The organism is Acidilobus sp. 7A (assembly GCF_003431325.1).
In the GTDB taxonomy this organism is placed as follows: domain Archaea; phylum Thermoproteota; class Thermoprotei_A; order Sulfolobales; family Acidilobaceae; genus Acidilobus.
In genome coordinates, this window is sequence record NZ_CP010515.1 from 113,734 (window position 1) to 229,076 (window position 115,343).

The 115,343-nt window shown below is 61.0% G+C and carries 107 protein-coding genes and 3 pseudogenes (1 of these 110 running past the window's edge); 49 read left to right on the plus strand and 61 right to left on the minus strand.

Annotation, left to right across the window (positions count from 1 at the left end; genetic code table 11):
• A protein-coding gene (locus SE86_RS00570) for a zinc-binding dehydrogenase (RefSeq protein WP_211096599.1) crosses the window boundary here: on the plus strand, positions 1–341 show its end. 688 nt of this gene lie to the left of the window's left edge; only the last 341 of its 1,029 coding nucleotides appear in the window; its start codon lies off the left edge, out of view; its stop codon occupies positions 339–341.
• 154 nt (positions 342–495) lie between these two features.
• Here SE86_RS00570 and SE86_RS00575 read toward each other — a convergent pair whose 3' ends face one another.
• The 5 genes from SE86_RS00575 to SE86_RS00595 form a co-directional block, all read right to left on the minus strand.
• Entirely contained in the window at positions 496–942 is a 447-nt protein-coding gene (locus tag SE86_RS00575) for a GNAT family N-acetyltransferase (RefSeq protein WP_158543058.1), read from the minus strand.
• 33 nt (positions 943–975) lie between these two features.
• Positions 976–4,899: a protease pro-enzyme activation domain-containing protein gene (locus SE86_RS00580; RefSeq protein WP_117353825.1), complete on the minus strand. Its 3,924-nt coding sequence runs from the start codon at positions 4,897–4,899 to the stop codon at positions 976–978.
• Between the two features lie 89 nt (positions 4,900–4,988).
• Positions 4,989–5,402 (minus strand): hypothetical protein, encoded by a 414-nt coding sequence (locus SE86_RS00585; RefSeq protein WP_117353827.1) that lies wholly within the window; start codon positions 5,400–5,402, stop codon positions 4,989–4,991.
• A gap of 47 nt (positions 5,403–5,449) precedes the next feature.
• Complete coding sequence (locus tag SE86_RS00590) at positions 5,450–6,136, minus strand: hypothetical protein (RefSeq protein ID WP_117353829.1); 687 nt, start codon at positions 6,134–6,136, stop codon at positions 5,450–5,452.
• Between the two features lie 69 nt (positions 6,137–6,205).
• Positions 6,206–7,267 carry a family 1 encapsulin nanocompartment shell protein gene (locus tag SE86_RS00595; RefSeq protein ID WP_158543059.1) on the minus strand — a complete coding sequence of 354 codons (1,062 nt, stop codon included), beginning with the start codon at positions 7,265–7,267 and terminating at the stop codon, positions 6,206–6,208.
• A gap of 190 nt (positions 7,268–7,457) precedes the next feature.
• Between SE86_RS00595 and SE86_RS00600 the strand changes: the two genes are divergently transcribed.
• Together SE86_RS00600 and SE86_RS00610 are read left to right on the plus strand one after the other, a co-directional pair.
• Positions 7,458–8,732: an amidohydrolase family protein gene (locus SE86_RS00600; RefSeq protein ID WP_211096600.1), complete on the plus strand. Its 1,275-nt coding sequence runs from the start codon at positions 7,458–7,460 to the stop codon at positions 8,730–8,732.
• Between the two features lie 531 nt (positions 8,733–9,263).
• Entirely contained in the window at positions 9,264–13,190 is a 3,927-nt protein-coding gene (locus tag SE86_RS00610) for a protease pro-enzyme activation domain-containing protein (protein WP_117353835.1), read from the plus strand.
• 75 nt (positions 13,191–13,265) lie between these two features.
• Here the strand turns inward: SE86_RS00610 and SE86_RS00615 are convergent, their stop codons facing one another.
• The gene (locus SE86_RS00615) at positions 13,266–14,561 is read right to left on the minus strand and encodes a hydroxyacid-oxoacid transhydrogenase (protein ID WP_117353837.1); all 1,296 of its coding nucleotides are present in this window, start codon (positions 14,559–14,561) and stop codon (positions 13,266–13,268) included.
• Between the two features lie 136 nt (positions 14,562–14,697).
• Between SE86_RS00615 and SE86_RS00620 the strand changes: the two genes are divergently transcribed.
• From SE86_RS00620 to SE86_RS00630, 3 genes are read left to right on the plus strand one after another with little or no spacing between them, the layout of a single operon-like run.
• Positions 14,698–15,507 (plus strand): N-acyl homoserine lactonase family protein, encoded by an 810-nt coding sequence (locus tag SE86_RS00620; protein ID WP_117353839.1) that lies wholly within the window; start codon positions 14,698–14,700, stop codon positions 15,505–15,507.
• Positions 15,508–15,565: 58 nt separating this feature from the next.
• Entirely contained in the window at positions 15,566–17,368 is a 1,803-nt protein-coding gene (locus SE86_RS00625; RefSeq protein ID WP_117353841.1) for an aldehyde ferredoxin oxidoreductase family protein, read from the plus strand.
• Between the two features lie 43 nt (positions 17,369–17,411).
• Positions 17,412–17,930: a 4Fe-4S dicluster domain-containing protein gene (locus SE86_RS00630; RefSeq protein WP_117353843.1), complete on the plus strand. Its 519-nt coding sequence runs from the start codon at positions 17,412–17,414 to the stop codon at positions 17,928–17,930.
• Positions 17,931–17,957: 27 nt separating this feature from the next.
• Here the strand turns inward: SE86_RS00630 and SE86_RS00635 are convergent, their stop codons facing one another.
• Positions 17,958–19,109 carry a THUMP domain-containing protein gene (locus SE86_RS00635; protein WP_117353845.1) on the minus strand — a complete coding sequence of 384 codons (1,152 nt, stop codon included), beginning with the start codon at positions 19,107–19,109 and terminating at the stop codon, positions 17,958–17,960.
• Between the two features lie 252 nt (positions 19,110–19,361).
• Between SE86_RS00635 and SE86_RS00640 the strand changes: the two genes are divergently transcribed.
• Positions 19,362–19,808, plus strand: a complete 447-nt coding sequence (locus SE86_RS00640) for an Sjogren's syndrome/scleroderma autoantigen 1 family protein (protein ID WP_117353847.1) — start codon at positions 19,362–19,364, stop codon at positions 19,806–19,808.
• On the opposite strand, the gene SE86_RS00645 is transcribed toward SE86_RS00640, so the two are convergent.
• Positions 19,805–20,431, minus strand: coding sequence for a hypothetical protein (locus tag SE86_RS00645; protein ID WP_117353849.1), 627 nt, complete (start codon positions 20,429–20,431; stop codon positions 19,805–19,807). The genes SE86_RS00640 and SE86_RS00645 overlap by 4 nt on opposite strands.
• A 299-nt stretch (positions 20,432–20,730) precedes the next feature.
• Between SE86_RS00645 and SE86_RS00650 the strand changes: the two genes are divergently transcribed.
• Together SE86_RS00650 and SE86_RS00655 are read left to right on the plus strand one after the other, a co-directional pair.
• Positions 20,731–21,345, plus strand: coding sequence for a DMT family transporter (locus tag SE86_RS00650; RefSeq protein ID WP_117353851.1), 615 nt, complete (start codon positions 20,731–20,733; stop codon positions 21,343–21,345).
• A gap of 42 nt (positions 21,346–21,387) precedes the next feature.
• Entirely contained in the window at positions 21,388–22,737 is a 1,350-nt protein-coding gene (locus SE86_RS00655; protein WP_117353853.1) for a RuvB-like domain-containing protein, read from the plus strand.
• A gap of 24 nt (positions 22,738–22,761) precedes the next feature.
• Here the strand turns inward: SE86_RS00655 and SE86_RS00660 are convergent, their stop codons facing one another.
• Positions 22,762–23,682 carry a hypothetical protein gene (locus SE86_RS00660; RefSeq protein WP_117353855.1) on the minus strand — a complete coding sequence of 307 codons (921 nt, stop codon included), beginning with the start codon at positions 23,680–23,682 and terminating at the stop codon, positions 22,762–22,764.
• Positions 23,683–24,057: 375 nt separating this feature from the next.
• Positions 24,058–24,537: a hypothetical protein gene (locus tag SE86_RS00665; protein ID WP_117355007.1), complete on the minus strand. Its 480-nt coding sequence runs from the start codon at positions 24,535–24,537 to the stop codon at positions 24,058–24,060.
• 41 nt (positions 24,538–24,578) lie between these two features.
• Here SE86_RS00665 and SE86_RS00670 point away from each other — a divergent pair, with 41 nt between their 5' ends.
• Positions 24,579–25,373 carry a creatininase family protein gene (locus SE86_RS00670; protein WP_117353858.1) on the plus strand — a complete coding sequence of 265 codons (795 nt, stop codon included), beginning with the start codon at positions 24,579–24,581 and terminating at the stop codon, positions 25,371–25,373.
• Here SE86_RS00670 and SE86_RS00675 read toward each other — a convergent pair.
• From SE86_RS00675 to SE86_RS00690, 4 genes are all read right to left on the minus strand, one after another.
• Positions 25,327–25,788: a phosphate-starvation-inducible PsiE family protein gene (locus tag SE86_RS00675; protein ID WP_117353860.1), complete on the minus strand. Its 462-nt coding sequence runs from the start codon at positions 25,786–25,788 to the stop codon at positions 25,327–25,329. The genes SE86_RS00670 and SE86_RS00675 overlap by 47 nt on opposite strands.
• Positions 25,789–25,830: 42 nt before the next feature.
• Entirely contained in the window at positions 25,831–25,989 is a 159-nt protein-coding gene (locus SE86_RS00680; RefSeq protein WP_179948720.1) for a hypothetical protein, read from the minus strand.
• A gap of 62 nt (positions 25,990–26,051) precedes the next feature.
• Positions 26,052–26,252: a hypothetical protein gene (locus SE86_RS00685; RefSeq protein ID WP_117353862.1), complete on the minus strand. Its 201-nt coding sequence runs from the start codon at positions 26,250–26,252 to the stop codon at positions 26,052–26,054.
• Positions 26,253–26,278: 26 nt separating this feature from the next.
• Entirely contained in the window at positions 26,279–28,135 is a 1,857-nt protein-coding gene (locus SE86_RS00690) for a urocanate hydratase (RefSeq protein ID WP_117353864.1), read from the minus strand.
• A 101-nt stretch (positions 28,136–28,236) separates the two neighbouring features.
• On the opposite strand from SE86_RS00690, the gene SE86_RS00695 reads away from it, so the two are divergent.
• From SE86_RS00695 to hutI, 3 genes are read left to right on the plus strand one after another with little or no spacing between them, the layout of a single operon-like run.
• Positions 28,237–29,157 (plus strand): arginase family protein, encoded by a 921-nt coding sequence (locus SE86_RS00695; protein WP_117353866.1) that lies wholly within the window; start codon positions 28,237–28,239, stop codon positions 29,155–29,157.
• Positions 29,147–30,550 carry an aromatic amino acid ammonia-lyase gene (locus SE86_RS00700; RefSeq protein ID WP_148666726.1) on the plus strand — a complete coding sequence of 468 codons (1,404 nt, stop codon included), beginning with the start codon at positions 29,147–29,149 and terminating at the stop codon, positions 30,548–30,550. Before SE86_RS00695 ends, SE86_RS00700 begins: the two co-directional genes overlap by 11 nt.
• Positions 30,551–30,559: 9 nt before the next feature.
• Positions 30,560–31,786 carry an imidazolonepropionase gene (gene hutI / locus SE86_RS00705; protein WP_117353868.1) on the plus strand — a complete coding sequence of 409 codons (1,227 nt, stop codon included), beginning with the start codon at positions 30,560–30,562 and terminating at the stop codon, positions 31,784–31,786.
• Here hutI and SE86_RS00710 read toward each other — a convergent pair.
• Genes SE86_RS00710 through SE86_RS00725 form a run of 4 tightly spaced genes read right to left on the minus strand, consistent with a single transcriptional unit; the run spans position 31,783 to position 36,312 of the window.
• Entirely contained in the window at positions 31,783–33,273 is a 1,491-nt protein-coding gene (locus SE86_RS00710) for an amidohydrolase (protein ID WP_117353869.1), read from the minus strand. The genes hutI and SE86_RS00710 overlap by 4 nt on opposite strands.
• Before the next feature lie 13 nt (positions 33,274–33,286).
• Entirely contained in the window at positions 33,287–34,417 is a 1,131-nt protein-coding gene (gcvT, locus tag SE86_RS00715; RefSeq protein WP_117353870.1) for a glycine cleavage system aminomethyltransferase GcvT, read from the minus strand.
• Between the two features lie 59 nt (positions 34,418–34,476).
• Positions 34,477–35,430, minus strand: a complete 954-nt coding sequence (locus SE86_RS00720) for an aldo/keto reductase (protein WP_117355008.1) — start codon at positions 35,428–35,430, stop codon at positions 34,477–34,479.
• Between the two features lie 45 nt (positions 35,431–35,475).
• On the minus strand, positions 35,476–36,312 hold the full coding sequence (locus SE86_RS00725; protein ID WP_117353871.1) for a fumarylacetoacetate hydrolase family protein: 837 nt from the start codon (positions 36,310–36,312) through the stop codon (positions 35,476–35,478).
• Between the two features lie 121 nt (positions 36,313–36,433).
• On the opposite strand from SE86_RS00725, the gene SE86_RS00730 reads away from it, so the two are divergent.
• The 8 genes from SE86_RS00730 to SE86_RS00765 all read left to right on the plus strand — a co-directional run bounded on the left by SE86_RS00730 (position 36,434) and on the right by SE86_RS00765 (position 43,152).
• Complete coding sequence (locus tag SE86_RS00730; RefSeq protein WP_117353872.1) at positions 36,434–36,712, plus strand: U6 snRNA-associated Sm-like protein LSm6; 279 nt, start codon at positions 36,434–36,436, stop codon at positions 36,710–36,712.
• 47 nt (positions 36,713–36,759) lie between these two features.
• Positions 36,760–37,932 carry a hypothetical protein gene (locus tag SE86_RS00735; RefSeq protein WP_211096602.1) on the plus strand — a complete coding sequence of 391 codons (1,173 nt, stop codon included), beginning with the start codon at positions 36,760–36,762 and terminating at the stop codon, positions 37,930–37,932.
• A gap of 96 nt (positions 37,933–38,028) precedes the next feature.
• Positions 38,029–38,856 carry a sulfite exporter TauE/SafE family protein gene (locus SE86_RS00740; RefSeq protein ID WP_117355009.1) on the plus strand — a complete coding sequence of 276 codons (828 nt, stop codon included), beginning with the start codon at positions 38,029–38,031 and terminating at the stop codon, positions 38,854–38,856.
• Between the two features lie 48 nt (positions 38,857–38,904).
• Positions 38,905–39,663, plus strand: coding sequence for an SDR family oxidoreductase (locus SE86_RS00745; RefSeq protein WP_117353874.1), 759 nt, complete (start codon positions 38,905–38,907; stop codon positions 39,661–39,663).
• 67 nt (positions 39,664–39,730) lie between these two features.
• Positions 39,731–40,570 carry a lysylphosphatidylglycerol synthase domain-containing protein gene (locus SE86_RS00750; RefSeq protein WP_117353875.1) on the plus strand — a complete coding sequence of 280 codons (840 nt, stop codon included), beginning with the start codon at positions 39,731–39,733 and terminating at the stop codon, positions 40,568–40,570.
• Positions 40,558–41,850: a glycosyltransferase family 4 protein gene (locus tag SE86_RS00755; RefSeq protein WP_117353876.1), complete on the plus strand. Its 1,293-nt coding sequence runs from the start codon at positions 40,558–40,560 to the stop codon at positions 41,848–41,850. Before SE86_RS00750 ends, SE86_RS00755 begins: the two co-directional genes overlap by 13 nt.
• On the plus strand, positions 41,780–42,520 hold the full coding sequence (locus tag SE86_RS00760; RefSeq protein WP_117353877.1) for a polysaccharide deacetylase family protein: 741 nt from the start codon (positions 41,780–41,782) through the stop codon (positions 42,518–42,520). Before SE86_RS00755 ends, SE86_RS00760 begins: the two co-directional genes overlap by 71 nt.
• A gap of 50 nt (positions 42,521–42,570) precedes the next feature.
• Complete coding sequence (locus tag SE86_RS00765) at positions 42,571–43,152, plus strand: CDP-alcohol phosphatidyltransferase family protein (RefSeq protein ID WP_117355010.1); 582 nt, start codon at positions 42,571–42,573, stop codon at positions 43,150–43,152.
• Here SE86_RS00765 and SE86_RS00770 read toward each other — a convergent pair.
• Positions 43,120–43,851 carry a DUF72 domain-containing protein gene (locus SE86_RS00770; RefSeq protein ID WP_211096605.1) on the minus strand — a complete coding sequence of 244 codons (732 nt, stop codon included), beginning with the start codon at positions 43,849–43,851 and terminating at the stop codon, positions 43,120–43,122. The two genes, SE86_RS00765 and SE86_RS00770, sit on opposite strands and share 33 nt — an antisense overlap.
• A 199-nt stretch (positions 43,852–44,050) precedes the next feature.
• Between SE86_RS00770 and SE86_RS00775 the strand changes: the two genes are divergently transcribed.
• Positions 44,051–45,730, plus strand: a complete 1,680-nt coding sequence (locus tag SE86_RS00775) for an MFS transporter (protein WP_117353879.1) — start codon at positions 44,051–44,053, stop codon at positions 45,728–45,730.
• Here the strand turns inward: SE86_RS00775 and SE86_RS00780 are convergent.
• Complete coding sequence (locus tag SE86_RS00780) at positions 45,709–46,389, minus strand: dolichol kinase (protein ID WP_117353880.1); 681 nt, start codon at positions 46,387–46,389, stop codon at positions 45,709–45,711. The genes SE86_RS00775 and SE86_RS00780 overlap by 22 nt on opposite strands.
• A gap of 40 nt (positions 46,390–46,429) precedes the next feature.
• The gene (locus SE86_RS00785; protein ID WP_117353881.1) at positions 46,430–47,599 is read right to left on the minus strand and encodes a hypothetical protein; all 1,170 of its coding nucleotides are present in this window, start codon (positions 47,597–47,599) and stop codon (positions 46,430–46,432) included.
• A gap of 126 nt (positions 47,600–47,725) precedes the next feature.
• Between SE86_RS00785 and SE86_RS00790 the strand changes: the two genes are divergently transcribed.
• From SE86_RS00790 to SE86_RS00810, 5 genes are all read left to right on the plus strand, one after another.
• Complete coding sequence (locus tag SE86_RS00790; RefSeq protein ID WP_158543061.1) at positions 47,726–48,397, plus strand: MBL fold metallo-hydrolase; 672 nt, start codon at positions 47,726–47,728, stop codon at positions 48,395–48,397.
• A gap of 178 nt (positions 48,398–48,575) precedes the next feature.
• Positions 48,576–48,860, plus strand: a complete 285-nt coding sequence (locus tag SE86_RS00795; protein WP_117353883.1) for a hypothetical protein — start codon at positions 48,576–48,578, stop codon at positions 48,858–48,860.
• A gap of 5 nt (positions 48,861–48,865) precedes the next feature.
• Positions 48,866–49,789 carry a transcription initiation factor IIB family protein gene (locus SE86_RS00800; protein WP_158543062.1) on the plus strand — a complete coding sequence of 308 codons (924 nt, stop codon included), beginning with the start codon at positions 48,866–48,868 and terminating at the stop codon, positions 49,787–49,789.
• A gap of 66 nt (positions 49,790–49,855) precedes the next feature.
• Entirely contained in the window at positions 49,856–53,890 is a 4,035-nt protein-coding gene (locus SE86_RS00805; protein ID WP_117353885.1) for a DEAD/DEAH box helicase, read from the plus strand.
• 30 nt (positions 53,891–53,920) lie between these two features.
• Positions 53,921–54,517: a DUF998 domain-containing protein gene (locus SE86_RS00810; RefSeq protein ID WP_211096607.1), complete on the plus strand. Its 597-nt coding sequence runs from the start codon at positions 53,921–53,923 to the stop codon at positions 54,515–54,517.
• Here the strand turns inward: SE86_RS00810 and SE86_RS00815 are convergent.
• The 4 genes from SE86_RS00815 to SE86_RS00830 form a co-directional block, all read right to left on the minus strand.
• On the minus strand, positions 54,474–54,899 hold the full coding sequence (locus SE86_RS00815) for a CBS domain-containing protein (protein WP_117353886.1): 426 nt from the start codon (positions 54,897–54,899) through the stop codon (positions 54,474–54,476). The genes SE86_RS00810 and SE86_RS00815 overlap by 44 nt on opposite strands.
• Before the next feature lie 100 nt (positions 54,900–54,999).
• Positions 55,000–55,812: a biotin/lipoate A/B protein ligase family protein gene (locus SE86_RS00820; RefSeq protein WP_236747380.1), complete on the minus strand. Its 813-nt coding sequence runs from the start codon at positions 55,810–55,812 to the stop codon at positions 55,000–55,002.
• Positions 55,812–56,084: a lipoate protein ligase C-terminal domain-containing protein gene (locus SE86_RS00825; protein ID WP_117353888.1), complete on the minus strand. Its 273-nt coding sequence runs from the start codon at positions 56,082–56,084 to the stop codon at positions 55,812–55,814. The genes SE86_RS00820 and SE86_RS00825 overlap by 1 nt, the downstream gene beginning before the upstream one ends.
• Positions 56,085–56,124: 40 nt before the next feature.
• Positions 56,125–57,795: a CoA-transferase gene (locus SE86_RS00830; RefSeq protein ID WP_117353889.1), complete on the minus strand. Its 1,671-nt coding sequence runs from the start codon at positions 57,793–57,795 to the stop codon at positions 56,125–56,127.
• A 90-nt stretch (positions 57,796–57,885) separates the two neighbouring features.
• On the opposite strand from SE86_RS00830, the gene SE86_RS00835 reads away from it, so the two are divergent.
• The gene (locus SE86_RS00835; RefSeq protein WP_117353890.1) at positions 57,886–58,593 is read left to right on the plus strand and encodes a phosphoglycolate phosphatase; all 708 of its coding nucleotides are present in this window, start codon (positions 57,886–57,888) and stop codon (positions 58,591–58,593) included.
• Here the strand turns inward: SE86_RS00835 and SE86_RS00840 are convergent.
• The 3 genes from SE86_RS00840 to iorA are packed head-to-tail and all read right to left on the minus strand — an operon-like array spanning position 58,583 to position 61,799.
• On the minus strand, positions 58,583–59,314 hold the full coding sequence (locus SE86_RS00840; RefSeq protein WP_117353891.1) for a carotenoid biosynthesis protein: 732 nt from the start codon (positions 59,312–59,314) through the stop codon (positions 58,583–58,585). The genes SE86_RS00835 and SE86_RS00840 overlap by 11 nt on opposite strands.
• Positions 59,315–59,352: 38 nt before the next feature.
• Positions 59,353–59,955 carry an indolepyruvate oxidoreductase subunit beta gene (locus SE86_RS00845; protein ID WP_117353892.1) on the minus strand — a complete coding sequence of 201 codons (603 nt, stop codon included), beginning with the start codon at positions 59,953–59,955 and terminating at the stop codon, positions 59,353–59,355.
• The gene (iorA, locus tag SE86_RS00850) at positions 59,946–61,799 is read right to left on the minus strand and encodes an indolepyruvate ferredoxin oxidoreductase subunit alpha (RefSeq protein ID WP_117355012.1); all 1,854 of its coding nucleotides are present in this window, start codon (positions 61,797–61,799) and stop codon (positions 59,946–59,948) included. The genes SE86_RS00845 and iorA overlap by 10 nt, the downstream gene beginning before the upstream one ends.
• Before the next feature lie 197 nt (positions 61,800–61,996).
• Here iorA and SE86_RS00855 point away from each other — a divergent pair, with 197 nt between their 5' ends.
• Both SE86_RS00855 and SE86_RS00860 read left to right on the plus strand, forming a co-directional pair.
• Positions 61,997–62,410: a hypothetical protein gene (locus SE86_RS00855; protein ID WP_117353893.1), complete on the plus strand. Its 414-nt coding sequence runs from the start codon at positions 61,997–61,999 to the stop codon at positions 62,408–62,410.
• Positions 62,411–62,461: 51 nt separating this feature from the next.
• Positions 62,462–62,545 (plus strand): annotated as a pseudogene (locus SE86_RS00860) (DUF1028 domain-containing protein); the annotation flags it as partial.
• 198 nt (positions 62,546–62,743) lie between these two features.
• Here the strand turns inward: SE86_RS00860 and SE86_RS00865 are convergent.
• Complete coding sequence (locus tag SE86_RS00865) at positions 62,744–63,097, minus strand: DUF488 domain-containing protein (protein ID WP_117353894.1); 354 nt, start codon at positions 63,095–63,097, stop codon at positions 62,744–62,746.
• Between the two features lie 306 nt (positions 63,098–63,403).
• Between SE86_RS00865 and SE86_RS08070 the strand changes: the two genes are divergently transcribed.
• On the plus strand, positions 63,404–63,577 hold the full coding sequence (locus tag SE86_RS08070) for a hypothetical protein (protein WP_211096611.1): 174 nt from the start codon (positions 63,404–63,406) through the stop codon (positions 63,575–63,577).
• Between the two features lie 5 nt (positions 63,578–63,582).
• Here the strand turns inward: SE86_RS08070 and SE86_RS00870 are convergent, their stop codons facing one another.
• Entirely contained in the window at positions 63,583–64,314 is a 732-nt protein-coding gene (locus SE86_RS00870; protein WP_117353895.1) for an ABC transporter ATP-binding protein, read from the minus strand.
• An 82-nt stretch (positions 64,315–64,396) separates the two neighbouring features.
• Between SE86_RS00870 and SE86_RS00875 the strand changes: the two genes are divergently transcribed.
• A complete protein-coding gene (locus SE86_RS00875; RefSeq protein WP_117353896.1) occupies positions 64,397–65,887 on the plus strand; it encodes a hypothetical protein in 1,491 nt (496 codons plus the stop codon).
• Positions 65,888–65,907: 20 nt separating this feature from the next.
• On the opposite strand, the gene SE86_RS00880 is transcribed toward SE86_RS00875, so the two are convergent.
• Together SE86_RS00880 and SE86_RS00885 are read right to left on the minus strand one after the other, a co-directional pair.
• On the minus strand, positions 65,908–68,607 hold the full coding sequence (locus SE86_RS00880; protein WP_211096612.1) for an ATP-dependent helicase: 2,700 nt from the start codon (positions 68,605–68,607) through the stop codon (positions 65,908–65,910).
• 393 nt (positions 68,608–69,000) lie between these two features.
• On the minus strand, positions 69,001–69,786 hold the full coding sequence (locus SE86_RS00885) for a DUF2208 domain-containing protein (protein ID WP_117353897.1): 786 nt from the start codon (positions 69,784–69,786) through the stop codon (positions 69,001–69,003).
• Between the two features lie 331 nt (positions 69,787–70,117).
• Between SE86_RS00885 and SE86_RS00890 the strand changes: the two genes are divergently transcribed.
• A complete protein-coding gene (locus SE86_RS00890; protein ID WP_117353898.1) occupies positions 70,118–71,227 on the plus strand; it encodes an amidohydrolase family protein in 1,110 nt (369 codons plus the stop codon).
• On the opposite strand, the gene SE86_RS00895 is transcribed toward SE86_RS00890, so the two are convergent.
• Entirely contained in the window at positions 71,204–71,557 is a 354-nt protein-coding gene (locus SE86_RS00895) for an SCP2 sterol-binding domain-containing protein (protein WP_117355014.1), read from the minus strand. The genes SE86_RS00890 and SE86_RS00895 overlap by 24 nt on opposite strands.
• Before the next feature lie 200 nt (positions 71,558–71,757).
• Here SE86_RS00895 and SE86_RS00900 point away from each other — a divergent pair, with 200 nt between their 5' ends.
• The gene (locus tag SE86_RS00900) at positions 71,758–72,948 is read left to right on the plus strand and encodes a thiolase domain-containing protein (RefSeq protein WP_117353899.1); all 1,191 of its coding nucleotides are present in this window, start codon (positions 71,758–71,760) and stop codon (positions 72,946–72,948) included.
• 5 nt (positions 72,949–72,953) lie between these two features.
• Positions 72,954–73,496 carry a Zn-ribbon domain-containing OB-fold protein gene (locus SE86_RS00905; protein ID WP_117355015.1) on the plus strand — a complete coding sequence of 181 codons (543 nt, stop codon included), beginning with the start codon at positions 72,954–72,956 and terminating at the stop codon, positions 73,494–73,496.
• A 58-nt stretch (positions 73,497–73,554) separates the two neighbouring features.
• Here the strand turns inward: SE86_RS00905 and SE86_RS00910 are convergent, their stop codons facing one another.
• The 4 genes from SE86_RS00910 to SE86_RS00925 are packed head-to-tail and all read right to left on the minus strand — an operon-like array spanning position 73,555 to position 76,840.
• Complete coding sequence (locus tag SE86_RS00910) at positions 73,555–74,298, minus strand: 5'-methylthioadenosine/S-adenosylhomocysteine nucleosidase (protein ID WP_148666729.1); 744 nt, start codon at positions 74,296–74,298, stop codon at positions 73,555–73,557.
• A 32-nt stretch (positions 74,299–74,330) separates the two neighbouring features.
• Positions 74,331–75,656, minus strand: a complete 1,326-nt coding sequence (locus SE86_RS00915; RefSeq protein WP_117353901.1) for an IS200/IS605 family accessory protein TnpB-related protein — start codon at positions 75,654–75,656, stop codon at positions 74,331–74,333.
• Positions 75,628–76,242, minus strand: coding sequence for an IS607 family transposase (locus SE86_RS00920; RefSeq protein ID WP_117353902.1), 615 nt, complete (start codon positions 76,240–76,242; stop codon positions 75,628–75,630). Before SE86_RS00920 ends, SE86_RS00915 begins: the two co-directional genes overlap by 29 nt.
• Positions 76,243–76,288: 46 nt before the next feature.
• A complete protein-coding gene (locus SE86_RS00925) occupies positions 76,289–76,840 on the minus strand; it encodes a hypothetical protein (RefSeq protein ID WP_211096614.1) in 552 nt (183 codons plus the stop codon).
• 186 nt (positions 76,841–77,026) lie between these two features.
• On the opposite strand from SE86_RS00925, the gene fba reads away from it, so the two are divergent.
• From fba to SE86_RS00940, 3 genes are read left to right on the plus strand one after another with little or no spacing between them, the layout of a single operon-like run.
• On the plus strand, positions 77,027–77,905 hold the full coding sequence (gene fba / locus SE86_RS00930; protein ID WP_117353903.1) for a class I fructose-bisphosphate aldolase: 879 nt from the start codon (positions 77,027–77,029) through the stop codon (positions 77,903–77,905).
• A 23-nt stretch (positions 77,906–77,928) separates the two neighbouring features.
• Entirely contained in the window at positions 77,929–78,897 is a 969-nt protein-coding gene (locus tag SE86_RS00935) for a carbohydrate kinase family protein (protein WP_117353904.1), read from the plus strand.
• Positions 78,894–79,490 (plus strand): UbiX family flavin prenyltransferase, encoded by a 597-nt coding sequence (locus SE86_RS00940; RefSeq protein ID WP_117353905.1) that lies wholly within the window; start codon positions 78,894–78,896, stop codon positions 79,488–79,490. Before SE86_RS00935 ends, SE86_RS00940 begins: the two co-directional genes overlap by 4 nt.
• A gap of 7 nt (positions 79,491–79,497) precedes the next feature.
• On the opposite strand, the gene SE86_RS00945 is transcribed toward SE86_RS00940, so the two are convergent.
• Positions 79,498–80,073: a hypothetical protein gene (locus SE86_RS00945; protein WP_158543063.1), complete on the minus strand. Its 576-nt coding sequence runs from the start codon at positions 80,071–80,073 to the stop codon at positions 79,498–79,500.
• Positions 80,074–80,149: 76 nt separating this feature from the next.
• Between SE86_RS00945 and SE86_RS00950 the strand changes: the two genes are divergently transcribed.
• Genes SE86_RS00950 through SE86_RS00960 form a run of 3 tightly spaced genes read left to right on the plus strand, consistent with a single transcriptional unit; the run spans position 80,150 to position 81,781 of the window.
• A complete protein-coding gene (locus SE86_RS00950; RefSeq protein WP_148666730.1) occupies positions 80,150–80,827 on the plus strand; it encodes a hypothetical protein in 678 nt (225 codons plus the stop codon).
• Complete coding sequence (gene endA, locus SE86_RS00955; protein WP_117353908.1) at positions 80,811–81,374, plus strand: tRNA-intron lyase; 564 nt, start codon at positions 80,811–80,813, stop codon at positions 81,372–81,374. The genes SE86_RS00950 and endA overlap by 17 nt, the downstream gene beginning before the upstream one ends.
• A 29-nt stretch (positions 81,375–81,403) precedes the next feature.
• Positions 81,404–81,781, plus strand: a complete 378-nt coding sequence (locus SE86_RS00960; protein WP_117353909.1) for a hypothetical protein — start codon at positions 81,404–81,406, stop codon at positions 81,779–81,781.
• Here the strand turns inward: SE86_RS00960 and SE86_RS00965 are convergent.
• Positions 81,717–82,622 (minus strand): cation transporter, encoded by a 906-nt coding sequence (locus SE86_RS00965; protein WP_117353910.1) that lies wholly within the window; start codon positions 82,620–82,622, stop codon positions 81,717–81,719. The genes SE86_RS00960 and SE86_RS00965 overlap by 65 nt on opposite strands.
• A 116-nt stretch (positions 82,623–82,738) precedes the next feature.
• Entirely contained in the window at positions 82,739–83,545 is an 807-nt protein-coding gene (gene proC, locus SE86_RS00970) for a pyrroline-5-carboxylate reductase (RefSeq protein WP_117353911.1), read from the minus strand.
• Between the two features lie 65 nt (positions 83,546–83,610).
• Between proC and SE86_RS00975 the strand changes: the two genes are divergently transcribed.
• Complete coding sequence (locus SE86_RS00975; RefSeq protein WP_117353912.1) at positions 83,611–84,393, plus strand: GNAT family N-acetyltransferase; 783 nt, start codon at positions 83,611–83,613, stop codon at positions 84,391–84,393.
• On the opposite strand, the gene SE86_RS00980 is transcribed toward SE86_RS00975, so the two are convergent.
• Entirely contained in the window at positions 84,390–85,184 is a 795-nt protein-coding gene (locus tag SE86_RS00980) for an ATP/GTP-binding protein (RefSeq protein WP_211096616.1), read from the minus strand. The two genes, SE86_RS00975 and SE86_RS00980, sit on opposite strands and share 4 nt — an antisense overlap.
• 179 nt (positions 85,185–85,363) lie before the next feature.
• Here SE86_RS00980 and SE86_RS00985 point away from each other — a divergent pair, with 179 nt between their 5' ends.
• Complete coding sequence (locus SE86_RS00985) at positions 85,364–86,398, plus strand: aldo/keto reductase (protein ID WP_117353913.1); 1,035 nt, start codon at positions 85,364–85,366, stop codon at positions 86,396–86,398.
• On the opposite strand, the gene SE86_RS00990 is transcribed toward SE86_RS00985, so the two are convergent.
• On the minus strand, positions 86,395–87,603 hold the full coding sequence (locus SE86_RS00990) for an MFS transporter (protein WP_211096617.1): 1,209 nt from the start codon (positions 87,601–87,603) through the stop codon (positions 86,395–86,397). The genes SE86_RS00985 and SE86_RS00990 overlap by 4 nt on opposite strands.
• A gap of 55 nt (positions 87,604–87,658) precedes the next feature.
• Positions 87,659–87,859 carry a 4Fe-4S dicluster domain-containing protein gene (locus SE86_RS00995; RefSeq protein WP_179948721.1) on the minus strand — a complete coding sequence of 67 codons (201 nt, stop codon included), beginning with the start codon at positions 87,857–87,859 and terminating at the stop codon, positions 87,659–87,661.
• 9 nt (positions 87,860–87,868) lie between these two features.
• On the opposite strand from SE86_RS00995, the pseudogene SE86_RS08325 reads away from it, so the two are divergent.
• A pseudogene (locus tag SE86_RS08325) lies at positions 87,869–88,306 on the plus strand (aldo/keto reductase); the annotation flags it as partial.
• 378 nt (positions 88,307–88,684) lie between these two features.
• Here the strand turns inward: SE86_RS08325 and SE86_RS01005 are convergent.
• The 9 genes from SE86_RS01005 to SE86_RS01045 all read right to left on the minus strand — a co-directional run bounded on the left by SE86_RS01005 (position 88,685) and on the right by SE86_RS01045 (position 100,673).
• Positions 88,685–90,058 (minus strand): YeeE/YedE thiosulfate transporter family protein, encoded by a 1,374-nt coding sequence (locus SE86_RS01005; RefSeq protein WP_211096619.1) that lies wholly within the window; start codon positions 90,056–90,058, stop codon positions 88,685–88,687.
• Between the two features lie 117 nt (positions 90,059–90,175).
• Positions 90,176–91,378: a lactate utilization protein B gene (locus SE86_RS01010; RefSeq protein ID WP_117353915.1), complete on the minus strand. Its 1,203-nt coding sequence runs from the start codon at positions 91,376–91,378 to the stop codon at positions 90,176–90,178.
• Positions 91,371–92,315: a (Fe-S)-binding protein gene (locus tag SE86_RS01015; RefSeq protein WP_117353916.1), complete on the minus strand. Its 945-nt coding sequence runs from the start codon at positions 92,313–92,315 to the stop codon at positions 91,371–91,373. Before SE86_RS01015 ends, SE86_RS01010 begins: the two co-directional genes overlap by 8 nt.
• 71 nt (positions 92,316–92,386) lie before the next feature.
• Entirely contained in the window at positions 92,387–93,148 is a 762-nt protein-coding gene (locus tag SE86_RS01020; RefSeq protein WP_117353917.1) for a hypothetical protein, read from the minus strand.
• 63 nt (positions 93,149–93,211) lie between these two features.
• Positions 93,212–94,135: a VIT1/CCC1 family protein gene (locus SE86_RS01025; RefSeq protein WP_148666731.1), complete on the minus strand. Its 924-nt coding sequence runs from the start codon at positions 94,133–94,135 to the stop codon at positions 93,212–93,214.
• Positions 94,136–94,185: 50 nt separating this feature from the next.
• Positions 94,186–94,704 (minus strand): NUDIX hydrolase, encoded by a 519-nt coding sequence (locus SE86_RS01030; RefSeq protein WP_117353919.1) that lies wholly within the window; start codon positions 94,702–94,704, stop codon positions 94,186–94,188.
• A complete protein-coding gene (locus tag SE86_RS01035) occupies positions 94,701–96,644 on the minus strand; it encodes a S9 family peptidase (protein ID WP_117353920.1) in 1,944 nt (647 codons plus the stop codon). The genes SE86_RS01030 and SE86_RS01035 overlap by 4 nt, the downstream gene beginning before the upstream one ends.
• Before the next feature lie 68 nt (positions 96,645–96,712).
• Positions 96,713–99,034: a M1 family metallopeptidase gene (locus SE86_RS01040; protein ID WP_236747382.1), complete on the minus strand. Its 2,322-nt coding sequence runs from the start codon at positions 99,032–99,034 to the stop codon at positions 96,713–96,715.
• A 193-nt stretch (positions 99,035–99,227) separates the two neighbouring features.
• Positions 99,228–100,673 (minus strand): hypothetical protein, encoded by a 1,446-nt coding sequence (locus SE86_RS01045; RefSeq protein WP_117353922.1) that lies wholly within the window; start codon positions 100,671–100,673, stop codon positions 99,228–99,230.
• Between the two features lie 158 nt (positions 100,674–100,831).
• Here SE86_RS01045 and SE86_RS01050 point away from each other — a divergent pair, with 158 nt between their 5' ends.
• On the plus strand, positions 100,832–102,094 hold the full coding sequence (locus SE86_RS01050; RefSeq protein WP_117353923.1) for a hypothetical protein: 1,263 nt from the start codon (positions 100,832–100,834) through the stop codon (positions 102,092–102,094).
• Between the two features lie 8 nt (positions 102,095–102,102).
• Here the strand turns inward: SE86_RS01050 and sat are convergent.
• Both sat and SE86_RS01060 read right to left on the minus strand, forming a co-directional pair.
• Positions 102,103–103,262, minus strand: a pseudogene (gene sat / locus SE86_RS01055) (sulfate adenylyltransferase).
• A gap of 10 nt (positions 103,263–103,272) precedes the next feature.
• A complete protein-coding gene (locus SE86_RS01060; protein ID WP_117353924.1) occupies positions 103,273–103,512 on the minus strand; it encodes a hypothetical protein in 240 nt (79 codons plus the stop codon).
• 99 nt (positions 103,513–103,611) lie between these two features.
• Here SE86_RS01060 and cysC point away from each other — a divergent pair, with 99 nt between their 5' ends.
• Positions 103,612–104,163 carry an adenylyl-sulfate kinase gene (gene cysC / locus SE86_RS01065; RefSeq protein WP_117353925.1) on the plus strand — a complete coding sequence of 184 codons (552 nt, stop codon included), beginning with the start codon at positions 103,612–103,614 and terminating at the stop codon, positions 104,161–104,163.
• Here cysC and SE86_RS01070 read toward each other — a convergent pair.
• Both SE86_RS01070 and SE86_RS01075 read right to left on the minus strand, forming a co-directional pair.
• Positions 104,141–104,350: a CopG family transcriptional regulator gene (locus SE86_RS01070; protein WP_117353926.1), complete on the minus strand. Its 210-nt coding sequence runs from the start codon at positions 104,348–104,350 to the stop codon at positions 104,141–104,143. The genes cysC and SE86_RS01070 overlap by 23 nt on opposite strands.
• 50 nt (positions 104,351–104,400) lie before the next feature.
• Positions 104,401–104,775, minus strand: a complete 375-nt coding sequence (locus tag SE86_RS01075; protein WP_117353927.1) for a hypothetical protein — start codon at positions 104,773–104,775, stop codon at positions 104,401–104,403.
• A gap of 56 nt (positions 104,776–104,831) precedes the next feature.
• Here SE86_RS01075 and SE86_RS01080 point away from each other — a divergent pair, with 56 nt between their 5' ends.
• A complete protein-coding gene (locus SE86_RS01080) occupies positions 104,832–105,284 on the plus strand; it encodes a hypothetical protein (RefSeq protein ID WP_117353928.1) in 453 nt (150 codons plus the stop codon).
• A 43-nt stretch (positions 105,285–105,327) separates the two neighbouring features.
• Here the strand turns inward: SE86_RS01080 and SE86_RS01085 are convergent, their stop codons facing one another.
• Genes SE86_RS01085 through SE86_RS01100 form a run of 4 tightly spaced genes read right to left on the minus strand, consistent with a single transcriptional unit; the run spans position 105,328 to position 111,572 of the window.
• Positions 105,328–106,317, minus strand: coding sequence for a Gfo/Idh/MocA family oxidoreductase (locus SE86_RS01085; protein ID WP_117353929.1), 990 nt, complete (start codon positions 106,315–106,317; stop codon positions 105,328–105,330).
• Between the two features lie 49 nt (positions 106,318–106,366).
• Complete coding sequence (locus tag SE86_RS01090) at positions 106,367–107,737, minus strand: ABC transporter permease (RefSeq protein ID WP_117353930.1); 1,371 nt, start codon at positions 107,735–107,737, stop codon at positions 106,367–106,369.
• A 10-nt stretch (positions 107,738–107,747) separates the two neighbouring features.
• Entirely contained in the window at positions 107,748–108,803 is a 1,056-nt protein-coding gene (locus SE86_RS01095) for an ABC transporter permease (RefSeq protein ID WP_211096622.1), read from the minus strand.
• 42 nt (positions 108,804–108,845) lie between these two features.
• The gene (locus SE86_RS01100) at positions 108,846–111,572 is read right to left on the minus strand and encodes an ABC transporter substrate-binding protein (protein WP_158543064.1); all 2,727 of its coding nucleotides are present in this window, start codon (positions 111,570–111,572) and stop codon (positions 108,846–108,848) included.
• Positions 111,573–112,150: 578 nt separating this feature from the next.
• Between SE86_RS01100 and SE86_RS01105 the strand changes: the two genes are divergently transcribed.
• A complete protein-coding gene (locus SE86_RS01105; RefSeq protein WP_236747383.1) occupies positions 112,151–113,134 on the plus strand; it encodes a glycosyltransferase in 984 nt (327 codons plus the stop codon).
• 2 nt (positions 113,135–113,136) lie between these two features.
• Positions 113,137–114,063: a GDP-mannose 4,6-dehydratase gene (locus tag SE86_RS01110; RefSeq protein ID WP_236747384.1), complete on the plus strand. Its 927-nt coding sequence runs from the start codon at positions 113,137–113,139 to the stop codon at positions 114,061–114,063.
• Here the strand turns inward: SE86_RS01110 and SE86_RS01115 are convergent.
• Entirely contained in the window at positions 114,052–115,335 is a 1,284-nt protein-coding gene (locus SE86_RS01115) for a glycosyltransferase family 2 protein (protein ID WP_117353935.1), read from the minus strand. The two genes, SE86_RS01110 and SE86_RS01115, sit on opposite strands and share 12 nt — an antisense overlap.
• Positions 115,336–115,343 lie beyond the last annotated feature (8 nt).

The following is a 115,343-nucleotide window of genomic DNA, read 5'->3' on the forward strand; positions in this document are numbered from 1 at the left end:
ACGGCAAGGGTGCCGACCTTGTTATCGACTACGTGGTGGGCACGACCCTCGACAGAAGCCTTGAGGCCCTAGCCGGTGGGGGCACCATAGTGGTCTTCGGCTACCTGGGCGGCCCTGTCAAGGAGCTCAACTGGAACAGGTTCTACCTCAAGCACGCAAGGGTGGTGGGCACCCACACGGGCAGCCCGTGGGAGATGGAGAGGGCCCTCGAGCTCCACAGGCAGGGCCTGGTGAGGCCGATCATAACGAGGAGGATGGGGCTCTCGCAGGCGGCCGAGGCCCACAGGGTAATGGAGGAGGGCTCCCTCGTGGGCAAGCTGTCGATGAAGGTCGACCTGTAAAAGCGAAAGGCGGTAAGCCGCGAACCAGTGAGCCGCCCTGAGGGGCCCTCGCTCTTTAGGGTGGGGAGGAGGTCAGAGGGCGGCCCAGGCACCCATAGAGTAAGGGAACGGCGCCTAAGCGGGACGAGTCGAGGGCCTCCATGGCACCCCTTGCCTACGCCAGCGCCTTTATCATGAGTACGCCGTCCTCCCTGCCCGCGTAGTACCCAGGCAGCCTCGCCGCGGGCCTGTAACCCAGCTTAAGGTAGAGGGCCTGCGCCGCCCCGTTTGAGGCGCTGACCTCGAGCCTTATGACGACCGCCCCCTCCTCCCTGAGAAGCCTCTCGGCCTCAAGCATAAGGGCCGTCCCCACGCCCCTCCTCCTGTAGGCTTTCCTCACGGCGAGGGAGGCCACGTGCCCGACCCCCCTGCCCTCCATGTAGCCGATCACGTAGCCTACTATGATATCGCCCTCCTCTGCGACTATCGTGAAGGAGCCCCTGAGCGACATGAGGTACCTGAAGGTCTCAGCCGAGTACCTCTGCCCCGCAGGGAACGACTCCTCCTCCACCTCGAGGAGCTGCCTTAAGTCCCCGTCACTGTAGGGCCTCAGGCGCGCCACGGCCCTCTGCCCCAGCTGCGGCGCACTAAAGCGCTACTGCGCCTCCCTCCCCGAGGGCCTCCTCAGCAGCCCTGGGACGACGGCGTAGGCAGCGAGCGCAAGGCCAGCGAGGGAGAGCCCAAGGGCAGCGTAGGCGTACCTCTGCAGGGCCGCCTGCCTGCCCGAGAGCTCCTCCACCTGGCTGCCCGTGAACGTGGAGAGCCCCGTCACCCTCGCTGACAGCTCGCTGACGTTGCCCTCCAGCCAGGCGCCCAGCTGCATAACCCTGCCCTGCGTCCCGTTGACCTCAGCCCCCTGCAGCCTGAGCTCGCCGCTCAGCGAGCTGATGTTCTCCCTGATCACGCTGAGCTCTGCGCTCACACCCTCAAGGCCCTGAGACAGCGAGCTCACGCTTTCCTCCAGCCCCGACACGTTCCTGTAGACCCCCTCAAGGCTCTCGTTGACCTCCGCCGGGATCGCCTTGACGTAGCTCACGGCGCTCACGGCCTCGGAGTAGAGCTCCCTGGCGTACGCCACCGACGCGTTGACGGCGTAGCTGAGGCCCGTCAGGTTGGACCTGAGGGAGCTGGACAGCTGCCAGAGCGAGGTTAGGTTGTAGGCGATGTCCTCGACCTGCAGCTGCAGCGCGCCCACCTGCCCGCTTAGGCTGCTGAAGTCCCTGCCCAGCTCCGCCGAGAGGCCGCTTACGTTCCCCTCTAGCTCCTGCACGTAGTCAGCCAGCTGGGCCTCAAGCCTCGCCGCGACGACCTGCACGTAGTAGGGCTCCTCAACCACCACCCTTGAGCCCGGGCCCACAGACACGCTCGTCACGTTTGACTGCAGCAGGTAGACCGTGGAGTTGACCAGCACTAGGTTCAGCGCCGTGACCCCTACGAGGGTGACGTTTGACCTGACCAGCACCAGGGTGCCGTTGACCAGGGAGTCCACGACCTCGGCGGCGCTGTTCACCATGTAGTCCGTGCCGGCGAACACGTCGTCGTACAGCCCCCCGCTGAAGGTAACGTTGACGTCGTAGAAGTACGAGCTGACGGGCGAGAACTGGCCCTGGGCCAGGTCCCTGTCGCTGTAATATGTGACGGGGAGCTGGGTGACAGCTGCAGTAACCGGGGCGAGCACCTCCTCCTGCGACATGCCAGAGAGCACCACCTCCCATGAGGTCGGCGGGGCCCAGCCCCCGGCCAGGCTGCCGCTCCCGTTGGTCCACGGCAGCACTATGGTCGCCTCCCAGGCGCCGCTCGAAGAGTTGAAGGAAAGAGGCACCTGCACCTCCGAGAGGGGGCCGTAGAGCCCGGGGTACGCCGCAGGGAACGCGGTGACCGAGAAGGCCCCTGACCTCACGGGCGTGCCGTTGGGGTACGTTATAAGCGCCCTGACCTCAACCCCCTGCCCCTCCATAGAGTAGGCGGGCACGAGGAGCTCAGCGGCAAGGGGCTGGTCAACGTATATGAAGCCGTAGTACTGGCCGCTCACGTTGCCGAGCTCAACGGAGTCGTAGGAGGCAGTAACCTCAACGGCGTAGAGGCCCCTGCCCAGGAAGCCTGGCAGCCTGACGCAGCCCAGGTAGGCCCCAGCGCTGCTGTTGTAGAAGAGCTGCGCTGAGTAGATGTATGATAGCAGGCCGCTGTGGTTCGCAATTATGTAGACTGTCAGGTTGTCCCCGCGCTCCAGCCTGCCGGCAAGCCCTGGGTAGCCGTGGGCCTGCGCGGGCGCCCTTACCGTGGCCTCGACGTACATGCAGCCCCCGGGGGCGAAGGAGTAGCCCCCAATGACCTGCGGGTGGTAGCTCACGTTGAGCCCGAGGCCGACCTCTAGAGGGACGACGCCGTATGCTGGAGGCTTCGCCACGAGAGCCTCAAAGCCGGGAGAGCTGAGGCTGAGCGTTACAGTGCCGTTTGGCCCTACAAGGTAGCCCGCGACGGGCGCGTAGCTGTTGTTAAAGAACTCGTAGCGGTACAGCCCAAGGCTGAACCTCCCCGTGGCCGGGGTCCCGTTGAGCTCGGTGATGTTGTACTCGAGGGCCGTGGCGCCGAGGTAGGGCTCCCCAGGCGTCACGTTGAGGTCGCTCATGAAGTAGCCTATGAAGGCCTCGTACTCGTACGCCCCCCAGGTGTAGTTCGCGCACGCCCTCACCTCAATCATTGCGAGGCCTGAGGCGTTTGAGGGCACCCTGAGGGAGGCGCTCCACGCCCCGTCGCTGTACTCCATCGGTACGCCCTCGACCACCCCCTGCAGCGCAGTCTCAAGGTAGAGCATCGCGCAGCCGCTCGACACGGCGCGCCCCTGGTATGTGATCACAGCCTCAACGTGGACCTCCTGGCCGGGCAGCAGGTCAGGGCCCTGGGAGCTCAGGGAGGTCACGTTAACGAGTATCATGGGGGCCCTCGGCCCTATCACGGAGAGGAGCCTCTCGCCCCTCAGCCAGTAGGCCGCCTCGCCAGCGTTTATGGCGCCGAGGCCTGTGACGGCGTTGTAGCCGCTGCCCACCACCCACGGGAAGCTGTAGCCCAGGGAGGCCTGCATTAGGGCTGACCTGGTCGAGCTGCTGCAGCACCCTCCCCTGTACATCATGTAGAGCGCGGGGGCCGCGAGGCCGAGCCTGTGGCCCACGGCCTGCTCTATCACAGCCAGCTCCCCTGCAACTATGGAGGCGGCGACGCTGGTGCCGCCTGCGATCACCTCATGGCCGGAGGCGTTTATCACGGGGACCCCAGTCGCCGGGCTCGCGTCGGCCGAGACGTCGGGCACCTCCCTGCCGCCTACCTTCCCGGCGGCCAGGGCCTGCCACCACGGCATCGGCTCAACGCCGCTCGCGCCGCCAGCCGTGCCAGTGCTGCCTGTGGCCGACCAGGCCGCCAGGGAGGTGTAGTTCCCAAGGAAGGTCGTCAGCCCTCCCACGGAGAGCACCCAGGGCGACGACGCTGGGTACCCGAGGGCCCCCAGCGGCCCAAAGCTTGAGAGCCCCCCATTGTCCCCAGCCGCCGCGACGAAGGTGATGCCCTCGGCCGCCCCGAGAGCGTAGTATATGTCAGAGAGGTAGACGTTGTAGAAGAACCAGGAGTAGCCAGCGTAGCCGATCAGCCCCTCCGGGAAGTTGAAGGTCTGGAGGACCACGGCAGTCTCGTTAAGCTGGTCTACCTCAGCCACAGCGGCTGAGAGGGGGAGGCCGGGGTAAAGGGAGATGAGGACCAGGCCGGAGCCGGGGGCCACGGCGTGGACCACCTCAGCGTCCGCCTCCACCTCGTTGGACCAGCCCGTGTAGACGCCGAGGCTTGGGTTGTAGGGGCCCACGCTGGCAAAGGAGACCCTCGCAGGGGGGAGGTCGAAGGCCTCGTCGTAGTAGCCCAGGGCCTGCCCGAGGTACGGGTCGCCGTAGTATGCGATGATTCCCACCTGGACCCCTGAGCCCGTGACGCCTTCCTCGAGGAGGGGGGTGACGTTGTATGCCTCCTGCAGCTCCCTGGGGGTGAGGGGGGACGAGGGCCTCCCTATCAGCCCGTCAGGGCTCGGGCTCAGGTTTGACGAGAAGACGAGGCCGAGGCCCGGCACGTAAGCGGAGTAGACGTAGAAGGGCTGCCCATCATAGCTGCCGTAGACCGGGTACCCCCCGAAGGCCTGGGGAAGCTGGGAGGAGAGGCCCTCAAACACTATCAGGGAGCCCTCTATGACGCCCATCACCCTGAGGCCCCTTGACTCGAGGTAGCCCTCTGCCTGGGCCACCTGAGAGGGGGGAGGCAGCGCCTGGGAGAGGACGGACGAGTTCATGAAGTGGCCGTACAGAGGGGAGCCAGGGGTGCTGGCCTCCTCGGCGTAGAGGAAGACGAGGGGCAGGTCCCTGAGCGGCACGTAGAGGACCCCTATCACGGGCGTCCCCTGCGCTGACGTGGCCGGCAGCTCAGGCAGGGTCACAAGGACGAGGGCTATTGCTATGGCAGCGCCCAGGACGCGGCGAGCCTCCAAGCCCTGCACCGCTGCCCTGATGGGCTTGGAGCGTAATAAGGAGTTGAGTTAAGGGCCCGCTGATCTCCTAGCCTTGCCCGCGGCCCAGGTTAATACCGGGAGGGGCTGCCCTCGCGCCTCCCCTGCTCGTCAATCATCGGGAGCGCCACTGTCCTCCCTGACCTCAGGGCGGAGTAGGCCATGGCAGTTATCGCTATGTTGACCACGGCAACTATTATGGTCAGGGCCTCAGACGCCAGGCCCGGCGGCCAGATAACCATGAGGGCAGCTATGACGACGTTGAAGATTACGCTTACCGTCAACATCGACTTGCCGTAGCTGCCCAGCGCAAGGCCGAGGGAGGCCCCCATGCCTATTAGGATAAATATTAGGGCGCCCAGGAAGGCGTAGAAGCCAGTTATGAGGGAGGGGGTCCTGACGGCGAGGGCGACTATGAAGAACAGAACCGCCACTACCAGGTCAAACACAAGGGCCCCCACCATGAGGTAGGTGGAGTACCTCAAGGCCGACACCGGGCCTATACCTGTTTAAGGAAATTTACGCCTTGCGCCTAGAGCAGTTCAAGGAGGTCCCTGTACCTGCTCAGCGCCTCGTCCCCCTCCGACAGCCTGAGCCACGAGAGCCAGGTGACGGCCACGGGGCTCACCCCGTGGGAGTCCCTCAGCGCCTCCAGCAGGCCTATGAACTCGGCGTCGCCATCGGGCACGTCAACCCCCGCCCCCCTCGCGAGGGAGGCGACGTACCTCTTGACGACCCTGTCCGGCATGGCAGTGTCGACGCCCCCCATCATCCTGAGGTACTGATACGTTATCAGGCCCACGCCCTTAACCGAGCCGACTGGGTCAGACCTCCAGCCCTCGAGCCTTGAGGAGGAGGCCCACGACCTCAGCCTCTCCCTGTCGTCCCTCCCATAGCGCAGCAGGGCCCCCGCGACCCCCCTGGCCACGGACCACGACCTCCTGTTGGCCCAGTACCTCAGCAGTAGGCCGTCATCAGCTGATGCCAGGGATTCAAGGCTGCTCACCCTCCCGGTGTCGACGAGCTCCTCCTTGAACCTCAGCACCCTGGGCACCACGGCTGTGAAGTAGCCGAGGCCCGCTGAGGTGATCGCAGCGTCAACCACCATCAGCACGACGCTGCCGCCCCACCTCATTGATGAGAGGCAGCGCCTGGCGAACTCCTCCGCCCTGGGCTCCGCCTCAAGCTCCCTCCTCAGCAGCCTTGCAAGGGCCTCCAATGGGCTCCCCAGGGGGCGCTGGCGCGCGGAGAGAAAAGGCTGGAGAGGGGGTATGAGGGGCTCCTTGCTTTAGGCGGCCTGAGCTATCGCCGCTACGGCTGAGGGCTCCTTGACCCTCACAGCTACTGTCTCCCAGAGGGCGAACCTGTGGGAGCCCTCGATGAGGCCGACGTAGTCGACCCTTGAGTCTGAGCCTACGGCTATGTCAACGACGTCGGCTTCAGGGGGCACCAGCAGCGCCACGTCGTCCTTGGCGCCCGGGGAGACGACAACGCTCACGAGGCGCGACGCCCTGCTGAGCTCGTCGAGGCCCGAGGGGTCTATGACTGAGGCCAGCGCGGCCCTTGCAGACGGCGATATTATGAGCAGGTACGAGGGGGCCCTGACCTTTAGCTGGCTTAACGCCTTAGCCACGAGGGAGGTGAAGGAGCCTGGGGAGGCCCAGCTGCCTGAAACCCTGACCCCCGCGGACGCCTCAAGGGACCTCACCACGAGGGCCTCCTCCGCAAGCGCCAGGTCCCTCGCGGCCCTGAGCGCGGACGAGGGCCTGAGCGGCAGGGAGGCCCTGCGCGAGTAGTCTATGAGGTCCTGCGTTACCTCGAAGTAGGCCGAAAGCCTTGAGAGGGGCAGGGGCTGGGCTGATGCCTTAACAGCGTCCCCCTCTGTGAGGGAGTCTGAGGGGACAGCGAGCACCCCCTGGCCCACCTGGCTCACGGGGAGAGCCTGCCTGAGGGGCCTGGCCCTGCCCAGCTCCTCTCTTACCGCCGAGAGGAGGGAGGAGGCCTCGTCCCCCGAGAGGGGGCCTAAGGCCTGGCCCTGCTGGGCCGGGTCGCTGTTGTCCCCTCCCTGGGCCTTCAGCTCCCCGGCTACCTCGGCGGAGCCGGCCTCAAGCTCCCTCACCTGCTCTGGGTCGAGCCTCCTGAGGAGCTCAAGGAACTCGCCGAAGTGCGTCTTCTCCTCCCTTGCAACGTCAAGGAGGACCTTCTTGACGGAGTCGTCGCCTATAGCGTCGGCAAGCTGCTGGTAGAGGTTTATGGCGTCAAGCTCCGCTATCACTGCAAGCCTCACGGCCTGGGCGACCCCGCTGCCCTCCACCTTCTGGGAGGGCTCCGTTGGGTTCCTCGAGAGCAAGAAGCTCACCTCGTTTTAGGGCGCCTCCAAGTTAATAACCCTGCGTGCCGCCTGTCCATGACAAGCTTAACGCCGCGCCCAGGTAGGGCGGCCGATGAGGCTGAAGGCCATCTGCTGACCCACGATGAGCCGCGCAGGCGCCGAGGCCAGGCTTAAATCTTTCCCACGCCCTTCACGCGAGGTGCTCAGCTTGTCGAGCGGCCAGAGGGCCCTAGCCCTTTATGACGGCCTCATATTTGACTCAACCGGAAGGCAGCCCTTCAGGGGCACGGTCATAGTCAGGGGCGGCGAGATAGCTGACGTGGGCACGAGGGGGGAGGTGGGAGTCCCAGACGACGCGGATGTCATAGACCTCAGGGGAGCGTTCCTCATGCCTGGCCTCATCGACGCCCACACGCACATAATGGGCTCGAGGAGCGGCAGGGTAGAGGAGGACCTGCTGACCCCGATAGGCGTCTTCTTCGCCAGGGCAGTGAGGGACCTGGAGGCGCTGGCTGAAGCCGGCTTCACAACAGCTGTTGACGCAGGCAGCATAGTTGCCCTTCACCTGAGGGACGCCGTTGCCGAGGGCACGGTCAGGGGCCCAAGGGTTGTTGCTGCTGGCCCCGTGCTCTCCCAGACCTTTGGGCACGCGGACGTCCACTACCTCCCGGCTGAGTGGGTCGACTACAGGACCACGAGGAAGCTGACCCCCTTCGCCTCCCTCCTATGCGACGGCGAGGCGGAGTGCAGGAAGGCCGCGAGGTACGCCATGAGGGAGGGGGCCGACTTCATAAAGGTCATGGCGTCGGGAGGGGTACTGAGCCAGAGGGACAGGCCCGAGTACAGGGGCTTCACCCTGGAGGAGCTCAAGGCCATAGTTGACGAGGCCAGGGCCGCCAACAGGTGGGTGCACGCGCACGCGGAGGGCAAGGTAGGCATAGTCAACGCGGCGAGGGCTGGAGTAAAGGTAGTCGCGCACTGCGACCTCATGGACGAGGAGGCGGCCGAGGAGGTGCTGAAGGCAGGGGCGACGTGCGTGCCGACCTTCGCAGTTGACTACGCGCTGCTGAGGGAGGGGCAGAGGCTTGGCGTGCCTGAGTGGGGCATGAAAAAGATCGCTGAGCTCGCGGACATACACGTCGAGAACATAAGGAGGGCCCACAGGATGGGAGTCAGGCTCGCCACGGGCACGGACTTCTCCGGAGGGGTGGGGAGGCACGGGGAGAACGCCGAGGAAATTGCACTCTTCGTTGAGAAGGTTGGCATGACACCTCAGGACGCCCTGATTGCCGCGACCAGGAACGCTGCCTACGCGGCCGGGCTTGAGGGGAGGGCGGGGGTCATAGCTAAGGGCGCGCTGGCCGACATAATTGCCGTTGATGGCGACCCGCTTGAGAACGTCAGGGCGCTGACTGACAGGTCAAAGGTTAAGCTCGTGATAAGGGGAGGCGAGGTGCTGAAGGACCTGCTGAGGCAGGGCTGAACCCTTTTCACGTCAATAGAGATCCTTTATGGTATTGCGTCCGAACAGGCTAAGTGGATGACCCCTCGCCTGATGGGGGCGATGCCCCAGGGGCGATGAGAGGCCGTAGATGGGGGCCCCGCGCCGCTGGGCTTGACGGCTGCCCATGACGCGTGGGTGACGCGCGTGAGCCCACGTCGAGGTGGAAGTCGCTGCGCTCAATCATGAATAAGCAGGTGATTGAGGTGAGGGCGTAGGGGCAAACGGTAGCGGCCCGGCGCTCCCCAATAGTCCATGTTACTCTAGTGCCACGATTATTCTGACCTCCTCCCCGCCCTAAAGGGCGAGGCTTTCAGTTGTAATGTCACGCGGCCTCAGCGAGGGCGCTTAATGTGAAAGCCTTAAGTATGTGAACGTCATTAAAAGCGCGGCGATCCGTTTGAAGCATGCCTTTGTTAGGTGGTCGCCCCTGCTTCTCGTTCTTCTCTTCGCGTTGGCCATGGTGCCAGCCCCGCCGTTGCCAAGGCCCAGGCAGGCCCAACGCCCTCAGCCGTGGCGCCGCAGCCCCTGCCAGGCTACAGGTACGTCGGCGGCATGAGCAGGGACGCCGTTGTCCTCGGAGTGCTCTACGTGCCCCTCAGGAACGCCCAGCTCATATACTACTACGCCCAGGCGGTTAGCACGCCCGGCTCGCCGCTCTACCACAGGTTCCTGACGCCGCAGCAGGTCCAGGAGCTGTTCTACCCGACCCAGCGGTTCGAGGAGGCTGAGTCCTACCTGGCGTCCCACGGCCTCAGGGTGCTCTACACGGCGGCCGACTCCATCATAGTCTTCGAGGGCACGGTGAAGGACGTTGAGAGCGCCCTGGGGGTGAAGGTAGGCATGTTCAGCAACGGCTCGCTGTCATATTATGCCGTAACCTCCTACAGCGGCAACGCCCTCGGCCTCGTGCCCTACGTCTCAAACGTGACCGCCGTGATATTCAGGTCGCCGCCCCTCATACACATAGTTAAGCCTGACCTCAGGGGCCAGCAGGTCGTCACGTCCCTCACGGCCTACTCGCTGCCGGACGTCGTAAGGGCTTACAACGTCACGCCGCTCTACTCCATGGGGTACTACGGACAGAACGTCAGCGTTGGCATCCTGGACTTCTACGGCGACCCTATCGTCGCCCAGGCCCTGGCCTACTTCGACCAGGTCTACGGCCTGCCCCCTGCCAACCTGACAGTGGTGCCGATAGGGCCCTATGACCCCAACCTGGGCCTTGTGACAGGCTGGAATGTTGAGATAGAGCTCGACGTTGAGTCTGTGCAGAGCGCTGCGCCTAGAGCGCATATAGTGCTCTATGCTGCTAACGGCGCACTGCCCCTCGTGGTGCCAATAGCAACCATAGACCAGCTCGATCAGGTCTCTGTAGTGAGCCAGAGCTTCGGAATTTACGAGTCCGAGTTCTCCTACTATGGCTTCAGCTTCTACCTCTACAACATATACCTGACAGACATGTACTACGCGCTTGGGACTGCAGAGGGCATAACGTTCCTTGCGGGCAGTGGCGACGGCGGAGGCATGGGGTACAGCGCCGGCCCACTGGGGGGCGTGAACTACCCTGCCTCCTCGCCCTGGGTGCTCGCAGTGGGCGGCACTACCACCTACCTCACTTTCTACCCCAACGGGACGCCGAGCTCCTCATACTCCACTGCGTGGTCAGCAGCCGGCTTCGTGCCTTTCTTCTTCAACTTCGGCGGCAGCACGGGAGGCTACTCATACTTTGAGCCCATGCCGTGGTGGCAGGAGGGCGTGGCGCCAACGCCTCCCCAGGGCTTCCCCTACGGCAGGGCGATCCCGGACGTCTCAGCCAACGCCAACATATTCCCAGGCATATATCAGATAACATATGGTAACGAGACCATAATAGATGGCGGCACCAGCGAGGCGTCGCCGCTGACGGCTGGCCTCCTGGCCCTCATAGAGTCCTACCTAAACCAAAGGCTCGGCCTGCTGTCCCCAACCCTCTACGCGCTGTATAAGAACCCGTCGGCGAGGGGCGCGTTCATACCGGTAACCTTCGGCTACAACATACCCTGGTTCTCAAACAGCGGCTATAACCTGGTCACAGGCCTCGGCTCCATAAACGTTGGCGTGCTCGCCCACGAGCTGAGCAATCAGGCCCTTGTAAGCAACCATATGCCGTCCCTCAGCGTCAGCGTCGTCGTGAACGGCGTTAGCATGGTGAACCAGGCCGAGGCCTACCAGCCGCTTGAGTTACTGCCGGGGGAGAGCGCGACTATAGAGGCCAACATAACCTACAGCAACGGCAGCGAGGTCACGAACGGTGACTTCAAGGCGGAGCTTGTGACGCCCGAGGGCGTTATGCTGACGAAGCAGATGACCTACGTGCAGTCCCTCGGGCTCTGGCAGGCCAACATAACGGTGCCTGAAAACTGCAGCGGCACAACGTACGTGCAGGTCAACGGGACCTCAGCAGGACGCTGGGGCATAGGCTTCACGGAGGCCTTCAGCGGCTACTTCGTCACGGTGGCCTGGCCGGTGAGCGACTCGCCATGGGACCCGTCCCTAGGCCTTCCTCTCTACTTCAATGTGACTGAGCTAAACGGGTCTCCAGCGCCAAGCTCAACAGAGTACGAGATGGTTATAAGCTACTATAACTTCCTCGATAACACCTACAGCGCCTATAACGAATACGTGTTCACAGGGCCACTTATTAACACCATGTTATACTTCAACGCGCCTGCAGGCTACGTAGCTATAGAGTTCACGCCGCCCGCCTTTGGCTTGGTGCCCGTGTTCTTCGGTGACTGTCTGCAGAACTTCGAACTGTTCCCTGAGGTCCTGTCTATGCCAGGAGTCGTCGCGCCCGGTCAGTACATATTTGTGGAAGGCCTCGTCTATCCGCCCATTGAGACCGAGTCTTACCAGTCGCTAAGCCTCGGCACGTCGCTCTTTAATGCCATAGAGGTAGGCTCAAACGTGACCGCTGAGCTCGTCTCGCTGTCGGGGAAGGCCGTGTCTAGCGCCCAGATAACCTTCAACCCCAACGTGGGCCTCTACACAGGCCTCCTGCAGGTGCCCGAAAACATAAGCCCAGGCTACTACTGGGTCGTGCTTGAGGCCAACTACAGCTCCTACACCCTTGCAAGCAGCAACATAAGTCCCAGCTACGTGGAGGGCATCGGCGTTGGCATGGTCTACGTGGGCGCCCCGCTCAACGTCAAGGTCTGGGTCTCGCCAGGAAGCCCGGCCCAGGGCCAGTCTATCACAATATATGCCAACATAACCTACGGCAACGGGACCCCAGTCAAGTACGGCCAGTTCTCAGCCGTGCTGGTGCCCGAGGCAGACCTTGGAGCCTTCGAGGGCCTAGCGCTCTCAGGCGTCAACGTGCCGCTCTACTACAACTCAAGCCTGGGCCTGTGGGTCGGCAGCGCCACGACGCCCTCGCCATTCTCGCCAGGCTCAACGGCCTTCTCGGGGCTGTACGCAGGTGAGCCCTGGGCTGTGGTCGTGACCGGCAACGCCTTCAATGGCGTGCCCGCGGCTAAGGCGGCGATAGCGCATGTGGCTGAGACCAAGTACGTCTACTACACAGGCGTCCTAACCCCTGGCAGCTTCTACCCGTACAACGGCCTCTTCTACGACGCCAACATAACGGGCTTCAACGGCACCATAGAGGGCTCCGTCTTTGAGGGCAACGTTTACATAGTTGACAGCAACGTCACGATAGCTGACTCCCAGTCCTACGGCACCATATACGTCGTGAACTCCAACGTCAGCCTGGTTAACGTAAGGGCCTCCAGGGTTGTGGTCGCCAGCGGCGTTGCAAACCTCTACATGAGCGACGTCATAAGCAGCGTGTCCGGGCACGTCAACTATGTGACGCCCCCGCAGATCACTGCGTTAGTTAGCGGCGTGGAGTCTTCAATTATGCACAACCTGTCAGCCCTCTGGTCAGAGGAGGGCGAGCTGCGGCAGGAGTACTCAAGCCTCAGCTCAACTGTTTCAGGCCTAAGCTCAACGGTATCCCAGCTAACGTCGGAGGCCAGCCAGCTGAGCACAAGGATCAGCGACCTGTCAGGTTGGCTCATGTCAAACGTGAGCGCTGTCAACAGGACCGTGACAGGCCTAGGGAACAGCCTAAGCGCCCTCAGCTCAAAGCTAACGTCGGAGGCCAGCCAGCTGAGCACAAGGATCAGCGACCTGTCAGGCTGGCTCATGTCAAACGTGAGCGCTGTCAACAGGACCGTGACAGGCCTAGGGAACAGCCTAAGCGCCCTCAGCTCAACTGTCTCAGGCCTAAGCTCAACGGTATCCAACATAAGCTCAAGAGTCTCGAGCATCAGCACGACCGCCACCAAGGCCTACAGCAGCGCCTCAAGGAGCTTCAGCCTGGGCGTGGGGGTGGCCGTGATCTCCGTCATATCCCTAGTCATAGCTGCGGTCGCGCTGTCCAGGAGGCACTGAAGGCCGGCGCCCGGGCTCCGACAGACTCAAAACAAAGGTTTTTGCCGTTATCTTTTTTAAAGCTCGTCTGCCGGGTCACTCGAGCATCTCGCTGAAGATCCTCCTCAGGTCGTCCTTAGATATTGTCTTGGGGGACAGCACTAGCAGCCTCTGCTGCGCCCACGCCCCCTCCACGAGCGCGTCCAGGTCAGACCTGTTGAACCCTACCTCCTTCAGGTTGGTCGGTATGTGGAGGTCCTCGAGCAGCCTTATGTAGTAGTCAAATATCCTCTCGCCAAGCTCCCTGCCCGTGCCGCTCGTGTCAAGGCCGAGGGCGCCAGCCACAAGCCTGAACTTGTCCTCGTTGTAGGGGGCGAGGTACCTGAAGGCGTAGGCGGCTGGTATTGCAGTGCTTATGCCGTGGGGCACTATGGGGTAGCCGAAGTCGTAGTCCGGCGGGCGCCAGTCCCTCACCATGCCAGCTATCGGGTAGGCCATGGCGTGGGGCACGTGCACGCCCGCGTGGCCGAAGCCGAGGCCAGCCAGGTTTGCCCCGAGCTGCATGTAGTACCTTGCCTCTATGTCATATGGGTCCGCGTAGGCCCTCCTCAGGTACTTGGCGGCCCACGTTATGACGGGCAGGAACAGGTCGCCTATGGGCGTTGAGCCGGCGTAGACGGGCCTCTCGGCCGGGCTCACGGCAGGCCTTGCTGTGTACGGGTGGGCAGTTATGGACTCTATGGCGTGGTTGAGGACGTCAAGGCCTGTTGACGCGGTGACCATGGGCGGCATGGTTATTGTCGTCAGGGGGTCAACTATGGCAACCGAGGGCCTCAGGTACTGGTTGCTCACGCCCGTCTTGACGTGGAGCTTCTTTACGTCAAGCACCGCCACATTAGTGTTCTCCGCCCCGGTGCCAGCCGTCGTGGGTATGGCAATCATGGGCCTCAGGGGGCCGGGCGGGGAGGCGCCGCCGCCGACGGGCTTGTTGACGTAGTCCATGAGGTCCCTCGGGTAGGAGTAGAGGAGGTTGAGCAGCTTGGCGGTGTCTATCGTCGAGCCTCCGCCCAGGGCCACGAAGCCGTCGACCCTCAGGTCCTTCACCTTGGAGAAGCCGCTCACTATGGCCTCGTCGTCAGGCTCTACGTGCACGTCAGTGAAGGCCTCGACCTTTATGCCCTGGGCCTCGAGGCTCCCCCTGACCTGCTCAGCCAGCCTCGTCTCAGCCAGCCTCTTCCCCACGACGAGGAGGACGCTGGTCATGCCGAGCCTCCTGGCCTCGTAGCCGACGTCCTTGGAGGCCCCGAGGCCGAACTTTATGTAGGGCAGGTTTATCACGAAGACGGAGTCCGTGTACTCCGAGTACGCCAGGTAGGACTGGGAGTAAGACATGGCTTCCGCCCATCTCAGCCTGGGGCCTGGTAGCTTTATCCTGGGCCCCTTCTCGTGTATATATTATCCCACATATTTATAATACCACTTATCTGAAAATATAGGCACTGGCTCCCCTCAGGCCACGGCGAGGCCCATGGCTGAGACCAGGGTCAAGCACGCGTACCTCCTGGACTATGGCCTCATGCAGGCCGAGTGGGGCTGGTTCCTGCCCGACGCGGCCACGCACAGCCAGAAGGACAAGCCGAGGAGGTGGGTGGAGTTCCCTATGAGTGGCGCCCTGATAGAGCACGAGGACGGCTGGATAATGATTGACTCAGGCCCGAGCCCCGAGGCATCAAAGGCGTGGCCCAAGGAGTCCTTCGAGGCCTTCCCTGTGGTCAAGTTCAGCGAGGAGAACGTGTCTGTCAACCAGCTCAAGACGCTCGGCCTGAAGCCGGAGGACGTAAAGGCAATAATATTCACCCACCTGCACCTGGACCACGTTGGGCAGGCCTACCTTTTCAGGGACTCAGCCTACCTTATAGCGCACAAGCTTGAGCTCGCCCACGCCCTGACGCAGATATGGGAGGGCAAGTACGGCGCCTATGTGCCTGGCGACTTCGAGCCCCTGAAGGGCGCCAGGTGGGTCCTCATCGACGAGGAGAGGCTTGAGGTGCTGCCAGGCATAGAGGTCATCCACACGGGTGGCCACACGCCAGGTCACATGGTGGTCAAGGTGGACGCCCCGAACGGGGACACGTGGTACTTCATGGGGGACTTCTTCCACATGCCTGAGGAGTTCCAGGCCGAGAGCAAGGGGTGGCTACTCTTCAACGGGGAGCAGTTCGAGTCCTTCACTAGGAAGTTGAAGTTCTGGGCTTCGTCAAGGAGGGTCCACATGTACATGACCCACGACCCGACCAACTGGCAGAAGTACCCCAGGATACCCAGGCCCCTGTTCTGACGAGCATAGTTTTGCATTTTTCCTTTCCCAGTCACCTGCACCGGGGGAAGGTCGAGCCTTGGAGGGGACATTCAGCAGGCTCATAAGGGTCGACCTGAGCTCGGGGGCTGTGCGCTACGACGAGGCAAGGCAGGAGGACGTCAAGGCCTACCTGGGCGGCAGGGGCCTGGGCCTCCTGCTAGCCTCCAGGAGCGGCTTCAGGAGGGGCGTGGATCCCCTGTCGCCGGACTCGCCACTGATATTCGCCTCAGGCCCCCTGGCCGGCTCAGGGATGCCCCTCTCCTCAAGGGCCGTGGCAGTGTTCATGTCGCCCCTCGCCAACAGGTGGAGCTACTCAACGGTCGGCGGCTCCCTGGCCGTCATAATGAGGTACGCCGGGGCCGACGTCCTTATGGTCACCGGCAGGGCCAGCAGGCCCTCCTACATAGTGGTTGAGGGCGGCAGGGCCGAGGTCAGGGACGCCTCAGGCCTCTGGGGCATGGGCACCCTCGACGCTGAGAGGGCCCTGAAGGAGGTTCACGGCGACGATTCCGCCGTAGCAGTGATAGGCCCGGCAGGGGAGAACATGGTGAGGTTCGCGTCGATAAACCACGAGACGTGGAGGCAGTTCGGCAGGGGAGGGGGAGGAGCCGTGATGGGCTCAAAGAACCTCAAGGCGGTCGTCTTCGTGCCCAGCGGCAGGGCCGTCGAGGCTGCAGACCCAGAGATGACGTGGGCCATGATAAGCGAGATGACGAGGAGGCTGGCCACAGGGGCCAAGTCGTACAGGGACAACGGCACCCTCGGCACAATAGACGCGGGGAACGGGACTGGCTTCTTCCCCTCGCTCTACTGGACCAGGGTCTCGGCCCCAGGCTGGAGGAGGATATCTTGGTTTGACGTCCTGAGCAAGTACTACTACACGGGCAAGAGGACCACGTGCCTTCACTGCCCCGTGGCCTGCCACAAGACTGTGGCCTCCAGGAGGTACGGGGGCTACGTAGAGCTCGAGTACGAGACCACAATGGCCTTGGCTGGGCTCACCGGGGTAGTTGACCCTGACGAGCTGATACAGCTGGCCCACGTCGTTGACGACATGGGCCTGGACTCCATAACGACAGGGAACGTGCTCGGCCTCCTCGCCTACCTCACCGAGAGGGGGGCCGTCAGCCCAGGGGAGGGGGTGAGGTTTGGGGACGCGGCCCGCATGAGGGAGCTCATATTCATGATAGCAAAGAGGGAGGGGATAGGCAAGGTCCTCTCCCTGGGGGCCAAGGAGGCCGCCAAGGAGCTGGGTCACCCTGAGGCCGCGGTAGAGGTCAAGGGCCTCGAGCCGGCGGGCTACGACCCGAGGACGCTCAAGGGCATGGCGCTCAACTACGCTGTAGCCGAGAGGGGCGCCGACCACCTGTGGGCAAGCGCCTACGCTGTTGACATACCCGGCCTGGCGGGGGGCAGGCAGGCCACCGGGGAGGAGAAGGTTAGGGCCGTTATGGACCTGGAGGAGAGGAACGCGGTATATGACAGCGCCGTTCTCTGCAAGTTCGGCAGGAACGCCTACGGCTGGGACGAGCTGGTGAGGTCCCTTAACGCAGTCACAGGCTTCGACTACACGAAGGAGACACTTAGGCAGGTCGCCCAGAGAATTATCGTGCTGCACAGGCTCATGAACGGCACCACAGTTGAGGAGGACAGGCTGCCCCCCAGGTGGCTCAGCGAGCCGGTGGAGTTCGAGGGCAAAAGCTACGTCGTCACAGAGGCCGAGTGGAGGTCCATGCTTATGACGTACTACAGGCTGAGGGGCTACGACGAGGAGGGCAGGCCCACTAAGGAGACGCTTGAGGCGCTCAGAGTTAGTTTAGTACAGACGGGCCAAGGATAGCCTAAAATAAGGCCCCTGCCACTGAGGATAGGCGGTGCCTGGCTTGAAGCAGCTCATTGCAATTCCTGAGAAGTGCACTGGCTGTGGTAGGTGCGAGCTCGCCTGCAGCTTCGAGCACTTCAAGGTCTTCGACCCCGAGCTCTCGGCAATTCACGTGCTTAGGCTGGAGAGGGAGCCCCTGGACGCCCCGCTCTTCTGCATACAGTGCGGCCTCTGCGCCATGGAGGGGGTATGCCCCCACAACGCCATATACAGGGACCCCAACACGTTCTCGGTCGTAATTGACAGGGCCAGGTGCGACGGCTGCGAGAGGTGCGTGGAGGTCTGCCCGTACGGCGTCATAACCATTGACCACGTGGAGAAGAAGGCCATAAAGTGCGACCTGTGCGGCGGCGACCCAGCGTGCGTCAAGGCGTGCCCTGAGGGCGCCCTGGCCTACGTCGACGTCAACGAGGCGGCCTACTACAAGCGCTACTTCTTCGCGAAGCTGCAGGAGAAGGCCATGGTGCCCATAGTGCCGTACCCGGCCGAGAGGTCCAGCCAGCTGAACAACAGGGCCTGAAGAAGGGAGCAGCTCACCGGCTTTTGTCTAGATGGCCCTCCCTGGGGGCCTCGGCCGGCCCTCAAGGGTTACCCTTACGGCCTCCGCTGACCTCACGAGCGCCGCGTAGTCGAGGTTCATGGACTTCTCGGCCTCGAGCACGTCGCTCACAGAGGCCCTGGTGGTGGAGGGGCCCGCGAGGGAGCAGTACTCAGGCACCTTTGCTGAGACGCCATAGGTCCCTATGGACCTCGCGACCCTCACTATGTCCTCCTTGTCCATCGCTATCAGCGGCCTCAGTATGGGCAGCTCTATTCCGTGCTCCTCAGCCTCAAGGTTCCACATGGTCTGGGAGGAGACCTGCGAGAGCGACTCCCCGGTCGTTATGGAGTGCGCCCCCTCTATGCGAGCTAGGGCCTCGGCGAGCCTGTAGAGGACCCTCTTGAGGGCTATAACCCTCAGGGGCCTCCTGACCTCGGCCAGGGCCTTCATAACTGGGACCCCGTCTATGAAGTAGACCTTTATGTCGTGGCGGCCCGCCCACGGCCTCAAAAGCTTAACCTCGCTCAGGACGGCCTCCCTGTGCTCCCTCCCCCCTATTGCAAGGTTCAGAACGACGGGCACGACGCCCCTCCTCATTATCATCCACGTCGCCACGGGGGAGTCTATGCCGCCTGAGACGAGGGCAACTGTTCTGCCGGCGACCCCGACCGGCAGCCCCCCAGGGCCCGCCTGAAGGGAGGTGTGGACGTAGGCCAGCCCCCTCTCAACCATGTCAACATACACCGTGACCTCGGGCGACTCAAGGTCCACCCCCGCGGACCCGCCCAGGAGGGCTGCCCCCAGTTCCCTGTTGACGTCAAGGCTGGTGAACCTGTCCTCGCTCAGCCTCCTGGCCCTCACGGCAAAGCGCCTCCCCCTGACGTCGTTAGCTGTCAGCTCCGCCGCCCTCCTCACCAGGTCCCCCAGGTCATCGTACCTGACCTCGCTGGCTACCGCGTAGTGGGCGAGGCCGAAGACCCTTGAGAGGGCGGAGGGGTCGCCGTCAACGTCTAGCACGAGGAGGCCCCCGTAGACCCTTGACGACCTGAGCCTCACGGCAGCTGATATGTTAGCTAGCAGCTCCCTGACCATGTGGAACCTCGTCTGCCTGCCCTTTATGCACAGCTCCCCCGCCAGGGTGGCCACAACCGCCGTCATTCTCTGTGCCGAGCTACGGCTGGGCAGGAGGCCCAAAAGGCTTAAGCATATGCCTCCAGGGCGTAAGTGAGCGCGCTAACGCCTATGGCGGCGAGGAGGAGGCCTGAGGCGCACTCATACGCTGAGCCTGTGGGAGAACGCCTTTATTAGGACCATGTAATTCAGAACCTATAGAGGGATGACGGACCTCGCCACTCGCGGGGAGGGACCAGCGCGTTTTAACTTTGGGCGACACAGCACCTGGGAATAGGCTTGAGCGAGGAGGGAAACAAGTACGACGTGAGGAAGGACCCGAAGGTAATAAAGATAATGACCCAGCTCATGGCCCAGGGGGCCGTGATGCTTGAGCAGACCTGCCCCATATGTGGCCTCCCCCTCTTCAGGCTCAAGAACGGCGACGTCGTCTGCCCGCTCCACGGCAAGGTGTACATAGTTAACAGCGACGAGGAGGCTCGAGAGGTCGAGATAGACGAGACGCTTAGGAGGCTCGAGTACTTCGCCAGCGTCAGGCTGAGGGAGCTCATGGACAAGGGGGACGTGAGCGAGGCGGGGGACCTGCTCTCAATAATGGAGCAGGCCGAGAGGGTCATGAGGCTGAGACTCGAGAGGCTCTCGCCGAAGCCTCAGCAGCCGCAGCCCAGGCCTGCCCCACAGCAGGCGAGGAGGGCCAGCGAGGAGGAGGGCGAGGAGGAGGGCTAGGCGCCGGCCTGCCTCGTCAGCCTCGAGAGGAGCGGCGACAGCTTCATGAGGCCGCTCTCGTCGTCCGGGGTCTCAGGCAGCACTAGCCTGACGCTCTCAAGCTTCAGAGCATTCATGAGGGCCCCCAGGAGCCTCGCGGACCCTCTGCCCCACAGCACGTCCCTCGCCCCCTCCAGCAGCTCCCTGGCGAGCCCGGGCACGGCAACGTCAAGTACCCTGAGTATGTTCATGCCGTTCACCTTCAGCTCTCCCCCCTCTACCTTGCCTATCACGTAGGCGTAGAGGGCCCTGCCCCTTGGGGACCTCTCGCAGCGGCCGCTGTTGGCCCTGCACTCGAGGTAGTCGACCGGGACCCAGCCGTCCACGTGCATGAGCTCGGCCTCCGTCAGGGAGAGCCTGAGGCTGAAGGTCACGGCCCTGTACCTGTAGATCACGTAGTCCTCCCTGCTCAGCTCCTCGGCGTCCTCCCAGAAGGCCCTGGCCTGGTACTGGTTCAGCTCAAGCCTCTGGAGAACCCTGCCCGTCACGAGGGGCGGGTCCCTGCACCTCAGCCCCCTCTCCCTGCAGGCGTCGAGGAGGAGTATCGCGGCGTCTATCATTGTGGAGAGGGATGTCCTCCTCAAGGTCTCTCACGCCTAAGGGCGCTGGCCTTAATTTAAAGCTTTAACCTAAGGTTTTAAGTAGGCATTCTACAGGCCCTGGGGAGCCATGGACAGGACAAGCGCTGGCTGGATGGCAGTTTACGTGGCCGGCTCGTCGCTGCTCTACTTCTTTGTTAAGGAGGGGCTGCTCTACGCGAGCCCCCTGGCCTTCACCGTGCTCAGGTTCGCGCTGTCAGCCCTTGTGATGCTGCCCTGTCGAGGCGCCTCACCCTGGGCATGGACGTGGCCTCCTGGCTGCCCTGGCGGCCTCGAGCTCGGTTGTGTGGGCCTGGGGCCTCTCCCTTGTGGAGCCGGCGACCTCAGCAAGCATAAGCTACTTCATGCCATTTATAGCAATGATAATGGGTTACCTGGCCCTGGGCGAGGGCCTTAGCAGGAGGGGGGCGACGGGCGTCGCAATAGGGGCTGTTGGCGTCTTGCTTTACGCCGTCGCGTCCCTGAGGACAAGGAGCTCCGCCCTCGGCGTCGCCCTGACCCTTCTGAACACCGTCCTCTGGGCTGGCTACACGGTGCTCTACAGGGTCATAGCTGTCAGAAGGGGAGGGAGTGTTGACATGTCCTCAGTCAACCTCACCATGTTCGTCCTCGGCACAGCCATTATGCTCCCCTTCCTGGCCCTCGACCCCGCTCCCCTGAGGCTCAACGTTAAGCTCGCCGAGAGCCTCGCGTGGGCCTCAACCCTTGGAGGGGCCCTCCAGTTCCTCTCCTGGAGCAAGGTCCTCGAGAGGATGAGGGTCTCCACCGCAACGCTGCTGAGCTACTCGGTGCCGGCCGTGGCCGCTGGCATACAGGCGGCCGTGGGGGAGCCCATAAACGTAGTGCAGGCCGCCGGCCTCGGGGTCATGGTGCTCGGGGCCTTCGTTGCCTTGAGCTAAAGCTTAAAGGCGCGCCATAGAGCCCCCTCTACGGTGACGGCTGTGTCGGAGATACAGATAACGCCCGTCAGGCAGCCGAGGTGGTCGTCGGTCCACAGCCACATAAGGGGCCTTGGCCTTGACAAGAACGGGAAGGCCCTGCTGGCGGCCGACGGCATGATAGGGCAGACCGAGGCCAGGGAGGCGGCGGGAGTCGTAGTTGGGATGGTCAAGGAGGGCAGGCTGGGCGGCAAGGGGGTCCTGATAGTAGGCCCCAGCGGCACAGGCAAGACAGCCATAGCCGTCGCCATGGCTAGGGAGCTGGGGGAGGACACGCCCTTCGTCGCAGTGAACGGGGCCGAGGTGCTTGCAGCCGAGAACAAGGCGGAGTTCCTGATGCAGGCCCTGAGGAGGGCAGTGGGTGTGAGGATGAGGGATGAGAGGGAGGTGGTGACGGGCGTCGTCACCGACCTCAAGTACATCAAGAGGACCTCCCCGTTCTCGCCCCTGCCTGTCCTGGGAGGTGCTAAGGTGACGCTTGAGACCAAGGACGACTCTGGCACCTTCACGGTTGGCCCGGAGGTCGCCCAGCAGTTCCAGGAGCTCGGCATAAGGAAGGGCGACGTGATAATAATTGACATCAACACGGGCGAGGTGAGGAGGCTTGGCAGGGTGGCAGAGAAGGCCGCCGTCAAATACGACATAGACGTAGCAGGGAGCGTCGAGGTTCCGAGCGGCAAGGTGAGGTCGAGGAGGGAGATAGTTAGGACGCTCACGCTTCACGACATAGACGCCTCGATAGCGGCCCAGAGGGCTGCCTTCACCATATTCGGCTTCCTGAGGGAGGAGAGCGCCATAAGCGACGAGGTCAGGGCCAGGACCGATGAGCTCGTCAAGAAGCTGAGGGACGACGGGAAGGCGGAGCTCGTGCCCGGCATACTATTCATAGACGACGCGCACATGCTTGACATAGAGGCCTACAGCTTCCTGACGAAGGCCATGGAGGGCGAGTTCGCCCCGATAATGGTGCTGGCAACAAACAGGGGCATGACGACCATAAGGGGCACCGAGGAGGTGTCGCCCCACGGGATGCCGAGGGACCTGCTTGACAGGCTGCTGATAATAACGACGAGGCCCTACACAGAGGACGAGGTAAGGGAGATAATAAAGGTCAGGGCCTCCGAGGAGGACGTGGAGCTCAGTGACGACGCCCTTGCGGCCCTAACTAAGATAGGCGTTGAGAGGAGCCTGAGGTACTCTGTGCAGCTGCTTCAGCCCGCAAAGCTCGTTGCCGAGAGGAGAGGGTCAAGCAGGGTTGAGGCCAGCGACGTGGAGCAGGTGTCAAAGCTGTTCGTGGACCTCAGGACCAGCATAGACTACGTGGAGAAGTACAAGGACCTCCTCCTGCGCTGAGCCTGGAGGCCTTTTCGCCTCACCTTAAAGGGCCCCAAGCCTCCTGAGCAGCTCCCCCATCGACTCAAGGAAGCCCCTTTCCATGAAGCTCTCAAGCCTCTCGGAGGGCCTCAGCAGGGGCGCGCCCGCGTACCCCCTGCCCAGCTCCCCCAGGACGCCCAGGAGCCTGTTCACCTGCTCCTCCGGCACCCTGAGGGCGTAGACAGTGTGGGTGCTCGTCTCAGGCCTCCTCACGTCCTCTATAAGGCCTGCCTCGGAGCACCTGTCGAAGGCGACAAGCATTGAGGCCAGCTTCGTCACGGGCACCCTGTAGGCGTAGCCCCTCAGGCCGCCTGATGTAATGTACTCCATGACTGACCTGTTGTCAGGCACGAAGACCGGCCCCCTGACCCTTAAGCCCCTCCTCCTGGCCTCCTCCATGAGCCACGAGACCCTCTCGTAGCTGCTCCTGCTGTTTGCCTTGGCCACAACCTCAACCGGGGAGTCGTCAACGACCTCCTTGAGGGGCAGGTAGAGCGTGTTGTCGGAGGTCACGCCCACGTCGGCGACGCTGGCGTAGTCCAGCTCCTCGGCCACCTCGTCGGGCAGCCTGCCGGCCAGGGAGACGCCCATCAGGTCAGGGGCCACAATGACCAGCCCCCTTCCCCTCGACAGGGCGTCCATTATGAACCTGGCCATGTGCTCGGCCCTGTCCCCCTCGGGGACCTCAGCTACCCTCTCGTACTCGTATATCTCGGCAAAGTTGAAGGAGCTGAGGAGGGCGCTAAGTATGGGCACCTCGTCAACGCTGGGCTCGTGGACGCTCTTGACGAGAAGGGACACCTCCCTGCTGGCGGGGGCCTCTGGCGGCGAGTACTCCTTGAGCTCCACCGTGGCCCTGTAGACCCTTGAGGTCATGTATATGTCCTTGAGCTCCTCGGCGCACTCCTCAAGCGAGACCTTCAACTGGGCTGCCGCTCTAGACTTAACTGCCAGAGATTTTATGTGAAGTGCCGTACTGTAGCAGTTTTGATTTTCATAGTTCACGTGATACGTTTTCATCGCCTCACCCTTATTTCCCGCGCCCCGCCCGGGTTTTCATCGGGCCTGAGGACTCAGGGCCGCCCCAGGGGCCTCACATCTTGAGCGTCCTGTTACATACCTCCTGTGTATGTTGTGTTATAGTAATACCTTTGAACCTATACGAAAGCCAAAACAGCTACGAAGGACGGATCTGCATCGGCTCCCTATTTGAGGCACTAATAACAATGAAATAGTGTAAAGGGCTTCCATTTTCATGAAGAGCGCCCAGCCTCCCCCAGGCGGTCAGGCCTCAGGTGTTTAAGCTTTAGCCAGCCTCTCGTCAAACTCTATCCTGAGCCCCCTTAGGGCCCTCATTACTGAGTCCCTGTAGGCCTCGACCCTCTCCCTGGGCACCTTGGCCTCGGCCTGCCTGAGCACCAGGTCCTCAACGACGGCGTACTTCTTGTAGGTCTCGTTCAGCCTCCTCCAGTCAATGCCCTTAAGGGCCTGCTCCACCTCGGGGTCCCTCTTTATTATGTCGGCCAGCATGAGCACCGATATTATGGGGTAGCCCACGTAGCCCCTTAGCTTAGTGCCGTTGTCGTCGCTGTAGGCCCTGAGCGCCTTTCCCTCCTTTACTACCTTCACGTGGTACCTCCTGTCGCCCTCGCTGCTCGTCACCACCGCCTCAAGCACGTCAGGGCTGAGGGTGCTCAGCATCTGCACCCTGCCGTCAGCTATGGCCCCGGCCGCCTCGAGGACCTTTATCCTTGGGGGCTGCCTGAGCGTGAGCCTCACCACTTAAATTTTAGTGCCGGCGGCTATAACTGGGGTTCGGCTTGTCCGAGGTATGGGAGCTCCCGGGAGCCCGCTTCGACTCCTCGCAGAAGGGGGTCGCGGTCATACCCATAGGCTCAGTTGAGAGGCACGGGGACCACCTGCCCCTCGGCACCGACGCCATAGAGGCCATCTGGGTCGCCCAGAGGGTCGCCGAGAAGGTAGGGGCACACCTCTTCCCTCCAATCTGGTACGGCATATCGCCCAGCCTAGCGAGGTTCCCCGGCACTATAAACGTTGAGGCCGACGCCTTCATTGCGTACGTCAGGGGCGTGCTCAAGGAGATAGCAAGGAACGGCTACAGGCTCATAGTAGTGATAAACGGCCACGGCGGCAACAGCACTGCTATAAGGGTGGCCATGAAGGACGCCGCCTACTCGACAGGGGCGACCATAGTAATGTTCGACTGGTGGAGGGACGCCGGCAAGGAGGCGCTCAGGCAGCTCTTCACGGCGCCGGGGCACGCGGGCGAGGACGAGACAAGCGCCATGCTTTACATAGATGGGAGCCACGTTGACATGGGCGCGGCAAAGGTTAACGCCACCGGCTGGTCGCCCTCTGCGGAGGGGGAGGCCAAGGACCTCAGCGCCCTGAGGAACTCAATAATCTACCTGCAGGGCGCGGCCATAGAGTCCCCAGCAGTTGACGAGGCCCTGTACCCCCACGCGGTCCTCGGCGACCCAACAAAGGCCTCAGCTGAAAGGGGAGCAAAGTGGCTTGAGGCTGTGGTTAACGAGATAGTTGACAGGGTCAGGGCGCTTGCGGGCACCCTTGGTGTGCCTCTTCCCCGCCCCTAAACATGCCGGTTATCACGTAGGCCGCCGCGACCGCCAGGAAAGCCAGGGCCAGCTCCATTATGCTCACCGTGTTTATCTCCTGCTGGGTTATAGAGGTGGCGACCATCTCCCTGACTATGACTATCATGGCCACCTCAACTATGCTCCTTATTGATATGTAGCCCTCCCTCACACTTATCACTATGGTCCTCATGAGGTCGGCCGCCAGGAGCATGATAATTACGAGGTCCACCATGATTAATATGGTCACGTGGGCGGCGGCCGTGTTGCCTGAGGACAGCTGCGCCGAGGCTGTCCTGACCTCCACCATCAGGTCCCAGAGCGAGAGGACCATAACTACTATTATTGCAACGGCTATGATAAGCTCAACTGCAATCAGGAGGAGCCTTGAGGACTCTCCAAGGCTCGCTGCCAACAAATTTCCCTACAGGTCCCTTGCGGTCGGCAAAATATATATTCACGGGTCCTTCATTATCTCCTGTATCCTCTTCCTTGCCTCCTCAAGCGCCATCGAGTCGCTCGGCTTCGTCGTCCTTGGGTCGAACGGGTACTGGCTCATGACAAGCCTGACGTCCCCCGTCTCAAGCTGAACGAACAGCTGGGGGAGCCACGCCATGCCGAGGTCGTCATCGTCGCCGTAGTACCTGGGCAGCCTCCTGGCGGGCCTGTTGCCGAACCTCAGGCAGAGGTTATGAAAGGGTAGTTGACCTCCCTGACCTCAGGCTTAACTGCCACGGCGCCCCTGAGAATACTCTCGGACTCAGCCAGGGGGCCGACACTATCCCCCCTCCCATATGCCCTCCTCGCGGCGAGGGAGGCCGGGCACCCACGCCGCTCGACAAGCTGGCCCCTGAGAGGCGTTGCCTTCCTGAGGGCCATTAAAGGCGCTCGGGAAGGGGATTTGACTACGTGTTGAACGGCGGCCTGTAGTTGCCCTTCTTTGCCTTATAGTCCTCCAGGTCCCCCTTGACCCTCTGGTACGTGTAATCCGATGCCCTGCCCTCCTTCTTGGCCTCCTCTATGACCTGCTCGCTCTTCTGCTCCAGCCTGTCAATTATTGGTATCCTCACCCCCTTCTCCCTGGCCACGGCCAGCGACCTTGGATAGCCGGCGTGGGCGTGCCTCACGACGCCCATGCCGGGGTCAACGGTGAACAGCCTTATTGCCTTCTGCTCCGCCAGCTCAGTGCCGTCAACCACCATGCCGAAGCCGGCATGTATGGCGTAGCCTATGCCGACGCCGCCGCCGTGGTGGAAGCAGGTCCAGGTAGCCCCCACGGCCGTGTTGAGGGCGTAGTTGAGCACCGGCCAGTCCCCTACGGCGTCGCTGCCGTCCAACATGCCCTCGGTCTCCCTGAAGGGTGAAGCCACGGAGCCGGCGTCGAGGTGGTCCCTGCCGAACCATATTGGGCCTGAGAGGTCGCCCCTCCTGACCATCTGGCTCACGACCTTGCCGAAGAGGGCCCTCTCGCCGTAGCCCAGGTAGACTACCCTGGCCGGGAGGCCCTGGAACTTGACGTACCTGTGGGCGGCCTTTATCCACCTGGCGAGCCTCTGGTTCCTGCTGAAGAGCTCAAGTAGGACGTCATCGAGCTTGTATATGTCGTTTGGGTCGCCGGTGAGGCTGGTCCACCTGAAGGGCCCCCTGCCCTCCTCGAAGAGGGGCCTCATGAACTCCATCTGGCCAGGTATCTTGAAGGCCTCTGTCAGTCCAGCGTCGTAGGCCTGCTTCCTGAGGTTGTTGCCGTACTCAAACGTGACCGCCCCCCTCGCCTGGAGCTCAAGCATGAGCTGGACGTGCCTCTTCATCGTCTGCCTGGCGAGATCCATGTACTTCTGCGGGTCCTGGGCCCTCAGCCCCTCGGCCTCCTCGACGCTCAGCCCCTGGGGCACGTAGGAGAGGGGGTCGTGGGCGGGCGTCTGGTCGCTCAGCACGTCCGGCACGACGTTCTCCTTTATTAGCCTCTCCAGGAGGTCCACCGCGTTGGCCAGGATCCCTATGCTCGTGGGGGTCCCAGACCTCTTGGCCTCAAGGGCCATGTCAATGGCCTTGTCTATGTCGTCAGTCCACGTGTCCAGGTAGCCGGTCTTTATCATACGCTCAATCATCCTCCTGTCGACGTCTGCGATCAGCGCAACGCCGCCCAGCATCTTAACGGCCAGGGGCTGGGCCCCTCCCATGTTGCCGAGGCCTGCGCTGACGTAGAGCCTCCCCTCCATGGTGCCGTAGAACCTCTCGGCGGCCGCCCCTATGGTCTCGTAGGTTCCCTGCAGGACGCCCTGGGTGCCTATGTAGGCCCAGCAGCCCGCGGTCATCTGGTGGAAGCTTATGAGCCCCTTGGCCTCGAGCTCCCTGAAGTAGCTCCAGTCGGCCCACTTGGGCACGAGCATGGCGTTGCTCATGACAACCCTCGGGGCCCTGGCGTCAGTCTTGAAGACCGCCACGGGCTGGCCGCTCTGTACAGCCAAGGTGTCGTCGCTCTCCATGGTAAGCAGCGTGTTAACTATGGCCTCAAAGTCGTCCCAGGACCTCGCAGCCTTGCCAGTGCCGCCGTACACTATGAGGTTCTTGGGGTCCTTGGCCACCATGGGGTCAAGGACGTGGAAGAGCATCCTCAGGATGCCCTCTATCTGCCAGTCCCTGCTCCTCACGTGCAGCTCAGGGCCTGTTATCGCGTGCACGGTGCGCGTCTCAGGGTCGTAGAGGCCCTCGGATATGAGCTCCTCTATGGGCTGCCCCCTGTACTTAGACGGGACGGACAAGCGAAGCACCGCGACGCATGTATACATTTCAAATATTTATGCGTTGAACTTGAGGCGACAGCGGCCCTGAAGGCGCCACGCTTTAAGCCTCGGCTAGGCCTATGCCCAAGGTAGTGGGCATGCTTGTCAGGAGGGCGAGGCTGCTCAAGGACCCAGGTGACGTCAGGGTCGGCGACCTAAGGCCCCTGGTGCCCCTGGTCGGCGTCCCGTGGGACTGGTCCACGGCGGGGAGGCCAGGGGCCAGGTTCGCGCCCTCCGCCATAAGGTCGGAGCTCCTGTCGTACACGCCCCTCTCCGAGGACCTCGGCTGCCTCAGCGTCGGCTTCGATGACCTTGGCGACGTGGACGTCGCAGGAGGGGACCCTGCGCTCACGGGCTCAAGGGCTATAGAGGCCGCCAGGAAGGCCATGGATGTAGCGAGGGGGAGGGGGACCCCTGCTGTCTTCCTTGGCGGTGACCACTCCATAACAGCGTGGACCGCCAGGCCCTTCGCCGAGGCCGGCTCCACTACAGTTGTGCTGGACTCCCACTACGACCTCAGGAGGCTCAGCGAGGGCGTGACCAGCGGGGCCTGGCTCAGGGAGCTGGCGGAGTCCACGAAAGTCAAGGCAGTTGTCGTTGGCGTCTCAGACTACATGAACCCTCCCTACGCCAGGCAGAGGGCCAGGGAGCTGGGCGTCGAGGTCATAACAAGGCAGCAGCTCCTGAGGGACCTCGATGGGTCCCTCGGGCGCCTCAGGGGGCTTGTCAGGGGCTCAGAGGTCTACCTCAGCATAGACGTTGACCACCTTGCCCAGGCCTACGCCCCAGGGGTTAACAGCCCAAGCCCCCTGGGCATGACGCCGCAGGAGAGCCTGGCTGTGATGGAGGCCGTGACCTCATCAGCCAGGGTTGTGGGCATAGACGTGACTGAGGTTGTGCCCCAGCTCGACCCCTCGGGGCTCACCGTGAGGCTGGCCGCCGCCCTGCTGCTCAGGGCCGTTCACCTTGCCATTGCCAAGGGTGAGGCGCATGGCCGTTAATCTCTGCGCTGGCAGGGGGCTGAGCGTCGAGGACATATGTTCAGCCTCCATTAACTCCCCGGTTAACATCTGCGAGGCCTCCCTCGGCGTCCTCAGAAGCTCAAGGGCGACCTACGAGTCCTCCCCCAACGTCTACGGCCGCTCCACGGGCCTTGGGGCCCTGGCCTCAGTCAGGGAGGGCGAGTGGGAGGGGAGGGAGGACAAGGTACTTGTTGAGCACGACGTCGGCCTGGGCCCTCAGGCCCCCAGGGAGGTCGTGAGGGCTGCCATGGTTGTCAGAGCGTCCCAGATGGCGCAGGGCTACGCCCCGGTCAGGCCTGAGGTAAGCGCGAGGCTCGCTGAGGCGCTCAACGCTGACGTAGTGCCTGTGGTCCAGCTCGAGGGGAGCGTCGGGGCCAGCGGCGACCTCGCCCCGCTGGCGAGGATAGCCAGGTGCATCTACAGGGGCGATGGCATGGCCACTTACAGGGGCAGGGTCGTGAGGTGCTCCGAGGCCCTTGAGCAGGCCGGCCTTAAGCCTATAGAGCTGGCCCCGGGCGAGGCGCTTGCGATAATAAACAGCAACGCCTTCAGTGTCGGCATGGCGGCCCTGGGAGTCTGCGCCTCCCTGAGGCTAATCAGGGAGTCCCTCAGGGCGCTCTCTAAAACCCTGAGCGTCACGGGCTGCAACCCTCAGCACTTCTCCGAGGCCGTCGCTGACTCTAAGAGGCTTGGGGGCGTGAGGGAGGTCATAGAGTCAATGGCGTCTTCCGCCTGCGCCAAGGCCCCGAGGCTCCAGGACCCCTACTGCATAAGGTGCGTCCCCCAGGTCTACGGGGCCGCCCTTGAGGCCCTGAGGTTCGCCGAGGGCGTCGTGGAGGCGGAGGCCTCTTCCTCCTCAGACAACCCGTTCGTGAGCGGCGGCTCCGTCTACCACGCCTGCAACTTCCACGCGGCAGGCGCCGCCATAGCTGCTGACGTCGCCAAGGTTGCGCTGGCCCACGTGGGCAACATGGTTGAGAGGAGGACCGCCCACCTCCTCAGCCAGCAGACGACTGGCCTGCCTGACTTCCTCGCGGTGAAGGGCACCGTGGTCGGCGCCATGATATACCAGTACGCGGCCGCCTCCCTCGCAGCTAAGCTGAGGCTCCTGGCCTCCCCAGGCTCCGTGCACTCCATACCGACAAGCGGCGCCCAGGAGGACGTGGTCTCCATGGCCCCCAACGCGGCCCTTGACCTCCTCAGGGCCAGCGCTGTCCTTGCTAGGCTCATAGCGGTTGAGGACGCCCTGGCCTCCCAGGCCGAGAGGGTCTCAGGGGGGCTGCAGCCGCAGGACCCGAGGGAGGCCATAGAGACATCGGTGAGGAGGGTCGTGGAGGCCGTGGGCCTCAGCTTCCTCTCAGGCCTTGCCTGAGGTGGTAGCTTGCCAAGGGCAGACCTTGTCATCTATAACGCTAACATCGTCCTCTTCGAGTCGCCCCCCGTCGTCAGCTCGGGCCAGGTGAGGGTGCTGGAGGGCGGCGAGGTGGCGGTTGCCTCAGGCGCCATAGTTGCCGTGGGCCAGAGGGGCGAGGTGAGGGGCACCTTCTCAGGCCAGGAGGTTAACGCGGGCGGCAGGCTGCTGACCCCGGGCCTTGTGGATATGCACACCCATGCCATATTCGCTGGCAGCAGAGACGACGAGCTTGAGGCGAAGCTTGAGGGCGTAAGCTACGCCGAGATACTGAGAAGAGGGGGAGGGATCTACAGAACCGTCAGGGCCACCAGGGCCGCCAGCGACGGGGAGCTGAAGGGCCTGCTCGTCGCAAGACTTAAGACGATGCTAAGCCTTGGGACCACCACGGCCGAGGTCAAGAGCGGCTACAGCCTGGACTATGAGGGCGAGCTGAGGCTCCTGAGGCTGATAGCTGAGGCCTCCAGGGAGGCGGGGGTTGACGTCGTTCCAACGCTCCTGGCCCACGTGCCGCCTGAGGACTCAAGGGAGGGGGAGGCGAGGAGGGCCTACGTTAGGGGCTTCGCCGAGCTCGCAAGGAGGGCCGTGGGCCTCGCCAGGTTTGCTGACGTCTTCTGCGATGAGGGGGCCTTCACGCCTGAGGAGGCAAGGGTAATACTTGGGGGAGCCAGGGCGGCGGGGCTCGGGGTAAGGGCGCATGCCGACCAGCTGACAAGGGTGGGGTGCGCTGAGGCCGCGGCCGACACAGGGGCCCTCTCGGTTGACCACCTTGAGGTGTCGGACGAGCGCTCCATCAAGGCGCTGGCCTCCGCCGGCTCCTTCGCGGGCCTCCTGCCCGCGAGCCTGCTAGCGACCATGGGGAGCTCGAGGCCTCCCGTGCCCCTTCTCAGGCTTCACAGGGTCCCCGTGGCCCTGGGCAGCGACCTGAGCGCCAACAGCATAATGCCCTCTATGCAGACAGCCCTGGACCTCGCCATATACCTCTACGGCCTGACCCAGGCCGAGGCCATAGCGGCTGCCACCGTAAACGCCGCCCTCTCCCTGGGCCTCAGGGACAGGGGGATCGTAAGGGTGGGGGCCAGGGCCGACCTGGACCTCTGGGACATCGAGAGGCTCAGCCAGCTCGGCTACGAGTGGGGCAGGGACAGGGTGTTAATGGTTTTGAGCCGCGGCTCTGCGGTGAAGAGCATCATCTAAGGGTAGACCCTCAGGCCGCCCACGTAGGCCTCCAGCGTCCTGACCCCCTTGAGCTCGCCGGGCTCGACCTCCAGCGGGTCGCGGGAGGCCACTATTAGGTCGGCTAAGGAGCCGACCTCAAGGCTCCCTAGCCTCTCGTCCCCTAGAACCTCAGCCGAGCCCCTTGTGTAGGCGTGAAGCGCCTCCTCAGCGCTCAGCGCCTGACCCACGCCCTCAAGCCCTCCAGTGGCCGCCGCAAGGTTAAGCCAGGGGTCCGTTGGGCTGACTGGGGCGTCCGTCGAGAGCCCTAAAGCCGCTCCAGCGCTGAGCATTTCCCTGAACCTGTAGGCCCACCTGACCCTGTCGCCCAGCCTCGACCTTATCCAGGGAGCGTCGTCAACCCTAAACATGGGCTGAATCGCTATCCTCAGGCCCCTGAGGGCTGGCAGCTGGTCGTCCCTGACAAGGGAGGCGTGCTCAACCCTGAGGTGCTCCCTCATCCCCTTGGAGCCCCTGAGGAGGACGTCAAGGGCGGCGTCGCCTATGGCATGAACCGCGACCTGGAGCCCGAGGGCGCTGGCCCTCCTCAGAGTTGCGCTCATGTAGGCCTCGTCCACGAGCGCCCTGCCCCTGTTGCCAGGGTCATCACTGTATGGCTCGCTCAGGTACGCGGTCCTGGCCCCGAGGGAGCCGTCGGCGAACACCTTGATGCCGCTTACTTTAACCATGTCATTGCCGAAGCCGCCGTGAACGCCGAGGGCCTCAAGGAGGCCCAGCGCGTCAGCGTCGAGGTAGAGCCTCAGCCTTATGGGCAGGGAGCCCGAGGTCAGGCCAGGCATAAGCTTGAGTGGCACGTTAATGAAGCCGACCGCCGTGATTCCCTGGGAGACGAGCCTCCTGGCCTCGGCCTCAACGTAAGTCATGTACTCCTCGGGCCCCGGCTCGAGCTGCCTCAGCGCCCTGATCACTGCGTCCTCCCTTATGACCCCTGTCGGGGACCCGTCGGGCCCCCTGTCTATGAAGCCGCTGAGGCCGCTGAGGTCCAACGACCCCAGGGCTGAGGAGCTCACCAGGGCGGCGTGGCCGCAGACCCTTATCAGAAGGGCAGGCCTGCCACCAACTATGTCATCTATGTCAGCGGACGTCGGCGTCCTCCCCATGAGGTTGTCGTCCCAGCCCCTGCCGAGCACCACGCTTAAGCTGGGGTGGGCCTTAAGGTAGTCCCTGACCCTGGCCCTCAGCTCCTCGACGCTCTTAACACCCCTGAGGTCAACGCCCTCGTCCTGGATGGCGAGGCCGCTCAGGTGCATGTGCGCATCTATGAAGCCCGGCATGCCGACGCCCCTGCTGACGTCGACCTCATCGCACTCGAGCTCCCTGCAGGCCGCCTCGATGCGCCTGCTGTCACCGGCGAGCACAACGGTCCCGTTAACAGCCAGCAGCGAGTCCACGACCTTGGTCGGCCCAAAGGAGGTGTAGATCCTCCCGAAGAAGGCGGTTGACCTCAAGGGCTCACCTTCCTCACTTCCTCTTTATGAGCGGGAAGTCCTCAACCTTGGCCTCCCCCGACCTGCCCCTCTCGTCAACGACTGCGACGCTCTCACCGAGCAGGGCGTACCTCACGTCTATGTAAGCCTGCCCCACGCCCCTCTGCAGCACGGGGCTGAAGGTGCCGCTGGTCACCCAGCCGACGTCAACGTCATCAACCTTTAGCCTGTAGCCGCCCCTCGGTATGAACCTGGCCGAGGACTTCTTCATCTCTAGCCCGACCCTGACCCACCTCACCCCCTCCCTCCTGCAGGCCCTCAGCGCCGTCTCGCCTATGAAGCCGCTCTTGCCCCAGTCTATGGCGCCCATGCCGTACCTTAGGCTGAGGGCGCAGGGGAACCTCAGCGGGTCCTCGCCGTACTCGTTGCCGCCAAGGACGAAGCCCATCTCTATCCTGAGGGTGTCCCTCGCCGCTATGCCCACAGGCTTAGCCCCCAGCTCGAGGGCCCTCCTGTAGATCCTCTCCGCCTGCCCAGGCTCCGCCCACACCTCAAAGCCGTCCTCGCCCGTCCAACCGCTCCTGCTCACCAGGAAGGCCTTAGCGTCGCCAAGCTGGACGTCATTTATGAACTGTAACGGCTTAAGGGAGCCCGCCTCCTTGAGCCCCATGCCCTCCATGACCTCGACGCTCCTCGGCCCCTGTATAGCTAGCATGACATAGGTTGACGTCAGGTCCTCAAGCTTCACCTTCAGGCCCCTCGAGGAGGCCGCCTGGAGCAGGTGCGCCTTCATCCTCTCAGTCACAGCGGCGTTTGGCACCGCGAGCCACTCGCTGTCGGAGACCCTGTACCACATCTCGTCGTCTATTACCCTCGCCAGCTCCGTTAAGGCAAGTGTTGGGCCGCTCATGAAGCCCTGCTTCGTGGCTGAGACCTTCTTTGTGAATACTACATCTAGGAGCTCTTCTGCGTCATCGCCGGTCAGCCTTAGCCTGCCCATGTGGCTTATGTCAAAGATCCCCACTGAGGTCCTCACAGCCATGTGCTCCTCCACGGTCGAGGTGTATATCATGGGAACGCTCCAGCCCGCGAACTCCCCGAAGGAGGCCCCGAGGCCCTCGTGGAGCTGGGCCAGCTGTATGACCTTGAGCGACAAGCTTGGCACCTCTGAGGGCCTTGCCCGAGGAAGATTAAAAGCTGGGAAGTGAGGAGGGCAAGTTCAGCTCAGAAGATGTCCACGTAGGAGATCCTGAGCTGCTTGCTGGCCTCGTCAAGGCGCCTCCAGTCCTCGTAGGAGAGCGACCAGCCCACGGCCCCAGCGTTCTCCTGGGCCTGCTCAGGCGTCTTAGCCCCAGGTATCGGGAGCACAGAGCTGCTGGCCCTCAGCAGGAAGTTGAGGGCCACCTGGGCCGGGGTCCTGTCGTACTTCTTTGCGACCTCCTTCAGCTCCTCGGCCAGCTTGAGTATCTGCGAGTAGTTCTCGGGCCTGAAGAGCTGGTTGCCCCTCCTGACGTCTGTGAACTTTGAGACCTCCTCCAGCGTGTACTTGCCCAGCACCGCTGCCTGGGCCAGCGGGCTCCAGGCCAGCACGGTCATATTGTTGGCCTCAGCGTATGGTATGTGCTCCTGCTCCGCGCGCCTCTCAACTATGTTGTACCTGAGCTCAAGTAGCTCGACGTCATACTTTGCCAGGCAGTAGCGGAACTCCTCTATCAGGGACACGGGGTAGTTGCTCAGCCCTACGTACCTGACCTTGCCCATGGCTATGAGCCTCTCGAAGGCCCTCGCGTACTCGCACGTGGGTATGTTGTGCCACGCCGGCGGCCAGTGCGCTAGGAGGGCGTCTATGAAGCTCACCTGCAGCCTCCTAAGGCTGCCGTCTACTGCCCTGAAGACGTCATCGTAGCCAAGGAAGTGGGCCGGTATCTTGGTCACTATGAGAACGTCGCCCCTGTTGACCTGGAGCTCCCTCAGCGCGCTCCCTATAAACTTCTCGCTCATGCCGTTGCCGTAGACCATTGCCGTGTCTATGAGGGTTACGCCGCTCTCAAGGGCCTTGGCTATGGTTGCCTTGGCCTGCTGGTACTCCGTGACCCCCCAGGCGTCGCTGAACTCCCAGGCGCCGAGGCCTATCCTTGAGACCTTCTCCTTTGTGGAGCCGAGCTCCGTGTACTCCATGCCCATTCTCTCACCGCGATAAGCCTGCTGAGGGTCCTTTTATGTCTATGTACTTGGGGTCGGTCTCCTGACAACGTTGATAAGCGGGTCTATGTTAGTTACCCTGACCTCGACCCTGTCGCCGTCCTGCAGGTACCTGCCCCTTGGGTGTCCCACGCCTGGAGGCGTGCCAGTGAATATGAGGTCCCCGGGCATGAGCTTCATGTACTTTGAGATCTCAGCCACTATCCCGGCGAAGTCGTACGTCATATCGCCCGCACAGCCGCGCTGCACCCTCTCGCCGTTGAGGTACGTCTCAACGCACAGCCCCTCGAGCTCTGGGTAGCCCTCAACTACCTTAAGGTAGGGCCCCGTGGGGGAGAACGTGTCAACGCTCTTAGAGAGGCACCAGGGCATGCACTCGTCGTACTGGAGGTCCCTGGCGGTCACGTCGTTGCCGGCCATGTAGCCAAGTATGGCCTCCTGCGCCTCCCTCCTGCTCGCCCCCTTGACGGGCCTGCCCATCACTATGACAACCTCGCCCTCGTAGTCAGGCTTTGAGACAAGCCCTGGCACCTCTATCACGTGAAGGTTGCCTATGAGCGCGCTGGGGGCCTTCATGAAGAACACGGGCCTCTCTACCGACTTCATCTCCCTGGCGTGGGCCGCGTAGTTCTTCCCTATGCCTATTATCTTAGAGGGGGTCGGCACCGGGGGCTCAAGGGGGCTTGACAGGCCCTGGACCCTGTCCCCGGCCTCCAGGCCGTCCACGAGCCTCAGCGGGTCCCTGTAGAAGGCCGCCGGGTCAACCGGGGAGGAGTTAAGCAGGGCGAGGCGAACCTCACCCCCCTCAACTATAGCAAGCCTCTGGGACCCGCCAAACAGGACAGTCGCGAGCCTCAAGCGCTTCGCCTCGGACCTGTATGCGCCTTAGGTTAAAAGCCCGTCGCCCAAGGCGAGCGCCACTGTCAAGCTTTTAAAATGTCGCACCCGGCTCTAAGCCGGAAGACCAGGTGCGTTTGGGTTGGCAGCGAGCCAGGAAAAGAAGGTCATGAACCCGCTGAGGTACCTCAGGGAGGCCGTCAGCACCCAGATATACGTCAAGCTGAAGGACGGCACTGAGTACGTGGGCCTCCTGCTGGTCACGGACTCAACCATGAACTTGGTGCTTGACAACTCCGTTGAGGTCAAGGACGGCAGGCAGGTGGTCGCGAAGCTGGGCAAGATACTGATAAGGGGCAGCGTGGTGCAGTATGTCAGCTTCAACCCGGAGCTGGCGGCTCCTGACGTGGCCTCAAGGTAGCCTACTTTCAGAAGTTGAAAGGTATAAATATTGGTAAGGTGAACGGCTTGGAAGGGCGCAGACAAGTGGGAATTAGAACCGTACTGATAGGCGCAGGAGGCGGCAGCTCCTACTTCCTGGTGGGCCTCGAGAGGCTTAAGTCAAGGGAGGTACCGCCTGTCGGCATACCCCTGGCGGGGCTCCTGAGGGCCCACAGGCCTGAAGACATAAACGTTGTCGCTGTCTACGACGTTGATAACTCCAAGGTAGGCAGGGACATGTACTCCATAGCCTCCAAGCTTGTGCCGGCCAGCAACATACCGAGGAGCCTTAAGGACATAGTGGTCAGCAGGGGCCTCCACTGCGGCAGCCTCGGCGGCCTTAACGTAGATGCCACAGGCCTTGAGGACGTCATAGGGAGCCCCGAGAGGGCCTTCGAGGAGTTCGTAAACCAGCTCGCGAAGCTGAGGCCAGACGTCATAGTAAACGTGATAACGACAGAGCCCATGAGGTTCGTCGACAGCGAGGGGGAGCTGGTGAGGCTTGCCCCCCAGTGCGCCCTCGGCGCCACCTTGGCTTACGCCTACGCTGCGGCTGAGTACTCGACCAAGACTGGGAACCCGGTCGCGTTCATAAACCTCACCCCTCCCGCGACTGCTAACAGCCCGGGCGTCGTGAGCGCCTTTGAGAGGGCCGGGGCCCTGGTTATGGGGGACGACGCCGCAACTGGGGCTACGCCGCTGACGGCTGACCTGCTTGAGCACATGGCTGAGAGGGGCAGGAGGGTTCTCTCAATAGCGCAGTTCAACATAGGCGGCAACAGCGACTTCCTCAGCCTGACGGAGCCTGAGAGGAACCACTCGAAGGAGGTCACCAAGAGCAGCATGGTCTCAGACATACTCGGCTACGACGCACCCCACTACATAAAGCCCACTGGCTACCTGGAGCCGCTTGGGGACAGGAAGTTCGTGGCCATGCACATAGAGTACGAGTCCTTCGGGGGCTTCAGGGACGAGGTCATAGTGAACGCCAGGATAAACGACAAGTCAAACCTGGCGGGGCTCATGGCCTCAGCAATACCTGTGGCCAAGTCGCTGCTGGAGAGGGGAGTGCGCGGAACCTACGCCACGGCCAACAGGTTCTACATGAAGATGCCTGGGCCGAGGGGGAGCAAGAACATAAGTAAGATAGTCGCCTACCAGGACCTGCTCAGGGAGCTGAAGAAGCTCGACATTATATAGCATATAATCAATGTATTTAATTAAGATACAAACACGTATAAGATTCTCGCTTTACGTTTAGCGTCGAGAGCAGCGTTAAAGGAGGTGTGAGCGTTGATAGGGATAACGCCGCTGCAGTACGGCCTCTCCGTGGTCTCGGGCGTGATAGTGGGGTTCTCCCTGGGCCTCATAGGCGGTGGGGGCTCTATACTTGCCGTCCCGCTGCTACTTTACTTAGTGGGCCTTAGCTCAATCCCCAACGCCGCCCACGTGGCCCTCGGCACTACGGCGCTGGCCGTGGGAATCAACGCTTACATAAACTCCTACATGCACCTGAGGAAGAGGAACGTCGCGCCAAGGGTCGGGGCGCTGTTCGCCGGCGTCGGCCTCATAGGGGCCCTCCTCGGCACCTACCTGGGCCACATAACCCCTGGCGAGAGCCTCCTTCTTTACTTCGCCATAGCCATGATAGTCCTGGGCGTCTACATAGGATTCTTCAGGCACGCGGCCTCAGCCGGCTCCAGGGAGGAGGTCGACAGGGTCCTTGAGGCTGTCTCGAGGTGTCCAAAGCTGACGAGAAGGGTTGCTACCATTGTTGCGGCCTCTGGCTTCTTGGTCGGGCTGATAAGCGGCTACTTCGGCATAGGGGGCGGCTTCCTCATAGTGCCGGCCCTCATGTTCTCGTCAGGGCTGTGCATAGCTAGGGCCATAGGCACCTCACTGTTAAGCGTGGGCACATTCGGCGTGGCGAGCGGGCTTGAGTACGCTGTCTACGGCGACACCCTATTTATCATATCGGCCCTTTACGTCGTGGGCGGCGTCGTGGGCGGCTACTTAGGCACGAGCCTCGCCGTAAAGGCGCCCAAGAAGACCCTCCAGAGGGCCTACGGCATCATAATAGTGCTCGTCGGCATCTACATGATCTTCAAGGTCCTTCACCTGTGAAGCCGTTTATTTTGCCCTTAGCCCTCCTTCTTTATCGGGCGAACAGCCTTGGCTGAGGGCGAGAGGTACGTAGTCGTAACCGGCGGCGACAGGGGCATCGGGAGGGCCACCGTGCTGAGGTTTGCAAGGGCTGGCTTCAACGTGGTCTTCACTTATAGAAGCAGTGCCGAGGCCGCCCAGAGGACCGCGGAGGACGCCAGGAAGGCGGGCGCCCCCAAGGCTCTCTTCTACCAGGCTGACGTCTCCAGCTGGGACTCCGTCTCCTCCCTGACAAAGGCCATTGAGGCTGAGGTGCCCTACGTTAACGTCCTGGTCAACAACGCCGGCATAATAGACTACAGCGACTTGGAGTCCCTGACGCCGGAGAGGTGGAGGGAGGTCATAGACGTCGACCTGACGGGCCCCTTCCTCGTCACCAAGGCCCTCCTGGGCCTGCTGAGGAGGGCAAGCTGGGCCTCCATTGTTAACCTGGCAAGCATAGCTGGGCAGACGGGCAACGTGCTGGCCAGCGTGGCCTACTGCTCGGCCAAGGCGGGCGTCATAGAGCTTACCAAGAGGCTCGCCGTGGAGCTGGCTAAGTACGGCATAAGGGTCAACGCCGTTGCCCCGAGCTTCGTGGAGACTGACATGGTCGCTGACATACTTAGTGACGAGAGGAGGAGACGCGAGGTGGAGGCCATGCACCCGCTGGGCAGGATAATTAAGCCTGAGGAGGTGGCAGAGGCCATATACTTCCTGGCAGACCCTGCGCTCTCGCTCAACATAACTGGGCAGGTCATAGGCATTAACGGCGGCAGGTACACGTGAGAGGCGAGTCCCCAGGCCCTAGCGGTTTTAATTCAGGTCCGCTAGTCAATGGGCGGAGAGCGGCGTCTTGATAGACCTGTCGCTGAGCTCCCTCGCAGCTGACCTGAAGGAGGTTGGCTACGCCGTACTCTTGGGGTCCATCATTAACGTCGGCCTGACGCTCCTCTGGGCCGTCAGGTGGACTCTGGGCCTCCGTCACCTTGGCATCGGGGCCTCCTACACTAAGGTCCTGGTGGCAATCACTTCCAGCTTCCCCATAGGCAACCTTTTGCCCGCTGGCAAGGCGGCCCAGGAGGCCTTCAGGATAGCGTACCTTGAAATAGGCGACGGCAGGAGGCCCTCAGTCATGGCGGCCGTGACCATGGAGTGGGCCTCGGAGGGGCTCATACTTGCCGCCCTCCTAACCTCTGTCATAGTTAGGCACTACCTCTGGGGCGCCCTAACCCTGGCAGCCCTTGGCGCCTCGGCCTCCCAGAGCGTTGCCGAGAGGGCTAAGTCCGCCGTCGCCGACCTGCTGGGGAGCATAAGGGCGCTTGCCAGGGACAGGAAGCTCATGGCACTCTACATGAGCGTAAGCGCTATCATAATAGCAGCTGACGTGGCCAAGGTGTGGCTGCTGGCTAACCTGAACGGGATATCCTTGGGCCTCTTCGACCTCCTTATACTTTATGTTGTCATGAGGGTGACGTCGGTCGCCCCAACCCCGGCCGCCCTGGGCTTCCTGGATGTCAGCGTGATAGGCGCCCTAGAGCTCATGGGGTATTCGACGGCGAGCGCGGCCCTCTTCCTGCTCTCGCTGAGGTTTGTTGACACTGTGGTGCCCAGCCTCGTTGGACTCCTTGTGCTGGCGGCCAGCGGGGGCTGGCGCGTCGTGAGGCAGCTGAGGGGATCAGCTTGGAGACGCTGAGGGTTGTGATGGTGAGCGACTGGTTCCCTCCAAGGGTTGGAGGCGTTGAAACAAGCGTAGAGGAGCTCTCGAGGGCCCTGTCAGCCATGGGCCACGAAGTCATAGTGGTGACTCACCAGAACAGGGCAAGGCCCTACCCTCCCACGCTTGAGTCAAGGGACGGCTACTACGTCTACTGGGACAGGTCAAGGCTGAACGCCAGGGACGAGGTTACCGTTGACCCTCTGACTGTCGCCAGGGCGGCCCTCTTCGTGAAGAAGAACGCCGCTGACGTTGTTCACTCGCACGGCCTCTCATCAATACTGAGCTTTATGACAGCGATAGTAGCGAGCGGCGGCACAGGAGCCCCCTCTGTGCTCACAAATCACTCCCTCGTTGATGACTCCCTCGGCTGGCTCACCAGGAGGCTGCTGAGGTACGCCCTGAAGTGGCCCACGAGGCTCGTGGGCGTCTCAAGGGCCGCTGCCGAGGACGTCTCAAGGATAAGCGGCAGGCCCGCCTCGGTTGTGCACAACTGCATAGACGTGAGGAGGTGGAGGTCCCTGGCGGGTGGCCAGAGGCTCGACGGCGACCCAGCGATAGTTATAACCTCGAGGCTCTCGCCGAGGAAGAATCCACTCGAGATAGCCGCTGTGGTCTCGCTGGTCACGAGGGAGCTGCCGAGGGCCAAGTTCTACGTGGTAGGAGACGGCCTCCTGAGGGAGGGGCTGAGGGAGGCCGCCAGGGCGAGGGGGGTTGAGAACAACATAGTCATGATGGGCACTATTCCCAGGGAGAGGGTGGCCTCGGTGCTGTCAGGCGCTGACGCCTTCGCCTTAACCAGCTACAGGGAGTCCTTCGGCCTGGCCGTGCTGGAGGCCATGGCCCTTGGCGTGACGCCAATAGTGTACAGGAGCCCTGGTGTCCTTGACCTTGTGGAGGGCGGCGTGAGCGGGCTGATAGTTGACGGCCCCGAGGGCATGGCTAAGGCCATAGTTGAGCTCTACTATAACGAGACCCTTCGCTCGAGGCTGTCATCAGCCGCTGCGGAGAGGGCCGAGTCCTTCGACTGCAGCCTTATAGCTAGGAGGTACCTTGACGAGTACAGGGCTGCGGAGGAGGGGAAGTGCAGGGACGACAGGAGGTTCCTGGTCTACAAGGCCTTCAGGCTTCTCACGGGAGACCCCGTGAGGCCCTGCGAGTGGTCCAGGGATAGGAAGTGGAGGTACCATGAGCGCGCCAAGGAGGGCATTGTTCCTGTCATCAGACGTGGAGCAGGACGCCCCTCCCTACCTCAGTAGCGAGAGGGGGCTGCTCGAGGGCCTGCCCAGGCTCCTTGACCTGCTCGACGAGCTGCGAGTAAGAGCCACGTTCTTCGTGGTTGGCAGGGTCGCGGAGAGGCACCCGCGCCTTGTCTACAGCATAGTTGAGGGGGGTCACGAGCTGGGGAGCCACAGCTACACCCACTCAAGGCTCGACAGGATGCCGCTCAGGGAGGCCGAGGGGGAGGTGATGACGTCGCTCAAGGTCCTCAGGGACTTCTACGACGTCAGGTCCTTCAGGGCCCCTAACCTGAGGCTGCCAAGGGCGCTCCTGCCCGTGCTCAGGGATGAGGGCGTTGACGTTGACTCCAGCCTGGCGGCCTACAAACCCCCCTTCGCCCTGGGCCCAAGGGTTGAGGAGGGCGTTGTCAGGGTGCCAGCTACTGTGACCAGCAGCGTCCTGAGGCTCCCGTGGCCGCTCCTCAGGCCAGCGGCTATGGTTATGCCCAGGGTTGCCACGCTATTCATACACCCCTGGGAGGTCTCTGGGGTGAGACACCTGAGGCCCGACATAAGCTTAGGCACTGGGCCGAGGGTACTTGACCCCCTCGCCAGGCTCGTAAACTACATGAGGGGCAGGGGCTACGAGCCGCTGACTATGCGCGAGGCTCCAAGGTTGCTGGGCATCGGCAAGGTCCTGGACAGCTGACCATATTACATATAAAACGCGAAGGTCAGGGCAGAGGGGGCAAGGCCTTGGTGCTGGGCAGGCTGAGGAGGCTGGTCAACGAGGTCGCGCCGTCAACTATAGGCAGGGCCCTCCACAGGGCAGGGGTCACCCCTAACGAGATAACCTACGCGGGCCTCGCGCTCTCGGCCCTCGCCCCCCTGGTCGTGTGGCTCAGGGCCCTCTACCTCCTGCCGGTCATCATACTGCTGGCTGGTCTCATGGATGTACTTGACGGGGCCGTGGCCAGGGCGGCGAACAGGACGACGCCCTTCGGCTCCTACCTTGACTCCGTGACCGACAGGGTCAGCGACGTCCTCCTCTTCCTTGCAATGGCCATGGCCGGGGTCAACCAGTATATAACTATGGTGGCCCTCGCCTTCTCCCTCATAGTGAGCTACTCTAGGGCAAAGGGGGAGCTGCTCAACGTTAAGATGGAGGGGATCGGCGTGGCCGAGAGGGGCGACCGCCTCATAATTCTCTTCATAATGTCAATACTCCTGCTCTTCAGGCTCAGGCTCGTCAACGATGCCCTCATGGCACTGATAGCAACGCTTGCGGCCGTCACCGTTGTTCAGAGGTCACTTCGCGTCAGCCGCGCCCTTGCAAAGTGAGGAGAAGCGTGCCGCGTCGTCCCTCATATAGACGTTGTTGAACATTACGTAGACGTCCCTCGATGCCTGTAGCGCCCCCCTCACCTTGGAGCACAGGGCCTCCAGGTCCTGGTCTGTGTACCTGTACTTGTAGTTCACCTCCCCCCTCCCTATGCCGTGGAGCCTAAAGTAGACCACCTCCCTCTCCACGGCGGGCCAGGCCCTGAACGGGTCAACTACGTGCACGATACCGTCAAGGCTGCCTATGACCCTCTCTATTAGCTCAGGGGACCTGAGCCACGAGCCCCTTGGCTCCCAGCCTATCAGGAAGTCCCTCGTCCTGACGGCCTCAAAGAAGTCCCTGGCCTGCCTTGCGTTCTCCTCGCTCGCGCCGAAGCTCGGGGGAGTCTGCACGACCACCAGGGCGGCCCTGAGGGCCCTTGCAGCTGAGGCGACGATCTCCCATGCCTCAAGGTTCTCCTTAGTGGTCCTGAGGTTACCGTAACGGCCCGCCAGCTCCTCTGGCACCCTGCGCCTGGCCCTCCTCCACGTGGGGCTTCCGGGAGGGTGGGTGACCGCCTGCCACGCCTTCATTGTAAACCTGAAGCCCTCCGGCGCCTCGCCCCTCAGGGACCTTAGCTTGTCCTCGTCAGGCATGTCATAAAACGTCTCCTGAAGCTCAACTACGTCGAAGCTGGTGTAGTACCTCTGCCTTCCCAAGCACCAGCCGCAGCAGCCCACCAGCAGCATGGTTGCCCTCAGGTAGCTTACCTGGGGCTGAAGTTTAAGTCTGCCAGGTCCTTCATCCTAGCTGTTAGGTTTCCTGCTAATAAGTAAAGCTTTTAAGCCTAAAGTTAGGTAACGTTTAAAATAGCTCAGTAACCGATACTCAGGTAAATGATATAGAGGGGATGGCGCGGTGGAGTACAAGTGGACTGTGCTCACTAACACCACGCTTGGAATACTCATGGCAATGATAAACTCCTCAGTACTTATAATATCGCTTCCCGCTATATTCAGGGGTATTCAGATTAACCCACTGGCCCCGAGCTCCTTCGACTACCTGCTCTGGCTTCTCATGGGCTACGGTGTCGTCTCCTCCTCGCTGGTGGTCTCCTTCGGCAAGCTCTCCGACATGTACGGCAGGGTCAGGCTCTACAGGCTTGGCTTCATGATATTCACCCTCGGCTCTGTGCTTCTCTCAATTACCCCAGGAAAGGGCAGTGTGGCCGCGACAGAGCTCGTGGCCTTCAGGATGGTGCAGGCGGTCGGCGCCGCCCTGTTAATGGCTAACAGCGCTGCGCTGATAACAGACGCATTTCCGATAACTGAGAGGGGCAGGGCGCTGGGCATAAACCAGGTCGCGGGGATGGTGGGTAACCTGGTTGGCCTTATCCTTGGGGGAGTGCTTGCAACCGTTAACTGGAGGCTTGTCTTCATAATAAGCGTCCCCTTCGGAGTGGCGGGGACCGCCTGGTCATACCTCAAGCTCAGGGAGCTCTCAAGGCCCAGGAGGGAGGAGAAAGTGGACATCCCTGGCAACTTGGCCTTCATTGGTGGCCTGGTGCTCCTGCTGGCTGGCATAACCTACGCTCTGGAGCCATACCACGGGGAGGCCATGGGTTGGACCAGCCCCAGGGTAATAGCGCTTATGAGCGCTGGGGCAGCGGTGCTTGCAGTGTTCCCGCTGGTGGAGCTTAGGGTCCAGTACCCCATGTTCAGGCTTGAGCTCTTCAGGTCAAGGCAGTTCTCCGCCGGAATATTTGCGGCGCTCCTGGCGGGCCTTGCCCTTGGAGGCCTCATGATCACGCTCACTGTAATGCTTCAGGGCATCTGGCTCCCGCTTCACGGCTACAGCTACAGCTCAACGCCGTTCTGGGCCGGCATCTACATGCTGCCCATGCTCTTCGGCTTCGTTGCCCTTGGGCCACTGAGCGGGGCTCTGTCAGACAAGTATGGCGCCAGGGAGCTGGCCACGGGGGGCATGTTAATAGCCTTCGCGGCCATGATGGCCATGATGACGCTCAGCTACAACTTTTCATACCTGCCCTTCGCACTGATGATATTTATAGTGGGAGTAGGCAACGGCATGTTTGTGGCCCCAAACACTGCCTCCATAATGAACGCCGTGCCCCCGGAGCACAGGGGGGTAGCCTCAGGCATGAGGTCGGTTATGACTAGCATGGCTAACACTGTGAGCATAGCCCTGTACTTCTCACTGCTGCTCAGCGCCTTTGAAGCGAAGCTTCCCTCAGCCATATATTCATCACTTGTGAGCGCCGGGTTCCCGCAGGCCCTGGCCCTTGAGGTCTCTAAGATTCCCCCAACTGCGGCCCTCTTCGCGGCCTTCCTGGGCTACAACCCCATGCAGGTGGTCCTTCAGGATCTGCCGCAGAGCATGGTGAGCCGCATAGAGGCCAGCGACCCCTCGGGCATTAGTGATGTTTTGAGCAACACCTGGTTCCCCCACGTTATAGCTCCCCCATTCATGTATGCGCTCAGGTTCACGCTGCTGATATCAGGCGTAATAGTGGTAGTGGCCGCCGTGGCCTCAGCCCTCAGGGGCAAGATGGCGACTCAGAGCCTGGGAGTAAAGTGAGCCAGGCCAGCGGGGAGCAGGTACCTCATTGCCAGGAGCAGGAGGAACGAGACCAGGGGTACCGTGATGTTGTCGTCGACGCCGTTTATTCTCTCTACAAAGGATGCCACCACGGCGGCGGCTATTCCTTCGAGGCCCAGGAAGTAGCCCCCTATGAGCGACGATACTACGATCATCGCTATGGTTCCTGACCACGCCTTGCCCCTGACCCTCCTGAGGCCCCTCACGACCCCTGTGATGCCATCACCAACTGACATAAACAGGGCGGGGACAGCCCCAATCACCATGCTTGGGTCAAAGAACCAGGAGGCAAGTATGACGAGGCCCCACATCAGCGTGAAGTGCGCCTCGTACGCGTTGTCAGGCTCCTGGAACCACGACATGAGGTTACGCCTTCTCCTGTAGGCGATGTAGCCCGTTAAGGCCATGGCTGAGGCGAACGCCATCCAGGGCTGGGTGTATATTATGGGGACGAGGGCGGCCACAACTCCTCCCCCGAGGATGTGTATCGTCTTCCTGGCCATGTACCTTGATATCCTGTCGCCTAGGCCCCTCGAGAGCGAGAGGGCGTAGACGCCCCTTGACACGTAAAGCGTCACGGCGGCCACCCAGGCGCCGAGGACCACCGTTAGGGCCAGCTGAAGCCAGATTGACAACATGACGGCTCAGAAGTGGGTAGAGGCCTCAAGATTAAAAGGGCTAGGCCAGGAGGGCCGCCACAGCCGCCCCTGTCACGACGGCGGGCGTGACCATGAAGGCCATGGGGCCCGCGTAGAGGGCCACGCCCCCTGCCAGGGAGCCCGCCAGGGAGCCAAGCTCCCTGAGCACCATGTAGCCGTGGACCCTGTAGCCCCCGGTCAGGCCTATGTATATCTGGTAAAGGGACAGGTCGAGCACGCCGAAGAGAGCCACTAGGATCACTATATACGCTGCCAGGCCTGCCATAGACCTTATGAAGCTGACGGCCGCTATCGCCCAGGCCCCCCTGAGGGCTATGCCAGCCGCAGCCAGGGACCTCGAGCTGGTCCCCTGGACCATGGCCAGCGTCAGCGCAGCCGCAAGGCCCGCGGCGGCGAACGCTATCATGTAGTCCCTCAGCCCCACTGTCATCTGCCTCAGTATGAGGGGCAGGGCAGTGAGGTAGTAGTCGCCTACAAACGTGGTCAGCGTGGCTGAGAGCGCCACCCCCATTGAGGACCCTGACCCCCTGGCCACTCCCCTTGATATGCTGTACAGGATGCCGTACCTGTAGCTCACAAAGGAGCCGAGGGCTGCCGTGTAGGCCCCCGTGAGGCTCAGCCTATTAATGACTCCGTGGAGCTTCCTCTCAAAGGTTATCCACTGGCTAGGCAGGGCAGTTAGGAAGAGGAGCCCTATTGCTACGGCCGCAACCCCGACGCCGACCACTAGGCCCAGGAGGCGGACGAAGGGGACGGCCATGGCCAGGGCCAGGAGCCCGAGTCCCCTTATGCCGTAGAGCCCGAGCCTCTGGCCCGACGTCCTTGACTCCCACTCAACGTCAGGGCTGAGCTCGAACAGGCTGGCGGAGAAGCCCAGGTTTGCCGTGGAGGTGGCAACCGCGTGAAATATGTACGCCAGGGCCATGAGCCAGACGCCCCTGGCCAGCGCAAAGAGCACGGACGCGGCGGCTATGAAAGTCAGGGAGACAGCGCTCAGCCTCCTGTAGTCCCCCCTGTCGGCCAGCCTGCCCAGCAGCTCGCTGGTGGCTATGAAGACCGCGCTCCAGGCCGCCCCTATTATGCCGTAGTCCACGTCCGAGACGTTCGTCCTGAAGCCTATGTAGTTGAACATCATGAAGTCAACTATTGAGAGCGCCGCTATGTAGGTCACTCCCAGCCAGTACCACATTGAGGTCCTGGAGGGCTTCTTGGAGTCGCAGGATTAAGGGACGTCCACCCAGCACGGGCGTTGACTTTAGAATATATGCAGAGCCTTTATATTTCTAGTTTACTTACTCTTCCTCTGGGGTCTCTGTTGGTCCTGAAGGTCACGGACGTAGTCTATAGGGAGCCTGTGCCTGAGACCTACGGCAACATATACTTCGTCGTCAGGGACGATGGGGTCATAGTAATAGACACGGGGATACCTGGGAAGGAGGGCGTCATACTTGACGACGTCAGGTCCCTCGGCTTCAGCCCCTCCCAGGTTAAGGCAATAATACTGACCCACTACCACATGGACCACTCCGGCAGCGCTGAGGCCCTAAGGTCAGCCACCGGGGCCAAGATATACGTTCACAGGGACGACGCGCCCTACCTCCAGGGCCTCGTTAAGCCTGAGTTTCCCAAGGAGGCGCCCAGGGAGGCCGTCGAGGCCTACAGGTGGTTCAGGCCACTGAGGCCTGACGTCACCCTCAGCGACGGTGACGAGGTCCTAGGGCTCAAAGTGATACATGCGCCCGGCCACACCCCTGGCTCAATAGCTCTGTATGACAGGAGGCACCTATTCGCGGGCGACAACCTGAACCTCCGCGAGGGCAGGGTCCAGGGGCCGCCACCCCAGTTCACCACTGACATGGGCAGGGCCAGGGAGTCTGTGAGGAGGCTGCTGTCCCTTGACTTCGACGTCCTCCTGCCGGGCCACGGGGAGCCCGTAGTTGGAGGGGCCTCCGCGAGGGCGAGGCAGGACCTCAAGGGCTTCCTATGACGCCAGCCCTGAGGATTTTATGCCTTACCCCGGTTTACTACTCATACCCCTCCTTCAGCTGCGGCCTGAGACCACTTGGCGCGCCTCTCGCCTCATGTTACGTCCACCTTGGCGCGCCGCCTCTCCAGCTTTTCTGAGCCCCTAGACAACTCTATAGGTGGCACTCAGGTGGCTTCCTATGCCAGGCGGCGCCCAGGATGTGCTAAAGGCTGGCAAGGTCCTCAGCGTCGTGAACGGCCTCGCTGTCCTGAAGCCTGAGCTCGACGTCAAGAGCTTCAGGCAGGGGCTCCCGCTGGTCAACGCCAGCGGCGAGAGGGTGGGCTCAGCTAACGACGTGATAGGCAACGTCAACTCGCCTTACCTGCTTGTGAAACTCAGCCCGGGCGCCGCCGTGGCGCACGGCGAGGAGCTGTACCTCATCGTGACCCCTCCCAGGAGGGGGAGGAGGCACCACAGGAGGTGATGTCCTTGTCAGGCTGTCCGCCCGACCGCGTTGTCGTGGACCCCAACACGGGGGCCAGGGTATGCCTTGAAACTGGCGAGATAATAGAGGAGCAGGTCATAGGTGATGGACCCGAGTGGAGGAACCTGGGCGAGGGTCACTCCAAGGGTGTTGAGAGGGCGACCACCACAAACGACAGCCTGATGCACAACTACGGCATAGGTAACCTGAGGCTGAGCCCGGCCAAGGCCAGGTCGCCGCTTAAGAGGGTTCAGGGACTCAGGAGGTCGCCGGTCTTCATGAGCGGCGTCCCCCTGCTGAAGGGGGAGGCCTCCCAGGTGAACCTGTTCTCGATAGCTAAGAGGGCGGCGAGCTTCTTTGAGCTTAACGGTAGTGCCGAGGAGGCCCTCGGCCAGATACTCCACGCCTACGTCGAGAGGGCCAAAAAGCCCATAGGCAGGGACGCCAACAAGGTGGTCGCGGCTGCCCTGGAGAAGGTCGTGGAGGTCTACAACCTGAGCATATCTAAGGGCGAGGTGGAGCAGTTCTTCGACATAGACGATAACGACCTCTGGGACGGACTCAAGAAGCTCAACGAGGTGGGCGCGCTCGAGGCCCTGAGGCAGGTCATAGCTGCTGAGGGCCGCTCGAGGGTCCTGGAGAGGTCCTTCACTTATATAAACAGGATAGCCTCAAGCCTCTCCCTGCCCCCTGCCGTGGCCCAGGATGCCCTGAGGTTCATAAGGGAGTCCCTGTCAACGCCTGGCAAGACGCCCTACGGCAAGAAGCCCGAGGCCCTTGCAGCCGCGGCCGTCTACATGGTTGCCAGGCTCTACGGTTATGAGATCAGCCAGAGCGACGTGGCCAAGGTAGTTGGCATAAAGGAGTCAACCGTCAGGAAGCTCTACAGGTTCCTCATGGATGATATGACCGTCGTCGTTGACGTCTAAGGCATTTAAACCTTTGAGCTTCCCTTCCCTTAACCTTCTTTCCTCTACAGGCCAGTGGGAGGCCCATTGCAGGCCCTCGTAGTAGCTGCCGGCGCAGCGGCGGCAGCGGGAGCGGTTGCCTACGTCGCCTACAGGAGGAGGCTGCTGGCCAGACTGATTACCTCGGCCAGGCTTGCCATGAACCCTGACAGCATAGTCGATGTGGCACAGAGGGCAGAGGACCTCGGCGTGAGCAGGCAGAGGATCTCCTCCCTGGTAAGGTCAATGCCAAGATGTCCCAGGGGCTCGGAGAGGCTGGCCGAGGCCCTCCTCTCGCTGGGCCTCTACGAGGACGTGGTGTACCTGGCCTCAAGGGGCTGCTCTGTGCACTCGACGACGCTCAGCAGGGCAAGGGCCTACTCCATGGGCCTCGGCCTGTCCAAGTGGGAGACAGAGGCCTCAAGGCTCCTGGGAGAGCAGCCAAGGCTTCTGGGCAGCTCCAAGGTAATGGTAGCGTTCTGTGAGGGGGGCCACGTGGAGGTCATGGTTGACGGCGTCGTCTCTGAGGTGCCTCCCCCCGGGGGCTCCTGGAGGTCGCCGCCCCAGGACGAGGTCATGAGCTCCATAGCGCAGCTCTCCGGGGCCCAGCTCCTGATAAGCTGGGGCCCCTGTAACCTGAAGGGAGCCGTGGACGCAAAGTTGCTCCTCTCAATTGCGTACCCGGACGTGAGGCCATCCATAGCGTCGATAGCCTACAACCTTGGCCTGAACCCCATGCTGCCCCCCTCAGCCATAGTGCTCGCAGCGGTCAGGGCATCCGTGGAGGCCCTCAGCAGGGTGGGCGTTGACTGGTCTACAATGCCGGAGGCCGTAAGGGGGGCGGAGGCCATAGCTAAGTTCAAGGACATTGTGGACAGGGTCGTGGGCCAGCAGAGCCCCAGGGAGGGCAGGGCCATAGTTGTCACGGACAGGCCGAGGGCATTCATGCCGGTGTGGAGGCCCTTCCTAGTGGACCCCTCAAGGGCTAAGGGCGTCAGCTATCAGGTGCTAGCCTCCCTCAGGTCCCTGACCTCAAGGGGAGGGGACCCGCTGAGGGCCCTGAGGAACGCGCCCCTCCTGGGCGACTTCGGCAAGGCTCTTGCTGAGGCCCTCAGGGCCTCCCTGGTGCCCGCCACAGCGGGCCCAAGGCCGGGCTCCCAGGTTGAGCCCTGGGACCTGGCCTGCCTTGGAGACCTGGAGGTAACGCTTGACTGCGCCCGCAGCTACGAGCTTTGCCTTAGGCCCCAGGCGCCCCCGCCAGACGAGGAGGAGCTGCTGAGGTCCCTGAGGGTCAGGTGCCCTGGCGGCTCAAACATCAGGTTCAGCGCAAGCACCTACGTGCCCAGGAGGCTGGCCGAGGCCCTGGGCCTCAGCGCCCCCTCCAAGGGGAGGGTGAAGGCTTACGGGGAACTCATAGCGGGTGGACCAAGGGGGGCCTCCGATGCCGTGGCGTCAGCCCTAGCCATGACATCTAGGGCCTCCAGGCCGCTAATAGTCGTTCCATCGCGCGCCCTCGCGGAGGCGACGGCCAAGGCCTATGGAATTCCCCTGGTGACGCCTGATGCCGTGGATACATGGACTGTCAGGGGAGGGCCTGGGGTCATCCCATGGGATGACTACCTAGCCGCCCCGGAGGCGGCGGGCGTCGCTGACACGACCGTACTCGTCTTCCCGGAGAGGATGATCTGGGCAGAGCAGGACGACACGCCATACGGAGTTCACGGGAAGCTTGTTGACGCCGTGGTCGAGCTGGTCGCTAAGAACGGCGGCATGGCGGTCTCAAGGGCCCTTCAGGCCGAGGCCAGCTCAAGGGACGACGTTGAGCTCGTTGAGCCGCCCGCCAGCGGGGCTGCGCAGGTCAATATAGGCCCTGAGGACATAATGGCCGAGGCCGAGAGGGCGTTCAGGCGCCTCTGGGGCGAGGGGGCGCAGCTCAGGCCCTACCAGAGGCTGGCGATAAGGGTCCTCGCCGAGATGGCCTCCAGAGGGACGTCCTCTGCCCTCATGGCCATACTTCCCACGGGGGCAGGGAAGAGCGCCATATTCCAGGTCAGCGCCAGGGCCCTCGAGGACATGGGACTTGGGTCGACAGCTATAGTGATAAGCCCCCTGAGGGCCCTCATGCATGACCAGGTCAGGAACGCCAAGCAGAGGGGGCTGAGGGCAGCCTACATAGACTCAGGGGTCCCGCCATCAAGGAAGGGCGAAATCATAGCCGCCGCCAAGGAGGGCCTCCTCGACCTGGTCTACGTCACGCCCGAGGGCTTCGGCACGGGGGCAGCCTCCGAGCTCGCGAGGTCGGCGGGGCAGGCGAGCCTCGCGGTGCTTGACGAGGCCCACACGCTTTCAAGGTGGGGCCTGAGCTTCAGGCCGAGCTACCTGTACGTGGCGAGGCAGCTGAGGGAGGCCTCATCGTCAAGCTGGCCGCCCATGCTGGCGCTGACGGCCTCAGCCCCCCCAGACGTGGTCAAGGACATAATGGAGGAGCTGGGCCTGGGGGAGCACGAGGAGCACAGGATATCCCTGGGCGTTGAGACTGAGGACATACACTTCAGCGGCAGGCCGATAGTCCTGAGGGCCCCATCGATAAGGCCTGAGATATCGATAGACGTAGTCATGGCTAGGTCTGGGAGGGAGAGGCTTGATGACATAGCTGATAGGGTGGAGGAGCTGACCAAGTGGGCCGACTCGCTGGGCGGCCCGTGGGTTGGCGTCGTCTTCGTGCCATTCGTTCAGAGCTCCTCGGAGCCGTGGCTTAACGCCGACGAGGTAGCCAAGGCGATAAACGGGAGGCTCGGTGAGGAGGTCCTCGTCTACCACGGCCAGCTCGGGGAGGCGAGGAGGAGGGAGGTCGAGGAGAGGATAATTATGTCATCGAGGACGGGCAGGGGGCCGAGGGTAGTGGTGGCAACCAAGGCCTTCGGCATGGGCGTCGACATACCAAACATTAGGTGGACCCTGCACGCCGCCCCAAGTGAGAGCGTGGAGGACATGTACCAGGAGATAGGCAGAGCCGGGAGGGACGGGAAGCCAGCCAGGGCTGTCATACTCTACAACCCCTCCGACCTCGAGGCCAGGAAGGCAATGGCAAGAGGTGACGCCATAAAGCCCCTGAGGGTCCAGAGGGCCCTCAACATAATAGAGGGGACCCTTGAGAGCCTGAGGCGCAGGGAGGGCCCCGCTCCCCTGCCGATTAAGGACGCGAGCGGCGAGTGGGGCCTTGTGAGGTACCTGGACGTCCTCAGGATGACGGGCGTCATAGATTACGAGGTCATTAGGGGGCCCGTCCTCGCTTACGACGCCCCAAGGGAGAGAGTCGAGGAGGAGGCCGGGTGGTGCGCTGAGCTTAGAGAGGGCCAGTGCCTCTCAAGGGCTATAAGGGGCCTTGAGGGCAGGAGGGCCTTCCTTAACCTCTGCGACGGCCGCGCCTCAATATCCCTTGAGCAGGCCCAGGGCTGCAAGGCCGTGAGCTACGATAGCCTCGTTGCCCTAGTGTCGCCCTCGCCAGACTGGAAAAAGCCAAAGAAGTACCTTGACCCTGAGCTCTACGCCACCACCCTCTGGCTCTCCCTGAGGGAGGTGAGGAAGCTGAGGGAGCTCTCGGAGCTGCTGGAGGCCGCGGTCGCGGCCAGGGCCAGGGGAGGCCCGGCGCTTGTGGACTCGCAGGTCAAGAGGATGATGGATGAGTCCCTTGCAAGAGGCGTGAGGCCTCCGCTTGGGGGAGTGAGGCTCGGCAGGGTCGTCAGGTGCGACACAGCCGAGGAGTGCGTCGAGCAGGCAGTGATGGACGCTGCAGAGATCGAGAGGCTCGTGGGCGAGGGCTCGGTAGTCGTGGGCGCCTCGGGCGTCGCCGCCTCGCTCTTCTCCGCCAGGTACCTCAGGCAGACCGGCAGGTCGCCGCAGGTCTCCGTAAGCTACTACAGGAAGCTCGCGGCCCTCGCGAGGAGGGGGGAGCTGGAGAAGGCCATGAACATGGGGTACGTGATAATTATAGCCAGGCAGGGCGCCAAGGTTGAGGAGGTGGTGAAGCTGGCCCACGGCTATCCCTACGCTAACTTCTACCTCTACGCGAGGAGAACTTAAGTTCCAGCGCGCAACCCTCTCCGGGGAGCCTTGACAGCGCTCAGGTACATAGGGGTCCTCGCCGCAGTGCTGGCCTGGGCCGTTATAATAGCCTGCGTCTCCCTCAACCCATGGTTTGTCTTCACTAAGAACGCGCTGAGCGACCTGGGAGGGCCTAAGGCCTCATACCCGTGGCTCTACAACTACGGGCTGGTCACCACGGGCGCCCTTATAATAGCCTTCGCCTCCTACGCGCTGAGCGTCAGCTCGAACAGGCTTGAGGAGGCCGCCTCCTCCTTCATGATAGTGGCCGGCGCCTTCCTGGCTATGATAGGCGTCTTTCACGAGGGCACGTACCCTCACGTCTTCGTCTCAAACTACTTCTTCGCTCAGATGGACGTGGTGGCCCTGGTCTGGGGGGCCGGCTCAATAGCCTCTGGCAGGACCCGCTCGGGCCTCGGGGAGGTGCTGGTTGGCCTTGTTGGTCCGGCCGGGGCGATGGCCTTCAGGTGGCCCTCCAGCGCGACCCTCGAGGTCTTCGGAGTAGTGCTAATAGACGTCCTCGTTCTGCTTATGACCTTCGACCTTGGGGAGCTTGAGGGCCTCACTCGACGGAGTAGCCGGTGGCGGCGAGGTAGCGCTCCGTGAGGTCAACGATGTCTCTGGCGGTGACTATCCCCACAAGCCTCCCGTCCCTTTCAACCACGGGCAGGTGCCTCACCCTGTGCGTTGACATAGTTTCAACGGCCTTCGTGACGGGCTCGTCAGCGTAGACCGTCACAGGGTTCTTCGTCATGTGGTCGCCCACCATGGCGTCATAGCTGACCCTGCTGGAAACGACGCGGCTGAGGTCCTTCTCAGTGAATATCCCTATCACCTTGCCCTCAGGCGACACGACGACGACGCTGCCCGAGCTGCTTGTGTACATGAGGCGGGCCACGTCGGCTATGGTCGCGTTGGGGCCCACTGAGATAACGTCCTTACGTGCCACGTCACCCACCTTGGATGTCCAGACGCTCAAGGCACTCACCTAAATTACTGTGACTAAAGTGGGATTAAAAGTGCTCCAAAGCCGGAGGTATGGTACGTGGGAACTAGCTGACTGACGGATAAGGCTCCCCCGAGAGAGGTTAGGCCCTGCAGATCCTCTTTACCTCCTCCTCAGCCTCCCTGAAGTCCCTGTGCGGGGCCCTCTCAAGGTTCCAGGCCCTCTCCCTGTACTTGTGATAGTAGAGGGTCTCAGCTATCTCAAGCTCCTCGGAGGTCGGCACGTCATACTTCACGCCGTCGTATCCAAGGACCCTGGCGAAGGAGCTCGCCAGGGCCTCTGCGACCTGATTTACGGTTATGCCTGGCCTTATGCTTGATATGTTTGTCACCCTGTACTTCACGCTCGAGACGCCCTTGTCTATGAGCTTCTTAAGGGGCACCTTGAGCACCGAGGCAAGGGCGGAGAGGTCAGCGCTTACAAGCATGGCCCCATGGAAGAACGTGGCTCTCCAAGATATGGTTGCGGCCGTGCCGCTCACCTTCCTGTTCTCGACGACTATGTCGTTGACGTTCTGCACCGAGGCCTCAAGGCCGAGGGACCTGAGGGCCTCGACGGGGGCCCTTATCAGCTCAGAGAATATGAAGTCCACGGTCTCCCCCACCTGCCCCTTGGCCGGGAGGGATATGGCGTAGTTTATGTTGCCCAGGTCGTGGTAGGCCGCCCCTCCGCCCGTGAAGCGCCTGACCACGGCCACCCCGAGCCTCTCGGCCTCCTCAAGGTTCACCTCCTCCTCAGCCCTCTGGAAGTACCCTATTACGACGGCCCTGCGGTTCCTCCAGAGCCTCAGCGTGGCGGGCGAGAGGCCGCAGCCCACGGCCCTGGGCAGGGCCTCCTCAAAGGCTAAGTTCATGTGGGGGTCGTCCGGCGTCTCGTAGAGCAGGACCCTTAACATCAACTCCCCTCACCCGCGCACATTATGGCGTCAACGAAGTCACCATAGCTGCAGCCGATTAGCGTTGAGCCGCCCAGCGCCTCCCTCACGGCCCTCTCAACGTCGTCCCTGCTGAGCCTCACCTTGAGCAGCGCCCTCTCCAGGTCGAACACCTTGTCCTCGGGCAGAAGCATGAAGTCGCCAGTTATGAGCGCCCTCTCTATGACCCCGCCCTTGGCGTCAACGGTGGCCCTTATGAGGCCCTTCCTTGCCTTTACCTCACAGGTGCCCAAACCTGACCCCTTGGGAGGGCGCGCCCCTTAAAAATAAGGCTTAGGCCCTTATTGCCCTAACGACCTCCTCCTTCAGCCCCATCCTCCTCGGCGTGAATATCCTTGAGTCCATGAGCTCCGGCTCCCTCCTTATTATGGGCTTGAAGGCCATCTTAGCCAGCACGTCCTTCTCGATGTCAATGCCCGGGGCCACCTCCTTCAGCTCAAGGCCGTCAGGCGTCAGCCCGAAGACCGCCCTCTCGGTCACGTAGAGCACGTCCTTGCCCTGCTCAAGCATCACCTTGGTTGAGCAGCCCACCTTGTCGACCTTCTCCACGAACTTAATTATGTCGCCGTCCGAGACTATCTTCAGCTTGCCGTCGACAACCTCGTACTTGGCGCCCTTGCCGGCCGTGAAGAGGCCCGCGTAGTATATGTCGGGGGCCCCTGACGCTATGGCTGGGAAGCCGCCGGGGCCCGGTATCTTAGACTCCGTGAAGAAGGAGTTGACGTTCCCGTGCCTGTCTATCTGCATGAAGCCCAGGGAGGCTGCGTCTATCACGCCGCCCTCGTACATGGTGAACTGGTCGGGCACCGAGAGTATTGCGAAGGCCCCTATCGAGACTCCGAAGTCAGGGCCGTAGAGGGGCCTGCCTCCCCAGGTGCCGGACTCCACCGTAAGCACTATGGCGTCCTGCACCCCCTCCTCCATCACCACGTCGCCAACCATAGCCGGTATGCCTACCCCTAGGTTAACGACTATGGGCCTGCCGTACCTCTGGACGAGCCTCACCAGCTCAAGCGCCACCCTCCTCGCGACGACCCTCCTCTCGTCAAGGCGAGTCTCAGTAGGCAGCGGCTCGACGCTGACGGCCGGCACCACCCTGCCCGCAGCCACTGGGTCATAGTCAAAGCTGTGGGACTGCCAGTGGTAGTCCCTCGGCGCGACGACCACGTAGTCGACCAGGGGCCCCGGCACCACCACGCTCTTCGGGTTTATGGAGCCGAACTTGGCGACCCTGAGCACCTGGGCTATGACAGTCCCCTTGATTGGCATTGACTTTGTGGCCTGGGCTATGTTGAGCACCGTGCCGTAGGCCACCTCGTCCTCAAGTGACAGGTTGCCCATCTCGTCGGCCGTGCTGCCCCTTATGAGGGCAAATTTAGGCTTAGGGGCCATGTAAAGCAGGTACTCCCTGCCATCTATGTTCAGCAGCTGCACCTTGACTGTCCTCCTCTCCTTGGCCGTCTCGTTAAGGGCCGTCCCGTCAAACCTTGGGTCAGCAGTCGTGTTGAGCCCAACCCTCGTGAGCACGCCAGGCCTGCCAGCCCCCACCTCCCTGAACCAGTACGCCAGTATGCCGATGCTCCAGGCGTAGGCCTCAAACCACTCCTCCTTTATCATCTTCTGCAGGGTCTCGCTCCAGCCATAGAAGGCGACGAGCATCCCCTTTATGAAGTCCCTGTCACCCCTCTGGTACATCATCTGAGCTATCCTGTCAAGCCCCCTGCCCGGGGTGCCGGGGAAGGTGTCACTTACTATGAAGAGGTTCTTCGGGTGTCCAGTCTTAAGGTAGAGCTTATAGAGCCTCTCCATGAGGTAGTCAGGGGACGTTATCTCGTTGAAGCCTGAGATCGCGACGACGTCACCGTCCTTTATCTGCGAGAGGACAAAGTCTGGGTCAGTGGCCACCTTCCTCCTGGCTATGGTCTGCAACACGTCATCACTCATGTTAAGTTACCCCCTAACCTGTGCTTCAATTAGTTTAGAAGTATGTAGAGACTTTAATATTTACTGTGAGCCCTTAAACTGGGAGCAGTCTTGCTGAAGGCTGTGGCGACTGACGTCGACGGCACCCTCACTGTGAGGAGGGGGGACCTCAGGATCAGCCTCAACGCCGTGAGGGGCATAAGGCTCCTTGAGTCCAGGGGCGTCCGGGTGCTCCTGGTCTCGGGCAACAGCCTACCTGTAACCGCTGGCCTCGGCGTCTACCTCGGCTCCACCGGGCCTGTCGTCGCGGAGAACGGCTGCGTGATAATGTACAGGGGCTCGGTGACGCACGTCTGCAGCGGGAGGCCACCCGAGGAGCTCATAAGGAGGCTCCAGGGCCTTGGGCTCAGGCCGAGCTGGCAGAACGACTTCAGATACCACGACGTGGCCTTCTACGTGCCCAGGGGCCTTGGGACTGAGGACGTCAAGGCCCTGGTGGCGGAGGCCAGCGACGTTGCGAAGGGCTACGGCTTCAATGTGCTCTGGAGCGGCTACGCCCTCCACGTCAACCCTGGAAGCGGCAAGGGGGCCGGCAGCCTGAGGGCCCTTGAGCTCATAGGCGTCAGCGCCTCAGAGGCGGCAGCCATAGGTGACGGCGAGAACGACATAGACATGCTCAGGGCCTTCCAGCTGAGCGGCTGCCCTGGCGACGCCGCAGAGAGCGTTAAGGCTATAGTGAAATACGTGGCCAGTGGCAAGGGGGGCACGGGGTTCCTCGAGTTCGCTGAGTGGCTCCTCAAGGAACAAGCTAACCCTTAGCAGCGCCAGGTCTCTGCGTTAGGAGCGCCTTAATTATAACTAGGGCTACAGCCGCTGAGAGGCCCACGAGGCCAGCCACGGCAAGACCTGCCAAGGCATCCATGAAGGCCCACGCAGCCACGTAGGATAGGTAGAAGGTCGTGGAGGCAGCTGACGGCCTCGGCCTCCTGCCCCCGAGCGCTACGTATAGATAGTAAAAGGTTATAGAGACGATGAACCAGCCAACGAAGTTGAGCAGTGGCACGCCGTAGTACTGGCCTGGCGACTGCCATACCCAGAGGCGCGCCCTGCCCGACAGCATGGGGTCGAAGGCCAGATCCATGGAGACCATGCCCAGGGCTGCCAGTGGATAGCTGCCGAAGGCGCAGAGTGAGTAGAAGCCGAGGGAGGCCCACAGCAGAGGTATGAAGAGCGGCACGCCGAGCAGCTGAGGGCCGAGGCCGCTTTGGGTGTAATAGTACTTGCCGAAGGGGATACCATAGTGAACCCCCAGGAACTCGAAGGTATATGACGTTGCGTAGGCCGTTGCAAGGAGGAGGCCCGTGTCCCTTGCCCTGAGCTCAGAGTAGGATGTCAGCAGGTAAAATGCAATGAATGGTATCACGGACGAGTATGCTCCAACTATGAAGTTGGCCGGGAACGGCAGGTTAAGGTATGAGAGGGCCATGGCTGGCGGATAAGCTAGTGAGAGGCCCCAAGCTACCCTCCTTAGTCTGTCCAAGCCTCACACGCGGCCCTCTGATCCAGAAAAACAATAAGTTAAAGCTTTAGCTGGGCGCCCAGCTTGAGCCCCTCTTCGAAGGCCGCCAAGTTCTTGTCAGCCATAGGGAGCTCCTGGACCTTGGCCCTGACCCTCTCAGCGTCAACGAAGCCGTCGAGCAGTCCAGTCCCAAGCAGCGCCCCCAGGAGAGCCATGTTCTCAACAACGTAGTTGCCCACCTTCTCTGCCACCTCCCTGGCCGGCACCACGGCGTACCTTATGCCAGCCCTCCTGAGGGCGTCCTCTATCTGCTGCCTCTTTATCGGCTTAAGCCCTGGCGTCGGGGGCGTCATGAGCACGTCTGAGGTCAGCAGCAGCCCTCCCTGCCTAAGGTATGGGGTGCCCCTGGCGGCCTCTATCATCTCAAACGAGAGCACCACGTCGGCCTCACCCCTCGGAACCAGGGGCGAGTAGACGTCTCCCAGCCTCACGTGGACCTCTACAGCCCCTCCCCTCTGGCTGAGCCCGTGGGTCTCAGCTACTATTGCCTTGCAGCCCCCCTCTATGGCGGCCTCGCCGAGGACCCTGGCCGCAGTTATGAGCCCCTGGCCGCCGACGCCAACCATAACTATGTTGAGCCTCCTTCCTCTATTCACATCCATACCTCGCCCCACCCCTTCCCCTCCTGGACCACCTTAACTATGGCCTTGTATGGGCATATCTCGGCGCAGACGCCGCAGCCCGTGCAGAGGCTCGGGTCTATCCAGGCCTTCTTGTCGTCCTTCACTAATATGGCAGGACAGGAGAAGGCGTTGTAGCATATGCCGCAGGCCGTGCACTTGTCCTCAACTACCTGGTAGAGCGGCACCTGTATCTTTTGCTTCCTCGCCTTCCTGACGGCTTCTAGTGCGCAGGCCCTCCTTGCTACAGCTACGGCCGGCCTCCTCTCGCTCACGACGTAGTCTATGGCGTCAGCGAGGGCGTTGGTTGCCCCCTCTATGTCGAACGGGTCAAAGGTGACTACCTTCTCGACGCCCACGCCCCTGGCTATGGCCTCTATGCTTATGACTGGGGCCTCGTCGCCCATTGCCGTGACCCCTGAGCCTGGGTCTGGCTGCTCGCCCGTCATAGCCGTTGTCCTGTTGTCGAGCACCAGGAGAAGCATTGGCGCCCTGTTGTAGATAGCGTTTACGAGGCCTGGTATGCCCGCGTGGAAGAACGTCGAGTCCCCTATTATCGCTATGGGCACCTGCTCCCTGGCAGCGCGGGCGAGGCCGTTGGCGGTCCCAATGCTGCCTCCCATCTCAATTATTATGTCCTGCTCCCTGAAGGGCTCGTAGAGGCCCAGGCTGTAGCAGCCTATGTCGCCGCTGTATATTGCCTTGACGCGCCTTCTGTTGACCGCCCTCCTGAGGGCGTAGAAGGTCGCCCTGTGCGGGCACCCCGGGCAGAAGGTGGGGGGCCTCGGGGGCACCTGGAGGTCAACGTTGTAGAGCTTCGACTCCTCGTAGGGGATACCCAGGAACCGCCTCACGGCCCTCCTCACGCGGTCAAGCGTCAGCTCCCCCACAAGGCCCACCAGGTCCTTGCCGTGGACCTCAAGCTGGAGCCTCTCCTCTGCCAGGGCCTGCTTGAGCTGGCCCTCCACGACGGGCTCGAGCTCCTCAACCACGAGGACCCTCCTGACGCCGCTCAGGGCGTCAAGCATAAAGCCCTTGGGGAAGGGGAGGGGCGCTGAAAGCTTCACCAGCTTAGCCTTTACGTCGCCCACCTCAGAGAGGACCTCCTTAACGTGCGAGTAGGCTATGCCGTCAGAAACTATTGCAACATCGCCGTCTCCCTCGACCCTGTTGAACTGCCCGAGGCCGTTGAAGGTCTTCCTTATGTCCTCCCACTTGGAGACCAGCTTCTCCCTCTGCTCCCTGGCAACCCCTGGCACCAGGGTTAGGCCCCTGGCCCTCTCGAACTTGCCCCCAGTCCTTGGCGGCCTCATGGAGCCAAGCACCACCGGCCCCCTGGCGTGCGACACCCTGGTTGTGCTGACCATAATGAATGGGTGGGAGAACTTCTCACTGAGGTCCAGGCCCAGCACCGTGAGGTCCTTCGCCTCCTGCGGGTCGCTCGGGGTGAGCACGGGCACGTATGATATGAGGCCGTAGTACCTGTCGTCCTGCTCGTTCTGGCTGCTCCACATGCTCGGGTCGTTGGCTACGAACACCAGCATGCCGCCCCTGACCCCCGTGTAAGCTATGCTCATCAGGGCATCTGCTGCAACGTTAAGGCCGACGTGCTTCATCGTGGCCATGCTCCTGGCCCCAGCTAAGGAGGCGCCGTAGGCGGCCTCGACCGCCACCTTCTCGTTGGAGCTCCACTCGACGTAGATGCCGACCTCCTTGGCAACGTCTGCCAATGTCTCTATGACCTCAGTCGACGGCGTGCCCGGGTAGCCCGCGGCGAAGCCTCCGCCTGCCTCAAGGAACCCGCGGGCCACCGCCTCGTTGCCCATCAGCAAGGCCGTGCTCCCAGCTCTACCCAGCACGCGATACAATAGCGGGTCCCAGCAACTAATGTCAGAGGGAATTAAATTAGATGCGTACAGGCGAAATAGTTCTCTGTCCTACCTATTTAACAGCAAGGATACTTACCCGGGCAGAACATCTGACTAAAAGGGCTGAGGGCCTCCTAGTCCAGGGGCAAGGAGGAGTGTACCACTACGACGAGTGTGATGAGTTCAGGGAGTCCATGGAGAGGCTGTTTAAGGAGGTGCTTAGCCAAATAAAGCAGATGAGGTACGACTTCCTGGAGAGGGCGGTAGACATAGACTTGGTGAAGAGCATATACCTTGACAGGCCCCACGAGGTCGTGGTCATACCTGAGACCGAGAGGCGGGGCAGGAGGGCAGAGGTCGCGATATACATAGACCCAATGTCAGTCGCAGTCAGCGGCGAGAGGGGCGAGTGCAGGTACAACAGGGTGGCCGACCACAACAGGGTGAGCTACTACAACGGCCTCCTTGAGTACATAGAGGCGCTCTCCGAGAGGAGGGGGCTCCAGGCAAGGGCAGTTGGAAGGAGGACGAGGTCTGTGACCTCAATAGCTGTTGAGCAGATGAACTAGCGGGGCCCGCAGTCCTTATAGCTTCCTGGGCCAGCTGTCGCTGGGACCCCCTTGACGTTCTCAATAGTGGCGGCCGACCCTGAGAGGGGTGACGTGGGCGTAGCTGTGGCCTCCAAGTTCATAGCCGTGGGGGCCCGCGCCGCTGGGCCCGACGGCCGCCCGTGAGCCCGCGCCGATAGCCCGTGGGGCGCGGGCGAGGCGGAGGTCCCTAGGCGCGACGAGCGATTATAAGCTGATGAGGATGAGCGCCTAGGGACAAACGGCACTGTCTACAGGTTCCTAGTAAGCAGCAGGCCTACAGGCCTGACCCGTTATGCGCAGGCCTTTTGTCGGTCAGCCCTTGGCCAGCAGCGACTCCAGGTATTCCTTCAGGGCGACCGCGTTGTTGTATGGCGACCTGGCCGCGTAGAGGAGGGTTATGGTCCTCCCGGACCTCAGCACCTCAAGCAGCTGGTCGACGGCCCTGTTCCCCCTCAGCTCCTCGAAGTACCTACTCTTGAACTCGTCCCACCTAGAGGGGTCGTGGTTGAACCACCTCCTCAGCTCGTCGCTTGGCGCCGCGTCCCTCAGCCACAGGTCAACCTTAGCGCTCTCCCTGCTCAGGCCCCTGGGCCAGAGCCTGTCAACTAGGACCCTCAAACCGTCGTCCTCCGATGGGGGCTCGTAGACGCGCTTGACCTTTATCAACTGAAAGCCATCAAGTTGAGTTGAGGCGAGGACCTTTATATGCCGGTCTCCATACGCCAGCCCTTTCAGCCATTGGGGAAGAGCCGTCGTTTTGCCGTGAAACCAAATGTCCTCAGCATGGGGCCTAGGGACGCCTAACACAGCGCATTAATTCTTGTGATAGCATCGCCTAACAGGAGGTCCCCTAGTAATAGATGAGCTCATCCCGCCTAGGCCCCTTGGCTTAACTGGAAGTGTGAACAGGTAGTCCCTGTCTGACTTTATCAGAGCGAAGCCCTAGGCGCCGGCCACAGGTAGCGGACCAGCATGAGCGCTGCAAGCATGAAGGCCAGGTGCACCATCATGAACTCGGCAAAGCTCGGCTCCACAGCACGTCATGAGCAGGCGCTAGAGGCTGCAGGAAAGACGCCCGCCGCCAGCATGAGGCCAGCCGTGGGGTCTAGGAAGGCAAGGGCGTTGCCTGACATTAGCCTTTATTGACAAACTTAAGTGGCCTGAGGAGGCTGGGCACTCCTCATCATCCTCGCCACCACGCTCTCTATGGGCTCCTCCTCGTTTGCCATTTTCCTAAGGTCGTCGAAGGTTCCCTGCCATATGAGCCTCCCATTTGAGATCATAAGTATGTGATCCGTGAGCCTGCCGGCGACGCTCATTATGTGGGTTGACACAAGGAACGTGGAGCTCATCTTGGAGAGCAGCGCTATAACCTCCTCCTGGGTCGGTATGTCAAGGTAGTTGAGGGGCTCGTCGAGCAGCACCACCTTAGGCTCATGTATTATTGCGAGGGCCAGGGCGAGCTTCTGCGCGTTACCCCTTGAGAGCGCTGAGACCCTGTAGTTCTCGTACTTCCTGAGGCCCAGGAGGTCCATCATCTTCTCGGCCCTGTCCCTGGGGTCGTCGAGGCCCCTCAGGGCGGCTATGTACTCCAGGTTCTCCCTCACCGTTAGTGCAAGGTAAGGGGTCGCGTCCTCAGGCAGGTAGCCGAGGTACCTCTTAACCTCGTAGTCCTCTGCGGGGTCCCTGCCAAGTATCCTTACAGTACCACCGTCAGGCTTCATCAAGCCAGCTAAGAGCCTCAGCGTTGTGGTCTTCCCAGCGCCGTTGGGGCCCAGGAGCGCGTACCTGCCGCCCTCGGGCACGTCAAAGGAAAGGCCCCTCAGGGCGGGCGACGTGCCGTAGAACTTGACGACGCTGTTGACCTCTATAGCGTTGGCCAAGCACAGTCCCTTCTCAAGACGGTACCTATATTGTTTATAAGCCTTTAATTCTTAACGTAGTCTAAACTGCCTGGTGCCGCGTTTGCCCACAGCTAAGCTCATACTGTTCGTAATAAAGACAAGGCTGAGCAGACCCCTCCTGATGTTCACTCTCTTCATAGTGGCCTATGGGCTAGCCAGCGGCGCCTTCCTCTACACTCACCATGTGGCGCTGCCAGCCAGCGAGGTCAGGAGTGAGAGGGCTATGGCTGTCATATACTCTGCCATAGTAGTCTTCCTGAGCTCATTTATGGGAGGCATCACCGTCCTTAAGTCCGACAGGGACTACCTCTTCACGCTACCCATAAGTAGGCTTGAGCTCGCCTCCTCCCTCTACGTGGGCCAGCTCACGCTGAGCGGCCTCCTAGTTGTTGCGTGGCTCGGCTGGTACCTGCCCTTCATAGAGGTGCCCCTAGCTTACGCGGTCCCAGACCTAGTGCTCTTCGTCCTTCTGATAACGTCGCTCTCAGCGTCTATAGCTGAGCTACCCATGAGGCAGAGGTCCCTGGCCGCCCTGGCGGTCGCAGCCTGGAGCGCCTCAGGCATATGGAACCCCGTTAGCCCCTCGGGCTTCCTCCACGGCTACTACCTGCCGGGCACCCTCACCCTTGCAGCCCTATCGCTGGGCCTCACCGCCTACGTCACGAGGAGGCTCGGCAACGCCCCGCTCCTCCTTGGCGGCGGCCCTTCGACAACGCCTACCTCAAGGCCCGAGGGCGGGGGCCTGCTGTCCTTCTCGGGCGTCAGGGGGCTCAGCGCGGTCAGGAGGATGAAGCTAAACACAATAATATTGGCCGGCAGGGTCGGCGGCTTTGGGGCCGCGGGCTCAAGGTACGTGAGCAGGAGGATGACTGTGAGGAGCTTCGTGGGCTACCTCACAATAGTGGCCGCCGCCCTACTGGCCATCTCGATAGCCCTCCAGGTCGAGGGGCTGCTGCCTGCTAACTATCAGCCTCAGCTTAGGGCATCTAACAGCGGAGCGTTGGGGGCGCTGCCGTTCTTCCTGGTTTACCTGCCGGCCCTTGTTCTTGAGACTCTGTTGATGGGCGTCAGCTCCATGGACGTCATAAACGAGAGGCCCTGGCTCTCCTTCACTTCAGTCAGCCCAGGGGCCTACCTCAGGGCGAGCGCCGTGAGCTGGGCCGTGGTGGCGCTGCTCTCAGCGCTGCCCTTCTCAGCCGCCTACGCAACCATGTACCTTCTGCTCGGCATGAGACTGGCCCTTAACATAGTTCCCCAGCTTCTGCTCAGCGCGCCTTCCTTCGCTGTGCTCTCCTACTTCGCCTCGGCCTACGTAGTGATGGCCCCTCAGCTGAGGTTTGAGGGCTTTACGTCAGGCCAGGCCAACCTGAGGGGCCTCGTGCTCTCGCTAATGATTATGGTGTTGATATTCCTGCTTCTGGTCTCCATGTACTCACTTGCCTTCAGCCTCTACGCGGCGGTGGCCTCCCTCATAGCAACGGTGCCGCTAATTTCGTTCAGCGGCCCGTGGGGCTCAGCCTCGAGGCGGCTAGTTGAGAAGGGCTACGTGTGAAGGCCGGCCACGCCAGCGATTTAAGGCTCCGCCTGGGCCCCGTCAGCCTGCTGGGCACCCTTAGCGGGCAGGCCCTCGGCGGCGCCGGCTGCAACGATTACCTTACCCTTGGACTTAAGGTACTCCATTATCTTATCGTGGAGGTAAGCTATGATCTTCTGCCTGTCCTCCATGAGTATCACGTCGCTGTACTCCTTCACGAAGACGTTGTGAGCGAACGGCGACGGGTAGGGCAGCGGGCCCCTGACCCAGACCTTTATGTCGCCAGACTCTATCAAGCTGAGAACCCTCTGGGCAGCCTGGAGGTCCATGTAGTCCTCAAGTATCTCCCTGTACGTCTCCCTTATGACAGGGCTCTGTGGCATCTCCTCCATCATCACCTCGAGCAGCTTCTGGGCGCTGAGCTGCATCCTCTCAGGGCTCCTCTCGTAGCCCCTGTACCTCCTCAGTATCATGAAGCTCCTCTGGGCGACGTGCCTGAACCTCCTCCTCATCATCTCAGTCCTTGAGACGGCCCTCTCAAGGATTGACCTTATGTTTGAGCTCGTGACGGACCTCAGCAGGTGATTTACGAGGTCCTCGTCAGGCTGCCTGCCCTCGTAGGTGAGCATGAATGCGTTATCCGTCACCGAGACCTTGACGGGCACGTTGAGGTGGTCTGAGAGGACAGCGCCGTAGGCCCTTGATAGGGCGTCATTCGTCCTCCTGCCAAAGAGCGCGTGGAACGTTATGTTCCAGCTGCCGTCGTCGCCCTGGAAGTACTCTATGAGCACGTTCCTCCTGCCCGGCACTACGCCCGTGTAGGCCAGCTGCTCCCACATGTACTGTATGATCTCCTCGGCCGCGTGGGGCTCAAGCCTGTACTCCTGCGTCAGGACCCTCCTCGCCTCGTCTATCATGCCCTGCCCTATGAGCTGCCCTATCCTCTCCCTGAACTCTCCAACCAGGAGGGCGCTGTCGAAGGCCAGGGGCAGCATCTCGCTGAACCAGCTCGGCACTGTGGGCCTCTCGTGCTCAGCAGGCTCCACGAAGACCTTCATGCCATCGGCCTTGAGGAACCTGTAGGTCTTGCCGCCAAGCACAAATATGTCGCCAGGCTCCAGTATTTCAACGAACTCCTCCTCGAGGTTCCCTATGCTCCTGCCCCTTGATATCACCTTTATCTTGGCCTCGTCCGGTATGGTGCCCGCGTTGAGCTGGTATATCATCCTGGCGCTCCTCTTTCTGCCGAACTCGCCCAGCTCCTCGTCAAGCCTTATCTTCGAGTAGACCCTCTCGTCCTCAAGTGGTGAGCCGCCGAGGAAGCGTAGCACGTTCATGTAGTCCTCCCAGCTGAGGTCGTGGAACGGGTAGGCCCTCCTGATGACCTTGTAGGCCTCATCTATCCTCCAGACCCTCTCTATTGACATCCCTATTATGTGCTGCGCCAGGACGTCGAGCGGGTTCCTGGGTATCCTGACGTTGTCTATCTTCCTCTCCATGGCGGCCTTTGCAAGCACCGTTGACTCCACAAGGTCGTCCCTATTGACCGCTACCATGATACCTCTGCTCACCTGTGTCACATGGTGCCCTGCCCTGCCGACCCTCTGCAGGAGCCTACTGACGCTCTTCGGGCTGCTCAGGAGGACCACGAGGTCTATGTAGCCTATGTCTATGCCGAGCTCAAGGCTCGTGCTCGAGACGACTACCTTGAGCTCCCCCCTCTTAAGCCTCTCCTCAACGTTAAGCCTTACCTCCCTCGAGAGGCTGCTGTGGTGCGCCTCCACCTCGTCCATGTCGACGTAGCCCTTGGACTTCATGATCTTCTTCAGCTTGAAGACCACCCTCTCCGTGGCGCTCCTGGTGTTGGTGAAGACGAGCGTTGTCCTCGCGGCCCTCGTGAGCTCAGCGACCGTGTTATATATCTCCTCGTTTATTTTGTCTGGGTCGCCGTGTATCAGGTCGACCTTGGGCGTCACAACCCTTATATCGAAGGGCTTCGCGAACCTCGCATCAACAATCTCAACGGGCCTCGGGGTTCCGTCGTCGTTAAACCCTCCAAGGAAGAGGGCGACCTCCTCGAGCGGCGATATCGTTGCTGAGAGCCCTATCCTCTGCAGCCCCCTGCCCCCGTGCTCCTTGATGAGCTCCTCGAGCCTCTCAAGGGTAAGCACCAGGTGGGAGCCCCTCTTGTTTGACGCCATCTCGTGGATCTCGTCAACTATGACCCACCTGGCCGTCGCTAGCCTCTCCCTGAACTTGGGCGCCACGAGGCTTATCGCGAGGCTCTCGGGCGTCGTTATAAGTATGTGCGGGGGCCTTCTGAGCATCCTGGCCTTCTCGTTGGCGGGCGTGTCGCTCGTCCTTGTGCCGACCCTGACCTCAGGCGGCTGGAGGCCCATCTGCTTGGCCTTCTCCTGGATCTCAGCGAGGGGCTGCACAAGGTTCCTGTACATGTCGTTATCGAGGGCCCTCAGGGGGCTGACGTAAATCGCGTATATCTTGTCCTCGAGCTCCCCCCTCTCGCCCATGGAGAGGAGGTCATCAAGTATTGCTAGGAAGGCCGCGAGGGTCTTCCCAGTTCCTGTGGGGCTTGATATGAGGACGTTCCTCCCCTGCTTTATGAGGGGTATCGCCCCTCTCTGGGGGTCAGTGAAGGAGCCGTACTTCTCCTTAAACCAGGCCGACACGTATGGCCTCAGCATCGAGAGTATAGCCTCGTCGTCCAGTTCTGCCGTCACCCTCACGGCCCTGGAGCCGGCCTAAGGCCCGTAGGCTAGCCTAGTAGGCGCAGGGGGTTATAGGGGACTGCCCTTACGACCTGCCACAAAAAAGCTATTACGTGGCGTGTTTACCCGTGGCGTTCCTTTCCTTGCTTTTAACCTAGTTCCGCCGCGGGCACCCCTCTTAAGGGATCACACGTGGTCACCCTTAAGTCACTGGGGCTTGTCGAGGGAAACGCCGCTACCCTCCCATCCACCTTTTATCACCCCCACACTCGTGAGCAGCGCCCGTCATCAGGTGGGGTCGCCAATGAAAGCTGTCTCGGTAATACTGTATAAAAGTAACTTGACAAAACTATATTTAGAAGCGATTAAAATAACTAGTAGTTACGTAGAAGCGTTACAGTCTCCTTAAGGCGTCTGCTGCGGGTAAGCAGCCCTCCTTATTATTTCGTAGAGCTTCTCTGGGTTCTTAGTGTAGAGCCTGAGCTTTGAAATAGTCCTCCTGCCATGTCTGCTGAGCTCAACGAACCTCCTCTCCTTGTTAAGGGTGATCTCTATGTCGGGCGGCAGGGGGAAGCGTATGCCCTTGGTCGTCATGAGCCCCTTGATCACTATGCCCTTGTCAGTGACTATGTAGGAGGTGGGCATATTGAGGGCTGGCAGCTTCTTCACCCTGCCGAGGGCCCACATAGTGATGCCCTGGTTTATCACGAAGTAGCCTTCAAAGTAGATAAGGAATGCCAGGAACAGCAACAGCCTCATGTAGCTAACGCTCACGTCCTTCATGGGTGAGTCGAAGAGCCTGAGGGACAGGAAGTTGGCGAAGTCAGGCACGTATCTCCAAAGTGCGAAGAAGTACGCGAGCCCCACTAGCACGCCCAGAGTAGTGTAGAGGGAGAACTTGGTCTGCTCCTGTAGATCCATGTATATGAGAGTATCCTTGGTCTGTATGGCCCTCACGTTGTCCTCATGGAAGAGCTTCTTGCCGCTCAGCACCTCAGCCACATATGATGACTTCTCGCCGAGGCCGCTGCTCATGAGCACGCTCTGGACTACCATGCTTATTGCTATGAAGACGAATATGAGGAGGAAGAGGTATATGTTGACCCCTATGACTGCCGCCAGGGCGCTGTATATGAGTATATAGAGCTGGTTCAGGGCTATCATCCTGCTGAGCTTCTCCATGTAAGCCATGTCAGCGGCTCCTCCAAGCTTCCAGCTAAGGGTCTTAAGGGAGGGATTAAAGGTCTATAGCTTTTAACTGTGGACAAGGGAGGGCTAAACCTTTTTCACATCAACGAAGACCTTCTATATTCGTCTGCAAAAGGTCTCAATGGTGACCCCTCACTCGATGGGGTAACCGCCACAAGGGCAAGGGGGCCGTAGATGGAAGCCCCGCGCCGTTGGGCTCGAAGAGGTCCCATGAGGTGCGGGTAGAGCTGGTGATCCGTGCGGAGGCGCATCCCCGCTGGCGGTGCCGCAAACGATTTCAGTTATCATCAGGTACCGCTAGCGGGGGGAGCGCTTGCAGGTAAGGGCAGCTCTGGCACTCATAGGCGACGACCTTGAGCTGCGAAGGGACGTGTGCGTAACTGCAGACGAGCAGGGCGTCGTGGAGTCAATAGAGTCCTGGGGGAGCTGCGGTGAGGGCTCCCTTGGGGGCAGCTGGGCCGCCCTGCTGCCGCAGCCAGCCAATGCGCACGTGCACAGCGCCGACGGCAATTTCCCCGAGTTTGGGGTCGACCTAGGTCTTCACGACCTCGTGGCTCCACCTGAAGGCCTGAAGTACAGGCTCCTCAGCTCCCTGAGTTCAACTAGAACAGCTGCAGCGATACGGAGGACCTACAGGGCCGCCTACGCCCTCGGCGTCGGCCTGCTCGTTGACTTCAGGGAGGGAGGGGGGACGGGCTGTCTGGCGGCGCAGCTGGCCAAGGCCTCGCTGCAGGGTGACATTGAAGTCATAGTGCTGGGCACCCCCGGCCCCACCTACCCCATGTGGTGCCAGGGCCTCGGGCTCTCCAGCCCCCTTGACTACCCGCCAGGCCTCCTCAGCGCGCTGACCAGCCAGACCCCGCTCTCCTTCACACACGTGGCGGAGGACCCGAGGAACAGGGACGAGGGCGACCTGGAGGTGGCCCTTAGGTCGGGCTTCAGGGCGTTCGTCCACGGGACCTACCTCTCAACTGACGATCTGAGCGCCGTGAGGGATCACGGCGTCCCCCTCATACTGTGCCCGAGGAGCAACATGTGGCACGGCCTGAGGCCGCCGCCCGTGGCCGACGCAGTGAGGCTTGGGCTGACCCTAGGCCTGGGCAGCGACAACGCTGCATGGAACCTGCCCGACCCGTGGGCTGAGACGGAGGTGGCCCTCCTGGTCGCCAGGTCCCAGGGGGCCAGGGGGGAGGACCTCGCTAAGGAGATCCTCAGGGCCCTCATGGTGGGAGGCTACCTGGCCGCGGGCGCTCAGCCAAGGATCATAGCTGAGGGCAGGAAGCTCCACGGCGTGCTTGTCAACGCGGAGTCGACAGGCATATTGTCTGCTCTAGGTGTTTACACGGCTATAGCAAAAAGGGCTGGCAGGGGCCTGGCCCTTAGAGTTGACGGCAACAGGTTAGAGGCCGCTGGACTTGCCTAGGCCCGCATCTATCAGTCTCTTCAGGTTTACAGTGTCCAGGACGTTACCAGTTATCTTAAGCTGGCCGCCGAGGAAGGCCTTCATAGCGTCCAGCTGGCCGCTCATTATCTTCTCAAAGACCTCCTGGCTTGCGCTCAGCGTCGCTATCGGGCTTGGATGCCTGCCCTCCACCACCTTCATGCTGCCGTTCTTTATCTCAATGTAGAAGTCGCCAAGCCCTGACACTGAGAACTGGTACACCTTGTCCCAGCTCTTGATCTCAGGGACCTGCTCAGTAGCCCTTGAGAAGAGCTGCTGAAGCAGACCCTTCACGTCATCCATGGTTACCATGCGCTCACCCACCCACCAGGAGGCCTCCATTACAAGGTATTATGTCTAAGAGGCGAGGCGTTAACTATGGGGCTAAGTTAACATGTTTTTAAACCACTTAATGAGGACAATTTTAAAGGGCTTGAGCAGAAAAGGTATAGGACGCGCCAAGCCTTAACATGTAAGTCCTTCCATAGCACTGGCCTGGGCGGTGAGCGCGTCTGAGGAACGTGGCTGTAGTTGGTTACGGGCACTCCAAGTTTGGGGTTAGGAATGACGTTAACATGGCAGAGCTCGCATATGAAGCCATCAAGGAGGCCCTTGAGACGGCCAACCTAGAGCCTAAGGACATAGAGCACGTGACCGTGGCGAACGCAGGTGGCTGGAGCAGCGAGCCCCTGCCCGCCGTAGTAGTGGCTGAGTACGCCGGCCTGACAGACAAGCCCCTTCACAGGGTTGAGGCGGCCTGCGCCTCCGGCAGCTCAGCCGTGGCCACGGCCTACATGGCGGTTGCCTCAGGGCAAGCTGATATAGCTATGGCTGTGGGCCTCGAGAAGATGAACGAGAGCCCCACGCCCACGGTGGTTGAGTTCATAGGCAGGGCCGGCAACTACTTCTGGGAGTTCCAGAACTTCGGCCTCACGTTCCCAGGCTACTACGCCCTCTACGCCACTGCCTACATGTCAAGGTATGGTGCAACTGAGGAGGACATGTGCCAGGTCGCCATAAAGAACCACTACTACGCCAGCATGAACCCGAGGGCCCAATTCCCGAGGAGGATAGACATGGAGACCTGCATGAAGAGCCGCTACATAGCCTGGCCGCTCAAACTCTACGACTCCTCCCCGATAACTGACGGCGCCGCCGCGGTCGTGCTGGCCAGCGAGGAGGTGGCTAAGAAGCTGACGGACTCGCCCGTCTGGATACACGCGATAGGTTCCTCCTCCGGCACGGCTAACCTATCCAAGAGGGACAACTTCACGGGGCTGAGGGCAGCGCAGCTGGCGGCCCAGATGGCGTACAAGAGGGCAGGCCTTGAGGCTGAGAACGCCGCGAGGTACTTTGACGCGGCGGAGGTGCACGACTGCTTCACCATAGCTGAGATAATGGCCTACGAGGACCTCGGCTTCGCCAAGAGGGGCGAGGGCTACAAGCTTGCCAAGGAGGGTCAGACGTACATAGGGGGACTGATACCAGTCAACCTGAGCGGCGGCCTGAAGGCGAAGGGCCACCCGATAGGGGCGACAGGCGTAAGCATGGTAGTTGAGCTGACCAAGCAGCTCCTCCACAAGGTCGAGCCGGGAAGGCAGGCGCCCATCAAGAAGGGGATGGCGATAGCGCACAACGTCGGCGGCACAGGCCACTACGCCTACGTCACAATACTTGGCCTTGAGAAGCCGAGGGGGAGGTGATAAGGATGAGCTCAAGGACTCAGAGGGATGAGGCTGACCTCTACCTCAAGCAACTGGAGCAGTTTGCCGACGCAATGAAGGGGAGTGTCGGCGTCCCAGTAATAGTGGACCCGAAGACCAACGTGGCCACCTGGTTCGACCAGAGGGAGCTGAAGATAAGGTTCCTGATAAGCGTGGAAAAGACCAGGAAGTTCTTTGAGGGCCTCTCGGAGGGGAAGATATATGCCACCAGGTGTAAGCAGACCGGCGAGGTGTTCTTCCCGCCCCAGGTGGACTGCCCTGGAGTCAAGGACGGCGAGGTCGAGTGGGTGGAGCTGCCAAGGGAAGGGGAGCTGGTGACCTACACTATAATATACACCAAGCCCTACAGTTTTGGCCACTACAGCGACTACACGGTGGGCATAGCCAAGCTGAGCAACGGGGTCCAGGTGCTGGCCTGGGTCAGGGAGACGGACCCAAAGAAGCTGAGGGTTGGTATGAAGGTCAGGCTGGAGGTGGTGAGGAGGGAGCCCGAGGGCTACATGACATACGAGCTCGTGCCAGAGTAGTCCCTGAAAATTCTTGAAGGCCACACAGCGGCCTGATGCCCGCCCGCTGCGCGGTAGCTTAACCTATGACCCTGTTGGCCGCTAGGAGGTATTTCACCGCGGCCGAGTAGCTGTACTCGCTGTAGAACTCCTCCTCAAAGGCAGGCCCAGACTCGTTGACCATCTGTCCCTGCTGGTTCACATATGAGATGCCTATCACCTTTAGCCCAAGGTAGTAGGCCCTGGCCGCAACTATGTAGCCGTGAATGGCTGCATTGCTGACGTTTGAGAGCATTGAAAACGTGGCCGGGGCGTCACTCACATTGCTCAGGTTCAGGTGCTCAACTATGTATATGGTCACGTTGGCAGCCTCCTCAGCTGCCGTGGGGCCTATGTAGACGCTCGGGAACCAGGGGCTATCCGATATGCCCCTCACTATGACCCACGGCACCCCGAGCCTTGAGTTAACGTAGGCGAAGCCCATGCCCTCATTTTCGCCCGCGTCTGTCTCATATAAAGCGTTCTGCTGAGCCATCCACGAAAGAGGCTCCGTCCACTGGTTTGCAGAGCCTATGACTCCCACGATTATCCTTGGCACCAGCTCTCCGCTTACATTGAGGCCAGTAACGTTGGCCAAGGGCACCGGGCTCAGCGTGGACGCCGCCTGCCCTGCGAGCTCCACCAGCTGGGCCGAGGCTGCCAGGTACTCCACGTAGACATAGCTTAGGTCGATTCCATAGCCGTAGCCGTAGGAGGAGGCGTTGGAGTAGGACGGCATTGCCTCACCGAAGCCGGAGACCAGGTCCCCCCTGAGAGGCGTCACGTTGACCACCTCGACACCTCCGTAGGGCGTGTTTACCCGTGGCGTAACCTTTCCTTACTTTTAATTACTTCTAGTTCCGCCACGGGCACCCCTCTTAAGGGATCATACACCGTCACCCTTAAGTCACTGGGGCTGGTCGAGGGGAACACCACTACCCTCCCATCCACCTTTCTCATCAAGTTAAGGGGGGCAATAGAATCCCTCTCCAACAAAACCCCGCCACCCTCCAAATACCTAGCGTTTACCTTGAACACCTTAATACCCCCACCCTCGTGAGCAGGGCCCGTCATCAGGTAGGGGTTAAAAACCCTGACAACCCTCTCCACAACTTGCCTACCCTTCTTCAGCTTCCCACCGCCGAAGGGATCAACGGAGGAAGTGTATGATTCGGAAACCTCCTCAACGTCAATTGGCTGAGACTTAAGCATTTCAACGAATTTAATAACACTCCATTGATGAATCCTATGCCTAAGCTTATCATTTTTGTCACCCTCCATCTTCTCCTTAGCCCTTGAGGAGAACTTACCGACGATAACCTTAGCATTTAAACTCATAGCCAGATCTGTTATCCTCTTAACACTCTTCCTCAACACATCTATTTTTCTTTCCTTTTCCCTCAATCTACTCAACTTCTTCTTAACTAGCTCGTCCTTCGTTGAATTACCCCTGGCGATCTCCTCTCTCCTTAAGGAGTAATTAACTACAATCCTCCCTAGCCCAGTCTCATAACGCCTCAACTCCTTGAGTTTGAAACCCTCAAAAATTGCTAAGGTAACGTTATTCTCATTAACGTCAATAGAGACATAATTACCCTCCCTGGTCTCCACCTCAACCTCCTTCTCAAAGGTAAGCCAAACGAGCGCTTTCCTGCCCACCAGCCTCAGCTTAAGCTCTTGAGAAACACTCCAACCCTCACGCAAATAGTGAATGAGCTGATTAGTTACCCTAAGTGGGATCTCAACCCAACCCTTGTGAGTTAGGACACTGATGGACGCTCTGTTAAACCTCCAGTTAATCATGTTAGGGATAGTGATCATAACCCTCTTATACTCTGGTTTATCCTTTCTCGTTAGCCCTTTCCTCTTCCTCTTCCTGAAACTCTTGACAATCCTGCTTGCTGTGATGTAAGCGCCTTCAATAACTCTAGAAGGTAGGAAGGGGTACTTCTCCTTGCAATGATCGTAAAACCTTTCGTGTAACTTCTTCCTAGCAGTTGGTAAGCCCTCGGAGATTATGACGTCAATCATTTCATTAACAATCCTCTTCTGATATTCTTCAACCTCCCTAAGGGCGCGGTATTTCCACCCGTTCAGGGGGTCGCTCTCCAGCTTAATCGTCCTTTCCAGCGTCTTCAACACACCTGACCACCCTCTCATATTCATGGGACCTGTGACCGTAAATTCTTGAGGCAAACGATTTAACGACTTCAACGAAGTCCTCTTCCAACTCCTGCATGTGATCCTTTGGCTCCTCTTGGAGCGCTATGATGACGTTTACTCCGTAGGCTTTGAATAACTCTACTAGGTATTGGAAGCCGAAAAGTGTTAGCCTTTCCTTGTAAGCCACTACTATCGCATCAATCTGCCTCCTCTTAGCCAGCTCCAGGAGCTTCTTTAGCCCTCTCCTATCCTCCTTCAAGCCAGAACCTATGTCCTTAACCTCTATTACGCTCACTTCCCCGAGAGCTTTCTTAACCCAATCCCTTAACGCGTTTAGCTGCCTCTCCAAATCGTCTTTTTGTGCATTTGATGAAACCCTTGCATAAATTGCTACCTGCTTCGCCTTTCCACCGCTTAATAGCCTTTCAACCTCACTGTAAGGAATCCTCCACCTACCGTTAATTTCAATGGCCTTTATTTTCCCTTCCCTTATCCACTTTATAACACCACTCCTACTCATACCAAGTATTTCAGCAACCTCACTGGGCGTTAAGTATCTCTCCACAGCTTTTCTCTAGATGTAATTAGAAGTATCTAGAAATATTTAAAGATTACGCAGGAAACGTTATAGTCTCGCTGTAGGCCATGGTCGAGTTAACTAGGGATGCCCTGTGGTAGTGTATGCTAGACTTATCAACAACGAAGGCACCTATTACAACATCGCCTGGGACTACGTACGGGTTTCTGCTACCAGCGGTGCCGGAGAGTATTGCGGCCCTCACGTTAAATAGCGTGTCCATAAGGGTGGTGGCCTCCGCGGCAGCGTACTCCTTCTCGCCGCTCCTCACCAGGACCACGGGCGTGCCGCCTATGCTGCCCACGTAAAAGCTGTAGCCCGAGCAGTTGACTACTGCTGTGAGCTTCATGGACGCCAGCAGGGGTGCCATCTCCATAGCCATGGGTGTCACTACGCCAACCCTGGGGGTCATGAGGATCCTCTTGAGGGCCGAGGACGTCATAGGGGTGCCGTTGACGAAGGACGCCCTGACCGCTGGGCCAAGGCCTGAGTTAGCCGTGCCATGGGCTGCCATTATCAAGCCACCAAGGGTTAGGCCCACCAAAAAGGATACGACCACCGCCCCAACGAGACCTAGGAGCCTCAAGTCAACCCCCAGCAGAAGATCTCCTTAGATTGCTTATAAATGTCCTTGAAGCTCTCTCCATAAGTTTTAACTTATCTAAGTTAAAATAATTGAAGGAGTTCTCTCAAGTTCTGTTAGCTCTCCCTTCAAGAGCTGTAACTTGAATTTATTAGACGCGGTGCCCCTTACCTCGTGGAGGCTAATACCATGACACACCCAGGCGTTAACTACGGGGCTGTTGGCATCAGGGTGAGGCTTGGCAGGATACTGAGCGATGGCAAGGCCGTATTCTTTGCCTTCGATCACGGCATGGAGCACGGGCCTAAGGACTTTCCTGGTGACAGGATCTTCGCAAGAAATATAATACAGCAGGTGGTTGACGCTGGCGTCGACGCCATAATGATGCTGCCTGGCATGGCAAGGCTAACACATGACATCTGGGCAGACAAGGTTGGGCTCATAGTCAAGCTCACGAGCAAGACCGAGCTCAGGCCGGAGAGCTCGATTCACCTTCAGACGAGGCTTGGAACCGTTGAGGACGCGGTCGCCCTAGGGGCTGACGCCGTCGCCGCCACGGTTTATTGGGGAAGCGAGCACGAGTCGGAGATGATGGAGAACTGGCTGCTGATAAAGGAGGAGGCGGAGGCCTATGGCATGCCCGTCCTCCAGCTGGCCTATCCGAGGGGCTCGCACTTTAAGAACTGGTACGACCCTGAGGTCGTTATGTACGGCGTCAGAGCCGCCGTCGAGGTCGGCGCGGACCTCATAAAGACCTACTACACGGGCTCCAGGGAGACCTTCGCTAAGGTCGTTGAGATGGCCCAGGGCATACCAGTGCTCATGAGTGGCGGCGCCGTCAGGTCAAGGCCTGTTGAGTTCCTCGAGGACGTCAATAACGTGCTGGGGGCCGGCGGCAACGGGGTCGTAGTCGGCAGGAACGTGTTCCTGGCCAGCGACATAAAGAGCATGGCCAAGGCAGTGATAGCCGTGGTCCACGAGGGCCTGACGCCTGAGGAGGCGGCAAAGCGCTACAACCTGCCGTCCCAGGGCGCCCTGGCCAGCGGGAGGCCTGAGGAGACGGACTGAGACGAAGGTGGTGTCCTAGGACCATGGAGAAGGATCTTGACGTTGTAGCTGTAGGCCATGCCCTGGTCGACCTCAGGTTCACAGTTGACAGGTTCGCCTCACCGGACGAGGAGGCCGACATAGTTGAGCAGAGCACGGGCCCAGGAGGCTCCGCCATAAACGTGGCCATAGTCACCTCGAAGCTCGGCGGCAGGGCCGCAGTGATAACTAAGATAGGGCTTGACGAGTTTGGGAGGCAGATAGTTGAGGAGCTCGTGAGGAGCAAGATAGACATCTCAGGCCTCAAGGTGGGCTTCAGCTCAACGGGGTTCTCGGTCCTCATGATAGACAAGGAGGGCAACATAGTTCTCTACGGCTACAAAGGGTGCGCTGAGAAGCTGGAGCCTGATGAGCTTGATGAGAAGGTCATAGCGAGGGGCAAGTACATACACATAGCCAGCCTCAGGCCAGACACCTCGCTCAGGGCCGCCGTCAGGGCCAAGGAGCTTGACGCCATGGTCTCCTGGGACCCGGGCCGCAGGCTGAGCATGGCTGGACTCAAGGCGCTCAGGGGACTGATAAAGTTCGTTGACATAGTTGAGCTCAACAGCAGGGAGTGCGCCAACCTCACGGGCCTAAAGGACCCCGCAGCATGCGCCTCCGAGGTCCAGAGGGTAGGCCCCTCCACGGTAATTGTCAAGATGGGCGCCAGGGGGCTCTACGCCCTCAGCGATGACTTCACGGGCTACATGCCAGCCTTCAAGGTCAGCGACGTCAGGGACTCCACCGGGAGCGGCGATGCCTTTGCGGCGGCCCTCCTGCTGAAGCTCTCAAAGGGGGAGAAGCTCAAGGAGGCGCTGATATACGCCCAGGCCGTGGCGGCCCTCAAGGTGACCCTGCTTGGGGCGCACGCGCTGCCGAGCACCGATGAGATCGAGAAGTTCTACCAGGAGCACAGGAAGGAGGTGGAGGCTGGCATCTCAGAGAAGCCTCCCCAGAGTGGTTCGAGTTGACCTGCAGCAGTGTGAGCGTGGCAATAACTGGGGCCAGCGGCGTAAGGTACGGCATAAGGCTCCTTGAGGCCCTGGGCAAGCTCAAGGTTAACGTGAGCGGCATCATAGTGAGCAGGTCAGCGGAGCTTGTGGCCCAGGCCGAGGAGGACATGAGTGAGGGGGAGCTGACGAGGCTGGCCTCAAGGTACGGCCCCGTGTACGGGGAGGACGACATGCTCTCACCCCTCGCCTCCTCAAGCAGCCAGCCCGACTGCATGGCCATAGTCCCGGCCAGCATGAAGACCGTGGCGCTGATAGCGAACGGCATTGAGATGAACCTTGTAGCAAGAGCAGCCCTCTCCATCCTGAGGCTCAGGAGGCCCCTGGTTGTCGCCTTCAGGGAGGCACCCCTAGGGGTGGCTGAGCTGAGGAACCTGCTCAGCCTGGCCGAGATGGGAGCTATAGTGGTGCCGCTGGCCCCCGGCTTCTACTCCAGGCCCAGGAGCGTTGATGACATGATTAACTTCATGGTCGGCAAGGTCCTCGACGCCCTTGGCGTGGGAAATGACCTCTACGCCAGGTGGCGCGGCCCCGCGGAGCGCGAGGATAGCTGAGGGAGGGCTAGGGCTGCCTCGCAGCACCCTTGGCCCTCCCTATGGCGTCCATCATAGCCTTGGCCAGGCTCTCCTTGCCCGGGAACTCGCTGGGAGGCATGTAGTGGACCTCGACGTTGCCGAGCCTTGAGGCCACGGCCTCGGCCTGGGAGGCAAGCCTCTTGTCACCCGTGAAGAAGAGGACTCTGCCCCTGCCGCCGGCCACCCTCTCAACTACCTTTAACACGTCAAAGTCGTCATTTGCCGGCTCCAGTACCCTGCTCTGCCCGGCGCGCTGGGGCTCCGAGAGCCCCCTGCCAACTATCACGTGGACCTCGACGCCGGGCTCCTCCCTCTCTATCACGTCAGGGTAGTATCCTTTGAACATCTGGTCTAGCACCACTGCGATGTCGCTGCCTCCCCCTGCATGCGCGGCGCCGCCCTCCATCTGCTTAAAGACGCTCAGTCTCCCGCTGGCTATGACGTCACCCTCTATCATGACCACGAAGAGGTCCCTTGGCCCTTCCTTGTCCAGCTCTGAGAGCTGTGAGGGGTCAAGGACCCTGACGGTGTTGCAGTCAAACACTATGAGCCTCCTTGCCATGCTTGCCCTCAAGGACCAGTTAGAGCGCTAGGCTTAAATGGTTAAACTGTTCACAAAAGCGGGGCCGGTGCTGCTAATGGGAGAGAGCCTCACTTCAAACACGATAATAGAGCGCCTCATAACAATGGCGCAGGGGGTTGAGGACACCTCAACTCACCTGCTCCGTGTGGTGAGCGCCAGCAGCCTGATGCCTGAGGTCGTTGAGAAGACCTACAGGCAGGACCTGCTGCAGTTCAGGGACGTGGTCACTAAGGGGAAGGAGGGCCTCCTCGACTACATAGCTAACGGGAGGCTCAGCGTCGTGACCTACAAGGAGTTCTACATAGAGGCCGCCCTCCAGATGGAGTGTATAATGAGCAGGCTTGAGGCGGGCACCTACAGGCTCCTCCTCAGCTTGAGCCTCGAGAAGGCGTTGCCATCTAACATACTTGAGAGCGTGAGGGGGCTCCTCAGGGAGCTGCAGTCGTCATCAATAGCCCTAGTCGACATGCTCAGGGCCAGCGAGGGCCCTATCAAGGACCCTGCTGCGAGGAGAAAGATAATTGACGACAAGTTCAACCTCGTGAGCGACTCCGAGAGGAGGGCAGACGCGATATACCGTGAGGCCCTGGCTGCCGTCACCGAGGCGTACTCCAGGGAGGCGGGCAAGCTGCTCATGTTGAAGGAGGTCATAGATTCCTTTGAGGACGCCGTAGACTGCGCCTACAACACCTCCACCTATGTGAGGCTAGTGGGCCTTGGCCTCCTCAGCTAGCCCCATAAGGGCAAGGCTCGTCGGGGGCGTGGTGGTAGTCCCGTCCATAGAGGACTCAAGGAGACTGTACTCCATGGGCTTCTACGGCAGGCCCATAGGGGCCCAGAAGGTCAGGGACCCGGAGTCCATAACGTCACCCCTTATACTCGACCCCCTTGAGGCTCTCTACCTCTCAGAGACCAGGGTGATAGAGGTCTATGACAGCTCTGAGAGGCCCTTGGGGGCCCAGGAGCTCGCCGAGAGGCTTGGGCTGACGGCGAGGCAGCTTAAGCTCTACAGGGTCTACAGGTCCCTGAGGTCAAGAGGGCTCACGGTCAGGTCAGGCCTTAAGTACGGGGCCTCCTTCGTTGCCTATAGGAGGGGCCCAGGGCTTGAGCACGCGCCCTTCATAATCCACTACTTTGAGCCTCAGGAGCCCTTCGACCCGGTGGAGCTCGTGAGGGCCGGCAGGCTGAGCCACAGCGTGAGGAAGACGTTCATAGTGGCCACGGAGGACCCCGTGAAGGAAGAGCCATATTATATAATGCTTAAATGGCTTCGTCCCTAACTACTGTGGTGTAGCAGAAGGGACTCGCTGTGAGCTTCAGAAAGGATCCGAGACAGGAGCTGAACCAGGGGGCCAGGCAGGAGCCGAGGCCTAAGCCTATCGGCGACAGGTGTAACCCTCTCTGCCCCTTCTTCAGGTGCAGCCAGAAGGCGCTTAGGATAACCACCGAGCACTACAGGGGAAGGCCGGTAAAGGTTGCTATCTGCTCCCTAGTGGGCGACAGGTGCGTCGGGTCCCAGTGCAGGTTCGCCTACTGTGAGAAGAAGGCCATGTTGCCTGACGGCAGGTGCGCCTTCGCCGTAGAGAGCAAGGCGAAGCGGATGAAACCCTTCGAGGAGGAGCTCAGCGAGGAGAGCGAGCTGTCCGGCTTTCAGCTAAAGAATAAAAAGCTCCCTGATGAGCTCTAGCCTGCCTGGCAGGTGAGCTGGGCACAACCCTTACGTCGGCCGTCAGGACTCCGTCGAGCGACAGTATGAAGCCGGCGACCTTCTTCTTGACCCCGTAGGCCTTAGCGAGCGTGGTCTCCGGCGGCAGCGGTATTATGACTTGCACCAGGTAGAAGGAGCCCGCCCTGGCCACATATATCCTGAGGGGCCTTATGCTCATGGCCCTGAGGCCCCTCTCTATCGTAGTCCTGAGGCCGACGCCGTGGACCTCCGCCCCCAGCAGAGCCTTGATGGCTGTCAACGAGGTGCTGAGGGCCGCGTAGAGCACAACTACAAACATGGAGCCAGTTATGACTGGCATCAGACTGGCGTCGGCCGCAGCTATCACGCCGCCGGCAGCCAGGTCTATGGCGGCGTCCACGCTGGCGTGCATCACGTCGCTCTTAACTATCATCAACCTCGCGTACCTGACCTCGAGCACTGCAATCGTTATTGACATTGCGGCGCTGGCCCAGATTACCCACGAGGTCCAGGCTGGCGGCGCGTACCTCTCGCTGAGGGACCCTACAAATGCGGAGCCCACGAGGTACATCACGAATATGGACACCAGTATAGTAGCTATGCCCTCAGCGTTGTAGAGCCCCCAGGGGAACGACCTGGACCTCCTGTAGGCGACCTTGAGTATCACCGCATACAGAGCCGCCATAATTGAGTCGAAAAGCGTGTGGTAGCCGTCAGCCTGGAATATGTAGTAGCCCCTCCCTAGGCCCAGGTAGAGCTCGTAGGCCGCCAGGGGCAGCCCCACCAGGCCGGTCAGCAGGAACAGCCTCGACGACCGGTCCAGCAACTCCTTTGAAATCAAGGCGCATCACCTTCCCCTATCACCCCGCAAGGAGGGGCCTCCTTCACTGTTCTATTGCGTTCAGGGCCCTTATTAATTTTAGGGTAGTCTAAACCGGCCCGCTGATATACATGGAGTTACTCGAGGCCTAATTCCTCCCTCATCTCGCTGGCCCTCTTGGCGGCCTCAAGCACCGCCTCCATGAGGGTCCTCTTCAGGCCGTTGCCCTGCATTACCATAACTCCCCTTATTGTAGTGCCAGCTGGCGTCAGCACCATGTCCCTTATCTGGTGCGGTGACCTGCCGCTCTCGAGCAGGTTCCTTGAAGTCCCCATCATAGCCATGAGGGTGGCCCTATAGGCAAGGTCCCTTGGGAGCCCAGCGGCTATGCCGCCCAGGGCCAGGGCATCTATTACCTCAGCTATGAAGGCGGGGGCGCTGCCGCTCAGCGCTGTAAGTGCGTCCAGGTACCTCTCGTCAACCCACTCCACGTGGCCGAGCCTCCTGAAGAACTCCTCTGCAGTGGACCTGGCCGCCTGGTCGCAGTTTGGGCCAGCCGAGAGGGTCGTGAAGCCCTCGCTAACCTCAACGTTAATGTTTGTCATCCCCCTTATCACCTTAGCCCTTGGGACCCACGAGGCCAGGCTCCTTGTGCTGACCGCGGCCGCTAGTGAAACCAGCGGCTTCCCGTCGAGGGCCGCTGAGACCTCAGCTAGGACCTCCCTGACGGAGTACGGCTTCACGGTTAGTATGACTAGGTCTGCCTCCTCCACGGCCTTCACGTTGTCCCTTGTGGCGTCAACGCCCAGCTGCCTCACCCTGGCGAGCGTGGCCTCGCTCTTAGCTGTAGCTATCACCCTGAATTCACTGCCTGACCTTGACAATCCCTTTATTATCGCGCTCCCTATCGTGCCGGCTCCTAAAACTGCTACAGTTCTAGTCAAAGCTCTCGCTGTGCCAGGAGGGTAGTGATTTAAAAAGCGTTCAACACAGGCCAGCGGGGTCGAACTTGAGCCTAGGCGAGGGCCAGCTGAGGCTCCTGAGGGAAACTATGGACATGGCATCCATCTTCATGCTTGGCCAGCTGGAGGGCACCCAGTGGCTCAGCTCCCTGGAGGACCTTGCAGCCGGCGACGGCTGGGTCGTGGGCGTCTTCAGGTCAAACTACTCGGACGACTACTTCGTAGACGTCGTCTGCTCCAGGTGCGACGGCGCGGCCGAGGAGCTCCTGAGGGTCCTGAGGGACAGGGGGAGGGCGTGGGCGAACACGTCAAGGCTTGACCTCATACAGGCCCTGCTGAGGACCGGGGATGTGATACTCGAGGACGTGGTGGCATTTCATGTCATGGAGGTTGACAGAGACACCTTCAGGAAGTTCGAGGTGGTGCCCAGCTTCCTCTCGTTCTCGGTGCTCGACGAGCACAACATAGAGGAGCTGAGGGACCTGCTGTCCAAGTGGGACGAGGCCAGGGCGGCCATGGCGGACGACATGATAATGAGGGGCACCGCCATAGGCGCCTGGGACGGCGACAGGCTCGTGGCCGTGGCCGCGACCTACGCCGTGACGGACTCCTGGTGGTACCTTGGCTCCCTTTTCGTGGACCCTGAGTACAGGGGGCGCAAGGTTGGCATAAGTATGTCAAGCGTGGCAACCGAGGAGGCCCTCGCCAGGGCTGGAAGGGCTTACATAAGCGTCGAAGTTGACAACGTGAGGAGCATCGCTGTCAACACGCTACTGAACTACAGGCCCAGGGCGCTGAGCTACAGCGCCCTCCTCACTGCAAGGGGCTAGTCGCCCTGGTCCTCGTCATAGTCATAGATGGCGTAGTCCTCCCCTCCCTCCAGGACCTCCTGGACCTTGCCGTAGAGCTCCTTGAGGCTGACCTCGTCGTAGGCGCTGACCGGCAGGATCTCCCCTATGTAGCCCGCCTCGTAGAGGGCCCTGGCGAGGCTGAGCGATATGTTAAGCTCCACCCCCCTCAGGGCCTCTGAGTTCCTCACCGCGGCCTCAAGGTAGCCCTCCTCGTGGAGCATGGGGAGCACGTTGTTCACTACATCCGGGCTCAGCAGGTCAGCCTTGCTTATCACGTTGACCTGGGGCCTCCTGAGCCTCACGTTAACAGAGGAGGCCAGGGTGAGTATGGACACTATGTCGGCCGGGCTCTCGAAGAACACGGAGTCCATCAGGAACACGGTGACAGCCTTGTCGTCCTGTATCAGGGCGTCCAGGACCAGCGGCCCTCCGACCCTGTAGGCGAAGGGCTCGAGCTGCCCAGGCGTGTCTATGATGGCGTAGTCCGCCTTGAACTGCTCCACCTCCTCCCTGACCTTGTCAACGTGGTTTATCAGTGAGTCTATGGCTGTGACCAGCGCCCCGTTGGGGCCCAGCCCCTTATCCATGAACTCCTCCGCTGTTACATAGTCCCTGACGTCAACGTCAGGGTCGTAGGGCGGCTTGTCCTCAGCTGGGTCGAAGTTCACCTTGACCACGGAGGCGCCCGAGGACTCCATCACGTTGGCCAGCTGCATGGTGAGCGTGCTCTTGCCCGACCCGGCTGGCCCCACCACAACTATGAACCTCAAGCCTAAGCACCAGGGCTGGGAAAGCACCGCGCACACGCAGGCCCGGGACGCGGGTCCAGTTCGCGCGGGCCTCTCCCCTTGGACTGGGAGTTCTGTCTGAGGCTAATAACCTTAGCCGCTAGCCATGATGCGGGAAAGGCTTAAGGTAAGGCCAGGACTTGATGGCCCGGTGAGCCGCGTTGAGGTACGTGAGGCTCGGCTGGAGCGGCACCAAGGTCTCCCAGCTCTGCGTGGGCACGTGGCACCTGCCGCCCTCGAGGGAGCTTGACGAGCACGGCGTCCTCAAGGTTGACGTCGACGAGGCCGTCAAGGCTATGAGGAGAGCCTACGACCTTGGCGTCAACTTCATAGACACGGCCAACAGGTACCACGGCATCATGCAGCCGGTTGACCTTGATCACGTCGGCAACTCTGAGAGGGTGGTTGGCAGGTTCCTGGCCACCGTGGACAGGGAGTCGGTGGTCCTGGCCACCAAGGTGAGGGGGCAGATGGCTCCCTGGCCCAACGGCGAGGGGCTGAGCAGGAAGCACGTAATGTGGCAGGTGAGGGAGAGCCTGAGGAGGCTGGGGACTGACCACATAGACCTCTACCAGCTGCACTGGCCGGACCCCGAGACCCCAAAGATAGAGACCCTGAGGGCCCTTCAGGACCTGGTCAGGATGGGCCTCGTACACTACACCGGCATAAGCAACCACCCGGCGCACGACGTGGTCGAGTTCCTTGAGCTTGCTGACAGGATAGGCGCCGACCGCTTCGTTACAATGCAGGAAAAGTACAACGTGCTCGAGAGGGAGATAGAGGTGGACGGCAGGCTCGACGTGGCCAGGAGGTACGGGCTGGCCATATTGGTCTACAGCCCCCTGGCCCAGGGCGTCCTCACTGGCAAGTACTACGACTTCAAGGAGGGCAGGTGGGTGGTCCCTGAGCTCAGCAGGGCCTCGCTCGTCCCAGACCTCCAGAGGAGGTACTTCAACGAGAGGACAGCAGCTGCCCTTAGGGCTATGAAGGAGGTGGCGGACTCAAAGGGCATAACCCTGGCCCAGCTGGCCCTGGCCTGGGTGATCAAGAGGTCCGAGCAGCTCGGGGTGACGCTGATACCGATAACCAGCTTCTCCAGGGCCTCGCAGGTCGACGAGGCCGTTGAGGCTATCAATGTTAGCCTAAAGGACGATGATGTGAAGGCCATAGATGAGGCCCTGGCGAGCCGGGCCTAGCCGCGGCTGGGCCTAGCCGGAGCCATGACGTCAGATATGGCCTCAAGGGGCCTGCCGGAGGTGTCAAAGCCCTTAAGGAGCCACAGCGAGGCGCCCGAGAGGCCCACGGCCCAGAGGCCGACGTTGTAGAGTAGGTAGGCGACGTTGTTGAAGGAGGCCGTGAAGAACACGGAGGCCACGTAGAGGGAGTAGGCAGTCGCCCTGACGGCGCCCACGCCCGTTGCCCTGAGCCTGGTAGGGAAGAGCTCGGGCTCCATCACTACCCTCGCCGCCCACGCCATCTCGCCGAAGACCCCGTTGAGGAAGAGCAGGGAGCCGAAGGCGACGAGTGAGCCCCTCGCCACCACGTACTGCGGTATGAAGAGGGCCATCGTTACCACCCCGCCCAGGTAGGCCGCAAACGGGAACGTCCTCCTGCTCGTGGAGTCTATGAAGGGCAGCAGGGCGAAGCCCGCGAGGGACTCGCCCAGGTTGTATATGAATATTATCCAGTCCGTGAGCCTAGGGAAGAGGTAGGGGCCTATCACAAGCGCCATGAGGGCGTACGTGAGGACCACAGTTATCGCCATGGTTATAAGGAAGTAGAGCCTCACGGCGTAGTCCCTCCTGCTCAGGGTCACCATCTCCCATGACCTGTACTTAAGCCACATGAAGGACTCCGGGGCCATCAACCTCGTGACGACTATCACTGGGACCACGGAGGCCAGGAGCGCGACGAAGGCGAGCCTCTGGGTGCTAACCGAGAGCCCCGTCAGTATAGCCAGCGCTGAGGCAGTCAGGGCGCCGACGTTGGCCATGTTAGTGACGCCAACCAGCAGCTTGCCCCTGTGCTCCTCGGGCGCCTCCTCAGCCAGGTAGGCGAGCAGGGTCGTCTCGTCGCCGCCCAGGGAGAACTCAGCCAGGGCGACGCCAGCTATGAGGTCGAGGGCGCCCCTGGCCAGGAGTATCAGCGGTATCGAGGCGGAGAACATCACCATGTCCGCCATAAAGCCGCTCCTCCTGCCGAAGGCGTCAGTGAACCTGCCCATGAGGAAGCTCCCAGCCAACAGCGAGGCCGGCGGGGCGACAAGGAGGTAGACGTCGTAGCTCCTGGGAACTATGGGCCACTCGGTCAGGAGCGGCGCGAGGGCCAGGACCACTCCCCACGCAAACATGGTGACAGACGCGCTGGCCACTATGACGGCCAGCCTCCTGCCGAGAGCCAAGCCTGACCCCAAATTACTACTATCAGTGGTAACTTAAAAGCTCAGGCACAGACGCTTAGAGACTGCTTGCAAACCTCCTCTTGAGGTCACCCAGTATGCCTGAGATCGGTATCTCAACGGGGCAGGCCACGTCGCACCTGCCGCAGCCCAGGCAGAGCATGGCAAGGGCTGCCCCCCTCTCGACGCCCTCAGTTATGGCTGTCCAGTTGACCCCCATGGGCCCTCCGTAGGTTGAACCTCCCCAGTTGTTTGCCACCTGGCCCCACACGGGGAGGGGCTCAGCAGGAAGCACATAATGTGGCAGGCCAGGGAGAGCCTGAGGAGGCTTGGCACTGATTATATAGACCTCTACCAGCTCCACTGGCCCGACCCAGAGACGCCTAAGCTTGAGACCCTGAGGGCCCTCCAGGACCTGGTCAGGATGGGCCTCGTACACTACACGGACGTTAGCAACCACCCAGACCACGACGTTGTCGAGTTCCTCGAGCTGGCCGACAGGATAGGGGCTGACCGCTTTGTATCCATACAGGAGAAGTACAACGTGCTCGAGAGGGAGATAGAGGCGGACGGCAGGCTCGACGTGGCCAGGAGGTACGGGCTGGCCATATTGGTCTACAGCCCCCTGGCCCAGGGCGTCCTCACTGGCAAGTACTACGACTTCAAGGAGGGCAGGTGGGTGGTCCCTGAGCTCAGCAGGGCCTCCCAGGTCGACGAGGCCGTCGAGGCGGTGAGCGTGAGCCTTAAGGACGATGACATGAAGGCCATAGAGGAGGCCCTGGCAGGCTCCAAGAAGTCATGTGTAGAGAGTGACATCACGACCAAGGCGGGTCCTCGCACAGAAACCCTGGCCTTGGAAAAAGACAAGGGGGACCACCCACGCACATGCAGACCCGGGACGCAGGTCAGTTCGCGTGGGTTCGTCCCGGCTAATATCATAACGGCTTGTCGAGGCTTATTAGCGTTTTCAGGAAAAGGATGGATAATGCTTAACTCCAACCAACTTGAGGGCGTCAAGGCCTCAGGACATCAACATAAGGACCGAAAAGAAAGACAAAAAGTCAAGTCATGAGCTAAGGGGGACCTAAGCGCCGCGACCCCTGGCCCTGACCAGGTTAATGACTAGGCTGGCAACTATTATGAAGAGGCCTAGCGCCACGAGGACAAGGCTCCACTGCCAGGCGACGGCCGGCGCCAGCTTGGCCTTAAGGTAGCCGTTGTAGGCCATGACCTCAACGCCTATGCCGGCTATGGCGAGCCCAAGGACCACGCTGGCTATTAGGCCACTGGCGTCAAAGTTTCCCACCATCAGCCTTATCACTGGGCTCCCCGTCGAGGCGCCCCTTGAGGCGGCCCAGGAGCTCAGGACCACGTAGGCGTAGTAGCCAGCTATTGAGCCCGTCACTATGCCCACGGTGTACACAAGGCCGTAGAGCGAGAGGGCGGCGAGGCCGCTCCAGAAGCCTCCTACGCTGCAGCCCTCGGCTATTCTCGCCCCTATGGCTAATACGATCCCGCCGAGGAAGGCTACCAAGGCCTCGGCAACCCTGTTGGTCCCAGGCGCCGGGAGCCTTATGGCGAACGTCCCCCTGGCCTGGGCCGACAGCAGGGCGCCTGCCATAACCATCAGGATGAAGAAGGTGAACGCGTTGGCTATCGGGGCTGTCTGATACCAGTTGACGGCTACGCTCGCCGAGCCTATGAAGCCCCTGAAGGGCGCCGTAAGGTACTCTGTGAACAGGCCCACGGGCGTCGTGACGCCGAGGTAGTTGAAGCCCCTGCCCGCCATGAACACAAACGAGGCCACCATGAACAGGCCAAAGAGCGTGCCGTAGAAGTAAGGTGACGTCCAGGGGCTTCCTTTGCCCGTCTCCCACTTCAGCCTCTCCCTCCTGAAGTAGAGGGCCGCAACCATTATGCCAGCGAAGAACAGGACCCCGACGAGGGCCGCTGCGACGCGTATAGACATGAACCTTGAGAGCAGGTAGGGTATGTAGTCCAGGGGGCTCCCGTTGGGCACGTTGAGGGTCGCGTAGTGACTCCACCACCAGCCCAGGTTGAGGCCGTTGAAGATGGGGAACGCAAATATGACCGTGCCGACCATCATGCCAAGTATCTCAAGCCAGTTGACGATATAGCCCTGGCCTGACTTCCACAGCATCCCTACCATGCAACCCTGGCCGAGCATCATGCCGAAGCCGAATATGAACGAGCCCACGAGGTCCCACCAGCCGACCCCAAAGAAGAACTTGTAGGCGTCAACTGCGGGAACTGCGCCGAAGGCGACAAGGAGGCCGTTCACCAGCGCTGAGACCGCGATGCCCGCAAGTATCATCTCATATATCCTCGAGTACTTGACGCCCATCACCTGGTGCGTCGCCACCACTATGCAATACGTGGTCCTCTCCGCCAGGACCCCAAAGAGGAGGCCTACGACTGCGTAGAAGATCGCCGTCACCCAGGGCTGCACCTGAAAGAGAGGGACAGGTGCCTGTTGCACGTTCCTCCCCTATTCTTTAAATAGAGAATATGGTATATTTAAGGATTTTCTCTAAATAGAGTATTGTATGTGTTCCTATGCCTCACCTACATACCTCCTCTTGAGGTCACCCAGTATGCCTGAGATCGGTATCTCAACGGGGCATGCGACGTCGCACCTGCCGCAGCCCAGGCAGAGCATGGCAAGGGCTGCCCCCCTCTCGACGCCCTCAGTTATGGCTGTCCAGTTGACCCCCATGGGCCCTCCGTAGGTTGAACCTCCCCAGTTGTTTGCCACCTGGCCCCACACGGGGCAGACGAACTGGCAGTAGCCGCACCTTATGCACCTGAGCTGCTCCCTGAGCGCTACATCCTTGGCCGCGGCTCTCCTTCCGTTGTCGACAAGCACGACATGGACCTCGACCGGCCCGTGGGCCCCGTAGACCCTCCTGTGACCTATGTCGCCCGTGCTGCTGGGACCCGCTATGAGGCTCACGTAGGTCGGCGGGTAGAGGCCGGCAAAGGCAGCCTGCACAAGCACCACCTTGAAGGCGTCAAGTATCGAGGGCACGAGCTTCTCGACGCCAACAAAGGCAATGTGAAGCCTTGGAAGGTTGGTCACCATCCTTATGTTGCCCTCGTTCTCAACTAGCAGGAGCGCGCCCTCCCTGGCAGCCAGCACGTTGGCCCCGCTTATGCCGACGTCGGCACTCACAAACTTAGACCTTAGGAACTGCCTCACCTTAGCCACCATCTGCTGGGGCGTGTCCGAGGGACTGACGTCAAGGTTTAGCCTCTCCCTCAGGAGCTTAGCGACCTTGGCCACCGTCATGTGTATCGCAGGAGCTATGGAGTGCATGGGCTTCCCTCCCTCCAGCTGAACAAGAAGCTGCCCAAGGTCCGTCTCCCAGACCTCGTTGCCGGCCTCCTCCAGGGCCTCCCTTATGCCCAGCTCCTCGGCCGTCATGGACTTCGACATGATGACCACCTTGCCCTTGCCAACCAGACCGAGGGCAAGCTCCCTGGCCTCTCTGGCGTCAGCCGCGTAGTGGGGCGCGGCGTTCACAGACTTCAATGATCTTATGGCATCGTCTATGAGCTCGTCCATGTGGGCTATGGAGTACTCCTTTATCTCCTTGACCTCCCTGGCGAGCTGGACTATGTCAGGCCTGGACTCGAGGAACTTCCTTACCCTCTCCTCGGAGCCAGGCACGTAGGTGCGCAGGGCCTCCCTTAGGTCGCCGTCCTCGAGCGACCTAAGTATGGCGCTAGCGTAGGCCTCAAGGAGCTCGTCACTCACCGCCTATCACCTCGGCCAAGTCCATCAGCTTAAGGTTGACGCCAGACCTCATTGAGGCCCTGCGCAGGTTTACATAGCATATGGGGCACATTGTCACTGCGACCTCGCTGGCCCCCCTGAGCTCCGCAGCCCTGGCGTCAGCGACCGCCTCAGCCAGGGAGGGCAGGAGGGCCTCAAGAGGTCCCCCGCAGCAGTAGGTCCACCTGCCCGACCTCTGGACCTCCACGACTTCAGCCCCCGACCCCCTGAGCAGCTCCCTGGGCCTCTCAACTATGCCTATCTTCCTGGCGTAGACGCAGGAGTCGTGTACAGTGAGCCTTAGGTTTACCTTAGCCAGGGGCCTGACGAGGTCCATGTAGTTCACTGCCCTCAGCCCCTTCCCGAGGGCCTCTGAGTAGCCCCTCGTGACGGTCTCCATGGTGTGTGGGTCCACGACTATGAGCTCCTCGTAGCCCGCAGAAGATATGGCGCTGAGCACCCTCTCGGCGTGCCTCCTGAAGGCGTTTACAAGGCCGTAGTCCCTGAGCAGGGCCCCGCTGTACATGTCGGAGAGCTCGGGCACGTAGTCGAAGCTGACCCCGGCCGAGGTGAGAAGCCTCACCATGGACCTCAGGACCCTGTTGGACCACCCTATGAGCTCCGGGTCAGGCCTGACAAGGGAGGAGAGGTCAAGCCTCCCCGAGGCCAGCCTAGCGAGCCTGAGGGCCGCCCAGCCAGCGGCGCTGCTCCTCTCAACGGCCCTGAGGAGCTCAACCGTGCCCTCTATGTAAGGCACGAGCTGGTAGAGGGCCCCGGTGAAGAGAAGCCTCCTGCTGCCAGACCTTCCAAGGCCTAGGTCCTTTGACCACTCGGAGGCGAAGCCCCTGGGGACAGGCATGGGGTAGCCTGTCCTCTCGTCGAGCTCCGCCATGAGTTCCAGGAGCTCCCTGAACTTCAAGCCGGCCCCTGCGCTTGAGGCGCACCTAGACTATTAAGGACAGCCTAACGGCGTCCATACTCGAAGGCAGCTCACAGGTAGTCCTCGGACTCGCCCTCCTCTTCCTCCTCGGACTCGCCTTCTGGCACGCCTGAGGGCTTAGTTGACCTGCTCACCTTCCACCTCCTCTGGTCCTCGTCATATATTACGAGCCCGCTCCTGACCATCTTGTTGAACAGGGCCGACGCCCTGTCCCCGAGGTCGGCCTGAACCTTGTCGCTCACCTGCCTCGAGTCCTTAAGGGATGTTGACTCCACCTCGGCCACGAACTTCTTCCAGAAATCGGGGTCAACAGCGGCCCTGCCGTCGCCCAGGGTCAGCACGACGGCCCCCTCCCTCTCAAGCTTTGCGAAGAAGCGGTCCGGGGCCCTGAGCCACTGGAGCTCCTCCTGGAAGACGACACCCTGCCTCCTCAGCCTCTCAAGGGCCGTGGAGCCCTGCGCCCCCTCCCTCTTAGTCTCCCTCGCAGTCTCCTTGACCTCCTGGGCCTGCTGAGGCTTCGCCTGCCTCAGCTCCTCCAGGGCCTCCTCTATCTGGGCCAGCCTCTTGGCCAGGTCATCGACCTTCTGAGTGAAGGGGTTCAGCACGTCCTGTATGAGCCTCTCGACCCTCTTTGACAGCGCGTCAAGGCTTCCCTGCTCGGGGGGCTGGGCGCTCCCCTTTATTATGGCCTCCACGTAGGCCCTCACGTCCTGGTAGCCCGCGTCCTTGGCCCTCTTCTCAAGGGTTGCCAGCTCCGAGTCGCTCAGCCTCACCTCTATTATGGTGTACTTGTCAACCTTCGGCTGGGACAAGCCTTAGCCCCTCTGTTTATGTGGCTCACAGGACCTAATTAATTGAGATTAGAAGAAAGGGTGTCAGGCCAGGAGCTCAAGCGACCCAGCGAAGAGGCTGGAGAGGTGGAAGGCCCTGCCTATTACGTAGCCGAACAGCAGCCCCGCGGCGGTGGCTCCCAGGAGTATGAGAAGGCCTACCGCCAGCTCCCTGGCGAAGCTCGTGCCGTTCACGGTGGCGCTGTAGAAGTGGAAGGCCGCAAGGATGACAACCCCTATCATCAGGGACGCCACGAGGGCTGCCGCCGTGCTGCTGAGCAGAAGGTAAGGTATGCCGAGGAGGAGGGCCGTAACAAAGTAGGAGAGACCTGTGGCGGCGGCGCTGAGGCCCGGCCTCACGGAGCCCTCCTGCCTCGACTGGAGAAAGGCCGCGGCCGCCATTGATATGGCTGCTGAGAAGCCCACCAGGAGGCCCGCCAGTCCTACTATCAGGGTCCTGGTCGTGGCCCCGAGGAAGCCGGCGTAGACTCCAACTAGCTCTGTTATGGCATCAGCCATGCCGAGAGCCACGAAGCCCAGGTACTGAACCCTGACGTCGTTGAGGCCCCTGATGAACTCGGACTCATGGCCCTCCTCGTCGGCAATTATGCTCTCAAGCTTAGGCCTCAGCTCCTGGGGGGCCCTGGACAGGAACCTCCTGTACTCACTGGCCGCGCTGGCCTCCCTCCTCTCCAGGGCCTGAAGCGTGAACACTGGCCCGAAGACCTTGTAGAGCGCCCTGAAGGCCCTGCCTGGCGGGGAGGCGCTGCAGTCCCTCCCGAGCAGGGACCTCCAGAAGAGGTAGTGGCCCCTCTCCTGCTCTGCGGCCTGCCTGAGCTTCTCCGAGAGCTCCCCGCTCTCCTCAGAGGCCAGGGCCTCGTAGAGCATGTATGTGCTGAGCTCGTCCCTGCAGTAGCCCTCCACCTTTCTTAGGTCCTCCTCCGTGAGACCCTTAGCGATGCCTGTCAAGTCGCTCACCTCCCATAAGCTCGCTGGCTCCGAAAAACCTTTCTATTGAGTTAGGCTTTTCTAAGCCTCTCGTAAATTGAGAGCAGCAGGAGCGTCTTGAGGTCATGCACCTCAGCCCTCGCCACCTCCTCGGGCCTGAGGGTCACGAGCCTTATGACCTCGTCGGGCTCAAGCCTCTGACCCACCCTCGAGAGGCCCTCTGCTATGAAGCCGTGCTGAACCTCGTCGCTGTACCCTGGGCTCACGTAGGCCTCATATGCCTTGGTCAGCCTCGAGGCTTTGTAGCCCGTCTCCTCCTCGAGCTCCCTCCTCGCGGCCTCCTCGGGCGTCTCCCCCTCCTCTATCCTCCCAGCCGGGGCCTCGAGGACCCACGAGTTGATAGCGGGCCTCCACTGCCTCTCCAGTATCACGCTGCCGTCGTCAAGAACCGGGAGCACAGCCACCGAGGAGCCAAAGGCCACCCTGTCAGCCCTGAACTCGGCCCCGTTGTAGGAGAACCTCAGCTCCTCAAGCCTCACCCTGACGCCCGAGCAGAGGGCCTCCCTTGAGGTTAGCCTCGGCTCGCTCACCTGCCCTCACCAAGGTGGGACTTGAACCAGTCAAGCATCAGCTTCAGGTACTCCACCCTAACCTTGGGCCTGCCGCTCCTGGTCAGGTCATGGTTCTCGCCAGGGAAGAGGGCCAGCTTGACCTCAACGCCGAGGTACTTGAGGGCCGTGAACAGCTGGAGCGCCTGGCTCACGGGGCACCTGTAGTCCTCCAGGGCGTGCATTATCAGCGTCGGGGTCGTGGCCCCCTCTATGTATGTCAGGGGGCTCGCCTTCAGGTACTGGTCGGCTGACTTCCACGGCGGCTGGGCCATGAGCTGGTCCTCGTCGAAGTACCAGCCTATGTCGCTCGTGCCCCAGTCGCTGTAGAACTCGACGCAGCTCCTCTCCGTCATCGCTGCCTTGAACCTTGAGGTGTGAGTTATCACCCAGTTGGTCATGAAGCCCCCGTAGCTCCCCCCTGCCACCCCGGCCCTGCCAGGGTCAAGCTGCGGGAACTGCCTGGCGGCCTCGTCAGCTATCGTCATTAGGTCCTCGTAGTCAACTGCGCCCCACCTCCCCCTTATGTCAGCGAAGTCCTCGCTGTAGCCGTCGCTCCCCCTCGGGTTGCCATAGACCACCGCTATGCCAGCTGAGGCCAGCACGTGGAAGGCCACCATGAAGCCGTAGCCGTAGCTCGTCTTAGGGCCGCCGTGTATGTAGAGGACCCACGGCGCCCTCCCCTTGACCTCCTTAGGCATTAGGACCCAGAAGTCAAGCTCCGCGCCGTCCTTGGCCTTAGCCTTCGCCTTAACCGCCCTGGTCAGGGAGAGCTGCCTCAGCAGCCCTGAGTTGAAGTCCGTAATCTTCCTGCCCGACTGGCCCCTCAGGACGTAGAGCTCGCTGGGCTCCGACTCGTTCATCTGAGTGAAGTAGACGGAGTCGCCAGCGACGCTGAACTCGTCGACAACTGCGTCCTCAGGCCTGAGCATGGGCTCAACCTTGCCATCAGCGCTGGCCCTGTAGAGCCACGCCCTGCCTGCGTCGCTGACCTGGAAGTAGGCCCAGCTGCCTGAGAGCTGGAGGGGCTTTGAGCACGAGGGCCCGCGGGCCTCGCTGTTCACGCCGTTAAGCAGGTTCCTGTCAAGGCCTGTCTCGACCTTTGTCAACTCCCCGGTTTTCACGTCGTAGAGGTAGAGCCTGTAGTGGCTTGAGAGTCCCCTCTCGAACCTGTGCATGAGGAGCGCCACCATCCTGCCGTCGGGGGACCAGGCCACTGAGGCTATGGAGACCTTCGAGAGCAGCTGCACGTCCTCCCCGGTCTCAACGTTAACGAGCCTGAGCTCGTCGTACTGAGCCTTGAGCTCGTCCATCTGTTTGACGTAAGCTATGCCCCTGCCGTCTGGCGACCAGGAGAAGTCGCTCACGTCAAGGGCGTGCGACGTCAGCCTCCTGGGGGTGCCTCCCCTTGAGTCCACTAAGTATATGTTGCGTGGCCTGTCGAATATGTAGCCCTCGCCGTTGAAGAACGGGGGCAACCTCTCAACTACGAGCGCCTCCCTCTTTGAGTAGTCCTTCCACTCGCCCTCGGCCAGCGGCCTCCTAGCAAGGAAGGCTATGGATCCCCCCGTTGGGGACCAGGACACCGCTGAGGCCCCAAAGGGCCAGGTGAAGAGGGCGTAGGGCTCGTAGCCGGGCCTCATCACCATTATTGACGTCTGGGGCGGCTGCCCCTCCTGCCTCACCGCCCTTACGAAGGCCATCGTAGAGCCGTCGGGCGACCACACCGGGCAGGTGTCCCCGGGCCCTGAGGTGAGCGGGTAGTACGACCTGCCATCGTAGAGCCATATGGAGCTGTCGTACCTGTTCTGATCAAGGTTCGGCCTGCTCACCACGAAGAGGGCCCTTGAGCCGTCAGGCGAGGCTGAGGGGTTCGAGACGAGGACGAGTCGTGCCAGGTCCTCAGGCGACGTGCCTGACAACTTTCAAACACCAGTGGGGAACGTCGCGCCAAAGAATAAAAGGGCGACTTTAAGGGCGCTTAAGGCAATTATTGTCTCAGCCTTGAGTAGGCCCTCAGCAGCTCCAGGCCGCTCCTGACGCCCGGGCTCCTCCCTATTGGCCTTGCCGTGAAGAACTCCTCCACCTCCCTCTCCCTGCCTATGCCGAGGAACGGCAGGTAGTTGCCGAGCCACCTCTCAGCTATAGCAGTGCCGCTGAACGCCCTCTCTAGCAGGTCAAGGCCTCCTCCCCTGAGCCACTCCCAGAGCACGTCCCGGCCGTCAGGGTTGAGGGCAGCGGTGAGCACGTAGAGCACGTTCTGCTTCCTCTCGCTTGAGGCCACCCAGTCAATGGCCTGCCTCAGCACGGACCTGTCCCTTATCTTGGTCACCGCGTTGAGCACCTTGATCTTCTCAGAGTCCAGCTCCTGCCTCTCGTGCTCCCTCCTGAGGCCCTCAAGGTCCCCAGTTGCCACGGCGTAAGCTATGTAGACCGCCTGCCTAAGGTTGGGGTCAACCTCCCTGCCGAAGTGCGACGCGAGGTCGTCCGCGAAGGCGCGGTCCATGTTTGCTAGCCTCCCAGCTATGACGCCAGCCAGCTCCCTGTACTGCTCCTCAGACCTCCTGGACTGGAGGGCGTACTGCGACCTGTGGAACTCCACCGCCCTGCCCATGAATGTCGTCGGGTTCACCATGTAGAGGTTGTAGAGCTCCGTGCTGAGCTCAAGGCTCGGCAGGTAGTCTGTGACGTTGAAGTTCATGTCCACGACCTTCAGGTAGTCCTGTCTGCCCACTAGGCCGGAGAGCATGAAGTAGTAGTAGTCGTTCAGCAGCCCGTAAGTCTCAAGCTGGTTCAGCCCTGCAAGCCTTGAGAGGTCGGAGTAGAGCACCCTGTAGAAGCCGGCCCTGTCGAGGTTCGCCTTGAGCTGCTTTACCTCCTCGCCCGCGTCCACCACGTGCTCCCTGTCGCGCATCACGAGGTCGACCCTGCGCCCGTTGACCTCGAGCGTCACTGGCACCATGTAAGATAGGTCCTCCGCCCCTCCGCTTATTGTGAACCTGTGCTGCTCAAGCCTTACCCTGCCGCCCTCTACGCCGACCTTGATGTACGGGTAACCAGGCTTCATTATCCAGTCATTCATGAGGTCTACCACGGGCACGGAGGTGAAGGGCTGTATTGCAGTCCAGAGGTCGTTCGCTGAGGCGTTGGAGTAGCTGTGGTGCTCCAGGTAGGAGGAGAGGCCCTTCCTGAATGACTCCCCCAGGAAGTACTCTATCATCCTGAGTATGCTTGCCCCCTTGCCGTAGCTTATCTCGTCAAATATGGCCTCTATCTCATCAGGTGTTGAGACCTCCACGTGTATCGGATGGGTGGTGCTAAGGGAGTCCCTCACCATGGCCCCGTCGGTCTCGCCGTAGAGGAACGCCTCCCACGGCATCAGCTCCGGGGCGAAGGAGCTCATGGCCTTGTAGCTCATGAACGTGGCGAAGCTCTCGTTGAGCCAGAGGTCATCCCACCACCTCATCGTAACCAGGTCGCCGAACCACTGGTGAGCTATCTCGTGGGCCACCACCTCCACGACCCTCCTGCGCTGGGCCAGGTCAGGGCTCTCAGGGGCCAGGAGGGCGCTCTCCCTGAACGATATGGCGCCCCAGTTCTCCATTGCCCCGAAGGCGAACTCAGGGACCGCTATCAGGTGCATCTTGGGCATTGGGTAGGGTATGCCGAAGTACCTCTCATAGAAGCCCACGCTGTTCTTGGCAGCCCAGAGGGCCAGGGAGCCGTACTTCGTCTTCCCCGGCACGGTGGCTACTATGTAGCGGCCGTCCCTGTCGACGACCTCCTCCCACTTACCTATGCCGAGGTAGAGCAGGTATGTCGACATGGGAGGCGTCTCCATGAACTCAACTACCTTCTTGTTCCCCTCGAGCGTGACCCTCTCTATGGGCGTGTTTGAGATGGCGTGCAGGTCCCTGTCTATGCGGACTGAGAGCTTGAACCTGGCCTTGTACGACGGGTTGTCGACGCACGGGAACATCTCCCTCGCGTGGACCGACTCGAACTGAGTTGATATGACGTAGCCGCCCTCGTAGGGGGCCCTGTAGATGCCAACAAGGCTGTCCCTGGCCTCGCCCTCAAAGTCGACCTCAACGGCGCCTGAGAACCTCCCAGTCCTTATAGTGACCCCCTCGTCGTCCTGAGCGAACTGGAGCTCCCTCCCGCTGGCACTCACGGACGTTACCTTGAGGCCCTTGGCGTCAAGCCTTAGGTCCTCCTCGGTTTCAAGCTCTATGACCTCGTGGCCCCTGTACCTGAAGCCATCGAAGTCAAGGAATATCGCGTACCTCCTTATCGAGGCCCTGGGCGACACCAAACCTATTCCCAACAACATATGCCGTGGGGAAAAATAAGCTTTGGCCCTGCCGCACCCCTGTGGAGCGCTATGGAGGCCTCGCATTAATGGTGTTAGTCCATTCTTAATACCTACTCCTAAAGCAACGCCTTGCCTGGACGTTGCAGGCAAAATGATGCTCGATAATTAACTTAAAAAGAAGGCTTAGAGATCAGTGCCTTCTGATGAGGAAGAACGCCACCACTATCAGCGCTACTACTACAGCGGAGCCGCCTATGACAGTCTCAGCGGGCGTCGCCCCGCTAGGCACGGTCACTGTGACGGAGCTCAGGTTGCCGAATGTCGTCTGGGTCGGCGACACCTTGACGCCGCCCACGCCCACCAGGGTCACGTCCTCGTTCTCTATAGATGCTATGGCCTTGGCTGCGTCGTCAAGCCCGTTCTGCTCGTAGAAGGCCGAGGCGTTGCTTATGAGGTACTGTATCGCTGCCAGCGTCTGCTTCGGGCTCGTGGCACCGGCCTTTATTATCATCGGGCTCCTGAAGCTGAAGGTCACATTGTAGCCCTGCGCCGTCACGTTGAGCTGCTCGCTAGAAGGCACCACAATCCTGAAGTTCTGCCTTATGTATCTCGCAAGATACTCCGTGGCGTTTATGAAGGCCTCAGAGCTATTTACAAGGCCCTGCAGGCTGCTCAGCTGGTCACCTAAGTCGTTGTCCTCTCCGAGGCCGCTGAAGAGGCCTCCGAAGGCGCCCTGGCCGTTCTCGTCACCCTGACTGCTGAATATGCTTCTAAACATGTTGCCCTGGCCCTGCTGCGCAGCCTTGGACAGGGCCTGGAGCAGCGCGCTCGCCTCGCTGAGCAGGTTATCTGAAGCGTTGACGCTCAGCGACTCCCTTGCAGTATTGCCACTAACGTTGAGGTAGTAGCTGTAGCTGCCGTTAACGAAGCCAGGCGTCAGGGCGGCCTCTACCGCCCTCTGGGCGAGGCCCAGCGTCGTGTTGGGCGACGTCGGGGTCGCGTTAACCGATGCTGTGATCAACACGCTGACGAACGTCGCGTTCTCAAACACCTTTACCGTGGCGTTTATGCCCGTCACATTAATGACCTCGTACTTGGTGACCTGGAATGTTGGCGAGGGCGGGTAGTGAGAGGCGTTGAGGCTCAGAGTGACCAGGTAGAGCGGCTCAGGCGATGTCATGGCCTCAACGAGCCTGTAAAGGCTCACGTTGGTCTGGGACTCCTGCGTGCCGCTGGGGCTCTTGAACACAGCAAGTGTCGTGGACCTGTAAGTCAGCACTGAGGTCCTCCCGCTGGAGGTCCTGTTGAAGGACCCAGAGGACTGAAGGGCCTCGAGCAAGGCATTAAAGCCGTGAATGGCGTGGTGTCTGAAGTGATGCGGCAGCTGGCCGCTGTGGCTGTAGCTGAAGTATGTTGACCCACTGTAGTACGTCACATCAATGGAGGTCGTCCCCTGCGGCACCTCATGCTTGAGGGTCGCGGTCCCATTAACAAGGACTACCACAGCGCTGTTGGGGTACACGTATATGTAGTTGGCCTTGCTTACGTGCGCGCCCTCGGCTAGCGCTGCGACCGGCGAGAGCAGCAGGAGCGCCGCAAGAATCATTGAAGCCGCTAGGCTTCCCTTAAACTTCAATACCTACACCCTACATTGAAAGTGTTAAGGATGGTTATATAGGTTTCTCACATAGCCGAACGGACGACGCCGCAAGCGCTCACCCACAGGAGCTGAGGCCACCAAGCTACCGAGGAGGTCTTAAAGTCCTCGGCGCCGCGACTCCTGGCGGTGGTCACTTGCTACCCAGGTGGGCTGTGGCGGTCCTCGTCTATGCTATCCTCATAGTTGGAGCGGTCTCACTGGCGGCCCACCCCTACGCCAGAGGCTCAACAGACTGGGGCGTCCTAGTTAATGGGGACTACAGGCTGCTCTACTTCAGCCCCAGGGACCTCGCAATGGCGCTGACATCTGATAACGGCACCCTGCTCTACGCTAATGGGGAGTGGCTTAAGGTCAACATGAGCTCAACGGCGGCGTGCTCATACAGCGGGGAGGTCGCGCTGGCCGGCTCCCTGGGCGGCAGGCCAGCCCTTGCAATAGTAAGCGGCGGCCGCGCGCTCTACTACGTCATTAACGTCAGCGGGGAGCTCACCGCCCTCTCCTGCTCAGGCCGCGCCATAGCGGCTGGGGGTATAGTCAACTCAACGCCTGTGCCCCCATATAATGTCATCGCTGTCACCCTCTCCGACGGGCGCCTGGCCGCCTACGAGGCTAACTTCACCACCTACTTCTACCCGCAGAGCGCCTCAGCCCTAGGTGACGGGGACGTCGCCATGACCTTTGGCAACGACTACGCCGTCGTGATTGGCCCCCGCGACCCGAGGGCCCTCGAGTACCCCTTCAACGTGACCCTGGACTACATAACTGGCTACGAGGGGGAGCCGCTGGCAGGCGGCATAATTACCTATCGCAGCGAGGAGTACGCGGCACTCATACTCAACGGGACGGCCTACCTCTACGACATCGACGCGAGCGCCGCCGCCATAGCTGCAACCCTCAACGGCCTGGCGGTCTACCTGAGGCCTCCGGCAGGCTGGGCCTCAGTCATGTACACCTCAGGCTTTAAGCCAGGGGCCGTCACGACCGCCGTCATGGACTACCCCTTCACGCTGACCGGCATCAGCACCTACATGCACGGCGTAGAGTTCGTGGGCCGGCTGCTGTCCCCGGCGGAGGGCTACGTGGGGATCTACGTTAACGGGACGGCGGAGGGCTACCTTGAGGCCAATGGAAGCGTCATAGGCTGGGTCGCATCATCAAGGCCGGCCGTCACGGTGCCCCAGCTGGTCACGTCAATAGCTGTGAGCCCCTCAGTCTACCCCCTGCAAACCACTGAGGTTGACCACTACGAGGCCGCCGGCAGGGCCTTGAGCGCCCCTGGGATCAGCTTCAGCGTGGTGAAGCTCGACTACGACATATATTATGATGCCGTCGGCTACTCTGTAGTTGCGATAATAATTGGAACCCTGATACTGGCCTTCGCCTCAGACCGCCATTAGTTAAAGCGTCACTGGGAGGACGTTATGAATATCCTGTCCTTCATGCTTATCAGCGCATCGGCAACCTCGGGCCTCATCATATAGTCCGGCGGCCTCTGGCCCTGGGACAGGAGCCTCCTTATCTCTGTGCCGCTTATCCTCCTCCTGTACTCCTCGCCGTGGGGGCATATCTTGTCGTTGACTATTGTGCCGCACTTGGTGCAGTAGAAGGCCTCCCTGAGGAAGAGCGGCGTTACGCCCAGGTCAGGGAAGTCCTCAAATATCTTCCAGGCGTCGTATGGGCCGTAGAAGGAGCCGACCCCGGCGTGGTCCCTGCCGACTATTATGTGGGTTGCCCCGAAGTTCTTCCTTATTATTGCGTGGTGTATGGCCTCCTTGGGGCCCGCGTAGACCATCTTCATCCTGAGGACGCTGAAGACGTAGCTCGACCTCGGGAAGTAGTCCCTCAGCAGGACCTCGTAGGACGACACTATGGCCTCGTCAGTGAAGTCGCCGAACTTCTTCCAGCCCACCAGGGGGTTCACGAAGAGGCCGTCGACGAAGCTGAGGGCTGCCTTCATGACATACTCGTGCCCCATGTGGGGGGCGTTCCTGGTCTGGAAGGCCGCGACGCTCCTCCAGCCCAGCTGCTCGAACAGCACCCTGGTCTCCTTGGGCCAGAGCCTGTACTTCTCAAACGGCTCGGGCAGCTCGGCGAACTGCTCCACCTTGCCGCCCACTAGGGCCTGCCCCTCCCTCTTCGCCAGGAGCGCCACGCCAGGGTGGGCCGGGTCAGAGGTCCCAAAGACCCTCTCGGCGAAAGCCTTCTTGTCCCACTGGTACGCGTCCTCCACGGTCATAACCGCGAACCTGGTGCCCTTGTAGCTCAGGGCCACGTCAGAGCCCAGCACCTCCTTCGCAAGCCTCGGCTCGACGTCCAGCACTATGGGTATTGTCCAGGGGAGGTCGTTGGTGAGCCTTGATGACCTTAGGACGCCCTCGTAATCTTCCTCAGTCATGAACCCCTCGAGGGGGCTGTAGACGCCGTGAGCTATGTTGGCCACGTCATATGCCAGGCTGGCGTGGAGCTCTATCATCGGCAGCTCGGCCGCCTCGCAGGAGAGCTTCTCGGCCCTCGGCCCCTCGCGACCCTGTCAATTAGCCTGCCGCCGTGAGGCGCTGACACCAAGGCTCTCACCTCATATGTAGCCCAGGCTCCTCAGCCTCTCCAGTATCTCCCTCCTCTCCTCCTCTGAGACCGCGCTCTGGGCCTTCTCCTTCTCCATGTCGCTCACCACCTCCCTCAGGACGTATGTGACGAACTGGGAGACGCTGCTGAACCCTGTGCCAGCTATGAGGGCCCTTATCCTCTCATAGAGCGGCGTCGGTATTGACACCGTGGTGTACCTGCCCCTCTCGCCCTGGGGCCTCCTGACCAAGCGTATCACCGCGCATCTAAGCGCGCTGGGGCATACTTAAGCTTAATTAAGCTTAATTAAAAGTCCCGCTTAAATGCTGGGCCCCCGGAGAGCTACCGGGTGTCAGCCCTGAGGGGCCTGGTGGTGTGGCTCACGGGCCTGCCCGGGAGCGGCAAGACAACTATAGCTACAGCAGCGGCCGAGAGGCTCAGGTCTATGGGCTACAGGGCCGAGGTGCTCGACGGCGACTGGTTCAGGGCTCACATAGACCCTGAGGCGGGGTACACGAGAGAGGAGAGAATCAAGCACCTGGCCAGGGTGGCCTGGGTAGCAAGGCTGCTCGCGAGGAACGGGGTCGTGGCGCTCTGTAGCTTCGTCTCCCCCTACAGGGAGGCCAGGGAGGAGGCGAGGAAAATAGTCTCTGAGGAGGCTGACTTCCTAGAGGTCTACGTCAGGTGCCCCCTGGAGGAGTGCATAAGGAGGGACCCGAAGGGGCTCTACAGGAGGGCGCTGGCCGGCGAGATAAAGAACTTCACAGGCGTGTCGGACCCCTACGAGGAGCCCCTGAGCCCCGACCTTGTGCTTGACACTGTTAAGAACAGCGCTAGCGAGAACGTTGAGAAGCTGGTTAATCTCATCACTTCAAGGCTCAGAGATAGCCGAGGCGCCTGAGCCTGTCCTTCACGGCCTCCTCGTCCTCCTTACTCATCGACGTGCCCCCCTGCTCCTCCAGCAGCTGTCTCAGCAGGAACTCGACGAGCTCGTCGACTGAGCTGAAGGTGCCCTGCTCCTCAACGTACTTCTTAGCCTTCTCGTAGAGGTCCTTTGGAACTGAGACCTGAGCCCTCTCGCCTGACACCTTAGTTCCCGCCCCTTCGCTGGCCTTAGGAGTTCAAAAGCTCATCGCCTTCAGTAGCACCTGCTGCCTCTCGCCCTCATCCTCTTCCTCCACATGACCCTGAAGAGGACCCTCGCAAGCTCAAGGAGCGGGAGCCAGAAGGTCAGCACTATCATGCGCGGCTCGTCAAGGGCTATGTGCTTTACGACGCTGTCGTTCAGGTTTGCCCTGTCCCTGTGAACCACGTATATGTTCTTGAACTCCAGGACGTGAAGGCAGCTGCTGTCGCTGAGCGTGGCCCTCCAGTTCCTCAGCTGCCCCCTGTACTTGCCGATGGAGGGCTCGAGGCATGCCTTCTCAGGGCTTGGCATCGAATCCTTTGGGACAATGTAGTCGACGTGATACGGCGCCTTAACCATCACCCTCTCGAGGGTCTCCCAGTCCATTGGACCGCCAGCAAGGCGTAATTCGCCTGGAAAAATAAATTGCTTGTGTGTGACCCTTGAGCGAGCAGTGCAGGGGGCTCACAAGGGCGGTGGCGGGCCTCATAGCCCTCGGCATGACGAAGGAGATGATAAAAACAACCCTTCACTATGACTTCAAGCTCGACCTGGGCGACAGCGACTTTGACGACCTCTACTCCCAGGCGGCCAGGTGCGTGGAGGAGGGCCTTGTGAGGGTAAGGAGCTGGTCTACGCCATTTAGGCCGGGCGACTGCAATGATGAGGTGGTCAGGGATGTGGGCTCCATGATACTGAGGGGGCTTGACCTTGAGCAGATAGTCGCTGAGACGCTGAGGAAGCACTACATGCTTAGGACGGGCAGCAGGTACAGGGTGCTGACGCAGAGGGACGTAGAGTACGCCTACGACGTGGCCCTGCTCTGCATCAAGGAGAAGCAGAGGAGGGCCGCTGAATGGGCGGAGGGAGTAAATCCAGCTGAGGAGAACGCCTAAGCCTGCCTTGAAGGTCTTACAGCAGGAGAAGGCTTGAGGAGGCCTAGCACTTTGACGATGCGAAGTATATGTCAAGAACGGCCCTCAGGTCCCTGAGCTCAAGCTCTGTCGGCATGGGGTTGTCCCTCCTCCTGCCGTCGACGTAGTCAGCGAAGGCCCTAACCTCCTCTGCTATCATGTCTTTCCTCGGAACCTCCACCCTCTGCCCGTTCACCACCAGGTCCCCGTGCCTTGCGAAGTACCTAAAGCCCCTGGACTCCATGAAAAGCCTAGAGCCCGGGTCCTCGTAGATTGACCCCCTGTCCCCGTAGACCTCTATTATCGGCACCCCCGGGGAGTCCTTGAAGGCCCAGCCGTACATGTAGACCCCCTTGGCGCCTGACCTGAAGTTAAATATTGCAATGCCGACGTCCTCACCCTCCATGTCAACGGCCCCGCTGCGGTATACCGTTGAGCACACGGAGGAGTAGTCGCCCATTGCGTTAAGCATGACGTGAATCATGTGTATGCCCCCATCTATCACGGCCCCGCCGCCCATCTGCTCCCTGACCTTCCTCCAGCCCCTCGGCTGGTTGAAGTGTATGTCCCTGACTATGGCCGTGTGGACCCTGCCTATTGACGGGAGGCGCCTGTAGAGCTCGTTGAAGGTCTCGTTGAAGTGGTAGTTCTCGGCAACCATGAACTTGAGGCTGTGCTCCTCGGCGGCCTTAACTATGGCCTCCGCCTCCTCCATGCTCCTCGCTATGGGCTTCTCAAGCATCACGTGCTTCCCCGCGCTGAAGGCCTTTAACGCCATGGGCATGTGAGCGTCGTGGCTGACCACTAGGTCAACCGCGTCCACTCCCGAGGAGAGCACGTCGTCGTAGTTTGTGAAGTGGCCCGCCGCCCCAAACCTCTCAGCCAGGGCCCTGGCCTCCTGCTCTGAGGAGCTGAAGGTGTAGTACTCTATGTCAAGGCCCTCATCCCTCAGCCTTGACATAGCCGCCAGGTGAACTGTGCCGAAGCCCCTGCTCCCCACAACCGCTATCCTCAAAAGTGCTCGCCGAGTTAAGTAAGAGGGCTGCCGCATAAAAGTTTAGCACTTACCTGCCTCCGAAGGAGGCCCTTTCTATGACGAAGCCCACCACCACGAACGGTATGCTGACGAAGACTATCATCAGGCCCGGGAACAGCAGCCACCACCACCAGCCGTTCAGCGCCGCGTTGTAGTCGTAGGCAGCGTCAAGTATCCCTCCCCACGTCACTATGTTGGCAGGCGCCACACCTATGAAGGCCAAGGTCTGGACGAGAAGTATGGCGCCCGGTATGCCAAGCACTGTGTAGGCCACTATGAAGGGCACCAGCCTTGGAAGGAAGTGCGTGAAGAAGGTCCTGTAGGACGGTATCCCCATCAGCCTGTCTGCCTCAACGAAGGTGTTAGTCCTTATGCTCTGGGCCGAGCTCCTGGCTATTATCGCGTAGCCGGGCCAGCTGAGGAAGGTTATCAACAGGACCTCAGACATTATTGTCAGGCTGGACTTGAGCATGATGCCCAGCGTGACCAGGAACGGGAGCACGGGCAGCGCCAAGATCACGGTGCTGAACCAGTTTAGCCCGGCGTCAGCCTTGCCGCCTAGGAAGCCCGCGAAGCCGCCAATGAAGACCCCTATTAGGACCCCCAGAAGCGACGTGACGACCCCTATCTCAAGGGCGTTGGGGAGCCCAAGCAGTATGCCCTGGAGTATGGGCCTGCCGTAGCTGTCGGTACCCATTAGGCCGTAGGCGTTGCCCAGGACCCTGACCTGGGCTGCATAGAACTTTGCAGGGCCTGAGGTCCCGATGAGAACTGTGACCGTGTAGGTCCCCTTCTCGGCGGGCCCTGCCGACTTCTCCGAGAAGTTGCTGAAGAGGGCTGTTGCCAACACTGACGTTGTCTGCAACGTTGGTACCTGGCCCGTCTTCTGAAGTATATAGGATAACAGGGCGCTGGTGACGTAGCTTAGGTCAAACGAGTATTTTGACACGGACGGGGTCTGCGAAAACGTTATCTGCGAGCCTGAGGGCTTCTTCCATAGGACCTGTATTGTCTGCATGGTGGTGTTTGCTGAGAACACGAAGACCACGTCCGTCGGGACCTTCTCAGAGCTCCAGTCAAAGCTGAACGTGAGCTCGTACTCATATATGTTGGAACTGCTGACGCTCCCGTACAACTTAACCTCCTTAGGGTTTAAGTAAAGCGACGGAGAGTACTGGGAGGGCTCCAGCGCGGCCATCCATGAGGGGGCCGCGTCCTCCGGATAGGTGTTCTCGTAGTACTGCGTGTTGTAAAGGTAGTTTGTCGACACGCTCTTGGGCCAGGTGCTCACGTAGACTGCAAGCCCAACAAAGAACAGTATGACTACGATAGCCGCCAGGGCGCTCTTGCTCCTGAAGAGGTACTTCAGGTAGAACTTGTATGTGGTCTCCTCAGCCATGGTTCATCACTCACCCTTGTCCAGCCCTAATCCTTGGGTCCAGGGCTCCCTTTATTATCTCGTTGAGGAACAGCGCTATTACCAGCACCAAGGTCAGCACGTAGGTTACGGCCATAACGGTCGCCTCGTCCTCCGCCATGACGGCCTCGTAGGTTAGTAGGCCAACGCCAGGCCACACGAAGACTATCTCCGTCGTGAGGCCGCCGCCGAATGAGAAGGCCAGCCAGAGCATGGCCTGTGTGGCTATTGACGGCGAGGCGGTCTTAAGTATGTGGCCGAACACTATCCTGTTCTCAGGCAGCCCCCTGGCCTTAGCTGTGAGCACGAAGTCCTCCTTCGTGGTGGCCAGCGCCAGGCTCCTGACTATGTAGGCGAAGCCCCCGAAGTTAACTATGAAGAACGCTAGCAGGGGCAGCACCATGTGGTCCAGCAGGCTGGCCACGTACTCCAGCGGCTCCTTGGAGAAGGTAAGCCCCACGCTCACTATGCCGCCCGGCGGGAACCAGTGCATGCCGTAGGCGAGCCCGGCTATGAGGAGGAATCCTATCCACCAGGTCGGCAGGCTCTGGTGAATTACGCCTATCACCGGTATAGCCTTGTCATACGCTGAGCCCTGATACCTTGCTGCAAGCACTCCCAGTATGACGCCAACTATGACTACTATCACTGTGGCTGTTGTGAACAGCAGTATGGTCCTTGGCAGCGCCACAGCTATTATCTGAGCTATGTTATTAGAAGTCGTATAGCCTGAGTAGCTGACGCCTGGTGGGGTCACGCCGAAGTGGAACATCAGCAGGTTCTTCATCTGAAGCGCCAGCTTTACAATGAAGGGCTGGTTAAGCCCGTAGGCCGCCGCAAGCGACTCCTCGTACTTCTCCACCTCCAGGTTTATCTGAGTCATGTTTAGGGTCCCCTGGTGGTGTCTTATAAGCTGAGTCTTGAGCTGCAGGCCGGCGTACTGCACGTAGTCCTTGTAAAGCTTCTGTACCGCAGGGTAGGTGAAGCCGTAAAGTATAAGCATTGCTGCAAAGAGCACAGTAATGTATATAACTGCGCTCTTTGCCAAAAAAGCCTTATATCCCATTAGGCGATGTCACCCCCTGGCCCCTCACTTCCTCCGGGCCAGGAGGGCGACCACAGCTATTATAACTATTACTATCACGACTATACCCACTATCAGTGTAGTTGACACTGTTGGGGCAGGCTTTGTTGATGTTGTTGTGGATGGTGTTGTGGTGACCGGGGTTGTGGTTGTGGACGTTGTGGTGGTTGTGAATGTTGTGGTTGTGGACGTTGTGGTGGTGACTGTTGTAGTTGTGGTTGTAGTAGTTGATGTTGACGTTGTAGTTGTGGTTGTAGTTGGCGTGTAGACGGTTATTGGCACCTTAGTTGGGTTCATTAGTATGTTGTTGGGCGTGTAGGCCCAGAGCACGAGGTTGTAGCTTCCAGGCGTCAGAGTGCTTGGCACAGTTATGGTGGCAGTGCCGTTGGTACCGCTGGTCACGTTCTCCTGCGCAACTACAGCGCCCTCAGGGGTGACGAACTGGGCTATAACGAAGACGCCAGACTGCGGCGTAGTCTGGCTGGTGCCGTCAGGCGTACCATAGACTGTTGCGCTTATAGTGCCTCCAATTGGCACCGCGCCCATCAGCGGCAGGCTAACGTGTATGCTATATATCATTGGCGTTGAGAGCAGCGCGCTTGGCACCGGGACGTTGAAGTATGGGTTCCTTACCAGCTTGGCGTACTGGCCGGGCTGGTAGGCAACCAGCATATATGGACCCTCGCCTATCACAGCGTTGCCGTAGGTGTTGATGTAGTTGATAGCGTCCGTGTAGGCTTCATGGGCGAAGGTAGTGTTTACCAGGGGCACGCCGCTGAGCTGTTGGACCTCCAGCAGGCCCTCAGGTATGTAGCCCGTCGAGTTATCCTGCTCGAGGTAGCTGAGCACGTGGCTGATATCCGTTGGGTTCACCAGGTTGAGCCAGTCAATTCCCTTGCTGGTGGCCGTGTCCGAGCTCCATGCGGCCTCGCCGTTGGCAACCACCTGGGACATCGCCGTGTAGAGGGGCCACGGCATCATGCCGCCTCCGGGCTCAGCGAAGCCAAGCGGCAGGAAGTCACCTATTGTGATTAGCGCTGCATAAGCAGGGTTGAACCACCAGGCCGTGCTCCAGATCTCTATTGACGTGCTGTTGATCACCTGGAAGCCAACTATCTGCTGCAGGCTGGGGCTGTAGACGGATGATGCATAGGTGTCGAATATTGGGCTGCTGCTCGAGAGGCTCACGTTAGCGGCTATGAGGTACTGCTCTATGATGTCAGCCAGGCTTATGGGCTGGCCGTCAACGAACCTGTCGTACTGCATCAGGGGCGCGAAGTTAACTATCACTGCCACCTTCGCGTAGGTGCCCGAGGGCACGTGGACCACCTGCATGCTGGTGGCGTTGTACATAAGGGCTGACGTGGGCACAGGTACGGTCGCGTTCACGCTGAGGTTAACAAGCTTGTAGGTAATGCCAGCTGGCACTGGGAAGGCGTTGCCAGGTACGTAGTACGTTATTGGCAGGAAGACGCCAGCTGCCGTGGCCACGCTGTAGGAGTCTGTCCACCCTGCCACGGGGTTCATTGAGCCCATGGCCAGGTGCCTAACTCCTATGGTCAGCGTCCCGGACGGCGTCCTAGCGTTGAGGAAGCTGAACGGAGTCATCAGCCCCTCCACGTAGTTCGGCACCAGGCCCGTTACCATGTTGCTGTTGACAAATATCGGTATGAGGCTCATGCCCAGGCCTATCCTTATAGCTGATATAATGCCGTAGTAAGTCATAGTGTTGACGTACTCATAGTACTGCTGCTCCGTTGAGAATTGGCTCTCCGCAAGCCTTAGGCTCAGGTTGTCAATTATGTTAAGCTCCTGGGTCAGCTTGGGCTCCTGTATGTTGGTCGTGTTGACCCCGATGCCCCAGGCCGTGCCGTAGGCGTCGCTGGCCGGCAGGTAGCCGAAAGCTGCCCCGTAGAACTCACCGGGCAGGCTCCAGTCGTAGTACCCGTAGGTGCCTCCCCAGGCCTCTATGAGCACGTTCCAGTCGGTCTCGTTAGGCACCATGCTGTATATGTCGGTTATCTCCTTCTGCAGGTTGCCAGTCACCTCGTAGACCTGGAAGCCGAGGTCCTCGAGCTGCTTTATCAGGAACGTGGCGTAGATGTACCTGACGGTAGTGTCGGTCCTGACGAATACGTATATGACCACGGGCTGGCCGTTGGGGTAGTACCACTGGCCGTTCTTATAGACGTAGCCGTGGGCCGTCAGGGTCTTGTATATAGTCTCATTGGCGTATGAGGGGTCGTAGGTTATGTTCGCGAACCTGTCTGTGACGTTTGAGGTAGTGAGCATCTCGTACTCCCCGCCGTAGACTGATATGGTGGGTATCCCGTAGCCGCCGAGCACGTCGTTAACGAAGTAGCTCCTGTCGACTACGTAGTTCAGCGCGAACCTGACGCTCTGGTAGTAGAACGGGTTGAGGACCTCCTGGCCGCTCGGGTTCTCTATGTACTCTACTGGGTTCAGGAGCACGTCGTAGAACGTCGAAGGCATCTCATAGGCCACAGCGCCGGAGGGCAGCGAGCTTATCTTGTAGGGCGGCAATGCGTAGTCGTAGAAAGCTATGTAGCCGTGGCTGAAGTCCGCTATGCCCTGCGTGTCGGAGCCCACGTAGCTCTTCAGGGTTATAGATGAGACGGGCTGGCCCGTCGCCTGCGCCCTGACAACTCCAAGGGGCAGGAGGACGGCCAGGCCGAAGACTAGGAACAGCGAGGCAACTAAAAGGACCTTCAACGCGTGCCGCATACTACCACGCTAGCTACTTCTGGAGGCCGCGAGGGGATTTATTTGCTAGCTTTTGTGAAGACTATGCACTACCTATTAACTTATCATATAATCAACCAAAACGTCATATAACTTTAAGTAATGCTAGCTCTTTGTAATTATTTGTCTGTAACCTTTTTACGTAACTGCTCGTTATTTTAATCGCTTCTAATCTTTAACGCTATTAAGCAGGCTGAGGCTGTATGACTAATCAATTTTATGAGCTTTTATGCTAACATTAGATCGGAGGCGCCACCGTGAAGTCGATGAGCAGTCGCGAGGTGGAGGAGGCGCCCTGTGAAGCTCCCGCGTCGTGGCTGGGAGCTGTGCTCCCTAACCTAGGCGCGGGGAGGGGTGAGGAGTGATGAGGCCGAGCGGCTAATAGTCGCGAGAGGCGACTATTAGTCACAATGAAGGCCGAACTCTCACAGCCACGCGCATAAGGGCAAAAATCAACCTGTCACGCGCTCCAGCGCTCACCGGAGCCTCTTTTAAGCCTTACGGGCAGGCATTAGCTAGGCGCCTGCAGCCAGGCGACGGCCTTGAAGGTGCTAGTGATAGCCAGCGGAGGCGGCCACACGGGCCACGCAGTTGCGCTTGCCGAGAGGCTGGTTGAGCTTGGGGCCCAGGTTGACTTTGTCGTCCCCAGGGGCGACGGGTGGAGCGAGGGGCAGGTCTCAGCCCTGGGCAGGGTAGTGGCGAGGACCCCTAAGTTCCTCGACCCAGGGGAGGGCCCCTGGCTCGGCGTCCTGAGGGCCCCCTCAGCCCTCCTGAGGGCCTTAGCTGAGGTCCCAGGGGGCTATGATGTTGCCGTGGCCAGCGGGAGCAGCCACAGCATAGCAGCGGGCGCGGCGGCGAGGCTTAAGGGGGCCTCCCTCGTGACCCTTGAGGCCACGGAGAGGTTCCTGGAGCCAAGCAGGGCCGTGAAGGTGCTGTCCCCAATTTCAAGGCTTGTTGCCCTCCAGTGGGAGGAGCAGAGGGCATTCTCCCGCAGGGGGGTCGTGGTGGGCCCCCTCCTCGGCAAAGTCCACTACAGGGTGAGGGACGAGGGGTACGTGCTCGTCACGGCTGGCAGCTACGGCTACAGGAGGCTCTTCGACGCCGCCTCCTCCTCAGCCCTGAGGGGCAGGCTTGTCATACAGACTGGCAGGGTCGACCCAGGCCCCTACAGGGGCGCGGGGGTTAAGGCCTTCAGCTTCGACCCAAACCTTGAGGACTTGATAGCCGGCGCCTCCGCCGTAGTTACGCACTTCGGCAGGACGGCCGTTGAGGCGGCCTGCAAGTACGGGAAGCCCACTGTGCTGGCACCCAACACCGAGTGGGTCTGGATGAGGGACCCGAAGAGGATGAGGGAGGCTGAGATGATGGCAAAGAGGATAGGGGCGGTCCTCCTGCCCCCTGAGGACGTCACCCCCGATGGCGTGGAGAGGGCCGTGGAGGAGGCCATTAACAGGCCGCCGGCCAGCTGCGAGGACGGCTCCATAAGGCTAGCCCAGATAATAACCTCCTGGGCCAATGAGGGGAGGGCGTGAGCATGCTCTTCATAGTGACGGGCGGGGCCGGGTTCATAGGGGGCAGGCTGGTTGACCTGCTCCTCAGCGAAGGCCACTCTGTGATAGTTGTTGACGACCTGTCGACCGGGAGGGCAGAGAACGTGCCCCCTGGTGCCAGGCTCATCGTTGGCGACGTCAGCGATATAGACGTCATGAACAGGGCTGAGACCATGGCCAAGGGAGAGGAGGTCGCCATAGCCCACCTGGCGGCGGTATCCGGCGTCGTTGAGGCCAGGGACAACCCGGTCAGGGCCGTGAGGGCAAACGTGCTGGGCACCGAGGTCGTCCTGGAGGCTGCTAGGAGGCTCGACGCTCACGTCGCCATAGCCAGCAGCGCCGCGGTCTACGGCGACGTTGAGAGGGTGCCAGTGAGCGAGGACGCGCCGCTGAGGCCGAGCAGCCTCTACGGCCTCACCAAGGTGATCTCTGAGCAGCTGGCCCAGCAGGCCTACAGGGACTACGGCGTCAGGTCTGCCCACCTCAGGCTCTTCAACGTCTACGGGCCGAGGATGAGGAGGGGGCCCTACGCCAGCGTAATCTATAACTTCATAGAGGCCGCCCTCAGGGGCCTCAGGCCAGTCATATACGGCGACGGCAGGAGCACCAGGGACTTCGTCTTCGTTGACGACGTCGCGAGGGCCTTTGAGCTAGCTTCAGCCAGGAAGGCCACGGGCCCCATCAACATAGGCACCGGGAGGGAGGTCAGCGTCCTTGAGCTCCTTAACGCTGTAGCCTCGCTGGCCAGGGTCAAGATAGTCCCTGAGTTCAGGGAGCCGAGGCCCGGGGACATAAGGAGGAGCTGCGCTGACATAAGCAGGGCCAGGGAGGTCCTGGGCTGGGAGCCAAGGGTCAGCCTTGAGGAGGGCCTGAGGCTAACAATAGAGTACATGAAGGGCTCAGGACCTTGAGCCCCTCCACTCGTACCTCTTTATTATAAGCTTAGGCAGGGAGAGGAGGCCTGCGACCAGGTATATCGCTATGGCGGCGGGCAGCGGCCTAACCTGCCTGCCAGCCTTTGAGATGGCGCTTACGTAGTAGGCCGCGCTCGGCAGGAACCAGGCGGCCGACCACGCTAAGGTCCAGGTCAGAAGCTGAGGGTGAAGCCTCGCCACAGCGAGTATGCCGAGCCAGGGCGTTAGCAGGTAGCCCCAGGCTGGCATTATTAGGAAGAGCAGAAGGGGCCAGGTGTTCCTAACCCCCCTGAGCGCAGTGAACGTGGCCAGCATGGAGCCCCTCACCCACCTCTCCTTCTGCCTTATGACGGCGGCCAGGGACGTCAGCGGCTCCTCAAGCACCGGGGCCCCCTCGACGAAGGCTATACTCTTGCCCCTCCCCATGAGCTTCGCAGAGAGGTCCAGGTCCTCTGTGGGCGCCCAGGGCGTCCAGAGGCCCACCTCCTCCAGGTCCTCCCTCCTGACGAAGTACCCTGTGCCAGTTATCCAGGCAGAGCCCGCGAAGCCAATTAGGGCCGGCGCCAGCACCCTGTTGTAGAGGGCCATCTCGGCCCCCTGGCCCCTTATGTAGGCCCCAGCGAAGGTCCTCTTAGCCTCGGGGGGCATGACAAGCTCCCTGGGCATCTGGGCGGCCGCGAAGCCCAGGCTGATGGCCCTGACGGCCCTCGATATCATGTCCGGGGGCGCCGCCCCGTCAGCGTCAAGAACCCCTATGACGTCGCCCTCGGCCAGGCTGAAGGCCCTGTTGAGGGCTACCGGCTTGCCCCTCGCCCTCCCGTCGCCGAGGGACAGCTTGACCCTCACCCCGTTTACGGCGGCCTCGGCCCCGTCCACCTTCCTGAGCCCAAGCCTCGCCAGGGGCCCGTCAAGGGTAGGGTCGTCGGGCTCCCCAGCGATTATCACCTCATAGAGGTCCTTTTCATAGTCCTGTGCAAGGAGGGAGTTAACAGTCCTGAGGAGCCTCTCGCCCTCCCTGTACGTCGGAACTATTACTGAGACCCTGGGCCTCTCAGGGAGGTGCTGGGCGGCGCTGAGGGGCCTGCCCCTGGGGAGGCCGTGAAATATTATGACGAGCTCAACCACGAGCGCCAGTCCGACCGTTATTGCGCTCCCTGCGGCGTAGGCCATGAGGGCCTTCGAGGCTGAGAGCGTGAGGTGGATGCTCTGCAGGTACTGGTGGAAGGTGCTTATGATCTGCTGGCTGCTGAGCGTCGTCAGGTCACTCAAAGCAACCC

What these genes read in the sequence shown, in the direction of transcription:
- SE86_RS00905 (WP_117355015.1), top strand. Translation starts at nt 72,954, where the DNA reads ATGAGCTCAAGGACTCAGAGGGATGAGGCTGACCTCTACCTCAAGCAA.
- SE86_RS01090 (WP_117353930.1), bottom strand. Translation starts at nt 107,737, where the DNA reads ATGGCTGAGGAGACCACATACAAGTTCTACCTGAAGTACCTCTTCAGG.
- SE86_RS00615 (WP_117353837.1), bottom strand. Translation starts at nt 14,561, where the DNA reads ATGTCTTACTCCCAGTCCTACCTGGCGTACTCGGAGTACACGGACTCC.
- SE86_RS00685 (WP_117353862.1), bottom strand. Translation starts at nt 26,252, where the DNA reads ATGGCCCTCAGGAAGGCAACGCCTCTCAGGGGCCAGCTTGTCGAGCGG.
- SE86_RS00680 (WP_179948720.1), bottom strand. Translation starts at nt 25,989, where the DNA reads ATGGCGTGGCTCCCCCAGCTGTTCGTTCAGCTTGAGACGGGGGACGTC.
- SE86_RS00695 (WP_117353866.1), top strand. Translation starts at nt 28,237, where the DNA reads ATGCCCAAGGTAGTGGGCATGCTTGTCAGGAGGGCGAGGCTGCTCAAG.
- SE86_RS01110 (WP_236747384.1), top strand. Translation starts at nt 113,137, where the DNA reads ATGCTCTTCATAGTGACGGGCGGGGCCGGGTTCATAGGGGGCAGGCTG.
- SE86_RS00935 (WP_117353904.1), top strand. Translation starts at nt 77,929, where the DNA reads ATGGAGAAGGATCTTGACGTTGTAGCTGTAGGCCATGCCCTGGTCGAC.
- SE86_RS00620 (WP_117353839.1), top strand. Translation starts at nt 14,698, where the DNA reads ATGGCTGAGACCAGGGTCAAGCACGCGTACCTCCTGGACTATGGCCTC.
- SE86_RS00760 (WP_117353877.1), top strand. Translation starts at nt 41,780, where the DNA reads ATGAGCGCGCCAAGGAGGGCATTGTTCCTGTCATCAGACGTGGAGCAG.
- SE86_RS00720 (WP_117355008.1), bottom strand. Translation starts at nt 35,430, where the DNA reads ATGGAGTACACGGAGCTCGGCTCCACAAAGGAGAAGGTCTCAAGGATA.
- SE86_RS00885 (WP_117353897.1), bottom strand. Translation starts at nt 69,786, where the DNA reads ATGGCTTACATGGAGAAGCTCAGCAGGATGATAGCCCTGAACCAGCTC.
- SE86_RS01075 (WP_117353927.1), bottom strand. Translation starts at nt 104,775, where the DNA reads ATGGACTGGGAGACCCTCGAGAGGGTGATGGTTAAGGCGCCGTATCAC.
- SE86_RS00845 (WP_117353892.1), bottom strand. Translation starts at nt 59,955, where the DNA reads ATGGATGTGAATAGAGGAAGGAGGCTCAACATAGTTATGGTTGGCGTC.
- SE86_RS00830 (WP_117353889.1), bottom strand. Translation starts at nt 57,795, where the DNA reads ATGAGTGATGACGTGTTGCAGACCATAGCCAGGAGGAAGGTGGCCACT.
- SE86_RS00635 (WP_117353845.1), bottom strand. Translation starts at nt 19,109, where the DNA reads ATGACGGCGGTTGTGGCCACCCTGGCGGGGGAGCTGTGCATAAAGGGC.
- SE86_RS08070 (WP_211096611.1), top strand. Translation starts at nt 63,404, where the DNA reads ATGAGCGCTGCAAGCATGAAGGCCAGGTGCACCATCATGAACTCGGCA.
- fba (WP_117353903.1), top strand. Translation starts at nt 77,027, where the DNA reads ATGACACACCCAGGCGTTAACTACGGGGCTGTTGGCATCAGGGTGAGG.
- SE86_RS00700 (WP_148666726.1), top strand. Translation starts at nt 29,147, where the DNA reads ATGGCCGTTAATCTCTGCGCTGGCAGGGGGCTGAGCGTCGAGGACATA.
- SE86_RS00785 (WP_117353881.1), bottom strand. Translation starts at nt 47,599, where the DNA reads ATGTGGTACTGGCTGGGAGTGACCTACATAGCGGCGCTCTCAATAGTT.
- SE86_RS00950 (WP_148666730.1), top strand. Translation starts at nt 80,150, where the DNA reads ATGGGAGAGAGCCTCACTTCAAACACGATAATAGAGCGCCTCATAACA.
- SE86_RS00945 (WP_158543063.1), bottom strand. Translation starts at nt 80,073, where the DNA reads ATGGCAAGGAGGCTCATAGTGTTTGACTGCAACACCGTCAGGGTCCTT.
- SE86_RS00820 (WP_236747380.1), bottom strand. Translation starts at nt 55,812, where the DNA reads ATGTTAAGGGTCCTGCTCTACGAGACGCCGGACGACCCCCACATGAAC.
- SE86_RS00895 (WP_117355014.1), bottom strand. Translation starts at nt 71,557, where the DNA reads ATGGTAACCATGGATGACGTGAAGGGTCTGCTTCAGCAGCTCTTCTCA.
- SE86_RS00795 (WP_117353883.1), top strand. Translation starts at nt 48,576, where the DNA reads ATGCCAGGCGGCGCCCAGGATGTGCTAAAGGCTGGCAAGGTCCTCAGC.
- iorA (WP_117355012.1), bottom strand. Translation starts at nt 61,799, where the DNA reads ATGGGCAACGAGGCGGTGGCCCGCGGGTTCCTTGAGGCAGGCGGAGGC.
- SE86_RS00780 (WP_117353880.1), bottom strand. Translation starts at nt 46,389, where the DNA reads ATGTTGTCAATCTGGCTTCAGCTGGCCCTAACGGTGGTCCTCGGCGCC.